The following is a 91,422-nucleotide window of genomic DNA, read 5'->3' as shown; positions in this document are numbered from 1 at the left end:
GCGGACGCCAACGGGCTGATGAGCAATGCGGATCTGCGCGCGGGCCAGGTGCTCACCATCCCCACGCGGGTGACGAGCGCGAACAACGTCAACACGTTCAAGCCTTACGACCCGAGCAAGATTGCGAACGACACGCCGACGATGCTGGCGCGGCCGCAGGATGAGAAGGGCTGCGGTGGGGTGGGGCAGGTGATCGTGGCGGTGGTGGCGATCGTCGTCGCAGTCTATACCGGAGGAGCGGCGCTTTCAGCGATGGGTGCTACTGTCGGGACTGCCAGCACAGGTACCCTCGTGGCAGCAGGCGCAATCGGCGGTGCCGTAGGTTCCATTGCGAGCCAAGCAGTCGGGGTCGCCATTGGTGCGCAAGACAGCTTTAGCTGGAAAAGCGTGGCGCTGGGCGCAATTGGCGGGGGAGTGAGTGCGGGGCTAGGCGGGGTAAATTTCACCGGTGCGGATGTTGCGGCCGGGGGGGCTGGCTCGCTCGGCAATCAGATCATCCAGAGAGCCATTGGCAATGCAGCGACGCAGGGCATTGGCATGACCATGGGGCTGCAGTCGAGCTTCAACTGGAGATCGGTTGCTGTCAGCGCGCTCAGTCCTGTCGTGGGGCAAGGCTTCAGTGCCGCATTGGACTACTACCCAGGTCAACCTGGTGTTCAGTTCGATCTTGGCAAGAGCTTGGTGTCTGGTATTGGCTCCAGTCTCGTGATGCAAGCTGTGCGCGGCGGCAAGATAGATAGTGCCCAGATCGCTTCCGATGCATTTGGCAATGCGTTGGGGGACAGCTTGGCCAGCGCGATGGGGCAGTCCAGCGAGATGACGCGTGGGGAGGCTGAGGAAAGGGCAGCGTCGCGAGAGGTCTACGCGATGGGCGACGGGATTCCGAGGGTCAACGGACTGGACTTTTCGCAGGATGCGGCCATGCGGAAAACGGCCCTCGATCCTTACAACCTGTCTGACTTCCGTGGTGTTGCGCCGACCTCGCCGGGCAGTACAACGCTCGACATCGAAAAGGCTCAGCAGCGTGTCTACGAGACCGGCCGGAAGCCGGTCTACGACTTCGGTGATCCGTTGGAAGGCGGAGATGTGGGTGACCAGTTCGCCGGAGGCTCCGTCCGAGTGATGCGTGGCAATGCGGTAGCGAGGCCGGGTGGTGGTGGGCCAGTCGAAGTGCTGGATCCGGTGCCTTCGACTGTCAACGGTGTCAGCGTGAATCGGCGTGCCGAAGCCTTGATTCAGGGCGCCGCCGATTTGGCAGGTGCCGGAGACTTGTACAGAGACATCAAGCTCATCGGCAATCTTTTGAGCGATAGCGCACAGCAGAAGACCATTGACGACCTCAAGGGCGCGCTGCAGAAGAAGCTGGGCTTTGCCGCAGCGGTGCCCTCGGAGACGGCCCTGGGTGCGACGACGGGTGTTGGCTCGGATGGGGTGCCGCGCTATGACAAGGCCGACCTGATCGACCGCTACAGCGATGCTATTCGCAAGGTCGAGCTGAGAAATGCTGGCGTGATCGAGCTGGACACCAAGACCATGTTGATCACGTCCATTGGGACGGCAAAACTGACACCTGATCAGTGGGAGGCGAAGAACACGCAGATCTATCAGGAGGCGCTTGCGACGGGTCTGGAGAAGGGGCAAAGTCTTTACAACACAGGGAAGTTGCGCTATCGACTGGACATGCCAGAGCAATTGCAGGTTGGACTATTCGCGGACGATGCTGCCCGTTCCGCAGTGATCCGGTACAACCGAGAGATTGGAGTCCCCGAAGGGGCCGGCCAGTTGCTGAGCATGAATCGCTGGAGCTACGACCCCAGCGGCAGCGGCCTGTATAACCGCATTGACTTGTTGATGGACTTGGGGCCGAACCGCAACAACAACAGCCTGATCTTGCGCACGGCCGTAGAGGGCAAGAGCTCGCAGGAGGCGGTGCAGTCCTCCGGCACACAACTCCAGCGTGTACAGAATTGGGTCACGCCACGTGTCTACACGGCCACGCCGCAAGGCACGCAGCTCTACGCGCCAAGACGGCTAAAGTGAGGTCATGATGAAAACCAGAACATCACTACCCCAATTCGAGCGCGACCTTCAAGGCATGGTCGGTGGGATTACTTTGTATCGACGTGGGATCGACGAGTTCTACTTGTCGCAATACTCGTGGATCTATGAGCAGCTTGAAGCCGTGCGCTCCAAGCTCGAATCCATTGGCATGTACGAGCGCTGCCGCGATGCGTTACGGCAAGTTGAGGCATGGGTACGAGAGGGCCCTGAGCACGATGAGGAGGCTGAGTTGTTGTTGCTTAACCTCGGGGGGGACTTGAGGGACGCCTCGGGTATTCACGCAGAAATGCGTAAGAAGCTCAAAGAAAATCCGCAGGCCACCACCGACGACTTCAAGCCAGACCCGGATGGTTGGGCGATGCAAGAGCAGCAAGAAAAAAAATGATGGCCCTCGTGCACGCGCCTGTCTCAATCCTTAGCTGCTAAAAACAAAAAGCCCTCACCGCCCCAGCCGTCCTGGCTGAGGTTCGTGAGGGCTTCTTCGTTGGCGCGTTCGTCGTTGGTGGTCAGCGCCCCTGCTGGGCCAGCATGGCCTCGATCACGTTCATCACGGTGCGCTGCTGCGTCTTGGGCAGCGCGCTGATGCGCTCCACATGCTGCATCAGCTTGGGCGCCGGCCCGCGCTTGCGCGCCGCCGTCTGCGGCTCGCCGATCAGCTCTTCCACACTCACCCCCAGCGTGCGCGCCAACAGCGGCAGCGCCGACACCGGCACGCGCCGCTGCCCCAGCTCGTAGGCGTTCACGGTGGGCTGAGAAACGCCCAGCGTCTGCGCCAGCTGCACCTGGGTGATCTGGCTGCCCTTGCGCAGCTGGGCGATGCGGGCGCCCAGCGCCACAAAGAAATCGCGCTCGTCCTGACTGATGGCCACGGTGGGGAGACCCAAAGTGTTGATTGCCACCGAAAATTGACCCACTAAACGCAGTAATTTCCGTCTAAGACTGACCCACGTAAAACCCTACCCTGCTCATTTTTAAAGCAGGGGATCCTAGGAGTGATAGACGTGGCGACATTGAGTGTCATCAGACGCTGGGCCCTGCGCGAGCAGATGTCCATCCGCGAGATAGCCAGGCGTACAGGCCTGTCTCGCAACACCGTAAAGAAGTACCTGCGAGCTGGCGACGAAGAGCCGCGCTACGCCAAGCGGACGAGCTCAAGCAAGCTCGATCCCTATGCCGACAAGCTTTCGACCTGGCTCGCGGTCGAGGCAACCAAATCGCGGAAACAGCGGCGCAATCTGCGGCAGATCCACACAAAGGAGAACATCAAGCACTTATCCACACCGTGAAGCCTTCAGGCTCACAAAGCGGGTGGGTCAGTATTCAATGGAAATCTCGGGTCAGAGATCGGCGGAATCCAACAGAGATAGGTCAGTGTGGATTTCGAACCCTCGAAGTTGAGCGTAACGCCCTTGCCTGATTCCACGAGCTGATTGCACAGAGCAAGCAACCTCGCCAGAAAATCAAGCATGGGTTTGCAGTTGTCTTTGAGCACGAAGACAACCTTCGAATGCTTCGAATCCAGGGGCGAAACACCAATCAGGGCCTGTTCAAACTCGCGAGCCGTCAGCCACACACCTTCAGAAAATTCGATGACGCAGACACTCGGAACCGCGAACCAGTTGAAGTCCACGTCCTGTTCGAAATCGTCCGTGCTTTCATGGAGAAGTCGATTGACGTCCTTCCGATCAAATCCCAGTCCGGCAGCGATCGACTTCGCCTTCGACCCGGGGCATTCCTCCAGAAATGCACGGATCCGACGCAGCATCACAGCTCTCACGCGCAGCGACTACCAGGGCGCCATGGCCCCCGCGCGGTAGCTCTTAAGGCCGAACACTCGGACCGCCAACAAGGATCAAGCGGGGCAGGAATTTTTCACTTTCTGCGGCAAAGCTTTTTCACTTTCTTGGCAAAGTTTTCACTTTCTTTGGCACCCGACAACAGGCTTACACGTCGATATTCGCCGCCCGCAGCGCGTTCTGCTCGATGAACTCGCGACGCGGCTCCACCTCGTCGCCCATCAGCATCGTGAACACACGATCGGCCTCGATCGCATCGTCGATCTGCACGCGTAGCAGGCGCCGCACGGTCGGGTCCATCGTGGTTTCCCACAGCTGCTCGGGGTTCATCTCGCCCAGGCCCTTGTAGCGCTGACGCGAGGTGGCGCGCTCGGCTTCGCCGATGAGCCACTTCATGGCCTGGCGGAAGTCGTCGACCTTTTCTTCCTTGGCGCGTTCGCCTTCGCCGCGCTTCACCAGCGCGCCTTCGGGGCTCAGCAGGCCGCGGAAGGTGTTGGCGGCTTCGGCGAGCGCGGCGTAGTCGGCGCCGTGCACGAAGTCTTGCGTGAGCACGCTGCTCTTGATGTTGCCGTGGTGGCGGCGGCTGATGCGCAGCAGCGGCTTGTCGGTGCGCGCGTCGAACTCGCTGCTCACCTCGGCCGGAATGCCAGTGGTGTTGAGCTCGCGCAGCTTGGCCTGCAGCGCCACGGCCGATGCCTCGGCGGCGGGCGTGGTGTCGAGGTCGAGCGCCACGCCGTCGGCGATGGCGCGCAGTGCCTCGGCGTCCATGAAGTTGCGCAGGCGCGCGATCACGGCCTCGGCCACCTGGTGCTTGCGCGCAAGCTCGCCCAGGGTGTCGCCGCTCAGCGTGGTGGAGTTGGCGCCGCCGGTCTGCAGGCTCGCGTCTTTCAGCGCCACCTTGAGCAGGAAGGCGTCGAGCGCGGGGCCGTCCTTCAGGTACTGCTCTTCCTTGCCGACCTTCACCTTGTACAGCGGAGGCTGCGCGATGTAGATGTGGCCGCGCTCGACCAGCTCGGGCATCTGGCGATAGAAGAACGTCAGCAGCAGCGTGCGGATGTGGGCGCCGTCGACGTCGGCGTCGGTCATGATGATGATGCGGTGGTAGCGCAGCTTGGCGACGTTGAAGTCGTCCGCGCCGCCGCCCGCCGTGGTCGCGCCGGCGCGGCCGATGCCGGTGCCCAGCGCGGTGATCATCGTGAGAATTTCGTTGCTGGTGAGCAGCTTCTCGTAGCGAGCCTTCTCGACGTTCAGGATCTTGCCGCGCAGCGGCAGGATGGCCTGGAACTTCCGGTCGCGGCCCTGCTTGGCGGAGCCGCCGGCGGAGTCACCCTCCACCAGGTAGACCTCGCACAGCGCGGGATCCTTTTCCTGGCAGTCGGCCAGCTTGCCGGGCAGGCCCATGCCGTCGAGCACGCCCTTGCGGCGCGTCATTTCGCGGGCCTTGCGGGCGGCTTCGCGGGCACGGGCGGCCTCGACGATCTTGCCGCAGATGATCTTGGCGTCGTTCGGGCGTTCCTGCAGGTAGTCGGTCAGCAGCTTGCCGACGATGTCTTCCACCGGCGCGCGCACTTCGCTGGACACCAGCTTGTCCTTGGTCTGGCTCGAGAACTTGGGCTCGGGCACCTTCACGCTCAGCACGCAGCACAGGCCTTCGCGCATGTCGTCGCCGGTGACTTCGACCTTCGCCTTCTTCGCGAACTCGTTTTCTTCGATGTACTTGTTGATGACGCGGGTCATCGCGGCGCGCAGGCCTGTCAGGTGGGTGCCGCCGTCACGCTGCGGGATGTTGTTGGTGAAGCAGAGAACCTGCTCGTTGTAGCCGCTGTTCCACTGCATCGCCACCTCGACGCCGATGTGCGTGCCGGGGATGCCGCCGTAGGTGTCGGCCGGGCGCTCGCCCTCGGCGTAGAACGAGTTCGGATGCAGGACGGTCTTGCCCTTGTTGATGAACTCCACGAAGCCGCGCACGCCGCCGGCGCCGGAGAAGTCGTCTTCCTTGCCGGTGCGCTCGTCCTTCAGGCGGATGCGCACGCCGTTGTTCAGGAAGCTCAGTTCGCGCAGGCGCTTGCTGAGGATCTCGTAGTGGAAGTCCGAGTTCTCCTTGAAGATCTGGGTGTCAGGCAGAAAGTGCACCTCGGTGCCGCGCTTGTCGGTGTCGCCGATGATCTTCATGGGCGAGACTTCGACGCCGTTCACCGTCTCGAGCAGGCGGTTCTGCACGAAGCCGCGGCTGAATTCGAGTTCGTGGATCTTGCCTTCGCGGCGCACCACGAGGCGCAGCATCACGCTCAGCGCGTTCACGCAGCTCACGCCCACGCCGTGCAGGCCGCCCGACACCTTGTAGCTGTTCTGGTTGAACTTGCCGCCGGCGTGCAGTTCGGTGAGCGCAATTTCCGCAGCCGAGCGCTTGGGCTCGTGCTTGTCGTCCATCTTCACGCCGGTCGGGATGCCGCGGCCGTTGTCGGTAACGGAGATCGAGTTGTCGCTGTGGATGGTCACGACGATGTCGTCGCAATGGCCAGCCAGCGCCTCGTCGATGGAGTTGTCGACGACTTCGAACACCAGGTGGTGCAGGCCGGTGCCGTCGGAGGTGTCGCCGATGTACATGCCGGGGCGCTTGCGCACGGCTTCAAGCCCTTCGAGGATCGTGATGGAGCCTTCGCCGTAGCTGGTGTCGGGGGCCACGGTGTCGATCTCGGGGATGTAGACGGGCTCGGTGTGGGGCACGTCGGGCTTGTTTTCTTCAGCACTCATTCGGATATTCCTCTAACTCTCACGGTATTCACGTGATATTTCGGGCTCTCAAAAGCTCAATTCGCAGCCTCTTGAAAGCGCAAACCCGCGGAGGGCCGCGGGCTGTATGCGCAAGGCGCTGCGTGGTGTGTCTGCTAGATACGCATCGGCATCACGACGTACTTGAAAGATGCGTTCTCGGGGATGGTTAACAAGGCCGAGCTGTTGGAATCGGCCAAGTCCAGCTTGACCATGTCCTGGTCCATGTTCGACAGCGCGTCGATCAGGTAGGTCACGTTGAAGCCGATTTCGATGGCGTCGCCGCCGTAGTCGATGTCGAGTTCGTCCTGGGCTTCTTCCTGCTCGGCGTTGTTCGACGCGATTCGCAGCGTGCCCGGCTCGATGTTCAGGCGCACGCCCTTGAACTTCTCGCTGGTCAGGATGGCGGTGCGCTGCAGGCTGGCCAGCAGTGGTGCACGGCCCAGCGTGACAGTGTTCTTGTGGTTCTTCGGGATGACGCGGTTGTAGTCGGGGAACTTGCCCTCGACCAACTTGGTGACGAACTCCATGCCGCCGAAGCTGAACTTGGCCTGGTTGTTCGCGAACTGCATCTCGATGGCGCCTTCGGCGTCGGACAGCAGGCGCTGCATTTCGAGCACGGTCTTTCGCGGCAGGATGACTTCCTGGCGCGGCACTTCGACGTCGAGCGTGGCCGACGAGAACGCCAGGCGGTGGCCGTCGGTGGCCACCAGGCTCAGCTGCTTGCCTTCAGCAACGAACAGGATGCCGTTCAGGTAGTAGCGGATGTCGTGCACGGCCATGGCGAACGACACCTGCGAGAGCAGGTCTTTCAGCGTCTTTTGCGGCACGCTGAACACGGGGCCGAAATTGGCTGCTTCCTGAACCAGCGGAAAGTCTTCGGCGGGCAGCGACTGCAGCGTGAAGCGGCTCTTGCCGCCCTTGAGCACCAGCTTGCTCGCGCTCGATTCGAGGCTCACGGTCTGGTCGGCCGGCATGGTGCGCAGGATGTCGATCAGCTTGCGCGCGCCGATGGTGGTGGTGAAGTTGCCTTCGTCGCCGCCGAGCTCGGCGGTGGTGCGGATCTGGATCTCGAGGTCGCTGGTGGTCAGCTGCAGCTGGCCTCCGGTCTTGCGGATCAGCACGTTCGCCAGGATCGGCAAGGTGTGACGCCGCTCGACGATGCCTGCCACCGACTGCAGCGCGGCGAGGACTTTGTCTTGGTTTGCCTTCAAAACGATCATGTCTTCTTCCTCTTCTCTATCTCTTTGAATCAGCCTGTAAGACGCCATTCTCCGCTGTCGCGAGGGGCACTCTTGATGACATTCGGCGGTCAGCCCTTGAGCGTCTGTTCGAGCACGTGGAGCTGCTGGTTGAGCTCGGTGAGCTGCTGGCGCTCGCCCGAGATCTTGCGCACCGCGTGCAGCACCGTCGTGTGGTCGCGCCCACCGAACAGCTCGCCGATTTCCGGCAGGCTTTTCTGCGTGAGCTCCTTGGCCAGGTACATCGCGATCTGCCGCGGCCGCGCAATGCTGGCCGGGCGTTTCTTGCTGTACATGTCGGCGACCTTGATCTTGTAGTAATCGGCCACCGTCTTCTGGATATTCTCGACGGAGATCTGCCGATTCTGGATCGACAGCAGGTCGCGCAGCGCCTCGCGCGCCAGGGCGATCGAGATCTCCTTCTGGTTGAAGCGCGAATACGCCAGGATCTTGCGCAGCGCCCCTTCGAGCTCGCGCACGTTGGAGCGCACGTTCTTGGCGACGAAGAAGGCCACTTCTTCCGGCATTTCGGCCGATTCGGCACGTGCCTTGTTGATCAGGATGGCCACGCGCATTTCAAGCTCGGGCGGCTCGATGGCCACTGTGAGGCCCGAATCGAAGCGCGAAACGAGGCGTTCGTGGATGTCGGCCAGCCCCTTCGGATAGGTGTCGCTGGTCATCACGATGTGCGACTTCTTGGCGAGCAGGGCCTCGAACGCGTTGAAGAACTCTTCCTGCGTCCGGTCCTTGTTGGCGAAGAACTGCACATCGTCGATCAGCAACAGATCGAGCGAGTGGTAGCGCTCCTTGAACTCATCGAAAGTCTTGCGCTGATAGGCTTTGACCACATCCGAGACGAATTGCTCGGCATGGATGTAGAGAACTTTGGAATCCGGCTTGTCGGCCAGCAGCCGGTTACCCACAGCGTGCATCAGGTGGGTCTTGCCCAGGCCGACGCCGCCGTAGATGAAAAGCGGGTTGTAAAGATGGCCAGGCATGCCAGCCACGTGCATCGCCGCGGCGCGCGCCATGCGGTTGGCCGTGCCCTCGACCAGGGTGTCGAAAGTGAGGCCGGAATTCAGGCGGTTCTTGAAGCCGGCCGCGGCAGGCTCCTCGCCCGGGCCGGCCACGTCGCGGGGCACGTCCGTTTCGGTCATGACGGCCACGGGTGCAGAGCGCACGGGCACTTCACGCGGAGCGAGCGCTAACTCGATGGCAACCGGCTGGCCGTACATCTTCTCGGCCATGGCGGCGATCTTGCCGGCGTACTGGGCCCGGATCCAGTCGAGCTTGAAGCGGTTGGCGACGAACACCGTCATGCGCGACAGGTCGTCGGCGACCTGCGCTGTCAGGGGCTTGATCCAGGTGTTGAACTGCTGCTCGGACAGTTCCTGCGCGAGCTGGTCGACGCAGGCCTGCCACAGGCTTTCGCCGATGCCGTCAGTCGACATGGGCGCTTGAAAAAGTGATGAGACCCTCGGGCATTTTTGGTATAGGTATTGTGGATATTCTCTGCTGGAAGGCGCTCGGCATTCTAACTTGTCAAAACCTTATCCACACGCTGGCCGGCATGTCGAAAGGCCCGCAAATCTGCTCGAAGATTGTTCCGGCGGCCAATGTTTGCGATAATTGCGGGTTTCCCTGAAAACCTCATTGCGTCTTTCGGGGGCCATCCGAAACACGCTCCCCAGCGCCCGCAGGTTTTTTCATGCGGAAATCAGGGAATCTGGAACCATCATGAAACGCACATACCAAGCATCCAAAGTCCGCCGCGCCCGTACCCACGGCTTCCTGGTCCGCATGAAGACCCGCGGCGGCCGTGCCGTCATCAACGCACGCCGCGCCAAGGGCCGCAAGCGCCTGGCCGTCTGACGGCAGACCACCTGCCGTTGCCAGCAGCCGACACGTCAGCGCAGGCTCCCGCAGCCAGCGCTTCCGGTCCAACCGGCAATGACGTGCACAGCCCGGCTTCCATGCAGCGGCTCAAGACCCGCGCGCAATTCCAGGCCGTCCTCGCAGGTGCCACCGTGGCGCGCACTGCTCATTTCGCATTGCATCGCTGTGCGCTCGATCTCGCATTGAGCGCACAGCCGTTGTTCGCGTCCGACGACGTCTGGCTGGGTGCCATGGTGCCCAAGCGCTGGGCGCGTCGTGCTGTCACGCGCAATGCCATCAAGCGTCAGATCTACGCCGTGAGTGCCGCTCCCGGCGTCGCCTTGCCGCGTGCTGCGCACGTGGTGCGCCTGCGCGCCGGTTTCGACCGCAAGGAATTCGTGAGCGCCACCTCGGACAAGCTCAAGGCCGCCGTGCGCGCCGAGCTCCAGCAACTGCTGGCGCGGGCTGCGCGCACTCCCGCGGCGCCTGCGGCACCTTCTTCTTCGCCATGAAACGCCTGCTGATCGGCCTCGTGAAGGCCTACCGTCTGCTGCTGAGCCCCTGGCTCGGCCAGTCGTGCCGCTTCACGCCGACCTGCTCCGTGTATTCGATCGAGGCGCTCGAGGTGCACGGCGCGCTCAAGGGCAGCTACCTGACTCTGCACCGTATCGCGCGCTGCCAGCCCTGGTGCCAGGGCGGCCACGATCCGGTTCCACCGAAATCTCAGCGTCGCACTGACAAGTCAGGATCGCTGTTTTCGTCTCTTCTCTCCTCCGACAAGAAGTCTTCGTCATGAACGATATCCGCCGCACGATACTGTGGGTGATTTTTGGGTTCTCGCTGGTGCTGCTGTGGGACCAATGGCAGGTCTTCAACGGCAACAAGCCGACCTTCCTGCCGTCGACCAAGCCGGCCGCCACGGCCGCCGCCCCAGCCAACGCACCTGCAGCCAGCAACGGCGTGCCGACCGCATCCGGCACCAGCGGCAACGCGGGCGCCGTGCCCACGCAAGCCGCCGCGGCCGCGCCGCGCGAGCAGGTCAACGTGACCACCGACCTGTTCAAGGCAACGATCGACAGCGAAGGCGCCACGGTCAACCACCTCGAGCTGCTGAAGTACGACGAAGCCGACCGCACCAAGCATGTGGTGCTGTTCGAAAACGGCTCGTCCGCCACGCGCTACGTCGCGCAGACCGGCCTGCTGAACCAGGTCGACACCGGTGAGCGCTTCCCCAACCACCTGACGCCGATGACGCCGAAGGCCGGTCCGCGCGAAATGGCCGATGGCCAGAACACGCTGGAAGTGGGCTTCGAAAGCGCCCCCGTCGGCGGCCTGAAGTACATCAAGACCTACGTGTTCCACCGCGGTGACTACACCATCGGCGTGCGCCACGAAGTCGTCAACGTGAGCGACCAGCCGCGCGACGCGCAGCTCTACATGCAGCTGCTGCGCCACGGCACGGTGGCCGCCAGCACGATGTTCGGCACCAACACCTTTACCGGTCCGGCCGCGTACACCAACGAGAAGAAGTTCCACAAGCTCGACTTCAAGGACATCGCCAAGGGCAAGATCGAGCCGCCTCCGCCGGCCAACGATGGCTGGATCGCGATGGTGCAGCATTACTTCGTGTCGGCTTGGCTGCTCAAGGGCGACCCGGCCAGCGAGCAGCTGCGCCGCGAGTTCCGCGTGAAGGACCTGGGCGACAACCTCTTCACCGTTGCCATGGTGGCCACGCTGCCGAAGATCGCCCCGGGCGCCACGCAGGTCGTGAACAGCGCGCTGTTCGCCGGCCCCGAGGAAGAAAAGAAGCTCGAGGCCATCGCCCCCGGCCTGGACCTGGTGAAGGACTACGGCATCTTCGCGATCATCTCCAAGCCGCTGTACTGGCTGCTGAACCAGCTGCACGGCATCCTGGGCAACTGGGGCTGGTCGATCGTCGCGCTGGTGGTGCTGCTGAAGGCGGCCTTCTACTGGCTCAACGCCAAGGCCTACGCCAGCATGGCCAAGATGAAGGCCATCAATCCGAAGATCATGGAAATGCGCGAGCGGCTGAAGGACAAGCCGCAGGAAATGCAGCAGGAAATGATGCGGATCTACAAGACCGAAAAGGTCAATCCGATGGGCGGCTGCTTCCCCATCGTGATCCAGATCCCGGTGTTCATCGCGCTCTACTGGGTGCTGCTGTCGTCGGTCGAAATGCGCCACGCACCGTGGATCGGCTGGATCACCGACCTGTCGGCACCGGACCCCTGGTACATCCTGCCGGTCGTGATGACGGCAACCTCGCTGTTCCAGACCTGGCTCAACCCGACGCCGCCCGATCCGATGCAGGCCAAGCTGATGTGGATCATGCCGCTCGCGTTCAGCGTGATGTTCATCTTCTTCCCGGCCGGCCTGGTGCTGTACTGGATCACGAACAACGTGCTCTCGATCGCGCAGCAGTGGTTCATCAACAAGCGACTGGGCGTGCTCGGCACCAAGTAGCCGCACACCACCCCAGCCATCCCACGAAGGGCCGCGTCAGCGGCCCTTTTTGCTGAAAGAATCCGCCCATGCTCGCCCGCACCACCGATCCCATCGTCGCCGTCGCCACAGCCTCGGGGCGCGGGGCGGTCGGCATCGTGCGGGTGTCGGGCGCGAAGCTGGCGCCGTTGATCGAAGCCCTCTGTGGCCGCGTGCTCAAGCCGCGCGAGGCCACCTACCTGCCGTTCCGCGATGCGGACGGCGAGCCGGTCGACCACGGCCTGGCCATTCACTTCCCTTCGCCGAACTCTTTCACTGGCGAGGACGTGCTCGAACTGCAGGCCCACGGCGGCGCGGTCGTGCTGCAGCTGCTGCTGGCGCGCTGCCTCGAAGCCGCGGCCGAGCCCGACCCCGTCACCGGCCGCCCTCGCCTGCCCGGCCTGCGGGTGGCCGAGCCCGGCGAGTTCAGCCAGCGGGCATTTCTCAACGGAAAGATCGACCTGGCGCAAGCCGAGGCCATTGCCGACCTGATCGACGCCAGCACCGAGGCCGCCGCGCGCAGTGCCGGGCGTTCGCTGTCGGGTGCGTTCTCGCGCGAGATCCACACGCTGCGCGACGCGCTGATCCACCTGCGCATGCTGGTGGAGGCCACGCTCGACTTTCCGGAAGAGGAAATCGACTTCCTGCAGAAGGCCGATGCCACCGGGCAGCTGGCAAGGCTGCAGTCGCAACTCGCCGCCGTGCAGCAGCGTGCGCGCCAGGGCGCGTTGCTGCGCGAGGGCATCAAGGTCGTGATTGCGGGGCAGCCCAACGCGGGCAAGAGTTCGCTGCTCAATGCGCTGGCCGGCGCCGAACTGGCCATCGTGAGCGCGGTGGCGGGCACCACGCGCGATGTGGTCTCGCAGACCATCCAGATCCACGGCGTGCCGCTGCACGTGGCCGACACCGCCGGCCTGCGCGAGAGCAGCGACGAGGTCGAGCAGATCGGCGTGGCGCGCGCCTGGGGCCAGATCGAAAGCGCCGATGCCGTGCTGTTCCTGCACGACCTCACCCGCGCGCACCTGGACGACTACGCCGCCGCCGATGCGGAGATCCTGGCCGGCCTGCGGCAGAAGCTGCCCGCGAGCGTGCCGGTGCTCGATGTCTGGAACAAGCAGGACGCAGCGCCCGCTACCCACCCCGAGCAAGGCATCGCCCTGTCCGCCAAGACCGGCCTGGGCATCGAGGCCCTGCGCGAACAGCTGCTGGCCATGGCCGGCTGGCAGGCCGTGCCCGAGGGCGTGTACCTCGCGCGGGCGCGCCACGTGCAGGCGCTGGCCCGGGTCGAAACGCACCTGGCGCTGGCCGCCAGCCACCTGGTGGCACAGGCCCAGCTGCTCGATCTGCTGGCCGAAGAGTTGCGGCTGGCCCAGAACGCCCTGAACGAGATCACCGGCGAATTCGGCGCGGATGACCTGCTGGGGGTCATCTTTTCGCGCTTCTGCATTGGTAAATAACTACAGGCGACCTGAAAAACGTAAACAGTTGTAGCCGAACCTCGCGGCCATCGCGGATACTTCGGCTCACATCGGGGGCCGAAGAAACATGTCAATCCAGAACCTGAGCCGCGCCATCGCGGAGAACATGAGCACCGACGCGTTTGCGTTGACGTTCAATGTCCAGCAGTGGGAAACGCTGGCGGGCTATCTGCAGCCCATCGATGCCGGCGTCGGTGACATATTGATCGAGCAGGGCACGCCCGACCGCTCGGTGTTCTTCATCGAGAGCGGCGCCATCAGCGTGCACCGTGTCAGCAGCAAGGAGCAGATGCGGCTGGCCGTGCTCACGCCCGGCTCGGTGGTCGGCGAAGGCTCGTTCTTCTCGCGGCAGCCGCATTCGGCCAACGTGGTGGTCACTGGCGCGGGCCGTGTGTGGCGGCTCACGGCGATCCGCTTTGCGGAAATGTCGAACCGCCAGCCCAACATGGCACTGGAGATCGCGATGGCGCTCGGCGCCGTGATCGCCAAGCGCATGGCGCACCGCTCCAAGCGCGTCGCCGTGACCTGACGAAACCCCGATCGCCCGCCGCCGGATAGTCGACCAGCAAGCCAGTTTCCGTTCTGGACCCCGAGAGTAGAGAGTAGTCAGCAAGTAAGCCATGGCCCTGATCTGTCCGGTCTGCAGCACGGAAAACCGTGACGGCGCGAATTTCTGCAGGAGTTGCGGCGTCAAGCTGTCCGCCGCGGGAGACCGGATTCCGCCGCCGCCGAGCCCTGAACGCGAATGGGCCACCACCGCCCCCGCCCAGTTGCGCGCGCCGACCATTCCGGCGCCGCTGTTCGACCCGGAGGAGCCGCCGCCGCCCGCGCGCTCGTCGTTCTTCAGCCGGACGCCCGCCGCGCGGCAGAACGACGAACACTCACAGACCGTGTTGATGGTGCACGACGACGGGTTGCCGCGCTCGCCCGCGCCGCCCGCTGCGTCGCCGGGGCTGGAGTCGACCTGGGCCTCGAAGCCCGAAATGAAGAAGAGACGCCGGGCCAAGGTCCGGCAGTCCGTACCGGTCGAACGGCCGCCGCGCAAGCGCGTGATCCTGCTGTGGCTCGGCCTGCTGGTTGTTGCGGTGGCGATGATCGTCGCGGGCTGGTACGGCTACGGGACGCGCAAGGCGCCTGCCGCCGCCGAAGGGGCTGCGCCAACCGTCGAGGCCCCCGCTCCCGTGGCCCCGCCGCTGCCGCCGCCGACCGAGTCGTCACCGCCTGCAGCGCCCGCGGCGCCAGCGGACTCCCAGCCCGTCGAGCCAGCCGAGACGCCGCCTGCCGCGGAAGCCGCACCTGCACCCAAGCCCGTTGCCAAGCCGCGTAAGCAGGCGACCGCCGCCGTGCAGCCGTCGAACGCGCCTGAACCCGCTGCTGCTCCGGTCGCCGCTCCCGCTCCGCCGCCGGCACCTGCCGCCCCTGCCGAGCCTCAGGCCATGTGCGGCGACCGCAACTTCATCGCCAAGGCACAGTGCATGGCGGCCCAGTGCCTGAAGCCCGAGTTCAAGGCCCATGCGCAGTGCGAAGCGGTACGCCGCCAGCAGCGCCTCGAAGAAGAAAAGCGCAACCCGAGCCTGATCAACTGATCGGCCGGGACCGAAGCGAAGGCTGCCGGATCGTCAGCCTTTTTGCAGCCGCTCCACGGCCATCGCCAGCGCGGCAGGCTTGCCGGACAGCACCAGCGTGTCGCCGTCCGACAGCACCGGGTTGTCGGCCAGCGCGCGGGGCTGGCCGTCTTGCCGGCGCAGGCTGGCGACGCGCACGCCCAGCGTGTGCAGCGCCACCTGTTCCAGCGTCTGGCCGACCGCACGTGCGCCAGCGTTGAGGGTGAAGCTGTTGAGGCGCTCGTGGTCGATCTCGTCGGCGTTGTCGTCGTCGGCACCGTGGAAGTAGCCGCGCAGCAGGTTGTAGCGGGCATCGCGCTGGTCCTGCACCACGCGGATCACGCGCCGCATCGGCACGCCGACCAGCGCCAGCGCATGGCTCGCGAGCATCAGCGAACCTTCGATGGCCTCGGGCACCACCTCTGTGGCGCCTGCGGCCTGCAGCTTTTCGAGATCGTGGTCGTCCTGCGTGCGCACGATCACCGGCACGTGCGGCGCATGGGCGCGCGTGTTGGCCAGCACCTTCATCGCGCCCGGCACGTCGAGATAAGTGACGACCACCGCGCTGGCACGCGCCAGGCCCGCGGCCATCAGGGCCTGCAGCCGCGCCGCGTCGCCGAACACCACCGAGTCGCCGGCGGCAGCGGCCTGGCGCACGCGGTCAGGGTCGAGGTCGAGTGCCATGTACGGAATGCCTTCGCGTTCGAGGATGCGCGCCAGGTTCTGGCCGCAGCGCCCGTAGCCGCAGATGATCACGTGCTGCGCGGTGTTGATGGTCTTGCGCGCGATGCTCGTCATCTGCAGCGACTGCTGCAGCCAATCGCTGGCCACGAGCTTTCGCACGATGGCGTTGCTGTACATGATGATGAAAGGCGTGGCCAGCATCGACAGCACCATCGAGGCCAGCACCGGGTTGGCCAGCCACGGTGGCAGCAGGCTGCGTTCCTGCGCCAGCGTCAACAGCACGAAACCGAATTCGCCCGCCTGCGCGAGGTAGAGGCCGGTGCGCAGCGACACGCCCGAGGTGGCCCCGAGCACCCGCGCCAGCACCGTCACCAGCCCCAGCTTGAACGCCAGCGGCACCAGCAGCAGCACGCCCACCAGCAGCCAGCGCTCGACCACGATGTGCCAGTCGAGCGACATGCCCACGGTGATGAAGAACAGCCCCAGCAGTACGTCGTGGAAGGGGCGGATGTCGGTCTCGACCTGGTGCTTGTATTCGGTCTCCGACACCAGCATGCCCGCGATGAACGCGCCCAGCGCCAGGCTCAGGCCGGCCAGTTCGGTGAGCCAGGCCAGGCCCAGCGTTATCAGCAACACGTTCAGGATGAAGAGCTCTTCGCTGCGCCGCCGCGCCACCAGCGTGAGCCACCAGCGCATGATGCGCGGGCCGCCGTAGAGCAGCACGCCGATCAAAAAGCTCGCCTTCAGCAGCGCCAGGCCCAGCGCCTTGGCCAGCGCCTCGGGCGGCGCGCCCAATGCGGGAATCAGCACCAGCAGCGGCACTACGGCCAGGTCTTGAAACAGCAGCACGCCCATCACGCGCTTGCCGTGCTCGCTCTCGAGCTCGAGCCGCTCGGCCATCAGCTTGACCACGATGGCCGTGCTGCTCATGGTGAGCGCGCCCGACAGCGCCAGCGCCGTCTGCCAGCCCAGCTGCCACGTTGGGGGCAGCAGCAGCCGGGCGATCAGCAGTGCGCCGACCGTGGCGATGGACATCGTCAGCAGCACCTGCAGCAGGCCCAGCCCGAACACGTGCTTTCGCATCGCGCGCAGCTTCGGCAGGCTGAACTCCAGCCCGATCACGAACATGAGGAACACCACGCCGAATTCGCCCAGGTGCTGGATGCCTTCGGTGTTCTGCGCCAGGGCGAAGGCGTGCGGCCCGATCAACACGCCAGCCGACAGATAGCCCAGCATCGGCGGCAGCTTGAGGGAGCGGCACGCCACCACGCCGATCACCGCGGCCAGGAGATACAACAGCGTGAGATCGAACGAAGACATAGGCGCCGATGCTAGAGCAATGTCCGTGCCCCGGGCTTCCCCGGGCCATGTGATCCCGGGTGCCGGCCGGCCCGTAAAATCCGCAGATGAGCTCCCGCCCCGTTCCGGCCCCAGTGGTCGACCCCGAAGCCATCCTCGCTCGGGCACGCCTCACCTTCGACATCGAAGCCGAAGCCGTCACCGGTCTGAAAGACCGCGTCGGCCCGAGCTTTGTCGATGCGGTGCGCAAGATCCTCGAAGTGCGTGGCCGGGTGGTCGTGATGGGCATGGGCAAGAGCGGCCACGTCGGCCGCAAGATCGCCGCCACCCTCGCCTCCACCGGCACGCCCGCGATGTTCGTGCACCCGGCCGAGGCCAGCCACGGCGACCTCGGCATGATCAAGGCGGTCGACCTGGTGCTGGCCATTTCCAACAGCGGCGAGGTCGACGAACTCACCGTCATCCTGCCGGTCGTCAAGCGCCAGGGCGTGCCCCTGATCGCCATGACCGGCCGCCCCGAATCCACCCTCGCCCGCCATGCCGACATCGTGATCGACGCGGGCGTGTCCAAGGAAGCCTGCCCGCTCAACCTCGCCCCCACCGCCAGCACCACCGCCCAGATGGCGATGGGCGACGCGCTGGCCGTGGCGCTGCTCGACGCGCGCGGCTTCGGCTCGGAAGACTTCGCGCGCTCGCACCCGGGCGGCGCGCTCGGGCGCAAGCTGCTCACCCACGTGAGCGACGTCATGCGCTCGGGCGACGAAGTGCCGCGCGTGCCGCCGTCGGCCAACATCAGCGAGCTGATGCGCGCGATGAGCATCAAGGGCTTCGGCGCCGCCGCGGTGATCGAGCCCGACGGCCGCGCCTCGGGCATCTTCACCGACGGCGACCTGCGCCGGCTGATCGAGGCGGGCGCCGATTTGCGCAGCCCCAAGGCGGTCGACGTCATGCACCGCGACCCGCGCACCATCCGCGTCGACGCACTGGCGGTGGAGGCCGCCGAGCTGATGGAGCAATGCGGCATCACCCGCCTGTTCGTGATCGACGGCGCGGGGGTGATCGTCGGCGCGATCAACACCAACGACCTGATGCGCGCGAAGGTCATCTGATGCCGCTCGAGTTCCAGGCCGAGACCTTGCTCGCCGCGCAGGACGTGCGCATCGTTTTCTTCGACATCGACGGCGTGCTGACCGATGGCGGCGTGTACTTCACCGAGCACGGCGAAACGCTCAAGCGCTTCAGCATCCTCGACGGCTACGGCCTGAAGCTGCTGCGCAAGGCCGGCATCGTGCCGGCCGTGATCACCGGGCGAGATTCCAAGCCGCTGCGCGTGCGGCTCGAAGCGCTGGGCATCGAGCACGTGCGCTACGGCACCGAAGACAAGCTGCCCGCAGCGCAGGCCATGCTCGACCAGCTCGGCTTTGCGTGGGCGCAGGCCGCGGCCATCGGCGACGACTGGCCCGACCTGCCGGTGCTCACGCGCGTCGGCTTCGCGGCGGCGCCGGCCAATGCCCATGCGGAAGTGCGCGGCATCGCGCGCTACGTCACCCAGGCGCGCGGCGGCGAAGGCGCGGCGCGCGAGTTCTGCGACCTGCTGCTCACGGCCTGCGGCCAATACCGCGCGATGCTCGACGCTGCCCGGGGCCCGACCACATGAACAACGTGAAACGCGCATGGGGCATGGTGCGCGAAGTCCTCGACCGCGCCACGATCTACCTGCCGATCATCCTCACGGCCGCCGTCGCGCTCGGCACCTACTGGCTGGTGCGCAACGCGCCCAAGCTGCTGGAGCCCACGGCCAAGGTCGCACCCACGCATGAGCCCGACTACTTCATGCGTGAGTTCGTCATCAAGAACTTCCTGCCCAATGGCGACCTGCGCAGCGAATTGCACGGGGTCGAAGGCCGGCACTATCCCGACACCGACACCATCGAGATCGACAAGGTGCGCATGCGCACCGTGTCGCCCGAGGGGCTGGTGACGCGCGGGTCGGCCGACCGCGGCCTGTCGAACTCCGATGGCAGCGAGGTCCAGCTGTTCGGCAATGCGATCGTCATTCGCGATCCTTCGGTGGGGCCGAACGGCAAGCCTGCGCCGCGCCTCGAGTTCCGCGGCGAGTTCCTGCACGCTTATGTCGACACAGAACGCGTCACGTCGAACAAGCCGGTCACGCTCATTCGCGGCACCGACCAGTTCACCGGCGACACGCTCGACTACGACAACCTGAGCGGCGTGGCCAACCTGAACGGCCGGGTGCGCGGCGTGCTGATTCCGTCGGCGGCTCCGGCCGCTCCTGCTCCTGCCAAGAAGCGCTGAAGAAGACATCTCCTGCATGACCACGTCCCCGCTTGTCTTCATCACCGGCGCATCGAGCGGCATCGGCCAGGCGCTGGCCGCGAGCTTCTACGACGCGGGCTACCGCCTGGCGCTGGTCGCCCGGCGCACGGGGGAAATCGAAGCGTGGGCGAATGCCCGGCAACTGAGCGCAGACCGCTACCGGATCTACAGCGCCGACGTGGCGCAGACCGACAGCATCGTCGCCGCCGGCAACGCCTGCATCGCGCAGCAGGGGCTGCCAGACGTGGTGATCGCCAATGCCGGCATCAGCGTCGGCATCGACACCGCCGAGCGCTCCGACCTCGATGTGCTGGCGCAGACCTTTGCCACCAACAACGTCGGTCTCGCCGCCACTTTTCATCCGTTCGTGCGGGCGATGGTGCAGCGCGGCAGCGGGCGACTGGTGGGCATCGGCAGCGTGGCGTCCATCCGCGGATTGCCAGGGCATGGCGCGTACTGCGCCAGCAAGGCCGGCGTGGTGGCGTACTGCGAGAGCCTGCGCGGCGAACTGTTCAACAGCGGCGTCAAGGTCGTCACCCTCTGCCCGGGCTACATCGACACGCCGCTCACGCAGGGCAACCGGTACGGCATGCCTTTTCTCATGAAGGCGGAAGATTTTGCGGGCCAGGCACTGCGGGCCATCGAGGCAGGTACGAGCTACCGCGTGATTCCCTGGCAGATGGGCGTGATCGCCAAGATCATGCGCATGCTGCCCAACGCCGTGCTCGACCGGGCGGTGCAAGGGCGCGAACGCAAGAAGCGAAGCGGCGAAGCCTGAGCAGCAAGCGCCGGGCGATCGCCCATTGAAAAAGGCTCCCGAGGGAGCCTTTTGTCTGTGTGCCTGGGAGCGCGGGGCTTAGTAGCCGCTGTTGCCGCCACCACCGTAGCCGCCGCCACCACCACCACCGGAGCGGCCACCGCCGCCACCGCCACGGGGACCGGCGCCGTAGGGGCTGCGGAAACCGCCGTCGCCACCACCGCCGCCACCGCTGCGGCCACCACCGCCACCGCCGTAGCCGCCGCCACCGCCGGAGCGGCCACCGCCGCCACCACCGTAGCCGCCACCGCCGCCGCCGTAGCCTCCGCCACCACCGCCGCCATAACCACCACCGCCGCCGCCGTAGCCGCCACCACCGCTGCGCGGGGGACGAGCTTCCATCGGACGTGCTTCGTTGACGACGACGCTGCGGCCACCAAGGGGCTGGCCGTTCATGCCGTTGATTGCTGCTTGTGCTTCCGCGTCACTGCCCATCTCGACGAAGCCGAAGCCCTTCGAGCGGCCGGTGTCACGTTCCATCATGACCTTGGCGCTGGTCACTGCGCCGAACTGCCCGAAGGCCTGTTCGAGATCTCCGTCGCGCACCGAGTAAGGCAGGTTGCCGACGTACAGTTTGTTGCCCATCAAGGGACTCCTATAAACACATCAAGAAAAGCGATGGAGTCCCGAAAGCATCACTCAAACGAGAGCCGTCGAGTCGCGCGAAACTGACCGATCACCGAACTGCCTCCCGACCAAAATGAAGAGGGAGGCTCGTGCATTATGGGTGAAATATCCGAATTGCAAGCGGGAATTTGCGTCTTGAGGTAGCACCTGTCAAAACTATTGGAAAGCTAGTGCCTACTTGCATTTTTGGGCGAAGTCCTTGGCGCTACATGTAGAATTCGCCCCGTCATTGGGGAGTAGCCGCCTTCCGATTTGCGAGAAGGGCCCGCGTCAACAGACTTGTCCTGCCCCACACAGGACATGGCGCGTGCAGTTAACACACCTGGCGAGACCTTTGACCGTGCAACTTCGGGAATATGGCCGAAGGTGTTGCACGGTCAATTGCGTCCTTCGGCCCAAGGAACCCCACATCCATCATGGAAGCTTTTCTCGTTGCAACCGGCGTAGTTGCGCTCGCCGAAATGGGCGACAAGACCCAACTCCTGGCTCTCTTGCTCGCTGCCCGTTTCAGGAAACCGTGGCCCATCGTCCTGGGCATCTTCGCCGCCACCATCATCAACCACGCGCTGGCGGGTGCCGTCGGCAACTACATCACGCGCTGGCTCGGACCGGAGGTGCTGCGCTGGATACTGGGCGGCTCGTTCATCGCGATGGCCGTCTGGATGCTGATTCCAGACAAGCTCGACGACGACGATGCCCCGGGCACGTCGAAGTTCGGCGTCTTCGGCACCACGGTGATCGCGTTCTTCCTCGCCGAGATGGGCGACAAGACCCAGATCGCCACCGTCATGCTCGCCGCCCGCTTCACGCACGACTACTTCTGGGTGGTCGCAGGCACCACGCTGGGCATGATGCTGGCCAACGCGCCGGTGGTGTGGCTCGGCGAGAAGATCGTGCGGCGCGTGCCGATCAAGCTAGTGCACGGCATCTCGGCCGCGATCTTCCTGGTGCTGGGCATCATCATGATCGTCGGCTGGTAAGAAAAAGGCAGGGGGCCCTTCCAGAAACACCGCGGAACCGGCTTCGCCGGGCCGCAGGTGTTGCCCCCGAAGGGGGTTGGCGGAGCGACACGCAGTGCGCGCAGCCTGGGGGATATACTTGTCCAGCGCCGATTTGCTTCAGCTTGCGGGCGCTTTATAAATTCAGCTAAAGACAGGCGCGGCAGACCCGGCTCGTTTTTGGCGAGGCCGGGTTTTTTCATTCATGTCGTCGTCACCACCTTTGGTCGTCACCTCGCAGTCGATGCAGTTCGCAGGCCCGCTGGCCCTGCGCAGCGGCGCGTCGATCAGCGACTACACGCTCGCCTACGAAACCTACGGCACCCTGAACGCCGAGCGCAGCAACGCCGTGCTGGTGTGCCATGCGCTCAATGCCTCGCACCACGTGGCGGGCGTCTACCAGGGCCAGGCCCGCTCCGAGGGCTGGTGGGACAACATGGTGGGCCCCGGCAAGCCGGTCGACACCGACCGCTTCTTCGTGATCGGCGTCAACAACCTCGGCTCCTGCTTCGGCTCGACGGGCCCGATGCACGTCAACTCCGCCACCGGCCGCGTCTACGGCGCCGACTTCCCGGTGGTCACGGTCGAAGACTGGGTCGACGCGCAGGCAGCGCTGCTCGATGCGCTCGGCATCCAGACGCTCGCGGCCGTCATGGGCGGCAGCCTCGGCGGCATGCAGGCACTGTCGTGGACGCTGCAGTACCCCAGCCGCGTGCGCCACGCCGTGGTCGTGGCCAGCGCGCCCAACCTCACGGCCGAGAACATCGCCTTCAACGAAGTCGCGCGCCGCGCCATCGTGACCGACCCCGACTTCCACGGCGGCCACTTCTACGAACACGGCGTGATCCCGAAGCGCGGCCTGCGCATCGCGCGAATGATCGGCCACATCACATACCTCAGCGACGACGTGATGAACGAGAAGTTCGGCCGCATCCTGCGCAGCGCCGTCGAGGGCGAGGTGGCGGGGCTCGACTACCGCTACTCCACGCAGGACGTCGAGTTCCAGATCGAAAGCTACCTGCGCTACCAGGGCGACAAGTTCAGCGAGTACTTCGACGCCAACACCTACCTGCTGATCACCCGCGCGCTCGACTACTTCGACCCCGCGCGCAGCCACGGCGGCAAGCTCAGCACCGCATTGGCCCAGGCCACGGCCAAGTTCCTGCTCGTGAGCTTCAAGACCGATTGGCGCTTCTCGCCCGCGCGCAGCCGCGAGCTTGTGAAGGCGCTGCTCGACAACCGCCGCAACGTGAGCTACGCCGAGATCGACGCGCCGCACGGCCACGATGCCTTCCTGCTCGACGACGTGCGCTACATGGGCGTGGTTCGCTCGTACTTCGAGCGCGTCGCCAAGGAATTCCAATGAGCGACCTCGAACACCAAAGATTGATCGCAGAGCTCGTGCCCCAAGGCTCGCGCGTACTCGACCTCGGCTGCGGCGACGGCGCCCTGCTCGACCTGCTGCAGCGCGAACGCGGCTGCACCGGCTACGGCGTGGAGATCGCCGACGGCAACGTGCTGCAGTGCATTCGCCGCGGCGTCGACGTGATCCAGCTCAACCTCGACGAAGGCCTGGCGATGTTCGACGACGCCTCCTTCGACGTGGTGCTGCAGATCGACACGCTGCAGCACCTGCGCAATGCCGAAGTGATGTTGCGCGAGACCGCGCGCGTCGGCCGCATCGGCGTCGTCGCCTTTCCCAATTTCGCGCACTGGCCCAACCGCCTGAGCGTGGCGCGCGGCCGCATGCCGGTGACGCGCCGCCTGCCCTACCAGTGGTACGACACGCCCAACATCCGCGTCGGCACCTTCAAGGACTTCGAGGTGCTGGCCGGCAAGAACAACCTGCGCGTGCTCGACGCCTTCGGCCTGCAGGACGGGCGCGACGTGCGCTGGCTGCCCAATGCGCGCGCCAGCACGGCGGTCTTCAAGTTCGAGCGCGGCGGCGGCTGAGCCCTTTGGAGCGCACCACCGGATGAGCTTCACGCTTGCACAGCCGGTCCACAGCGAGCTGCTCATCAAGAAGAGCCGCATCGGCTGCGTGCAGCCGGTGGCCGACCGTTCGGCCGCGCTGGCCGTGGTCGCCTCGCTGCGCGCCGAACACCCCGCGGCCGCGCATGTCTGCTGGGCCTTGATGGCCGGCGGCCAGTCGGCCGCGAACGACGACGGTGAACCCGGCGGCACGGCCGGCCGTCCGATGCTGGAGGTGCTGCGCCACCAGCAGGTCGAAGGCGCGCTCGCGACCGTGGTGCGCTACTTCGGTGGCGTGAAGCTGGGCGCGGGCGGCCTCGTGCGGGCCTACACCGATGCGGTCGCGCAGGCCCTGCTCGGCGCCACGCTCGTGCCGCTGGTGCGCCAGCGCAGCCTCGGTTGCTCGGTGCCCTATGCGCTCGAAGGACTCGTGCGGCGCGAACTCGTCGCTGCCGGCGCGGTGCTCGACGATGTGCAGCACGGCGACGATGTGGCCTTCGCCTTCTCGCTCCCCGAGCCCGACGCCGATGCCTTCATCGCCCGTCTCGACGATGCTGCGCAAGGGCGCGTCGTCTGGCCGAAGGCGTAACGCGCTTCGCAGGTGCTGAGGGCGCAGGCGCAGTCATCGCGAAAATGCCGCGCGGTGCCACCGGCACCGGCTCGTCGTCGGGCCCGCGCCGCGCCATCTCCGCGGTCACGATGCCGGTCGGCACCGCGAGCACGCCCCAGCCCAGCAGCATCATCACCGAGGCGATCGCACGGCCCAGGTCGGTCTTGGGCACGAGGTCGCCGAAGCCCACCGTGGCCATCGTCGAGATGGCCCAGTAAATTGCCACCGGAATGCTCGTGAAGCCATGCACCGGCCCCTCGACCACGTACATCAGCGTGCCCATCACCAGCACCACCAGCATCACGAAGCCGACGAACACCGTGATCTTGCGCCGGCTCGATGCCACGGCAGACACCAGCGCGCGGTACTCCACCGAGTAGCGCGATAGTTTGAAGATGCGGAACACGCGCAACAGGCGCAGCACCCGCACGTCGATCAGGTACGCCATCTCGGGCGCAAAGGCCACCAGAAAAGTCGGCAGCAGCGCAAGCAGGTCGATCACGCCGTAGAAGCTCAGCGCATAGCGCAGCGGCTTGTTCACGCAGCACAGCCGCGCGATGTACTCCAGCGTGAAGAGAATGGTGAACACCCATTCGAGCGCATTGAACAGCGGCCGCCACTGCTCGCGGATCGACTGCACGCTGTCGAGGATCACCACCAGCACGCTGGTCACGATCACCGCGATCAGCGCCAGGTCGAACATCAGGCCCGCGCGCGTATCCGCCTCGAAGATCACCGTGAACAGCGTACGCCGCCAGCCGTGCGCGGGCTTGTCGAAGCGCGAGTCGGTGGCCGACGAAATGGCGCGCGAGGGGTGCGCGGCCTGCGCGGTGGAAGGAGTTTCGGAGTTCGGAAGGCTCATGACGCCGCATTGTCATGTCCACAGTCGATTTATTCAGTTACGCTTCTTGCGCAATGAAGTGCCGCAGGCCATGAGTGCGTTCTTACGATAGTCCCTTTCTTGAGGAGCTCCCCTTTGGCTACACAGTCCCCCTTCTTCGGCAAGCGTGATCGTGACACCGACTCGTTGACATCCCGCCCCGCGCCGCTCGTCGGTTCGGGCACCAATCTCTCCGGAACCCCCGTCAATCCCTCGTCGCTGACCGCACAGCAAGGCGGACTGAACGCCGCTGCTGCTACAGCATCTGCCGCCGCCAAGGAAGGCGGCAGCAAGCTCACCGTCGGCCCGAACATCAAGCTCAAGGGCGTGGAGATCACCGACTGCGACACGCTCGTCGTCGAAGGCCTCGTCGAGGCCACCATGGACTCGCGCCTGATGCAGATCGCCGAACAGGGCGAGTTCAAGGGCTCGGCCGAAATCGACATCGCCGAAATCCGCGGCGTGTTCGACGGCAGCCTCACGGTGCGTGAAAAGCTCGTGATCCACTCGACCGGCAAGGTCACCGGCAAGATCCGCTACGGCAAGATCGTGATCGAGGAAGGCGGCCAGCTTTCCGGCGAAATCAGCTTCGGCGCCAAGCCGTCGCTGCACTCCGCAGCCTGAAGCCCGTCAAGCTTTCGGCGGGGTCCACCCAAAGCGCTCCAGCAAGGCACCGGCCGCGGCCGGTGCCTTTTCTTTGGCGCCATTGATGAAGTAGACAAACACGTCGCGCTTCTTCGGCGACACGGCCCAGCCCTGCGCGCGCTCGGCCCAGGTGTCCAGCGCCTTCGGCGCGTAGCCGGTCTTGAGCTTTGCGTCGGCCATCATGAGCCGCGCATAGGCGAAATCGCCTTCGGGCTCCTCGAAGGACGGAAACTTGTCGGCGTCGGTGAACACCGTCGACACCTTGTGCTTCTTCGCGAGTGCCTTGTAGGCGGGCACCATGAAGCTCTCATGCCGCACGTCCATCACGTGCCGCAGCGCGCGGCTGCCCTCCTTCTTCGGCAGCAGCGCCAGAAAAGCCTCGAAGTCTTCCGCATCGAACTGCTTGGTCGGCATGAACTGCCACACGATCGGCCCGAGCTTGTCGCCGAGCTCGGCCACGCCGCTGTCGATGAAGCGCTTGATCGAATCGCCCGCGCCCGACAGCAGCTTGCGATTGGTCGCGAAGCGCGAGGCCTTGAGCGAGAACATGAAGTCGGCCGGCGTGTCGTCGTGCCACTTCCTGAAGGTCTCGGGCTTGAAGGTGCTGTAGTAGGTGCCGTTGATCTCGATGGCGCTGACCTTGCGGCTCGCGTAGTTCAACTCCTTCGCGTGCGCGAGCCCCTTGGGATAGAAGTTGTCGCGCCAGGGTTCGTAGGTCCAGCCGCCTATGCCCACCTTGATGTTTGCCTTGCTCACATGGCCCTCCGGGTTGAGATCGCCCGCACTCTACGCGCGGTCGCCTCAAGGCGCAAAATGCGCCTTTTCGTCACCCGCGGAGAACCCACCGATGAACGCCCCCCTGCACCGCGAAATGCCTGCCGGCACGCTCGACGCCGAGCGCGCCCTGTCCGACGTCACCGCCCAATGGGACGGCGACATCCTCAAGCAACTCACCAACTACATCGGCATCCCGGCCAAGTCGCCCGGCTTCGACAAGGACTGGTCGGCCAACGGCTACCTCGAGACCGTGCTGCGCAACGCCGCCGCTTGGGTCGAGGCACAGAAGGTCGAGGGCTTGAAGCTGGAGATCGTGCGCCTCGAAGGCCGCACGCCGGTGCTGTTCTTCGAAGTGCCGGCCACCGGCACCGACATGGGCGAGACCGTGCTGATGTACGGCCACCTCGACAAGCAACCCGAATTCACTGGCTGGCGCAACGACCTCGGCCCATGGACGCCCAAGTACGAGAACGGCCTGCTCTACGGCCGCGGCGGTGCCGATGACGGCTACGCGGTGTACGCCAGCATCGCCGCGCTGCAGGCGCTCAAGAGCCAGGGCGCGGCGCACCCGCGCATCGTCGGCCTGATCGAGACCTGCGAGGAAAGCGGCTCCTACGACCTGCTGCCCTACGTCGACGCGCTGCGTCCGCGCCTGGGCAATGTCGAACTGGTGATCTGCCTCGACTCCGGCGCCGGCAACTACGACCAGCTGTGGCTCACCACCTCGCTGCGCGGCATGGCCAGCGGCACGCTCAAAGTGGAAGTGCTGACCGAAGGCATCCACTCCGGCGATGCATCGGGCCTCGTGCCCTCGAGCTTCCGCATCATGCGGCAGGTGCTCGACCGCCTCGAAGACAGCGCCACCGGCCGCCTGCTGCCCGCGAGCTTCCACTGCGAAGTGCCGGCCGACCGGCTGGCGCAGGCCAGGGCCACCGCCGCGATCCTCGGCGAAGAGGTCTACAAGCGCTTTCCGTGGGCGCACTACGACTGCGGCGGCTCGACCATGTTCGCGCTGCCGACCACCACCGATCCGGTCGAGGCCCTGCTCAACCGCACCTGGAAGCCCACGCTGTCGGTGACCGGCGCCGAAGGCTTTCCGGCACTGAAGGATGCGGGCAACGTGCTGCGCCCGTACACCGCCTTCAAGCTGTCGCTGCGCCTGCCCCCGCTGGTCGATGCGGCCGAGGCGGTGCAGAACCTCAAGACGCTGCTCGAAGACAACGCGCCCTACCAGGCCCGCGTGACCTTCGAGAGCAACGGCGGCGCCACCGGCTGGAACGCACCCACCATCACGCCGTGGTTCGAGGACGCGCTCAACAAGGCCTCGCAGGCGCACTTCGGCGCGTCGTGCGGCTACATCGGCCAAGGCGGCACCATTCCGCTGATGAACATGCTCAGCGCCGGTTTCCCGAAGGCGCAGATGATGGTCTGCGGCGTGCTCGGCCCGAAGAGCAACGCACACGGCCCCAACGAGTTCCTGCACGTGCCCTATGCCAAGAAGCTCACCGCGGCCGTGGCCGAAGTGATCGCAGCATTGCCGGCAGCGCATCGCGCGGCCACATCGGAGCCGGTGGCCGCTTGAGCGAGGCGCTGCCTTTGCCGCAGCGCGTTTCGCTGTCGACCCCGGACGGCGAGACGCTCGCCCTGCGCCGGCTGCCGGCGCCCGGCCCGGCGCGCGCCGTGATCGTGGTGGTCCATGGGCTCGGCGAGCATGCGGGCCGCTATCACGCACTCGCGGAATGCCTGCACGAATGGAACTTCGCCGTGTGGGCGCACGACCACTTCGGGCACGGCGAATCGACCGGTGCGCGCGGCGGCCTGCCGAGCGAACTGCGGCTGGTCGACGACCTCGCGCTGGTCATCGACGATGCACGCCGCGAGAACCCCGGCCTGCCGCTGGTGCTGCTGGGGCACAGCCTCGGCGGACTGGTCGCCGCGAGCCTGGTGGCGCGTGGCGTGCGGCAGGTCGATGGGCTGGTGCTTTCCTCGCCGGGGCTCGATCCGGGCCTGAGCGGTTTCCAGAAGGCGCTGCTCGCGGTGCTGCCGCGCATTGCGCCGAACCTGCGCGTGGGCAACGGCCTCGACGACAACTACCTCTCGCACGACCCGGCGGTGGTGCAGGCCTACCGCGACGATCCGCTCACGCACGACCGCATCGGCAGCCGGCTCGCGCGCTTTCTCGCGTACGAAGGCGAGACGGTGCAGCAGCGGGCTGCGAACTGGCCCGTGCCTACCTTGCTTCTCTATGCGGGCGACGACCGCCTTGTGATGCCTGCCGCCAGCCGCGCCTTCGCTGCGGCCGCGGCATCAGGCGGCAAGGTCGAGGCGCACTGCTTCGACACGCTGTACCACGAGATCTTCAACGAGCTCGAAGCCGACGCGGTCTTCGCGGCCCTGCAAAGCTGGCTCAACCGGCGCTTTCCGCCGCTGGCCTGACGGCGCGCACGCGCGCCAGCCAGATCAGCGCCGCGCCAGTCAGCACCACTGGCACCAGCGAACCGAAGTTCAGCAGCCGCCAGCCCTGCGTGGTCACCAGCACGCCCGAGGCGAACGAGGTCAGCGCCAGCGTGGCGAACACGCAGAAGTTGAGCGCACCCTGCGCGCGGTCGCGCTCCTCGGCGGTATAGGCCGTGAGCGAGAGTGTCGTGCTGCCGGTGAACAGGAAATTCCAGCCCACGCCCAGCAGGAACAACGCGACGATGAAGTGATGCAGCTCCACGCCCGAGAGCGCGATGGCGATGCAGCCGAGGTTGAGCACCAGCCCCACGCCCATCACTGGCAGCGCCCCGAAGCGGCGGATCAGGTGCCCGGTGAAGAAGCCCGGCGCGAACATGCCGATCACGTGCCATTCGAGCACCAGCGCGGCATCGGAAAACGGCAGGCTGCAGATCTGCATCGCGATGGGCGTCGCGGCCATCAGCAGGTTCATCACGCCGTAGCCAAGCGCGCCCGCGGCGGCGGCCACGATGAACACCGGCTGCCGCATGATCTCGGCCAGCGGGCGCCCGCCTGCGGCCTCCTTGCGCGTGGGCGCGGCCGGGAATTCGATGAAATGCATCACTGCCATCGACAGCAGCGCCACCAGGGCCAGCGCAACGTAGGCGCCGGCGAACGGCACCGCAAAGGCTTCGCGCGTGGCGGTGGCGAGGTTCGGCCCGGCGACAGCGCCGATCAGCCCGCCCGCCATCACCATCGACACCGCCTTCTCGCGCCAGGCCGGCGCCGCCAGCTCGGCAGCGGCGAAGCGGTAGAGCCCCGCGTTGGCGTTGTAGTAGCCCGCGATCACCGTGGCGAAGCACAGCAGCCAGAAGTTCTTCGTGACCGCCGCGAAGCAGCACAGCAGCGACGATGCCACCGCCACCGCCAGCCCGATCTGGAACGAGCCGCGCCGGCCGAAGCGCTGCTGCGTGCGCGCCACCAGCCCGGTGCTGAGCGCGCCGCCCACCACGTAGCTCATCACCGGCAGCGTCGCCATCCAGCCGTGCGGCGCGATGGCCAGCCCAACCAGCCCGTTGATGGCGATGAAGGTCACGTTGTTCGTCAGGAGCAGGCCCTGGCAGATGGCGAGCAGCCAGAGGTTGCGGTTCATGGCGCCGTCTCCCGGATCGCGCGCTGCAGGTCGCGCTCGATTTCGCTGAAGATGATCGGCGGTAGCTCGCCCAGCGTGCCTTCGGTGCCGTCGAGTGCCACCGCGCGCACGGTCTGCAGCTCCTTGCCGTCGGGGCTGTCCTGCACGAACCAGCCTTCCTCCAGCTGCAGGCAGATGCGGCGTCCGCCGGGCACGGCCTTGTTGAAGCTGTTGACCATGCCGCCGTCACCCACCTCGCGCTGCCAGCCGCGCGTCTCCAGGCCCATGAGGGCGGCGTTCGACACGGCGCGGCCGCTCCAGTGGGGGAGTTCGCGGCGGGTGCGCAGCGCCTCGTCGAGCACGAAGGCCGGGCGCATCAGCTGCTCGAAGGGCTGCACGATTTCGTAATCGGCCAGCACGGCGGCCCATGCGGTCGCCAGCGACGGGTCGAGTGCCGTGATTTCCAGCGGATGCGGCAGGCCGATGCGCGCGGACTCGGGCAGCTTCACCGCGTCGTCCTCCAGGTCGGCCAGCTCGCCTTCGGCGCTGACGCGGAAGGTGCCTTCGAGCTTGTCCGATGCGTCGAACAAGCCCCAGACCAGCGGCCGGCTGAAGACCCGCAGCACGGGGTGGTTGGCGAAGAAGGGCATGAACTCGTCGGGGCCCCATCGGCGCTGCATGCACATCGCGGCTTCCAGTCGCTTGATCTGCGTGGTGGCGACGGTCTTTGCCAGCTTGCGCAGCTCCTTCAGCTGCGTGGTCGAGGCGGCGGCCTTGCCGGCGTCGTCGTTCGCGCCCGGCTTGGGCAGCGTCTTGAGGGCCTTGCCCCTGGCGTCGTGCACCACGGGCTGGAAGTTGTCGTCCATGCGCACCTCGAAGCTGCGCGGGCCGAAGTCGAGCGTCAGGCGCGCGCGGGTGTCGAGGCCGAGGTCGGGCACGGTGCGGTCGGCCAGCTGGTCGAGGCTGAGGCCGCGCTGCTCGGCCACTTCGCCGAGCATGCGGTCGGCGCGGGTGCGCAGGTCGTCGTGGCGGGTCTGGCGCGCGAGTTCGGCCAGGTGCATCAATGCGGCGTCGCTGCCGATTTCGCCGAGCATCACCATCGCGTCGTAGGCCCGCACGCGGTCGAGCGCGGCGCGCCACTGGCGCAGCAGGCCGTAGAGCTGGCGTGCGGTTTCGCCGTCGCCGAGGCGGCCCTGCAAAGCGAACATCCAGCGCTCCTTGGCCGGGCGGCCGTTGCCGATCCACCAGGCCAGCAGCGCGCGGCCGAAGCGCGCGAGGGAATCGGGCGTGAGCGCGTCCAGCAGCGGAGCGAGCCCCGGATAGGGTGCGTCGGGCTTGCCGAGCATCATCGCCATCAGCACGTCGGGCACCACGTCCTGCGGCAGCGCGAGCCCGCCTTGCTTGAGGATCAGGCGGGGCAGTGACGCCAGCGGCAGGGTCTTCGGCACCACGGGCAGGCTGTCGGGCAGCAACTCTTCGGGGGCGATGGCCAGCAGCTGCGCCACCGCGTCGGCGGCTTCGGCGCCATAGGCGAGCGCCTGCCGGCGTACCGCGTCGGCGTGGCCGGCATCGTGCAGCCAGCGCAGCGCGGCTTGCGCCGCCTCGTGCGCCGGGCCGGGTTCGCCCAGTGCGATGGGAACGAGGCCGCGCGCGGCCGCATCCGGGTAGCGCGCAAGCCACTCGCCCGCTTCGCGCCGGACCCAGCGATTGGTGTGGAAGCCCTTGGCGATCCAGCCGGCGAGCGGGTCCCATTCGATGACCGACGCCAGCTCGAACATCGCGCGCGAGCCCTGCTTGAGGAAGCGCGGCAGTCCCGGCAGCGCGGCCGCGCCGAATGCATGGAGGATGGGGCGCATGCGCGAGACATCGCCCATGTAGAGCTCGGGCGCGGGCCCGAGCGTGAACACTGCGATGGCCAGCGATTCGGGCAGGTGCCAGATGTATTCGGCAACGCTCCAGTGGGTGGCCGGAGGTTCGCCGAAGTCTTCCGGCCCGATCTCACGGCCGTTTGCCGCGACAGCCTCGATGAGCTCGGGGCGCAGGCCCAGCATCCACAGGGCCTTGTGCACCTTGCCGCCCTCGCGGATCTCTGCGGGTGCGTTGGGCTGGTTGCGCGCGAATTCGTCCATCCACTGGTCGGCGCGTTCGCGCGAGACGCGGAGCTCGCGGGTCAGCCAGTCGGACGATTCGCCCGTGGCCTGCAGGTACTGCGGCGGCGGCAGATTGCTCCAGTGCAGCAGCGCCGTCGGTGGCAGTGGCTGCAGCGCCAGCGTCGGGATGACGGGCAGCGCCTGCCGGTTCTTCCAGGGCGGGCGCCGCAGCAGCGCGGGCCAGGCGTCGGGGGCGGCATCGGTCACGCCGGCGGAGCTGTCTTCCTGCAGGCGCGCGAGCGTCTTGCGCTGGCTGTCGTCGCAGGAGGCCTCCAGCGGTTGCTGCCACTCGGGGTTCGCGGCCAGCAACTCCAGGATCAACGCGGCGCCGGCCTGGTGTCGCGCCGGGTTCGCCGACAGCAGCTCGCGCAGCACGAACAGCGGCCAGCGGGCAGCCTGCTTGACGAGGGCGTTCTTGCAGTCGATCTGCTTGACCTGGGCCACGAAGAAACGCACCACGGCCGCGTCGTGGATGGCCAGCAGGTCGGTGACGGCTTCCTTGTGCGGGGACGGCTCGAAGAACAGCTCGGCTGCCGTGGCGCCGTGCATGTCGAGCATGCGCAGCCGTGCGGCGCGCGGCGGATAGAAGCTGGAACGGTGGCGGCGAAAGAAGTCGAGGCTGTCGGCCAGGCTGCGTTCGTCCAACAGCGAGCCGCCGCACTGGCCGCAGGGCCGGTCGTTGAACTGTGCGAGCGCTTCGCGCATGCCCTTGGACCACCGCACGGTGCCATCGGGCTGCGCGTCCAGACCTTCTTCTTTCGACTTGCGACTGCCCGCCATGCCATTGCTCTCCATTGATGCCAGCGGGATTGTCGGCCAACACGCACGGGCCAAAAAAAAGCGCCCTCGCGGGCGCCGGAATCCTGGAGAACGCAGTCCGTCAGTTCAGGACTGCTTGCCTTGCAGCAGACCGCTGAGCGAACCCAGCAGGTCGTCATGGTTGCCCAGGCCCTGGTCGGGGACCTTGCCGTGCGGCGTGAGCTGGTCGATGAGCGCCGGCAGCATGGTGGCGAGCATCGGCAGCAGCGTTTGCGCATTGATGCCGAGCTTGGACGCGATGCTGGCGATGGTGTCGCTGCCCAGCGCGTTCTGCAGCTGGTCGCCCGAGACCGGCTGGTTTTCTCCCTTGCCGATCCACGAACCGATGACGTCGCCCATGCCGGCCTGCTCGAACTTCGAGACCAGACCGCCCAGGCCGCCCTGCCCGCCGTTGTTGGCGAGCAGGCCGCCCAGCGCGCCGGCCAAGCCTCCCAGATCGCCCAATCCGCCGCCTTGCGGTTGCTGCTGTTGCGCAGCGCCTCCGAGCACTTGACCGAGTACCGAATCGAGCAATCCCATGGCTGTTTCCTTGGTGTGTGACAGAACCGTCTGCATTGTTAAATGCCGCGGACCGTAAGCAGAAAGTGGCACGTCCACTTTCGAACTGGCAACGTGACAAATTACTTGGTACGCGCTGTCCGTTTGGGGAGCAATGCGGGGCTGACCCCCTGCACGCCCACCAGGCCCAGCACGGTAACCAGCGAATTCTGCGCGCCTTTCCATGCATCTGTCACGTCAATGGACTCGCTCAACGAATGGAATCCGGAGGCCTTGCCGCCACCGCCGACGATGATCGCGGGAATGCCCAGCGCGATCGGCACGTTGGCGTCGGTGCTGCCGCCGCGCAGCAGCGTCTTGTTGCCGAAGGCGGCGTTCGAGCGGATCGCGGCCTCGACGATCACCGAATCGGGCGGCGTGCGGCCGCCGGGGCGGTCGCCGATGAGCTTGGTGCTCACGCTCAGCGTGCTCACGTTCCAGCGCTTGTTTTCCTCGACCACTGCTTCGTCGATGGCGGCCAGGATCTTCTTCTCCGTTTCGAGAAGCGAGGCCATGTCGTCGGAGCGGATGTCGATGGCCATGCGCGCATCTGGCGCGATGGTGTTGACCGAAGTGCCGCCGCCGACCGTGCCGACAGTGAACGTTGTCTTCGGGAAACTCGGCGTGCGGATATCGGCGATCTTCGCGATGGCGCGGCCCATGCCGTGGATGGCGCTGGGCACTTGGCCGAACGCGCCGAAGCTGTGGCCGCCCGGGCCCTGGAACGTGACTTCGTAGCGGTGGCTCGCGGTGCCGAGCACCAGCACCGCGCCCGGCGACGACGGCTCCAGTCCCACCATGCCGTCGATATCGAGGTTGTCGCGAAAGATGGCCTTCATGCCGCGCAGGTTGCCGAGTTCTTCCTCGCCGACGTTGGCGACGATCATCAGGTCGCCCACGGTCTGGATCTTGTTTTCGTTCAGCACCTTGAGCCACGACAGAAGCACCGACAGGCCGCGCGTGTCGTCCGCGATGCCGGGTGCGTGCAGCCGGCCGTCGTGCTCCTTCACCTTCACGTCGGTGCCGGCGGGGAACACGGTGTCGAGGTGGGCCGAGATCAGCAGCTTCGGGCCGCCGCCGATGCCCTTGCGCAGGCCGACCACGTTGCCTTCGGCGTCGATCTTCGCGTGCGTCAGTCCCAGCGCCTTCATGCGCGCGAGAAACGCCTCGGCGCGCTTGTGCTCCTTGAAGGGCGGCGCCTCGATCTCGGTCAGCATCTTCAGGTCATCGACCGAGTGTTCATGGTCGGCCTTGACCGCGTCGAGCAGCTTCTGGATGGCGGGCGAGGCCATCAACTGGGTGTAGGCCTTGTCGACCTCGGGGCTGACTTGCGCGGGCGTGGGGGCGACGGCCTGGCTCTGGGCGAGCGCGCCCTGTGTGGCGCACAGCAGCGCGGCAAGAACGAGAAGTGCAAGGCGCAGAACGCTTGGCAGGCGGGACATCGGCAAAAGTCCTTCTTTTGTCTTAATGAAGTAACGATTGTTTCCCAAGCTTTCCGCGCGCGCGTCGCGGAAAACACCCACCTCGCGGCCCTGCCTAGAGTCCGGCCAGGGACACCAGCGCGGCCAGCGCCGCCGTTTCAGCGCGCAACACGCGCGCGCCGAGGGTGATGGGAGCGAAGCCGCGGGCGATGGCCTGCTGTTCTTCGGTGCTGCTCAGGCCGCCTTCGGGGCCGCTCAATACAGTCACGCCTTGGTCGTTCGGGGCTTGAAGTGTGTCGGCGAGGCTGCGTGTGCCCTCGGCAAGGCTCAGCACAAGGCGCACGGCCGAGGCTTCATTGGTTTCGAGCCAGCCCGTGAAGGACTGCACCGGATGGATCACCGGCACGCGGTTGCGCCCGCACTGCTCGCAGGCCGCGACCGCGATCGCCTCCCAGTGCGCCCGCTTCTTCTCGGCGCGCTCGCCCGACAGGCGCAGCACGCCGTGTGCAGTGGCCAGCGGCTGGATGCTCGCCACGCCGAGCTCGGTGGCTTTCTCGACCAGCCAGTCCATGCGCTCGTTGGCCGGCATGCCGACCGCAAGGTGCACGGCGCGAGGCGCTTCGCGCTCCACCGGCAGGTGGGCGCCGACGGCCACGGCGACGTCGCTGCGGCCCATGCGCTCGACCGTGGCTGCATATTCGCCGCCCGCGCCGTCGAACAGCGTGATCGCATCGCCGGGCTGCATCCGCAGCACCTGCACGTGGCGCGCAGCGCCGGGCGGCAACGCCAGGCTGACGCCGGCGCTCAGCGGCACGGAACAGTGAAAACGCGGCATGCTATGAAATCGATAGCTGCGAGCGACCGTTGTACGGCCGTCACAGGGTGGTGCTTTTTCAGTTTTCCTTCAGACACGGCCGTAGGCGAAGCCCGTGATGGCTGAAGTGCCCTCGATTTCGTCGATCACGCGCAGCAGCGGCGTCAGCTCCATGTAGCGGCTGGCGGTGGCGCGGATGTAGGCAATGAAGCGCGGCGTGTCAGCCAGGTACTTGGGCTTGCCGTCGCGCAGCGTGAGGCGCGCGAAGATGCCGGCCACCTTCAGGTGGCGCTGCAGGCCCATCCACTCGACCGCGCGGTAGAAGGCGCCGAAGTCTTCGTCGACAGGCAGGCCGGCCTTGCGCGCAGCCGTCCAGTAGCGGATGGTGATGTCGAGCACGAACTCCTCGTCCCAGCTCAGGAAGGCGTCGCGCATCAGGCTGGCGATGTCGTAGGTGACGGGGCCGTACACGGCGTCCTGGAAGTCGAGCACGCCGAGCGCTGCTCCGTTGCCGATCATCAGGTTGCGCGGCATGAAGTCGCGGTGCACGTAGACGGCGGGCGACGCCAGGTTGCTGTCGACGATCAGCTTGAAGCTGCGCTCGAGCCGCTCCTTCAGCTTGCCTTCGACGGCGATGCCGCGGTGGCGGCCGATGTACCACTCGGGGAACAGCGACAGTTCGCGCTCGAGCAGCGCCCCGTCGTAGGGCGGCAGCACGCCGGGCTTGGAGGCCAGTTGCCAGCGGATCAGCGCGTCGATGGCCTGGTCGTAGAGCGGGCGGCTCGCGTCGGGCTTCGCCGGATCGATCACGTCCAGCATGGTCTGGCGGCCCAGGTCGTCGAGCAGGAGAAAGCCGTTCGGCTTGTCCCATTCGAGCACCGTGGGGGCGAGCACGCCGGCGCCGGCCATCAGCTGCGCCACCTGGACGAAGGGGGCGCTGTTTTCCTTGTCCGGCGGCGCGTCCATCACGATGCGCGTGGGGGCGGCGGTGTCGGCGGTGTCGAGGCGGAAGTAGCGGCGGAAGCTCGCGTCGACCGAGGCGAGCCGCACGGTGTCGGGCAACAACCGGTGGGCAGGCGCGATGGCGGCCAGCCAGCCCCGGAACACTTCGGCCCGCTGCGGATCAGTCCAGAGGATGGTCTCGGCGGGGCTTGGGGCTAATGAGGCCGGAGGCGGGGATGCTGTCATGGATAATCGATTCTACAAATCCGCCTGGCGCGGCAATCCCCCTTGGCCGGCTTCCGGCCGATGCGGGTTGCTGCCGGCCCCTGCAACCCGCCGGCCTGCCGCGCCGTCCCCCGACGATTTTTCGTTCCGAACCGATGCCTACGACCCAAAGCCCTCACGCTTGGCACCTTGTGCGCTCGCTGCCCTTCCCGGGCGAGTCGACCGCTTTCCTCGGAACGGCTGGGCGGGAGGCCTGATGAACCGACGTCGTGTCGCCCCGCGGCGCTCGCGCCCGCCGCTACCGCTGGCTGTTTTGTCGCTGGCCCTGATGCACGCACATGGCGCCTCCGCGCAGACGGCCGGCAACTTCGACGCTCCGCTCACCCTGAAGCGCACGCCGCTGCTGACCGAAACCCTGACGCCCGCGGACCGCGGCCAGATGCCCAGCATCGTCACCGGCGACCGCATCTCCGGCCGGCCCGACCTGGAAACCGTGGTCGAGGGCAACGCCACGCTGCGGCGCGGCGCCGTGTCCATCACCGCCGACCGGCTCGAGTACTACCAGCCCGACGACCGCGCCAAGGCCACCGGCAACGTGCGCGTCAACCAGGCCGGCAACGTGTACGAAGGCCCCGAGCTGCAGCTCAAGCTGGAGACCTTCGAGGGCTTCTTCAACAACGTGCGCTACCAGTTCCTCGTGAACGAAGCGCACGGCGAGGCCAAGCGCATCGACTTCGTCGACGCCAACGTGTCGATCGCCCGCGAAGCCACCTACACCACCTGCCGCCGCGAAGACTTCCCGGGCTGGATGCCGGCCTGGTTGCTGACCGCGACCACGATGACCACGGACACCGAGGAAAACGAGGGCGTGGCCAAGAATGCGCGGCTGAGCTTCATGGGCATCACCACGCCGCCCATTCCGAGCGTGAGCTTCCCGCTGTCGAACGAGCGCAAGAGCGGCCTGCTGCCGCCCACCATCGGCATCGACAACACCAATGGCATCGAGATCGCGCAGCCGTACTACTGGAACATCGCGCCCAACCGCGACGCCACGATCACGCCGACGATCATGAGCAAGCGCGGCATCAATTTCAGCAACGAGTTCCGCTACCTCGAGAAGGGGTACAACGGAACGATCCGCTTCGACCTGATGGGAAGCGACCGCCTGATGGGCCAGCGTTACCCCGATCTCGGCAGCACCAAGCGCTGGGGCGTGTGGGGCACGCATCACCAGGACTTCGATGCCAAGGCGCTGGGCCTCGACTCGCTGTCGGCCAACATCAGCATCAACCGGGTGAGCGACAACGACTACTGGCGCGACTTCACGCGCACGCCGTCGCTCGCGCAGCGCCAGCTGCCCAACGATGCATCGCTCAACTGGAGCAAGGGCGACTGGAGCGGCATCGTCCGCACGCTGAAGTACCAGAACCTGCAGTACGACTTGTCGCCGATCGTGCCGGCGTACGACAAGATGCCGCAGATCACGGCCAACTACAACAAGTACGACTGGCACGGCTTCGACGTTTCGCTGAACCTGGACTACACGCACTTCCGCGTGAACACGATCCTGCCGTCGCAGCTCGGCTACGACGCCACCCAGCAATCGCAGCCCGACGGCGACCGTGCCATGGCCGTCGCCTCGATCAGCCGCCCGTTCATCACGCCGAGCTCGTTCGTCATCCCCAAGCTGATGCTGAACGCGGCCTCGTACAACTACTACCTGCCGCAGTCGTCCATTCCGACGGTCACGGTCAACGGTACCCAGTACGTCAACGGCCAGGTCTACAACCCGAGTTCGCTGTATTTCTTCCCGACCTCCAGCAACCGGGCGGTGCCGACCTTCAGCCTCGACAGCGGCCTGACTTTCGAGCGCGACGCCAACTACTTCGGACGCGCCTTCCGCCAGACGCTGGAGCCGCGTGCCTACTACGTCTACACGCCGTATCGCAACCAGAGCATGCTGCCGAACTACGATTCGGCGGCCAACGACTTCAGCTTCGCGACCATCTACACCGAGAACGCGTTCTCGGGCGGCGACCGCGTCTCGGACACCAATGCCCTCACGCTCGGCGTGACCTCGCGCCTGATCGATCCGGCCACCGGCGTCGAGGCCGCGCGCTTCGGCATCGCGCAGCGGCTGCGCTTCAGCGACCAGAAGGTCACGCTGCCCGGCGGCACGCCGGTGACCGACCGCGCGAGCGACCTGCTCGTGGGCGCCCAGATCAACTGGACGCCCAAGTGGAGCCTGGACACCCTCGTGCAGTACAACCCCGACACGCGCAAGTCGGAGCGCTCGGCCATCAGCGCGCGCTACAACCCCGAGCCGTATCACAACCTGAGCGCGGCCTTCCGCTACCAGGCGCCCAGCACCCCGACCGCGACCGACGGCAGCAAGTCGATCGACGTGGGCTGGCAATGGCCCATCAACGACCTGTGGGGCGACAAGGGCAAGAACCTCGGCCCCGGCAAGGGCCAGGGCGGCGGACGCTGGTATGCGGTCGGCCGGCTCAACTACAGCTTGCAGGACAAGAAACTCACGGACGGCGTGCTCGGCTTCGAGTACGACGGCTGCTGCTGGATCGGGCGCGTGGTGCTGCAGCGCATCACCACGGGCCAGGTGACGGCGAACACCCGCATCATGTTCCAGCTCGAATTCGTCGGCTTCTCCAGCATCGGCTCCAGCCCCATGCAGGCCCTGCGGCAGAACATCCAGCGCTACGAACCCCTGCGCCAACCGGGCGAAGCGCCGAGCCGCTTCACCAATTACGACTGAGACGACTGACTGAGCGACGCCATGAAATACATCCGTTCCATCATCACCCTGGGCTGCCTCGCGGCAGTGGCTGCAACGTCGGGTGCGCAGGGCTTCCGCTCCGGCACCGGCATCACGGACATCATGCGCGCCGGACCGCGCCTGGGCCCACCGGCCGCGCGGCCGTCGACGGCGCCTGCCGCGGCGCCCGTGCAGCGCTCGGCTGAATTCATCGTCGCGCTGGTCAACTCGGAGCCCATCACCAACACCGACGTGCAGACGCGCGTGTCGCGGCTGATCAAGGAGAACCCGGACGCAGAGCGCGTTCCCCGCGGCGAGCTCACCCGGCTCGTGCTGGAGCGGCTGATCACGGAGCGTGCCCAGCTTCAGCTCGCGAAGGAAAACGGCATCAAGGTCGACGACGTAGCCATCGACCAGGCCGAGCAGACCGTGGCGCGTCAGAACGAGATCAGCCTGGTCGAGCTGCGCCGCCGCGTGGCCGCCGAAGGCATCGCGCAGCAGGACTTCCGCAACGACCTGCGCGACCAGCTGTTGCTCACGCGCCTGCGTGACCGCGAGGTCGAGTCGAAGGTCAAGATCAGCGACGCCGAGGCCGACGAATACCTGCGCGACCAGCGCAATCAATCCGTCAAGAACGCGGCGCTGGAAAACCTCAACCTCGCGCAGGTGCTGGTGGCCGTTCCCGAGAACGCCACCGACGCCCAGGTGGCCGCGGCACAGAAGAAGGCACAGGACCTCGCCCAGCGCGCCCGCGCCGGCGAAGACTTCGCCAAGCTGGTGCGCGAGAACTCCGATTCGCCGGACCGCGCCAACGGCGGCGCCATCGGCATGCGCAGCGCCGACCGTTATCCGTCGCTGTTCGTCGAGGCCACGCAATCGACCGCGGTGAACGGCATCGCCGGGCCCGTGCGTTCCAGCGCCGGCTTCCACGTGCTCAAGGTCATCGCCAAGGCCCAGATCGGGTCGGGCGACGCCACGGTCACGCAGACCCAAGTGCGCCACATCCTGCTGCTCAACGACCCCAAGCGCACCACGGCGCAGGCGGTTGCGCAACTGGCCGAATTCAAGCGCCGCGTGCAGGCCGGCACCGCCGACTTCGCCGGCCTTGCCCGCGACAACTCGCAGGACGGCAGCGCCAAGGACGGCGGCGACCTCGGCTGGTCGCGTCCGGGCCAGTTCGTGCCCGAATTCGAGGAAGCCATGGACCGGCTCGCACCGGGCCAGATCAGCGACCCCGTGGTGTCGCGCTTCGGCGTGCACCTGATCCAGGTGGTTGGCCGCCGCGATTCCAAGCTCAGCCAGTCGGAGCAGCGCGAAGCTGCGCGCACCGCGCTGCGCGAACAGCGCGTAGAGGAGGCCTTCACCACCTGGGTGCAGGAAGTGCGCGCACGCGCCTACGTCGAATACCGCGACCCACCGCAATCCTGATTCGATGGCACACATCGCCAGGAAGCGGTTCGGGCAGCACTTTCTGTCCGACGGGGGGATCATCGATGCGATCGTGCGCGAGATCGCGCCGCAGCCTAGCGACGCCATGGTCGAGATCGGGCCGGGGCTCGCGGCGCTGACGCAGCCGCTGGTCGAGCGGCTGGGCCGCCTCACCGTGATCGAGCTCGACCGCGACCTCGCCAAGCGCCTGCGCGAGCATGCGCAGCTCGACGTGATCGAGTCCGATGTGCTGAAGGTCGACTTCGCGGAACTGGCCGCCAGGTTCCCGGCCAAGCCGCTGCGCGTGGTGGGCAACCTGCCCTACAACATCTCCACGCCTATCCTGTTTCACCTGCTGGGTAGTGCCCATCTGGTCGCCGACCAGCACTTCATGCTGCAGAAAGAAGTGATCGACCGCATGGTGGCCAGGCCCGCCACCTCGGACTACAGCCGCCTGAGCGTGATGCTGCAGTGGCGCTACGAGATGCAGAACGTGCTGTTCGTGCCGCCCGAGAGCTTCGACCCGCCGCCGCGCGTGGACAGTGCCGTGGTGCGGATGGTGCCGCTGGCGACGCCGCCGGCGGTCGATGCGGCCCGTCTGGGGGAGATCGTGCAGGTCGCCTTCAGCCAGCGCCGCAAGCTGCTGCGGCACACGCTGGGCAAATGGCTGCAGGAGCACGGCTTTGCCGGTGAATTCGATGTCCAGCGACGGGCCGAGGAAGTGCCCGTCGACGAATACGTCGCTCTGGCCCAGGCCATCATCCCGTGAAACCCATGAAAAAAGCCCGTCTGCGACGGGCTTTTTAACGGAGGCTGCAAACGCCTAAGCCTGCTTGCTTATGCGGCGGCGAGCCAATAACCCGCATTGAAGGGGCTGCTCATGCGCAGCGCCAGGGGCGACACGTCGACCAGTTTGTCGGTCGGCATTTTTTCGCCGGCCGGTTCGGTGGAGGCGGCCGCTGCGGTTGCGGTGGTGTTCACTTCGATGCCATCGAGGGTTTCAGCGTTCGGCTGAGCCTCGTTCGCCCGTTCTGCTTGGCTGGTAGATGCAGAACGGGCTACAGAAAAGAATAGAAGCACCGGAACGGGACCTTGCGGTCGCCCCAGTAGTCCGAGGCGTCGCGGAAGATGTCGAGCAGCTGCTCGCGCGCTTCCTTGTCGAACTTGGCGTTGGCCGGGATCTGCTCCAGCACGATGACGAAACCTGGCTGCGGGCCCGATTTATGCAACGGGTCGGTCATGCAGTCGTACAGCGCGTCGAAGTTCTTCCCGAAGTGGGCCGGGAACGTGAACTGCTGCGCGATCAGGTCGAGCACGTCCTGCTTGGTCTGGGCGTTGCCCAGGTTGGCATACAGGAAGTGCTGGCCGGCCGCGTTGGCCGCGTCCTGCAGGTCGTTCACGCGGAACGCGCGGATCGATTGCACGATGTTCGGGCGTACGGCACGAAGGGATAAGGTCATCTCCGCTGGTCTTTCCATAGTCATCATCATTTCTTCGGGGCGCTTCGGGGCGCCGCTCAGGTCGTTTTCATCGCTCATGGCGCAATCCGTCTGAAACTCGCATAGTGGTCTGCGGTGTACCAACAGGCCTCGGGCGTCGTGCGTTGTTCACCGCCGCAGACGATTCGTTGTGCACCACGGTTGCGCGAACCGGGCGTCGTAACCGTGTACTCGCGGTAGTGGCCGCGGCGAGCGGGTGGCAAAAGACGCTCGCGATTGCCGAACACCGTGCCGTCCTTGTCATACCGGAAGGGACCGCCACTCAGGATGGCCTGGTAGGTTCGTTGGCCCTGTGCCGGCAATTCGGACAGAGCGATCGTTTCCTCGGTGGACGTTTTTCCGGCGCCGAACCATCCGCGGGCCTCGGCCCCCGTCGTCAACGCCACCAGCATCAGACTGGTGAGCGCAAACTTTGTGACAGAGGACGTGATCGAGGCGTAAGCCGCCATGGGGCACCACAAGAAAAGAGCGGGGGGTTCGAATCGGCGATCAACGTCGGGTTAACCCGCAAATTCAAGCCCGCGAGTGTGCACCACGCTGGCGAAAATAGCAAGCGACTGCTCAAAGTTTGAGCAGTCGCGAGGGGATCGAGTGGCGCTTTAAGTTGGCGGCCACTCTCGCCAAATGGCTTATCTCTCGGCGTTTGCGTCAGCCACTGTCAAGGCTGTCATGTTCACGATGCGCCGAACAGTCGCACTTGCCGTGAGAATGTGCACAGGTTTGGCTGCGCCAAGCAGAACCGGGCCGATCGCGATATTGCCGCCTGCCGCCGTCTTGAGCAGGTTGTAGGAAATATTGGCCGCGTCGATGTTCGGGAAAACCAACAGGTTGGCATCGCCCGCCAGCGCGCTGTGCGGCATGACCACCGCACGCTGCTTGCTGTCCAGCGCCACGTCGCCGTGCATTTCGCCATCCACTTCCAGCCAGGGCGCCTGCACGCGCAGCAGGTCGAGCGTCTTGCGCATCTTGATGGCGCTGGGCTCGTTGCTGGTACCGAAGTTGGAATGCGACAGCAGCGCCGCCTTCGGCTTCAGGCCGAAGCGCATCATTTCCTCGGCCGCCATGGTCGTGATTTCGGCCAGTTCCTCGGGCGAGGGGTCGTAGTTGACGTGCGTGTCGACCAGGAACACCTGGCGGTCGGGCAGCAGCAGGCCGTTCATGCAGGCGTACACCGGCACGTCCTGCGGCGTGCTCTCGCAGCCGCCGGGGCGCTTGCCGATCACCTGGTCGATGTAGTGCAGGTGGATCAGCGTGGTGCCCCAGGTGCCGCAGATCATGCCGTCCACCTCGTCCTTGTGCAGCAGCATCGCGCCGATCAGCGTGAGGCGGCGGCGCATCTCGATCTTGGCGACCTGGGCGGTGATGCCCTTGCGCTCGGTCATGCGGTGGTAGGTTTGCCAGAAGTCGCGGTAGCGGCGGTCCTGCTCGACGTTGACGATGTCGTAGTCGAGCTCTTCCTTCAGCCGCAGGCCGAACTTCTCGATGCGCTGGGCGATGATGGCCGGTCGGCCGATCAGCGTCGGGCGGGCCAGGCCTTCGTCGACCACGATCTGGGCGGCGCGCAGCACGCGTTCTTCCTCGCCTTCGCAGTACGCCACGCGCTTCTTCGCCGCGCGACGGGCGGTTTCGAAGATCGGCTTCATCGTGGTGCCCGAGGCATAGACGAAGCTTTGCAGCTTGTCGCGGTAGGCGTCCATGTCCTTGATCGGACGGGTCGCAACGCCGCTTTCCTCTGCCGCCTTGGCCACGGCCGGCGCGATCTTCATCATCAGGCGCGGGTCGAAGGGCTTCGGAATCAGGTATTCGGGGCCGAATGACAGCTTTTCACCGACGTAGGCAGCAGCAACGCGCTCGCTCTGCTCGGCCTGCGCCAGATCGGCAATTGCGTGCACCGCGGCGATTTCCATCTCGTCGGTGATCGTGGTCGCGCCCGAATCGAGCGCGCCGCGGAAGATGTACGGGAAACACAGGACGTTGTTGACCTGGTTCGGGTAGTCGGTGCGGCCGGTGGCCATGATCACGTCGTCGCGCACCGCATGGGCGTCTTCGGGCGAGATCTCGGGGTTCGGGTTGGCCAGCGCGAAGATCACCGGGCGCTTGGCCATCTTGGCCACCATTGCCGGCTTCAGCACGCCGCCGGCCGACAGGCCCAGGAACACGTCGGCGCCCTCGATGACCTCGGCGAGCGTGCGCGCGTCGGTCTTCTGCATGTATTGGCGCTTGTCGTCGTCCATCAGCTCGGTGCGGCCTTCGTAGACCACGCCGGCCAGGTCGGTCACGAACACGTTCTCGCGCTTCAGGCCGACCTTGAGCAGCAGGTTCAGGCAGGCCAGCGCCGCGGCACCGGCGCCCGAGGCCACCAGCTTGACTTCAGTGATGTCCTTGCCCGCCACCTTCAGGCCGTTGACCATGGCCGCCGCTACGGTGATGGCAGTGCCGTGCTGGTCGTCGTGGAACACCGGGATCTTCATGCGCTTGCGCAGCTCGCGCTCGACATAGAAGCAATCAGGGGCCTTGATGTCTTCCAGATTGATGGCGCCGAAGGTCGGCTCCAGCGACGCGATGATGTCGACCAGCTTGGCCGGGTCTTTCTCGTCGATTTCGATGTCGAACACGTCGACGCCGGCAAATTTCTTGAAGAGAACGCCCTTGCCTTCCATCACCGGCTTGGACGCCAGCGGGCCGATGTCGCCCAGTCCCAGCACCGCGGTGCCGTTGCTGATGACGGCCACGAGGTTGCCGCGCGAGGTGTACTTGAAGGCGTTGGCCGGGTCCTTGACGATTTCCTCGCAGGGCGCGGCCACGCCGGGCGAGTAGGCCAGCGACAGGTCGCGCTGGTTGACCATCTGCTTGGTCGCCGCGATGGCGATCTTGCCGGGAACGGGAAACTCGTGGTACTCGAGGGCGGCACGTCGCAACTCGGCGCGTTTGTCTTCGGGCGTGGGAGTCGATGAGGTCGAGGGGGTCGAATCTGACATGTGCCGTAGCTCCTGGTGGCGCTTCTTCTGGGGGCGCCGATTGTAGACCTCGGTTCGTAAAGCCATACACCGCATGGCCGGTGCCAACCATGACCAAAAGCACGGGTGCGCTGTCAAGTCGCTGTGGCAATATGCACAGTTCGGATAAAACCTGAAAAAACCTGAAGAGGAGCAACCATGGCCCTGATGGATTTCATCAAGAAACAGTTCATCGACATCATCCAGTGGACCGAGACCGGCGATGGCACGCTGGCCTGGCGCTTCCCGATGGCGGAGATGGAAATCCAGAACGGCGCCTCGCTCACCGTTCGCGAGTCGCAGGTTGCCGTCTTCGTCAACGAAGGCAAGGTGGCCGACGTGTTCGGCCCCGGCATGTACAAGCTCACGACGCAGACGCTGCCCGTGCTCACGTACCTGAAGAACTGGGACAAGCTCTTCGAGTCCCCCTTCAAGAGCGACGTCTATTTCTTCAGCACCCGCCAGCAGGTCGACCAGAAGTGGGGCACGCCCCAGCCGATCACCATCCGCGACAAGGACTTCGGTGCCGTGCGCCTGCGCGCCTTCGGCAACTACTCCTTCCGCATCGGTGACGCCAAGGCCTTCCACACCGAAATCTCCGGCACGCGCGACATCTATTCCGTGGCCGACCTCGACGGCCAGCTGCGCGGCTTGGTGCTGCAGAACATCAGCAACGCCATCGCCTCCAGCGGCGTGCCCTTCCTCGACCTTGCTGCCAACCAGATCCAGTTCGCGCAGGCGCTTGCCGCGCAGCTCGTGCCCGAGTTCGAGAAGATCGGCATCAAGCTCGAGAACATCACGGTCCAGAACGTCTCGCTGCCTGAAGAGCTGCAGAAGATCCTCGACCAGAAGATCGGCATGGGCATGGTCGGCAACGACATGGGCAAGTTCATGCAGTACCAGACGGCGCAGGCCATCCCCAAATTCGCCGAGGGCGCTGCCAACGGCGGCGGCATTGCCGGCGACGCGATGGGCCTGGGCGCTGGCGTGGCGCTCGGCCAGGTGCTCGCGCAGAACCTCGCGCAGGGCCTGAGCCCCAATGCGGCCGCGCAGGCCGCGGCAACGCAGCAGCAACCCGCCGTGGCCGTGGTGAGCCCCACCGACGTGATGACCACGCTCGAGAAGCTCGGCGAACTCAAGACCAAGGGCATCCTTACCCAGGAAGAGTTCGACGCCAAAAAAGTCGAACTGCTGAAAAAGCTCGTCTGACCCGGCGCTATGTTCCCGATAGCGCCTGACGCCCGTTCGACGGGCGTCGGAAGCCTCATTGGCTTGAAAAACTCGTGGCCGTCCACGCCATGGCTGATGCGCCATGGCTGAGGAAACCGGCAACCAACGCTACTACCGCGCGCCCTGCCCCGGCTGCGGCGCGCCGGTCGAATTCCGCTCGGCGCAATCGACGCACGCGGTCTGCCCCTACTGCCAGAGCACCGTCGTGCGCCAGGGCGACACGCTCGCGCGCACCGGCAAGATGGCCGAGCTGTTCGACGACTTCAGCCCGCTGCAGCTGTTCGCCGCCGGCCGCATCCAGGACAAGCCCTTCACGCTGATCGGCCGGCTGCAGTACACCTACCCCGGCGGCCGCTGGACCGAATGGATCGCCGCGCTCGACGGCGACCGCACCGCGATCCTCAGCGAGGACAACGGGGCCTACGTCTTCGCGTTGCCCTTCGACCTGCAGCGCGCCGCGCCGCCATGGAACGAACTGCGCGTGGGCGCGACCACCGCCTTCGCCGGCCAGAGCTACACCGTCACCTCGAACGAGCAGGTGGCGCTGACCTCTGCACAGGGCGAACTGCCGCACCTGCCCGAGCTCGGCCGGCCGTTCGCGATGGTCGAGCTGCGCAACGACAAGGGGCTGGTGCTCAGCATCGACTACGGCACCGCGACGCCCAGCGCCTACCTCGGCCGCTCGGTGCAGCTCGAAGACCTGCAACTCACCGGCCTGCGCGAGGAATCCGCCAAGGACGAAAAGGGCCGCAGCTTCAACTGCCCCAACTGCGGCTCGCCCGTCACCGTCAACCTGGCCGACAGCAAGAGCATCACCTGCCGTTCGTGCAGCAGCATCATCGACCTGTCGCAGGGCATCGGCGGAGAGCTCAGGCACGCCACGCAGGACGAGCCCGTGCGCCCGCTCATCGCGCTTGGCAGCATGGGCCAGCTGCAGGGCGCGCAATGGCAGGTGGTCGGCTTCCAGCACCGCATGGGCAGCGAGCCCGGCGACGACGAGCAGTTCGGCTGGGACGAATACTTGCTCTACAACAAGAAGCGTGGCTTCAGCTTCCTGGTCGATGCGGAAGACGGCTGGAGCATGGTCAAGCCGACCACCGGCGCGCCGGTGATGGCCGAGAACGGCAGCACCGCCACCTACCTCAGCAAGCGCTACCAGCAGCAGTACGCCTACAACGCCGAGACCACCTACGTGGCGGGCGAGTTCTACTGGCAGGTCGAGCGCGGGCAGAAAACCTTCAACCGCGACTTCGCCAACGGCGGCGCGCTGCTGTCGATGGAGCGCTCTGCCAACGAGCTGACGTGGTCGTCGGGCAGCAAGATCGACAGCGGCGCGGTGGCCACCGCCTTCAAGCTCGACACCAAGAAGGACATGTTCAAGCGCGCCGACGCGCTGCCCGTGAGCGCCGCCTCCGGGCTGGGCTGCGGCACCATCATCCTCATCATCGTCGTGATCATCATCCTGCTGATCATCCTGAGCACCTGCAGCAGCTCGTCGGGAGGCTATCGCAGCTCGGGCGGCTCGTATGGCGGTTATTCGAGTGGCGGCGGCCACAAATGACGGCGAAGATGCACGCGATGTCTGACTCTCACCTCACTACTACGACTGGAGGTCCCCATGGGATTTGAATGGCTGAAACCGGGCGTGGTCCTCGGATCGCTCGTGTACGCGCTGATCGGCGTCGTGATCTTCTGGCTCTGCTTTTTGATCATCGACAAGATCACGCCCTATGACCTGTGGGGCGAGATCGTCGAGAAGCAGAACGTGGCGCTGGGGCTGGTGGTTGCCGCGATGAGCCTGGGCATCTGCATCATCGTCGCCGCAGCAATCCATTGAACGACGCGGCCCTGCCCGCGCGCACCCCGGATGCGCGGGGGCCGCAACCCATAGAGATCGCGCTGCTCGCCAGCGTGTTCGTGGTCGCTGCCTGCGGCCTGGTCTACGAACTGAGCGCGGCCGCGCTCAGCTCTTATCTGCTCGGCGACTCGGTGCTGCAGTTCAGCACCATCATCGGAACCTATCTGTTTGCCATGGGCGTGGGCTCCTGGCTCTCGCGCTATTTCGACCGGCAACTGCCGGCGCATTTCCTTCGCATCGAGTTGATGGTGGCGCTGATCGGCGGCGCGCTGCCGGCGATCCTGTTTCTTGCCAACGCCTACGTGCCGAGCGCCTTCCGGCTGCTGCTGTACGGCCTGGTGATGGTCGTCGGCACGCTGGTGGGGCTCGAGATTCCGCTGGTGATGCGCATCCTGAAGCGCAACATCGTGCTCAAGAACCTGGTGTCGCAGGTTCTCACCTTCGACTACCTTGGCGCGCTGGCCGTGTCGGTGGCGTTTCCGCTCATCCTCGTGCCGCAGCTCGGAATGATCCGCACCGGCCTGCTGTTCGGCTTCATGAACGCGGCCGTGGCGGTGTGGGCGCTGTGGCTGTTCCGTCATGAGTTGCGCCGCGTCGGCGCGCATGCGCTGGCCTGCTTTCTCGCACTGGCCGCGCTGGTGGCGGCCTTCGTCTGGGCCGACCACATCACCACGCTGGCAGAAGACAAGTTCTACCAGGACCGCATCGTCTTCAGCGCCACCTCGCCCTACCAGCGCATCGTGGTCACGCGCGGGTTGCTGGGGCACCGCCTGTTCCTCAACGGCAACCTGCAGTTTGCAGAGCGCGACGAGTACCGCTATCACGAAGCGCTGGTGCACCCGGTGATGGCCGCGCAAGGCGCGCCGAAGAAAGTCGCGGTGCTCGGCGGCGGCGACGGCATGGCGGTGCGCGAGATCCTGAAGTACCCCTCGGTCGAGTCGGTCACGCTCGTGGAGCTCGATCCGAACATGACCAAACTCTTCACCGATCACGAGACGCTGGCTGCGCTCAACGGCCATTCGCTTTCGTCGCCCAAGGTGAAGATCGTCAACACCGACGCCTTCCAGTGGCTGCAGCAGCCCGGCGACATGTTCGACGTGATCGTGGTCGACTTTCCGGATCCGACCAACTTCGCCATCGGCAAGCTCTACACCAACAGCTTCTATGCGCTGCTCGAAAAGCGCCTGTCGGCCAGTGGTTATGCGGTGATCCAGACGACTTCGCCGCTGGTCGCGCGCAAGAGCTACTGGACAGTGGCGACCACCATCGAATCGGTAGGCCTTCGTGCCACGCCGTACCACGCGCACGTGCCGAGCTTCGGCGAATGGGGCTACATCATCGCGAGCCGCCGACCGTACCGCATGCCCGATGCGCTGCCTTCGGGCCTGCGCTTCCTGTCGCCTTCCACGCTGCCGCTGATGTTCGACTTTCCGCTCGACATGGCGCGCGTGCCGGCCGAAGTGAACCGGCTGTCGAATCAAATCTTGGTCACCACTTACGAGCAGGAGTGGGGCAAGGTGATGGCGCACTAGCCGACCATGCAACGGCGCGAATTCCTCGGCGTGGCGGCAGGTGCGGCGGGCGCCCTCGCGCTCGCGGGCTGCGAGTCGCCGGCACCGCTCATCGAAGGCGGCTTCACCGGCATCGATGTCACGCGTGGCCATGCGATGCGCGATGGCGCACTGCACAGCGCGTCGCCCGCCACGGTGAAGCGCACGCGCGTCGTTATCGCTGGCGGCGGCGTCGCGGGCCTCGCTGCCGCACGCGCCCTGCGGCTCTCGGGCATCGACGACTTCGCGCTGCTCGAACTCGAAGACACCGCAGGCGGCAACGCGCGCGGCGGCATCGTCAACGGCATTACCTGCCCGCTCGGCGCGCATTACCTGCCCGTGCCCGGCGACGACGCACGCGAGGTGCAGGACCTGCTCGAAGAACTCGGCCTGCGCCGCCGCGTGGCGGGCCGATGGGAATACGACGAGGTCACCCTCTGCCACAGCCCGCAGGAGCGCCTGTTCATCTACGGCGAGTGGCAGGACGGCCTGCTGCCCATGCATGGCGTGGGCGAAGGCACGCTCGCGCAGTACCGCAAGTTCGCGCAGCGCATCGACGCGCTGCAGCACGCCGCGCACTTCGCCATTCCCACGCTGAAGGTCGCCGTCACGCCCGAACTGCTGGCGCTCGACGCCATCACCTTCGCCAGCTGGCTCGACGGCGAAGGCTTCAGCGACGCGCAACTGCGCTGGTATCTCGACTACTGCTGCCGCGACGACTACGGCGCTGGCATCGGGCAGGTGTCGGCCTGGGCCGGCATCCACTACTTTGCGAGCCGGCACGGCTTTCATGCGCCCGGCGATCCGACCGGCAGCGTCAACGACTCGAGCCCCGAGCGCGACGGCATCCTCACCTGGCCCGAAGGCAACGGCTGGCTCACGAAGCAGCTGGCCAGGCCGCTCGGCGACCGCTTGCGCACCGGCCAGGTCGTCACGCGCATCGCCGAAGTGCGCGGTGGCGTCGAGGTCGATGCGTGGGACGCGGCGTCGAAATTGATCGTGCGCTGGCAGGCCGAGCGCTGCATCGTCGCGCTGCCCGTGTTCATCGCCGCGCGCGTGGTCGAGAACCCGCCCGAGGTGCTGAAGACCGCCGCCGCGCACGTGCGCTACGCGCCCTGGCTCGTGGCCAACGTGCACCTGCGTGGCCCGCTGGCCGACAGGCCCGGCGCCGCGCCGAGCTGGGACAACGTGATCTACGGCACCAAGGGCCTGGGCTACGTCGACGCGCGCCACCAATCGCTCGACCCGACGCCGCGCGGCACGGTGCTCAGCTGGTACCGGCCGCTGGGCCCGAGCAGCTACGACACCGCCGATGGCCGCAAGCTGCTGCTGGAGCGCCCGTGGACCGGCTGGCGCGATGACCTGCTCGCCGAGCTGTCGGCGCCGCATCCCGACCTGCCATCGCTGGCGACGCGCATCGACATCACCCGCTATGGGCACGCCATGTCGATCCCCCGGCCCGGCCTGCTGGCGCAGATCGGCCCGCAGCGCACCGCGCCGGATACCGCGCATCGCGGTAGCGTCGTTGCAGGCCGGCTGTCGTTCGCGCATGCCGACTGGTCGGGCTACTCGATCTTCGAAGAGGCGTTCACGAGCGGGCACGTCGCGGGCAGCGACGCGGCGGCGGCATGAAGACGCTGGTGCTCGGCGGCTACGGCAACTTCGGTACGCGCATCTCCCGCGCGCTGGCCGGCGACCCGGGCATTGAACTGCTGGTGGCGGGGCGCGATGCGCAGCGCGCCACGGCGTTCGCAGAGTCGCTGGGCGGTGGCGCGCGCGGTGTGCGCATCGACGTGCAGGCGCCCGATCTTGCGGACGCGCTGCGCAAGCTCGGCATCGCGTTGGTGATCCACACGGCCGGCCCCTTCCAGAACCAGGACTACCGCGTGCCGCAGGCCGTCGCCGCGGCAGGCGCGCACTACATCGACCTGGCCGATGGCCGGCGCTTCGTGTGCGACTTCCCGTCGGCGCAAGACGCTGCCTTCCGCGATGCGGGCCGTACAGCCGTCAGCGGGGCCAGCACAGTGCCGGCGCTTTCCTCGGCGGTGGTCGACCATCTCACGGCAGGCTGGCAAGGCATTCGCAGCATCGACATCTGCATCGCGCCCGCGCAAGGCGCGCCGCGCGGCGAGGCCACGCTGGCCGGCGTGCTCGCCTACTGCGGCGAGCCCATCCGCGTATGGCAAGGGGGCAAGTGGGTCGAGCGGCCCGGCTGGGCCGATCCCGTGAAGGTCGAGTTCGCGCGCATGAAGCCGCGCCGCGGTGCGCTCTGCGACATTCCCGATCTCGAGCTCTTTCCCGCACGCTATGCCGGCGTGCAGTCGGTGATGTTCCGCGCCGCGCTCGAAGTCGGACTGGCGCAGCACGCCTTCGCCTTCATGGCGTTCATGCATCGCATGGGCCTGCTGCCCACGCCGCAGAAGCTGGCGCCGCTGCTGCATTCGGCCGGCGGCGTGTTCGACGCGCTCGGTACCGCGCTGGGTGGCATGGTCGTGCGCGTGGAAGGCACGGATGCGCAGGGCGCGCCAGCACGCCGCGCGTGGCACGTAGCAGCCGACGACAACCACGGCCCTGAGATCCCCTGCATGGCCGCCATCCTGCTGGCCCGGCGTCTCGCGCGGGGCGATGCGCTGCCCATCGGCGCGCATGCCTGTGCCGGCCTGCTCGCCCTGTCCGGGTTCGAGCCCGAGTTCGCGCGCTGGGGCATGGTGACCGACGTGGTCGAAGAAGCGGCAATCGCAGTGGCAGGCCATGGCGCACCAGCGCTTTGAGTTCGACATGCCGGCGCCGGCCGACGTTGTCTTCGACGCTTTCCACTACCACGTGTGGCGCGCACGCTGGGACTCGCTGGTCGGCAACGCCCGCGTGGTGGGCGGTGCGCCCTGCCCGTTCGTCGGCGCCGAGACCGAGAACGTGGGCGGCGGCTGGCTGCGCGGCTTGTCGATGCGAACGCGCTTCGTGAGCTTCGACCGACCACACGTGGCGGCCGCCTCGATGATCGGCCGCTCCTTCCCCTTCAACCGCTGGGCTGCGTCCATGCGGCACCGCGACACGCAGCCCGGCCATTCGGTACTGATCTATGTCTACACCATCGAGGCCGGGCCGAAGGCGTTGCGCTGGCTGCTGGAGCCGGTGGCCGCGTGGGTTTTCGCACGGCAGACGCAGCGGCGCTTCGCGCGCATGCGCGCATTCCTGGTCACGCATGCGCATGAAGTTGTCGCGTGGCAGCGCACGCACCCCGAACAAGAGCGCCCCTAACGCCGCACCATGAATCACTGAAAAAGGCCTCGCGCGGCCTTGTGCAGTTTTCACCAAGACTTCACACACAGCGCCATTGCTTCACAGATGGTCCGCAAACTCGCGGACGCCAACAAAAACACAGTGGGAGCGTCCATGCTTCAAGTCGCCAATCGAAAACTCGCGTCGTTCAGCGACGTGCTCTTCACCGGACTGGGCCGTGCGCTCGGCTTTCTGCGTCCGGTGGCCCGTGGGCTCGTCGGTTCCTGGCGACCACCGGGTTGGCTGCGCATCGCGGGCGCATTCCTGCTCTTCGGACTGCAGTGGCTGCAGCAGCGGCTGGCCTGGCTGGTGTTGCTCCTGCTGCTCGTGCTGGCCGGCTGGATGGCCAGCCCCCATGTGATCAAGTGGTGGCACGGCCTCACGCCCGATCGCGTCGAACCCGTCGTCGCCACCGCGAAGACCGAGCCGCCGCAGCGCACGCAGATCGAGCTCGACAGGGGCCCGAACCCCTTCGTCATCAATTTCTCGGCCTCGGTGGCGCCCATTGCACGCATCGGCCAGGAGGCCACCGGCGTCACCATCGAGCCCGCCATTGCCGGCCGCTGGACGTGGACCAAGCAGAACCGGCTCGAATTCCTGCCCGCGCAAGACTGGCCCATCGGCCAGCCGTACAAGGTGCAGATCGCCGACAGCGCACTCGCACCGCACATCGAGATGGCCCTGCGCAAGTACGAGTTCACCTCGCCCGAATTCACCGCGCAGATCAACGCCGCAGAGTTCTATCAAGACCCGGTGCAGGCCAACGTGCGCCGCGCGCTCTTTCAGGTGCACTTCTCGCACCCCGTGAACACGGCCGAGTTCGAAAAGCGCCTGGTGCTGACCTACGACCAGCCCTGCAGCTCCTCGTTCTTCAGCGTGGGCAAGTGCGCGAGCGAGAAGTTCACGGTCAGCTACGACAAGCTGCGCCTCAACGCCACCCTGCAATCAGAGCCGCTGCCGATTCCCGAGAAGACTCGCCCGGCGATTCTCAGCCTCACCTCCGGCACCGTCGCGCAGAAGGGCGGCCCGGCGCTGCGTGCCGACATGTCCCGCGCGGTCGACATCCCCGGCCTCTTCAGCCTGAGCATCGCCAGCATCGAACCCACCATCGTCACCGGCGAGAACGGCGAACCCGAGCACGTGATGCACGTCAGCGCCTCGATGCCCGTGCACGAGCGCGAAATGGCGCGCGTGGTGCAAGCCTGGCTGCTGCCCGCGACAGAAGAAGCCAAGGGCGACCCCGACGAAAAGTTCGACTGGTCCGCCGATCCGTCGAAGGTCACTGATGCCGTGCTGCGCCGCGCCAAAAAGATAAACCTCCAGCCCATCGCCAGCGAGCGCGAAGTGACCGAGATGGTCAGCTTCCGCATGCCACAGGCCGAGGGCGGCCGCTACCTGCTGGTGCGCGTGGCCAAGGGCCTGAAGACGCCCGGCGGCTACCAGCTCGGCGCCGCACGGCAAGACGTGCGCCTGCTCAAGACCTTCGCGCCCGAACTCACCATCATGAGCCAGGGCTCGCTCCTCGCACTCTCGGGCGAGCGCAAGCTGCCGATTCTTGTGCGCGACCTGCCCGGCATCCGCCTCGAAATCGGCCGCCTGTTGCCGCAGCAGTTGCAGCACCTGGTGACGCAGACCAACGGCGACTTCTCGCATCCGCAGTTCTACGGTGGCCTGCAGTCGGACAACCTCGTCGATCGCTTCCAGAAGGAGATTCCGCTCAGCATTCCCGCCGGCAAGGCGCATTACGAAACCGTCGACTTCGCCGAATACCTGCGCAACGACGTGGCCGACCGCCGCGGCGTGTTCCTGCTCAAGGTGCAGGGCTACGACCCCAAGGCGAAGAAGAAGCCGGAGGGCGATGAGCAGCAAGCCCAGCCCGAAGACGAACAGCAGCAGGAAGAACAGTCGTCCGACGAAGAAGGCAACGGCGAAGGCGGCAGCCCCGAGCAGCAGCTCGACCAGCGCCTCGTGCTCGTCACCGACCTGGGCATCGTCGCCAAGAAGTCGCTCGACGGCACGCGCGACGTGTTCGTGCAGAGCATCGCCAACGGCCAGCCCGTGGCCGGTGCGCTGGTCGAGGTGTGGGGCCGCAACGGCATGATCGTCGCGTCGCAGGCCACGGATGCGACGGGCGCTGCCAAGCTGCCCAACCTCGCCGGCTACCAGCGTGAGAAAGCGCCCGTGGTGCTGGTCGTGCGCAAGGACGGCGACCTGAGCTTCCTGCCCTTCAACCGCAACGACCGCACGCTGGACATCTCTCGCTTCGACGTCGGCGGCCTGCGCGCGGCCGGCGTGCCGAACCAGATGACGGCCTACGTCTTCAGCGACCGTGGCATCTACCGCCCCGGCGACACCATGCACATCGCGATGATGGTCAAGGCCGGCAACTGGGGCACCTCGCTGCGCGACCTGCCGCTCGAAGCCGAGATCATCGATGCGCGCGGCCTCAGCGTGCGCCGCGAAAAGCTCAAGCTCGGCCCCGGCGGCGCGGCGGAAATCGCCCACACCACGCAAGACACATCGCCCACCGGCAACTACACCGTCAATCTCTACCTGCCGCGCGAATCGTCGCCCGGCACGCCCGAGGTCGAAGGCCTGCTGATCGGCAGCACCACCGTGAAGGTGCAGGAGTTCCTGCCCGACCGCACCAAGGTCACGGCCAAGCTCAGCAGCGAAATCGCGGAGGGCTGGGTCAAGCCCAAGGACCTGAAGGCGCTCATCGACGTGCAGAACCTCTTCGGCACACCAGCGCCCGATCGCAAGGTCGAAGGCACGCTCACGCTGAGCCCCGGCTTCCCGGTGTTCCGCGCCTTCACCGACTACGCCTTCTTCGATCCGCAGCGCGCCGCCGACAAACAGGTCGACGACCTGGGCAGCGTGCAGACCAGCGCCGACGGCAAGGCCGAATTCGACCTGCGCCTGTCGCGCTTCGACGCCGCCACCTACCAGGTGCACGTGCTCGCCAAGGCCTTCGAGCCCGAGGGCGGGCGCAGCGTGTCGGCCGAAGCGCAGACGCTGGTGAGCGACATGCCCTACCTCGTCGGCGTGAAGGTCGACGGCGACGTCGGCTATGTGAGCAAGGGCGCCGCGCGCAACGCCACCGTGATCGCCATCGACCCGCAGGCGAAGAAGACGGCCGTGGCCGACCTGAAGATCGAGCGCGTCGAGCGCAAGGTGCTGTCGGTGCTCATCAAGCAGGACAACGGCCTGTACCGCTACGAGTCGCGCCGCAAGGAAGTCGTGCTCGACGAGAAGCCCTTCGCCATCGCCGCGGCCGGCAACAACGTGGCGCTGGACACCAGCGCGCCCGGCAACTTCGCCTACGTGGTGCGCAATTCGCAGGGGCTGGAGCTCAACCGCGTGGAGTACAGCGTGGCGGGCAATGCCAACGTATCGCGCTCGCTCGACCGCAACGCCGAGCTGCAGCTCACGCTCGACCGCAAGGACTACGAGCCGGGGCAGGAGATTGCGGTGAGCATCCGCGCGCCGTACGTGGGCGCGGGCCTCATCACCATCGAGCGCGACAAGGTTTACGCGCACGCTTGGTTCAAGACCGACAAGACCGCTTCGGTGCAGAAGATCACCCTGCCCAAGGACTTCGAGGGCACTGGCTACATCAACGTGCACTTCGTGCGTGACCCGGCTTCGGACGAGGTCTACATGAGCCCGCTGTCGTACGGCGTCGTGCCCTTCGCCACCGCGCTGACCAAGCGCACCGCCAACCTGCAGCTCACCAGCAGCGAACTGGTGAAGCCGGGGCAGACCGTGAAGATGAAGCTCACCAGCGACAAGCCCACGCGCGCCGTGGTGTTCGCGGTGGACGAAGGCATCCTGCAGGTGGCGCGCTACAAGACGCCCGACCCGCTGAAGCACTTCTTCCAGAAGCGCGCGCTCGAAGTCGGCACGCTGCAGACGCTCGACCTGATCCTGCCGGAGTTCAAGAAGCTCATGCAGGGCGCCGCACCCGGTGGCGACGGCGAAGGCGAACTCGGCAAGCACCTGAACCCGTTCAAGCGCAAGCGCGACAAGCCGGTGGCCTACTGGTCGGGCCTGGTCGACGTGAACGGCAGCCGCGAGTTCAGCTACACCGTGCCCGAGAGCTTCAACGGCAGCCTGCGCGTGATGGCCGTGGCCGTGAATGACGAGACCACAGCCGCCAAGACCACCCGCACAGTGGTGCGCGGCGACATGGTGATATTGCCGAACGCGCCGCTCGCGATGGCGCCCGGCGATACGGTCGAGGTGGGCGTGGGCCTCGCGAACAACATCGTGGGTTCGGGCAAGGAAGCGCCCATTGCACTCACGCTCACCGCCTCCGGCGGGCTCGAAGTGGTGGGCGACGCCACGCAGACGCTCAAGGTCAACGAGCGCGGCGAAGCCAGCACCAAGTTCAATGTGCGCGCCAAGCCGGGCGAACAGGCGGTGCTGGGTTCTTCCGCGCTGGTGTTCACCTCGACGCACAAGACCTTCAGCGCGCGCCTGTCGACCGAAGTGAGCGTGCGGCCCGCATCGCCCTTCGTCACGCTGGTGCAGGCCGGCAGCTTCCAGCGCGCGGGCGAGCTGTCGAGCCAGGCCGACCTGTACCCGAACTTCCGCCAGAGCGACGTGGCCGTGTCCGCCGCGCCGTGGGCCTTCGCGACCGGCCTCATGCAGTACCTGGAGGCGTACCCGCACGGCTGCACCGAGCAGATCACGAGCCAGACCTTCCCTGCTGTGCTGCTCGCGGGCCGCCCCGAGCTGGTGAAGGAAATGGCGCGCGGCCGCACGGCCGAGCAAGGCCCGATGCCCGAAGCGCGCAAGACCTTCGAGCGCTATCTTGTGCAGCTGCGCGCACGGCAGACGGCCGACGGCGGCTTCTCGCTGTGGCCCGGTGCCGGCACCGACGCCTTCGCCACGCTGTACGCAGTGCACCTGCTGGTCGAAGCCAAGGACCACAAGCTGCCCGTGCCGCAAGACCTGCTGCAGAAGGCCAACGCCTACCTGCAGGGCTGGCTCGGCAGCGGCGACGCATCGCTCGACGGCTGGCGCCAGCGCACGCAAGCGGCCTACCTGCTGACGCGCCAGGGCATCATCGCGCCGGCCGCGTTGGCCAACCTGCGCGAAGCCTGGCGCAGCAAGCAGACGCAGGGCTGGAGCGATGACCTCGGCGCCGTCTACCTCGCCGCGAGCTACCAGCTCGTGAAGCAGGAGCAGGTGGCCAACGAGCTGCTCAACCCGGTGTGGTCCGACCTGCTCGCCCGCACCGAGAAGAAGCAGCGCCGCAATGTCTGGGGCGCCTACTACGACCCGCTGGTGCACGACAGCATGACGCTGCACCTGGTGGGCCGCCACTTCCCGTCGCGCCTGAAGACGCTGAAGCCCGCGGTGTGGGAAGGCATGGCGGCGATGGTGCGCGACGGCTGGTACAACAGCCTGTCGTCGGCCTCGATGTTGCTCGCGGTCGATTCGTACTTCGAGGCCGTGGGGCAGAACGTCGAGGGCAAGCTCACGGCGAGCACCGTCAACGCGCAAGGCCAGGCCGCAGCGCTCGCGCTGAGTGCGGTGAACCCCATCACGCGCGCAGCAGTGCCGGCCGGCACGGCCAAGCTGAAGCTGTCGAACGACAGCGACTTCAACCTGTACTACAGCTGGGCCGAACAGGGCTTCGAGCGCAACGTGCCCGCCACGGCGGTGAACAAGGGCCTCGAAATCTTCCACGAAGTGCTCGATGCCAAGGGCAACCCGATCACCAAGGCCAAGCTCGGTGAAGAGGTCACGGTGCGGGTGCGCGTGCGCAGCCTGGAGCGCGCGCAGCTCAACGACGTGGCGCTGGTCGACGTGCTGCCCGGTGGCCTCGAGCCGGTGCTGCAGGCCGTGGGCGATGACGACGATGCCAACGCCGACGCGCCCATCTGGAAGAAGCGCCTGGGCGGCGGCGGCTCGTGGAAGGTGCAGTACGCCGACATCCGCGAAGACCGCGTCGTGTTCTACGGCAGCGTCAACAAAGACCTGCTCGAAGTGACCTACAAGGCACGCGCCACCAACGTGGGCGACTACGTGGTGCCGGCAGCGTACGGTGAGGCGATGTACGACCGGCGCGTGTTCTCGCGCTCGGCGGGTGCGCGCTTCCAGGTCGTCGGCAACTGAGGCAAGGCAGGCTCGCCATGCGCATCGGCATCGCGTCTGCAGGAAGAAGGCTGCGCAAGCCCGCGCTGTGGGCGCTGGCGGCTGTCTTCGTGCTCGCGCTGCTGCGCCTGTGGCCGCATGCGGCGCTGAGCGAAACCGTCGGCAGCTCCCGCGCCGTGTATGCGCAGGGCGGCGAGCTGCTGCGCCTCACGCTCGCAGGCGACGAGCAGTACCGCCTCTGGGTGCCGCTCGATCGCATCTCGCCCACGCTGGTCGACGCGGTGCTGCTGTACGAAGACCGGCGCTTCTATGCGCACCCCGGCGTCAACCCCGCCGCGCTGGCGCGCAGCGCCTGGCGCATTGCCAGCGGCGAACGCAGGCAGGGCGGCTCCACGCTCACGATGCAGCTCGCGCGCCGCGTCTACGGCATCGACAGCCGTACGCCTACCGGCAAGGTCGCGCAGATCTTCGCGGCGCTGTGGCTGGAGGCGCGTTTCAGCAAGCACGACATCCTGGAGGCGTATCTCAACACCGCGCCCTACGGCGGCAACATCGAAGGCGTGCAGGCCGCGAGCCTCATCTACTTCCGCAAGGACGCCGCGAAGCTCAGCCTGCCCGAAGCGCTGACGCTTGCAGTGATTCCGCAGAACCCCGTCAAGCGCATCGCCGAGCGCGGCCGCAATGCCGAGCTGCAATCTGCGCGCGAACGCCTGTGGGCACTGTGGGCCGAGCGCGACCCGACCGCGAAGCAGCACGCGCCCGATGCGCAGCTCGCGCTGTCGGCACAGTCGCGCGGCAGCCTGCCCTTTCTCGCGCCGCACGCCACCGACATGCTGCTCGCGCAGGAGCGCGGCGTGCAGGAGGTGCGCACCACCATCGACCTGCGCATGCAGGCCACGCTGGAACGCGTGATGGGCCAGTACCTGCGCACGCATGCCGACGTGGGCATGACCAACGCGAGCGCGCTGCTGCTCGACGCCTCGACCATGCAGGTGCGCGTGATGATCGGCTCGGCCGACTTTCGCAACGACGCCATCTCAGGGCAGGTCAACGGCGTGCTGGCCAAGCGTTCGCCGGGCTCCACGCTCAAGCCCTTCATCTACGCGCTGGCGCTCGACCAGGGGCTCCTGCATCCGAAGACGATGCTGAAGGATGCGCCTACCTCCTTCGGCCCCTACACGCCCGAGAACTTCGACCATCGCTTCGTCGGCCCGCTGCCCGCGCAGGAGGCGCTGATCCGCAGCCGCAACGTGCCCGCAGTCGCCGTGGCCGCCAAGCTCTCGAAGCCGGGGCTCTACGACTTCATGCGGCTTGCGGGCGTGCAGAAGCTGCAGAGCGAATCGCACTACGGCCTTGCACTCGTGCTGGGTGGTGGCGAGGTCACGCCCGAAGAGCTGGCGGGCATGTACGCGACGCTGGCCAACGGCGGCATCTCGCAGCCCATTCGCTACACGCAGCCCGCGCCCGACGAGCGGCCCGCGCAGCCGCTGCGCCTGCTGAGCGAGGAGGCTTCTTTCATCACGCTCGACATGCTGCGCCACACGCCGCGCCCCGACACCACGCTGCCCGCGCGCCCTGCCATCGCATGGAAGACGGGCACGTCCTGGGGCTTTCGCGACGCGTGGACGGCCGGCGTGTTCGGCCGCCACGTGCTGGTGGTGTGGGTGGGCAACTTCGACGGCACCAGCAACCCCGCGCTGGTGGGCGTCGATGCGGCAGCGCCGCTGTTCCTGCGCATGGTCGATGCGCTGCGCGCCGAGCGGCTCGACCCCGGCGAGGTCGCGTCGCGTCAGCCGCCCGACTTGCGCCAGGTCGAAGTCTGCGCTGCGACGGGCGGCCTCCCCGATGCGCTGTGCCCGGTGCGCACCATGACGTGGTTCATCGCCGGCAAGTCGCCGATCCAGGTCAGCAACCTGCACCGCGCGGTATGGGTCGACGAGACGACCGGCAAGGTGGTCTGCGGCCCGCAACCGAATGCGCGCCAGCAGGTGGTGGAGCAATGGGGCAGCGACATGCGCCGCCTGTTCCGCCAGGCCGGCCTGCCGCGCGCGAGCGCACCGGCCGACGGCTGCGAAAAGGAAGGCGATGCACCGGAAAGCGCGCCACTCATCACCTCGCCCCTGCGTGGCGTGCGCCACACACTGCGCGTGAAGAAGCCCGAACCTCTGGTGCTGCGCGCCGAAGCCGCTGCGGGCACGCAGGCGATCTACTGGTTTGCCGACGACGCGCTCATCGGCCGCGCCGCGCCCGGCGAAGGCATCACGTGGATGCCTGACCTCGCGGCGTCGGGTCGGCGTTATGTGCTGCGTGCGGTCGACGACCAGGGGCGCGCCGAGTCGCGCGAAGTGACGGTCGACATCGCACCTTGAAGGGATGTCATGGCGGCGTCACGCCTCCTCGGCATGGTCACGCGTTTTCGACTTGAACACTTTCCTGCTCATGACACGTCTTGTCTCCCTGTCCTTCGTTGCCCTTGCCGCTGCACTCGCATGCGGCGCCGCGGCTGCACAGACCGCCTTCCCCGCCACGCTCTCCGGCCACGCCGTGCTGCCTGCGCAAAGCTTTGTGGCCGCGCCCAAGGACGCGCCGGCCGACCTGCAGGTCAGCGGCAAGTTCACGACCGGCAAGCGCGTCGAGGCGGTCGGCACGGTCGAAGGCCTGTCGGGTGGCCGCGGCACGGGCGTGTCGGTGCCCTTCAAGGGCCAGCCCCTGCAGGGCCACTCGGGCATCAAGAAGATGGACGACGGCAGCTTCTGGATCCTCACTGACAACGGTGCGGGCGCCAAGGCCAACTCGCCCGACTTCATGCTCTACCTGAATCACTACAAGGTGGACTTCAAGGGCGGCAAGCTCAATCGCATCAACACCATCTTCCTGCACGACCCCGACAAGAAGGTGCCCTTCCGAATCGTCCACGAAGGCACCAAGCAGCGCTACCTGACGGGCTCCGACTTCGACCCCGAGAGCTTTCAGTTCGCCGGCGGCGCGCTGTGGATCGGTGAAGAATTCGGCCCCTTCCTCATCAAGGCCGACCTGAAGGGCAAGGTGCTCGCGGTGTTCGACACGCAGGTCGACGGCAAGGTCGTGCGCTCGCCCGACCATCCGGCCGTGACCACGCCGGGCGCACCAGGTGGCGCGGTCGACTTCCAGATCAAACGCTCCAAGGGTTTCGAAGGCATGGCCTCGTCGAAGGACGGCAGCAAGCTCTATGCGCTGCTCGAAGGCCCGGTGTGGAACGCCGAGGCCAAGGACTACGAAAAGGTCGAAGGCAAGGAAGCGCTGCGCGTGCTGGAGTTCGACGTGGCCACCGAGAAGTGGACCGGCCGTCACTGGAAGTACGTGCTCGAAGCCAATGGCAACGCCATCGGCGACTTCAACATGATCGACGGCACCACGGGCCTCATCATCGAGCGCGACAACGGCGAAGGCACGAGCGACAAGGCCTGCCCCGAAGGCCAGAAGCGCACCGACTGCTTCCACGACATCGCCAAGTTCAAGCGTGTCTACAAGGTCGAGCTGAACGACGCGAACGTGGGCGGCCCGGTGCGCAAGATCGGCTACATCGACCTGCTGAACATCGCCGACCCCGACAAGCTCGCGCGCAAGCCGCTGAACGACGGCGTGCTCAAGTTCCCTTTCTTCACGATCGAGAACGTCGACGTGGTCGACGCCACGCACATCGTGGTCGGCAACGACAACAACCTGCCCTTCTCGAGCAGCCGCGAGCCGAACAAGGCGGATGACAACGAGCTGGTGCTGCTGGAAGTCGGGGCGCTGCTGCAGGCGAAGTAAGTTGCCATAGCCGGAGCGAAAGCCCCGGCTCGCAGGTTGGGTGGCGGGGGAAAGTTTTCTTCAGATGAGTATCATTCTCATCTTCGCCAGTCCTTTTCCCTCTTCATGAATCTCCGAACGACCCCGCCCGCCGTCCGGCGCGCGCCGTGACCATCGGCGTTCGTTATCGCCTAGGCGTGGCCTCTCGCGCAGTAGCAGCCATCTTCGGCGGCTATGGCATCGCCGCCCTGTTCGCCGCCGTGCTCGCGCTCTGCCTGCCCGCCGCCTTCGGCATGGCCCGCAGCGAAGCCGCGATGACCGGCACGCTCGCTTCCTTCGCCATCTTCGCGTTCGCGGTGATGTGGGTTTTTGCCGCGCGCACCGCGCTGCGGGCCTGGTCCGGCCTGGTCATCGTCGCGGCGCCGCTGGCTGCGCTGTTGCTGCTGCTCATGCGCACCACCGGAGGCGCCGCATGAAAGAGGGCTTCCGCCAGTCGATGGCCTGGCTGCACACCTGGTCGGGCCTGCTGGTCGGCTGGGTGCTGTTCATGGTGTTCGCGGCCGGCACGGCTTCGTATTTCAAGGACGAGACCACGTTCTGGATGAAGCCGGAGCTGCATGCAGTCGCGCAGAACGCAGTGCCGCCGGTCAAGGCCGTCGAGAGTGCCATGGCCTACCTGCAGCAACGCGCCGCGGACAGCCCGCGCTGGTTCATCAACCTGCCGAATGAGCGCCAGCCGTCGACCGACGTGCTGTACCTCGCGCCGCCCGCACCGGCCGGCGCAGCAGCAGCTACTGGTGCCAAGCCCGGCGAGAAGCCCCGCCGACGCTTCGACCGCGCCTCGCTCGACCCCGCCACCGGCGAAGCCGTCAGCGCACCGCGCGTCACGCGCGGCGGCGAATTCTTCTACCGGCTGCACTTCGACCTGCACTACATGCCCGCGCTGTGGGCACGCTGGATCGTAGGCTTCTGCGCGATGTTCATGCTGGTGGCGATCTTCAGCGGCATCGTCACGCACAAGCGCATCTTCAAGGACTTCTTCACCTTCCGCCCGAAGAAGGGCCAGCGCTCGTGGCTCGATGCGCACAACGTGACAGCGGTGCTCGCACTGCCCTATCACCTGATGATCACGTACACGGGCCTCGTCACGCTGATGTTCATGTACATGCCCTGGGGCCCGCAGGTGGCCTACAAGGACCGCGGCGGCGAGCAGGCCTTTTTCTCCGAGGCCTTCCCGGGCGGTGGCCGCGACCAGATCAAGGCCTCGGGCAACAGGGTGCCGCTCGCGCCCATCGCGCCGATGATGGCGCAGGCCTCCGCGCACTGGGGCGGCGCGGCGGTGGGCCGCGTCACGGTGCATCAGCCCAACGACGCCAACGCGGTGGTCTCGCTCACGCGCGCCGAGGGGCCGCAGCTGTCGTACGACCAGCCGTCGATGCAGTTCAACGGCGCGACCGGCGCGCTGATCGGCGCGTTCGGCGACGTGCCCAAGCCGGCGGCCGAGACGCGCGGCGTGCTCTACGGCCTGCACATCGGCCGCTTCGGCGATCCGCTGCTGCGCGCGCTGTTCTTCCTCTCGGGGCTCGCGGGCTGCCTGATGGTTGCGACGGGGCTTCTGATGTGGGCCGTGAAGGAGCGGCAGAAGTTCGCGAAGACGCTCAAGCAGGGCGGGCGCGTCAGCTTCGGGCTGCGGCTGGTCGACGGACTGAATCTCGGCGCCATCGCCGGCCTGCCCGTCGCGATGGCCGCCTTCTTCTGGGCCAACCGCCTGCTGCCGGTCGACGTGGCCGAGCGTGGCGAGGCGGAGATCCGTTGGTTCTTCATCGTCTGGGGCGCGACTGCCGTGCTGGGCCTGCTGCGTCCCACCTTGCGCATGTGGCAGGCGCAGCTTGCGCTGGGCGCGCTGCTGTTCGTGGGGCTGCCGGTGCTCAATGCGTTCACCGGCCCCGCGCCGCTGACCGTGAGCCTGCGCACCGGCCCGACCTCGGTGGCGGGCTTCGACCTGGTCGTGATCGCGCTGGGCCTGGGGCTCGCGGGCGCGGCATGGATCGTGGAGCGCAAGCGGCGCAAGTCGATTGCGAAGCAGGCGGCAGCGAAGACGCAACCACCACCATCGACGCTCGCCACTTCGGGCCAGGGTTCATGACGACGGACTCGCTGCTCCTCGGCCTCGTGTTCGCCGCATCGCTCGCGGGCTTCTGCGCGTTGAGCCTCGCGATGGACCGCCACAGCGAAGACGTCTTCGGCCGCGGCAGCACGCCGGGCCCGTGGCGGCGCTGGCTGCAACTGGGTGGCGCCGCGCTGCTGTGCCTGTCGCTGGTCGCAAGCCTGCGGGCGGCGGGCAGCACGATCGGCTGGGTGCTCTGGCTGGGCGCGCTCACGGCAGCCGCGCTGGCCACGGTGGGGCTGCTCAGCTATGCGCCGCGGCGCTTTCACTGGATCGCATTTGCCGCTGCGTCGGTCACGCTGTGCAGCTTGCTGCTGGCGGCGTCGGTCACGTGATGCGCAGCGCGCCGTGGCGCGAGGCCGGGATCACCACATGCCGACCGCCCGGCGTCGCCACCACCGCGACCTTCAGCCGCTGCTTCATGCTGCGCGCCGCACCGAGCTGCCGCCCGAGAGCACGCCCTGCGTCATCGGCAGCGCCATGAAGTCGTGCGGGAAGCCCATCGCCACGGCGCTGGCCGCATCGAGGCGCTGCAGCACGGAGCCGTCGAGCTCCACATCGAGGGCGCCGAGGTTGTCTTCGAACTGCGCGAAGGTGCGCGCGCCGATGATCGGCATCACCGTCGGTGCACTACGGTGCAGCAGCCACGCCAGCGCGATCTGCGCGGGCGAGCGGCCCTGCTCCTTCGCAACCTGCGCGACCACGCCGGCGATGTCGAGCGAGCGGGCGTTCAGCGCGCCGTTGCCAGCGGCCACGTCCTTGCGCGAGCCCGTCACGCCTGAATCGGGGTCCTTGCGATAGTCCAGGTCGGCGCGCGTGTACTTGCCCGACAGCACACCGCTGCCCAGCGGCGACCACGCCATCACGCCCAGCCCGAGTTCGTGTGCCATCGGCAGCAGTTCGCGCTCCACGGTGCGCTCGATCAGGCTGTATTCGATCTGCAGCGCCACCAGCGGCGCCCAGCCGCGCAGCTCGGCCAGCGTCTGCATGCGCGCGACCTGCCAGGCCGGCGTGTCGGAAATGCCCGCGTACAGCACCTTGCCCGAGCGCACGAGGTCGTCGAAGGCGCGCATCACTTCCTCGAAGGGCGTCAGGTTGTCCCAGATGTGCAGGTACAGCAGGTCGATGTAGTCGGTGCCCAGGCGCTTCAGGCTGGCCTCCACCGAGCGGACCATGTTGCGGCGATGGTTGCCGCCCGCGTTCGGGTTGCCTGGCTGCATGTTGAGCGAGTACTTAGTGGCCACGACCACCGACTCGCGCCTGTCGGCGATGAACTGGCCCAGCAGCCGTTCAGAACTGCCGTTGGTATAGAAGTTGGCGGTGTCGATGAAGTTGCCGCCGCGCTCCACGTACGCATCGAACATGCGGCGCGATTCGCCCGCGTCCGCCCCCCAGCCCCATTCCTGGCCGAAGGTCATCGTGCCCAGTGACACGGGGCTGACGCGCAGGCCGGAGCGGCCGAGGGTGAGGTAGTTGTCGAGCTTCATGGTGAATGTCCTTTCGAGGTGAGATGGCAGCGTTGGCCTGGCGACAAAGTTACCTGCCGGGCGTCGTGGAACAAAGGCGTGCCACCTTCAAGCTTTATGAAGCGCTGCTTCAAGAATGGCCGCACTGCGGCGCAATCTGCCCTTTGCCCTGCTCGGCGTCATGCTCACAGTGGCGCTGGTCATCGCAGCGCTGTACCGCGTTGTGCCGCATGCGCAACTGGTCGCCTGGGCCGCAGCCAACGCGGCGCTGACTGCCGCTCGTGGCTGGGGTGAGTGGCGCTACCGCGTCGCAGAAGACGGCGCGGCCCTGCATCGCTGGCGCCGCTGCACGCTGGCAGGCACGGCGCTGCTCGACCGCATCCTGCGCAACCTGGTCGACAACGCCATCCGTCACACGAAGCACGGTGGCGTGCTGGTCGGCTGCCGGCGCGCGGGCAATGCCCTTCGCGTCGAGGTGTGGGACACCGGCCCCGGCATTCCTTCCGAGGCCTGATCAGCGGACCCAGGGCCGCGGTGGCACCGGTGGCGGGATGCGCGGCGGCTGCCCGCCGATGGGCGCCACGGCATTGCCGAGTGAACGGCCGACAGGCACGGCGGGATTGGAAGAAGACACCAGCGTGGGCGTCGAAATTTCGAAGGCGTCGTAGTTGCCCAGCGCCAGCGCATAGGCGACCAGGTTGGCCAGCTGCGTGGCGCCGCCCTCGTTCGCCGACGGCGGCTTGAGCACCGGCTTGCTGACGGGCTGGTACGGCTTGCCCTTGGGGTTCATGCCCGTCAACACCTGTCGCGCATCCGCGCGGGCCGTGTGATATGCATTGAACACCACGTCCTTGGCGATATCGACCATGCGTTCCGAGATCTGGTCGGTGTCCTTGTGCATCAGCTCGGCAACGCGCTCGGCACGCACCTGCATGCCTTCCACGTAGGCGTTGATCTTGATGAGCTGCTGGCGCAGGTCGGACGCGGCCATGCGCACCTTGGCCGCCACGCCCGGATAGAGCACGGCGTCGTTCAGGCCGGTGATCTGGTCCGGCATGGAATTGATCAGATTGGCGATGTGCTTGTACTGCGACATGGCCGCTTCCGCGGCGGCCATCGCATCGCGGTCGTCGCGAAAGAGCGCTGCGGCGTCCTCGTTGCCGCGCTTTGCGATCACGCCGTCGGCCTCACGGATGCTCTTGCCGTGCAGGTAGCGGTCGAGGCCGCCTTCGGCCTCGCCGACGATCAGGCCACCGAGCTTGACGGTGCCAGTCACCACCTGCTTGAGGTACTTGGCGCCGGGCACCGGAATGGCGCCCAGCCCCGCCTTGGCCACGGCGGCAACGCCCTTGAGCACCAGCTTCTGCATGTCGGCGGTGTTGCCGCAGTACTCGCCCAGCAGCATGGTGAGCTTCTTCTTGAACGGCACGCTGAAGCTGTCGTTCGACTTGGCGCGGAAGGCATCCCAGGTCCGCTCGACCAGGTCGGTCTTCTGGACGACGGCCGCGCTCACCACGCCCCAGTCCTTGGTGCGCATCCGGTCAAGGAGCATGCGCACACCTGCCGACATTTCTTTCTCGTAGTACTCGGAGAGGCTCTTTCCGAGCTCGTCGAATCTGGTTTGCGGAATATCAAGCATGTAGAAATCTGGGTGTGTGTTGTGGTGGCGGAACAATCGGCCTCGATGCTAGGCCGGGCTCTTGTGCGGCGCATTGGACCAAAGGCCAATGGCAAGCGCCATAACACAAACTAGCGAGGGCGGCCCAGGAGCCCGGCACGGCGGGCCACGATCACGGCCTGGATGCGGCTGTTCACCTCGAGCCCGGCGAAGATGGCCGAGATATGCGCCTTCACGGTTCGCTCGGTGGTGCTCAGCCGCTGCGCGATGTCGGCGTTGCGCAGGCCCTCGCGGAACATGGCGCGATCGTCGATCGGCAGGATGGTGGGCATGGGCTGGGAAATGACCCGGGCGGGCTCTTGTTAACTGGCTCAGGACTCTACCTGCGCACTCGGCCAGATGATTATTAATAAAAACGACTTGTTGCGTGGATAGATTGCGCGGACTGCATCGGACGACCGGTCCGGTTCGCTTGCGTTTTCAATCTTTCCATCCATTTCGCCATGTCGCCCCTTCTGTCTTTCAGCCGGCCCTTCGTCATCACCCTCGTCGCGGCCCTGTGCCTCTCGGCATGCGGTGGCGGCGGTGACGGCGGCGCCTCGTTCCCCATCACCGGCACACCGCCGGCAACCACGAATCCGCCCGCCGTCGTGGTGGCTGGCCCGCCAAAGGACCTGGGCTTCACCGACACCGCGCCCGTGCCCGATGCGGTCGCCATACCGCCCTTCGTCGACAACGTCGCGACCAACCAGCGCGGCGATGCGCGCTACGCGACCAAGGAAACCAATGCCGGCGTGCGCGTGGTGGCCGGCTTCCTCGACTTCTGGCAGCCCAGCACACTGCTGGTCGATGCAGGCGTGTCGGCCCCTGCACAGGGCAGCTTTCCGGCAGTCGTTGCATCCACGTGGAGCGGCATTCCGGGCGACGCGACCGACGGCAAGATCCTCAACAGCGGGGTGTTGAACAGCAATATCCAGTACGTCGTCGACGTCACCAATGCGCGCACCAGCGCGCAGGAACTGGCCGCCTACCTGGACGACCGCCGCGGCAAGGGCTACAGCATCAGCGACGGCATGGGTCCACTCACCAACGCCTGGCGCACAGCCACGCAGCAGGTCACCACCATCACCGGCATCGCACCGGACGCCACCACGGTGCTCTATAACGACGGCGGCAACGATGTGGGCGTGGCCGGTGCCGCGAACCCGGCCTTCGGCACGGTGGTCGACCTGCTCAAGAACATCGGCGAGAACGGCTCCACCGAGCCCGCCAAGCGCTTCTACAAATACGCGCGTCCCTGGCGCTGGAGCAGCAGCGTGAAGGTGGTGCCCGCGCTGGAGCCCGCCAAGAGCGGCACGCCCGCCACCGACGGCGGCTTCGTGAGCGGCCACACGGCCGAGGCGGTGCGCGATGCCATCGCCTCCGCCTACGTCGTGCCGCAGCGCTTCCAGGAAATGGTGGCGCGCGGCCTCGAACTCGGAGAGAACCGGATTCTTGCGGGCATGCATTCGCCGCTGGACGTGGTCGGTGGGCGACTGCACGGGCAGGCCGTGGCGACAGCGAGTCTTTCCACCGGCGCCAACGTCGCGCGCAAGAGCGCGGCCTACGCACAGGCGCAGACCGTGCTGATGGCCGCGGTGGGCGCGAGCGATGCAACCGCCTTCAACAATTTCGCCCATTCGCAAGGCACAGCGGCCGACCGCTTCGCCGACCACGCCGCGAGCAAGGCCGACTACCTGCGCCGCCTGACCTTCGGCTTCAAGCAGGTGGCCGATGCGACCAAGCCCGCCGTGGTGCCCAAGGGCGCCGAAGTGCTGCTCGAAACGCGCCTGCCCTACCTCGACGCCACCCAGCGCCGCGTAGTGCTCAAGACCACGGCCGTAGCCTCGGGCTACCCGGTGATGGACGACCCCGAAGGCTGGGGCCGCCTCAACCTGTTCGACGCGGCCGACGGCTACGGCGTCTTCAACGGCGACGTGGTCGTGACCATGGACGCCAGCCTCGGCGGCTTCAATGCGCTGGACAGCTGGCGCAACAACATCTCCGGCGCCGGCAAGCTCACCAAGAAGGGCAGCGGCACGCTCGCGCTCGGCGGCAGCAACAGCTATGCAGGCGGCACGCAGCTCGCAGAAGGCACGCTGCAGGCGGACGCTGCCGCGGCCTTCGGCAAGGGCAATGTCTACGTCGGTGGCGGCACGCTGGTCTGCAATGCGCCTTCGGCGGTCATGATGGCGGGCGCCTACACGCAGCTGGCAGGCACGACGCTGCAGCTGAATCTCGGCGGCAATGGTGCCGGCCGCCTGAGCGTGGCCGGCGTGGCCGCGCTGGACGGAACGCTGACCCTGAGCTTCAAGCCCGGCTTTGCGCCCAGCGCAGGCGACACGCTCACGGTCATCAGCAGCGGCGCGCTGACCGGCCGGTTCTCGGCCATCAACGCGCCGGGCTTCAAGGTCACGCCGACCTATACGGGAACGCAACTCGTCGTGCGCTTCGACGCATGAGCTAGCAGCGCGGCGGCCATGGCTTCTTTGTGAAGCCAGTCTTCATAATGGCCGCCATGTCCCCCGAGCTCCTGCCCGCCATTGCCGCCTTCGCCCGCGTGGCGCACCACGCCAGCTTCACGCGCGCCGCGCAGGAGCTGGGCGTGTCGCCCTCGGCCCTCTCGCAGACCATGCGCACGCTCGAACAGAAGCTCGGCGTGCGCCTGCTCGACCGCACCACGCGCCGCGTCGGCGTGACGGAGTTGGGCCAGCAGTTTCTCGAAGGTGCGCAGCCCGCGCTGGCCGCGCTCGCGCAGGCGGTCGAAGGCATCGACGAGGCGCGCGACAAGCCGGCCGGCCTGCTGCGCCTGAATGTTTCGCGCGTGGCGGCCGAGCTGCTCTTCTTTCCGCACTTCGGCGCGTTCGCCGCCGCCTACCCGGACATCACGCTCGAGTTCGTCTGCGACAACCGCATGGTCGATCTCGTGGAAGGTGGCTTCGACGCCGGCATCCGCCTCGGCGAAAGCCTGGCGCAGGACGTGATCGCCGTGCCGGTGGGCGGGCCGGTGCGCATGGTGACCTACGCGGCGCCCAGCTACCTGAAGGGACGCAAGCTGCCGCGCACGCCCGAAGACCTGCGCGAGCACCAGTGCCTGAACTACCGCCTGACCACGGGCGGCATCTATCGCTGGGAATACGCGCAGGACGGGCGCGTGCTGGACGTCGAACTCGCCGGCCCGCTGGTCAGCAACGACAGCGACCTGCTGCTGGCGGCCGCACGCTCGGGCGCGGGCATTGCAACGTCTTTCGAGGGCGCGGTGCGCGACGACTTTGCAAGCGGCAAGCTGGTACCGCTGCTGGAGCCCTGGTGGCCGACCTTTCCGGGCTTCTACCTGTATTACCCGAGCCGCGCGCAGATGCCACGCAAGCTGCGGGTGTTCATCGACTTCCTGCAGGCGCGGCATGCGCCGCCGCCGGTGTCGCAGCGGGCCGTCAAGAACGCGTCGGCACCGCGATCGCGCCGGCCCGCTACAGCTCGCGCACAGCGCGCGGCAACCGCTCGGCCAAAATCGTGACCAGCGAACGGGCCTCGGCCTCGTCGAGCGAAGGCGCGATCCTGAAGGTGCGCTGCCCGTAGTCGAACGCGATCGGTCCCATGCCCGCGCCGAACAGCGGCGGCATCGCGGCGCGTTGATTGCGGAAGATATCGAACGAGAACTCGACGACCCGCAGGCGCGAAATCGCATGGACCGCATAGGCGCGCGTGCGCCCCAGGCCCCAGATTTCGACGCGATGAACCAGCGACCCTTCTTCGACCGAAATCAGTTCGCGGCCGAAGACCTGCCACAGCACGCAGAAGAATGCCCATGCACCACCGAGGGTCCAACCCGTGAGCCAGAGCGTGAGGAACCACCGGTCGGTGTCGTGGCGGCTCGGGTGCAGCAGCTGGTTCGCGGCCGTGAACTCGCCGAAGCACCAGCCAGTCAGCCACACGCACATGAAGAGCAGAAGCAGCCAGTGCTTGCGCGCGGGCACCACGGCCCGAAGCCCGCCGCCGGGCGTCGTTTCGATGGCGTAGCGGGCGGCCAGCGGCTGGACGTTCATGGCGTCCGGGCGTCAGGCCCGCATCAGCGCCTCGATCTCGTCCGCCTTCACGGGCACGCCGCGAGAAATGAGCTCGCAGCCGGTGGCCGTGACGATCGCGTCGTCCTCGATGCGGATGCCGATGTTGTGGAACTGCTCCGGCACGCCGTCGGCGGGCCGCACGTAGATGCCGGGTTCCAGCGTCAGCACCATGCCGGGATGCAGGATGCGGCTGGGCCGGTTCTTGATGACCTCGTTCGACAGCGGATCTTTCCGTTCGCTCACCTCGCCGACCTGGGTGGGCTCGACGTAGCTGCCGCAGTCGTGCACGTCCATGCCGAGCCAGTGGCCGGTGCGGTGCATGTAGAACTGGAAGTAGGCGCGCGAGTCGATCACGTCCTGCACGCCGCCGACCTTGTTGGCATCGAGCAGGCCGAAGTCGAGCATGCCCTGCGCCAGCACCTTCACCGCGGCGTCGTGCGGGTCGGTGAAGCGGTTGCCGGCTTTGGTGGCGGCGGCCGCGGCGTCCTGGCTGGCCAGCACCAGGTCGTACAGCGCGCGCTGCGGGCCGCTGAACTTGCCGTCGCCCGGAAAGGTGCGCGTGATGTCGCTGGCATAGCCGTCGAGTTCGCAGCCCGCGTCGATCAGCACCAGCTCGCCCTTGCGCACCGGCGCCGCATCGGCGCGGTAGTGCAGCACGCAGGCATTGGCGCCGGCTGCGACGATGGAGTAGTAGGCCGGGTACTGCGAGCCTCCGAGGCGGAATTCATGCAGCAGCTCGGCGTCGAGGTGGTACTCGCGCGCATCCTTGCCCTCGCGCAGCATGCGGGCCGACAGCTGCATCGCGCGGATGTGCGCACGGGCGCTGATCTGCGCGGCGCGGCGCATGATGTCCTGCTCGTGCGCGTCCTTGATCAGGCGCATTTCGTCGAGCGGGCCGCACAGGTCGCGCTGTTCCTCGGGGCACAGCGCGCCGTAGCGCACGCGGGCGCGCACCGACTGCAGCCAGCCGTCGATGCGGGTCTCCAGGCCCTTGTGGATGGCGAACGGGAACCACACGGTCGAGCGGTTCTCGAGCAGCTTGGGCAGCTTCGCGTCGAGGTCGGTAACAGAAAAGGCCTCGTCGACGCCGAGTGCCGCGGGCGCCGCGTCGGGGCCGAGGCGGTAGCCGTCCCAGATCTCGCGCTCCAGGTCTTTCGGCGCGCAGAACAGCGTGGCGCGGCCGTCGCCCGCCAGCACCAGCCAGGCGTTGGGCTCGGTGAAGCCGGTCAGGTAATAGAAGTAGCTGTCGTGGCGGTACAGGAAGTCGGTGTCGCGGTTACGCGGGCGCTCGGGCGCGGTCGGGATGATCGCGATGCCATCCTTGCCCAGTTGCGAGGCGAGGCGCGCGCGGCGCTCGGCGTAGATCGTCGTCGTGGAGGCTGCTGCTGAAGTCATCTTGGCGTGGTGTTCAGTTGGGCGAGTCGTTCGGGGGTGCCCACATCGGTCCAGGGGCCGGTGTAGAGCTCGGCGCTCACGAGTTCATTGTCCATCGCGGCGCGCAGGATCGGCGCCAATGGGGCTTTGCGGCCGGCCGGGTTGCCGGGGGGGATGTCGCAGTACGGCGGTGCGAAGAGCGCGGCGCGGTAGAGGCCGATGGTCGAGAAGGTGAACTTCTCGGGCGCGGTGTTGAGCGCGAGGCCGTCCGCCGAGAGGCCGAAATCGCCCTTCAGGTTGTGCACCGGGTTCGGCACCAGCCACAGGTGCGCGAGCTTGCCGCTGGCGATGAAACGGTCGACCGAGGCCTGCGAGAAGGCGAAATCCGGCGCGAACACGTCGCCGGCCGCGACCCAGAACACGTCGCCGAGCAGGGGCAGCGCACGGACGATGCCGCCGGCCGTTTCGAGTGCACCGCCGAAGTCGCGGCCCTCATCGGAGTATGAAATTGATAGCGCAATATGCCCATCCAGCAAGGGATTCAGGCCGAAACGGTCAGAAATCTGCGCGCCGAGCCAGTCGGTGTTGACCACCAGTTCGGTGAAGCCGCCGGCCGCCAGCGCCTCCATCGGCCACTGCATCAGGGGCTTGCCGCGCACTTCGAGCAGGGGCTTGGGCGTGGCGTCGGTCAGCGGCCGCATCCGCTCGCCGCGCCCGGCGGCCAGGATCATCGCCCGCACCGAGGTCTCCGCGCTCACGCCGAGACCCGGCCGCGCTGCAGCTCGTTGCGTTCGCTATGAAGGGGCTGAAACAGCGACACCAGGCACTCCATCAGCGCATGTGCCTTGGCCGAATGGTCGCCGCCGAAGTTGCAGACGTACACGTCGAGCGTCACGCCGCGCTGCTCGGGCCAGGTGTGGATGCACAGGTGCGATTCGGCCAGCAGCACCGTGGCCGTGACCCCGCCCGGCCCCTGCGGCGTGGCAGGAAAGGAGTGAACTATCTTGCCCACCGCCTGCAGCCCCGCGGCCGACACCGCCTTGATGCAGACCGCCCCCAAGGCGGGGCCGTCGGTGAGCCATTGAAGGCCGCATTGGCAGTCGTGAAGGTCGGCGGTGAGGTGCAGCCCATGCATGGGTGGCAACTCTAGCAGTCCGCCCGCCGCACAAGAACATCGGAAGGGTGTTCAGCCTGTATCGGAGCCGGTTGGGGCTCGCCCGGTAAAATCGCGGGTTCTCCCGACCCCAATCCTCCCTTTTCCCTCCGAAAGTCCACCGCACATGGCAAACCACGCCCTGATGGCCAACGCAATCCGCGCTCTGGCTATGGATGCCGTCCAACAAGCAAATTCCGGACATCCGGGCGCACCGATGGGCATGGCCGACATGGCCGTCGCACTCTGGGGCGAACACCTGCGCTACAACCCCGCCAACCCGCACTGGTTCGACCGCGACCGCTTCGTGCTCTCGAACGGCCACGCCTCGATGCTGCTGTACTCCGTGCTGCATCTCACCGGCTACGACCTGCCCATCGGCGAGCTCAAGAACTTCCGCCAGCTGCACAGCAAGACCGCCGGCCACCCCGAAGTCGATGTGACCCCGGGCGTGGAAACCACCACCGGCCCGCTGGGCCAGGGCATTACCAACGCCGTGGGCTTCGCGCTGGCCGAGAAGCTGCTCGCCGCCGAGTTCAATCGCAAGGACCACGACGTGGTCGACCATCACACCTACGCCTTCCTGGGCGACGGCTGCATGATGGAGGGCATCAGCCACGAAGCCTGCGCACTCGCCGGCGCCTGGCACCTGAACAAGCTGATCGCGCTGTATGACGACAACGGCATCAGCATCGACGGCCAGGTCAAGCCCTGGTACATCGACAACGTGGCCGAACGCTTCCACGCCTATGGCTGGCACGTGATCGGCCCGATCGACGGCAACGACGCCGCCGAAGTGTCCAAGGCCATCGCCAAGGCCAAGCAGTCGACCGACAAGCCCACGCTGATCAACTGCAAGACCGTCATCGGCAAGGGCAGCCCTAACCGCGCCGGCACCGCCAAGGCGCACGGCGAGGCGCTCGGCGCCGAAGAAATCAAGCTCACGCGCGACGCCATCGACTGGCACTACCCGGCCTTCGAGATCCCGGCCGAGGTGTACGCCGACTGGGACCACAAGGAAGCCGGCGCCAAGACCGAAGCTGCGTGGAATGACAAGTTCGCCGCCTACGCCGCCGCTTTCCCCGAACTCGCCGCCGAGTTCACCCGCCGCATGAAGGGCGAGCTGCCCAAGGACTTCCACCAGGTCGCCTTCGACACCGTGGTCGCGGCCCACACCAAGGCAGAGACCGTGGCCAGCCGCAAGGCCAGCCAGCTCGCGCTCGAAGCCTTCACGGCCGCGCTGCCCGAAATGCTCGGCGGCAGCGCCGACCTGACCGGCTCGAACCTCACCAACACCAAGAGCACCGCCGCTCTGCGCTTCGATTCGAAGACCGGCGCCGTGGTCCGCACCGAGCCCACCGAACAGCACCCCGAAGGCCAGATCGGCCGCCACATCAACTACGGTGTGCGCGAATTCGGCATGGCCGCCATCATGAACGGCGTGTCGCTGCACGGCGGCTACATCCCCTACGGCGGCACCTTCCTCACCTTCAGCGACTACAGCCGCAACGCCATCCGCATGGCCGCGCTGATGAAGCGCCGCGTGGTGCACGTGTTCACGCACGACTCCATCGGCCTGGGCGAAGACGGCCCGACGCACCAGTCGATCGAGCACGCCGCCTCGCTGCGCCTCATTCCGAACCTCGACGTCTGGCGTCCGGGCGACACGGCGGAAACTGCCGTGGCCTGGGCCGTGGCGCTGCAGAACCAGTCGCGCCCCACGGCGCTGCTGCTGAGCCGCCAGAACATCGCCTACGCGGCGAAGTCGGAGCTGGGCGACATCAGCCGTGGCGCCTACGTGCTGTCCGAGCCGGAAGCCGTCGGCCTGAAGAACAAGAAGACCGTGGCCGTGATCATCGCCACCGGTTCGGAAGTGCAGCTCGCGATTGCCGCGCAGAAGCTGCTGGCCGACAAGAAGATCGCCGTGCGCGTGGTGTCGATGCCCTCGACCACCACCTTCGACCGCCAGGACCTCGCCTACAAGAAGGCCGTGCTGCCGAAGAAGTTGCCGCGCATCGCCGTCGAAATGGGCTGCACCGGCGGCTGGTGGAAGTACGGCTGCGCCGCCGTCGTCGGCATCGACACGTACGGTGAATCGGCGCCCGCGCCGGAGCTGTTCAAGTACTTCGGATTCACGGCGGAGAACGTGGCCGCTACGGTGGAAGCCGCATTGCGCGACTGATCGCGCCGGTTCACGACAAACAAGTTTTTCAACCTTAGGAGCAAGTCAGATGGCTATCAAACTCGGTATCAACGGCTTCGGCCGCATCGGTCGCAACGTGCTGCGCGCAGCAGTGCAGAACTTCAAGAACGACATCGAGATCGTTGCCATCAACGACTTGCTCGAGCCCGACTACCTCGCCTACATGCTCCAGTACGACTCGGTGCATGGCCGCTTCAAGGGCGAAGTCACGGTTGAAGGCAACACGCTGATCGTGAACGGCAAGAAGATCCGCCTGACGCAGGAGCGCGACCCTGCGCAACTGAAGTGGAACGAAGTCGGCGCCGACGTCGTGCTCGAATCGACCGGCCTCTTCCTCACCAAGGAAACGGCGCAGAAGCACATCGATGCGGGCGCGAAGAAGGTCATTCTGTCGGCACCGTCGAAGGACGACACCCCCATGTTCGTCTACGGCGTGAACGACAAGAAGTACGCCGGCGAAGCCATCGTCAGCAACGCCAGCTGCACCACCAACTGCCTGGCCCCGCTGGCCAAGGTGCTGAACGACAAGTGGGGCATCAAGCGCGGCCTGATGACCACCGTGCACGCAGCCACCGCCACGCAGAAGACCGTGGACGGCCCGAGCAACAAGGACTGGCGCGGCGGCCGCGGCATCCTGGAAAACATCATTCCTTCGAGCACCGGCGCAGCCAAGGCCGTGGGCGTGGTGATCCCCGAGCTCAACAAGAAGCTCACGGGCATGAGCTTCCGCGTGCCGACCTCCGACGTGTCGGTGGTCGACCTCACGGTCGAGCTGGTGAAGGAAGCCACGTACAAGGAAATCTGCGCCGAAATGAAGGCACAGAGCGAAGGCGCGCTCAAGGGCGTGCTGGGCTACACCGAAGACAAGGTGGTGGCCACCGACTTCCGCGGCGACCCGCGCACCTCGATCTTCGACGCCGAAGCCGGCATCGCGCTCGACGGCACCTTCGTGAAGCTCGTGAGCTGGTACGACAACGAATGGGGCTACTCGAACAAGTGCCTGGAGATGGTGAAGGTCGTTTCGAAGTAAGGCTTCGCGGCTTCAACAAAAAACGCGCCTTCGGGCGCGTTTTTTATTGGACTCTTGCCCACCGTTATCGCAGCTTCTCGTTCCTGCGAATTTCGCTGCTCAGCTGCGAGGTCAATCGCGTTGCAGCCCTGCGTGCCGCCAATCCGAAGTCGCCCTTGAACTCGCCGAACTCCGCAGTGCCGTTGCCCGTCGCACGCACGTGCGTGACCTCGGCGCCGGCAGCGTCGGTCACCACGCACGACACCTCGGCCGTGAACGAGGTCGGCGGCCAGCTGATGAAGGACGACGAGCTGGAGTCGGTCTTGATGCGCGGCGCGAACACCAGCGACACGCCGGCCGCCTCGTTCGCCTTCGCGTCACCGGCGGTGCGCAGCACCACCACGTCGCGGTACACCGCGCGCAGCGCATCGCGGATCGACTTCTCCAGGTCGCGGTACGGGTAGTAGCTCACGCGGTCGCCGCTGCCGCCGGGGGTGATGACTTCCAGGTCGCGATCCGCATCGGTCATCACGTAGGCGACTTTCTTTTGAATCAGGTGCGCCTGCGAACGCTGCGGCGCGGTCTCGGTGATCATCGTGATCGGATGCACGCAGCCAGCGAGCATGGATGACATCAGTGCCACGAGTGCCGCGCCCGCAACACGTCGAATCGCGGTCATCGGAAGTAAGAAGAACATCATCATCGAAGCGTCTCCAGGCCAGTGACGTCAGCGGCCGATGGCGGCCACGAACTGCGGATCGGCATACACCTGCCGCAGCAAGGCGCGCACGAGGCGCGGGTACGCGGCCTGTCCGGCCGGCACGGCGACGATGCTCGCGTAGCTCGAATCGAAGGCGGTCTCCGCGCGGTAGGTCTTGCGCAGGCGTTGCGCGCCCTCGCGCGTGACGGTGACTTCGACGTCCATGCGGCCGGTGCCGTTGATCACGCCGAGGTCGATCTCGTTGACCAGGATGCGCGCCGCGATGCGCGTGGGCGCCTTCGGGTCGTAGACGGAGATTTCGCTGAGGTCGCGCATCAGCGCGTCTTGCAGGTATTGCGCGAAGCTGCCGCTGGGTGACAGCAGCCTGGCGCTGCGAAGGCGCACGGTGTTGACCTTGTCTTCCGCTTCGGTGGGCTGTGCCTTCGTGAGCGCCACGGGGCCGGGGCGCGTGGCCTCGAGGCGGTCGAGCGTCTCGTAGTCGGCCGCGTAGGGCGGCGCCAGCAATGGCGCGCAGCCGGTCGTCAGAACAAGGGCGGCCAGTAGTGCGCCGGGCGCGAGCCAGGCGCGCAAGCGGAAACCTCGCGAACGAAAGATCGCCATGCCTGCAGTCCCTCTCTCCATGCGGCCGTGCGATGCATACATGGTGCATCCGCGATGCCTGCTCCCCGGCGCGACGGTAGCACGCATCGCGCCGCGCGCGAAGGCGGGAAACTCAGGCCGGCTTCAGACCGGTTCGAGCACGTGGATCAGCTTGCTCTCGGTGAACTCTTTCGTCTTCTCGCTGTGGGCCTTCATGTGCGGTGCAACCGCATGCGCCTGCAGATGTGCCAGCGTTTGCCATTTCTCGACGACCACGAAAGTGTCTGGGCCGAAGCTGGCCTTCGAAGTCGGGATGCCCTGCGCATCGACCGTGGCGCCGTATTCGATGCAGCCCTCCTCGGCCAGCACGGCCGCGCGGTTGGCGGCAAAGGCTTCGAGCAATTTGGCGCGCTGGCCCGGCTTGGCGGTGATGACGGCGACGACGTGAATCATTGAAAGAGTCTCCAGTAGCTAAGGTAGTAGGACGGTCGAATCTAAGAGATTCGGCGCCGTCGCGCTGGTCCGGTCCGCGACAACACCACGGCCTTGTCCCTATCATCGCCCGCATGTTCTTCCCGCTGCCCCGCACGGCCACTGCGCCCTTCTGCCCTTCCGAAGTGAAAGGCAGCGTGGCCGTCCCGCAAGACCTGCCCTTCTTCAAGAAGCTGATGCGCTACGCGGGCCCCGGCCTGCTGGTGTCGGTCGGCTACATGGACCCGGGCAACTGGGCGACCGACATCGAGGCCGGCTCTCGCTTCGGCTACGGCCTGCTGTTCGTGGTGCTGCTCGCGAGCCTCGCGGCGATGCTGCTGCAGACGCTGTGCGTGCGGCTGGGGCTCGTGGCGCAGAAGGACCTGGCGCGTGCCTGCCGCGAGCACTACTCGCCGCGCGTCAACCGCCTGCTGTGGCTCGGCGCCGAGCTGGCCATCGTGGCCTGCGACCTCGCCGAGGTACTGGGCAGTGCGCTCGCGTTGCACCTGCTGTTCGGCGTGTCGATTCCGGTGGGCATCGCCATCACGGCCTTCGACACGCTGCTGGTGTTGGGCCTGCAGGGCGCGGGCTTCCGCCGTGTCGAGGCCATCGTGCTCGGGCTGGTCGGCACCATTGCGGGCTGCTTCGTCGTCGAGCTGGCGATGTCGCCGCCCAACTGGTTCGGCGTGGCGATGGGCTTCGGCCCGAGCCTGGAGCGACTGCACCAGCCGGGCGCGCTGTACCTGGCCATCGGCGTCGTCGGCGCGACGGTGATGCCGCACAACCTGTACCTGCATTCGTCCATCGTGCAGACCCGGCTGATTGCCGACACCGACTCGGCGCGCCGCGAGGCGGTGCGCTTCTGCACGCTCGACGCGGTGGTGTCGCTGTCGCTCGCGCTGCTGGTCAACGCGGCCATCATGGTGCTCGCGGCCAGCGCCTTCCATGCCACGGGACACCGCGAAGTGACCGAGATCGACGACGCCTACCGGCTGCTCGAACCCATCGTCGGCAGTGCGTTCGCGGCCACGCTGTTCGGCATTGCGCTGCTGGCGTCGGGGCAGAGCTCGACCTTCACCGGCACCATCGCGGGCCAGATCATCATGGAAGGTTTTCTCGACCTGAAGATCCCGTGCTGGCAGCGCCGGCTGATCACGCGCGGGCTGGCGTTGGGCCCGGCCTGGCTTGGCGTCTGGTGGTTCGGCGATGGTGGCGTGGGCAAGATGCTGGTGCTCAGCCAGGTGGTGCTGAGCTTCCAGCTGCCCTTTGCGATGTGGCCGCTGATCCGCTTCACGAGCAGCCGCGCGATGATGGGCGGCTTTGCCAACGGCCCGGTGGTGAAGTCGCTGGCCTGGCTCTTGTTCGGCGTGATCAGCGCGGCCAACGTGTGGCTGGTCGCCACGGTGGTCTCGGGCAACTAGCGCTTGCCCGCGTCCTTCCACAGGTGCACCAGCGCCTCGGGCGCCTCGGCTTCCGGCACCTCGAAGCTCACGGAAATCTTCTGGTCTTCTCCGGCGCTTTCAACGAGCACCTCGACACGGTAGTAGCGCTGGTCGCCGCTGGACAACGTGGCACCGGCCTGCCCCGCATGCGGCACCGCGCTTTGCAGCGCGTCGCCTATCTGCTGGCGCAGTTCGGCAGTGCAGTCGCCGAGCTGGAAGCTGCGCGGCTGCGACAGGCCGGGCATGTAGGCCAGCCCGCCCTCGCGCGTCACGCGCACGATGGTCGCCTTGTCCAGTGGCGGCAGGCGGATCATGGTGAGATCACTCCCACGGCCAGCCACGCGTCGGCCACCGCCTTGTGCACCGCGCTGCCAGCGCCGAAGCGCCGCGAGGCGACGTCGGTGCTGAGCGTTGCGAAGGCCTCGAAATCCGCATCCTGGCGCAGGCGCTTGTCGCACACCGCGTCGTACCAGACACGGCCTGCGGTTTCCCATGCCTGCCCGCCGATGGCCATGGCCGCCAGATAGAAGGCGCGGTTCGGAATGCCTGAGTTGATGTGCACGCCCCCGTTGTCCTGCGAGGTGGTGACGAAGTCCTTCATGTGCGCCGGCTGCGGGTCCTTGCCGATCACCGGGTCGTCGTAGGCGGTGCCGGGCTCGGCCATCGAACGCAGGGCCTTGGCCCTCACGCTCGGCATGAAGAGGCCCGCACCGATCAGCCAGTCGGCCTGCTGCGCCGTCTGCCGCAGCGAGTGCTGCTTGACGAGCACGCCGAACACGTCGCAGATCGATTCGTTGAGCGCGCCGGGCTGCCCCTGGTAGACGAGGCCGGCCTCGTGGTCGATCACGCCGTGCGTGAGCTCGTGGCCGATGATGTCCACCGCGATGGTGAAGCGGTTCATGACCTCGCCGTCGCCATCGCCGAACACCATCTGCTCGCCGTTCCAGAAGGCGTTGTCGTAGTCCTTGCCGTAGTGCACGCTGCCGGTCAGCGGCATGCTCGCGCCGTCGATGGAGTCGCGCTCGTACACGTCGTGGTACAGACGCCAGGTTGCGCCCAGGTAGTCGTAGGCCTCGTCGGCCGCGATGTCGCCGGTGGCGGGCTTGCCCTCGGTGCGCACCAGCTTTCCTGGCAGCGTGGTCGTGCGGGCCGCGTCGTGGATGGCGCGCTCGGGCGAATTCGGCCGCGCCGGACGTGGCCGCGCGGCTGTCGTGCTCGCTGTGCCCGAGGCAAGCTTTGGCGGCATGAAGCCGCGCAGCGCGCGGTGCTCGCGATCGATCGTCAGCGTGTTCACCGCACGCGCGCTGATGGACGCGCTGGCGTGCTCGGCAAGGCGGCTCAGCAGGTACGGCGGTATGAAGCCGGGCGGCAGGATCTGCAGCGTGCGCGACGGCATGGGCGGGCCTTTCGTCGGGTGTCGATTGATCCAGAACACCGTAGCAGAAACACCCGTCCGCGCTTGTCGGATCGAAGCTCAAGCCCTCGGCGGCATGTCGTCTTTTCCGAGCGCGGCGGCCATGAAGTCGACGAAAGTTCGCACGCGTGCCGACAGCTGGTGGCGCTGCGGGTACACCGCGTAGATGTCGGCGTCGGGCGTGCGGTAGTTGGCCAGCACCTGAACCAGCCGGCCGCTGCGCAGGTAGCGCGCGATGTCCCACTCGGCGCGCATCAGGATGCCGTGGCCGTCCAGGGCCCAGTTGACCGCGATTTCGCCGTCGTTGGTGCTGAGCGCGCCACGCGTCTTCACGGCCTCGGTGCGCTGCGCCGTGCCGCGCCCGGTGCTCAGCCGCCAGATGCCATAGGCCTCGTCGCCCTGGCGGATGCCGATGCAGCGGTGGTGCGTGAGGTCGTTGGGCACCTTGGGCTGCCCGGCGCGCGCCAGGTAGGCGGGCGAGGCGCACAGCAGCCGCCGGTTCGACGCGATGCGCCGCGCGATCACGCGGGCCTCGGGCGGCGCGCCGAAGCGGATGCAGACGTCGAAGGCGTCGTCGGTCAGCGGCGGCGGATTGACCGAGAGCTGCAGCTGCACCTCCACCTGCGGATGCTTGCGTGCGAACTTCGAGATCAGCGGCGCCACGTGGCTGCGGCCGAACCCCAGCGTGGCGTTCACGCGCAGCAGGCCCTGCGCCTCGCCCTTCGCGCCGCCCAGCAGCTGCGCCATGTCGTCGATTTCGCCGAGGATGCGGCGCGCGTGCGCCACGTAGAGCTCGCCCTCGGGCGTGAGGCTCATGCGCCGCGTGGTGCGGTTCACCAGCGTCACGCCCAGGCGCGTCTCCATCTGCGCGAGCCGCTTGCTCACCGCGGGCGTGCTGATGCCGAGTTCGCGCGCCGCCGCGCTCAGGCTGCCGCAGGCCGCGAGCGAGGAGAAAAAGCCGAGGTCGGCGGGCTGGACCGGAGCAACCATGAGCGATCCGATTGTTGAACTGAGGTTAATGATGGATTCACTTCTGGCATGAATCGTTCGGCACATCGGATCCTACAGTGGGCCACCACCACTACAGCGCACACAAGGACATCGATGAGCAGCTACAGCATTGCCACCATTCCCGGCGACGGCATCGGCAAGGAAGTGATCCCGGCGGGGCGCCAGGTGATGGAGGCGCTGGCCGCGGCCTCCGGCGGCGCCCTGCATTTCAGCTTCGAAGACTTCGGCTGGGGCGGCGACTGGTACCGCGCGCACGGCGAGATGATGCCGGCCGACGGCCTCGACGCGCTGCGCAAGAAAGACGCGATTCTTTTCGGCTCCGCGGGCGACCCGCACATTCCCGACCACATCACGCTGTGGGGCCTGCGCCTGAAGATCTGCCAGGGCTTCGACCAGTACGCCAACGTGCGGCCCACGCGCATCCTGCCGGGCATCGACGGGCCGCTCAAGCGATGCGCGCCGGGCCAGCTCGACTGGGTGATCGTGCGCGAGAACTCCGAGGGCGAGTACGCCGGCGTCGGCGGCCGCGTGCACCAGGGCCACCCCATCGAAGCCGCCACCGACGTGAGCATGATGACCCGCGCGGGCGTCGAACGCATCATGCGTTTCGCTTTCAAGCTCGCTCGTTCGCGGCCGCGCAAGCTGCTCACCGTGGTCACCAAGAGCAATGCGCAGCGACACGCGATGGTGATGTGGGACGAGATCGCGCTGCAGATCTCGAAGGAGTTCCCCGACGTGAGCTGGGACAAGGAACTGGTCGACGCCTGCACCGCGCGCATGGTCAACCGCCCGGCCTCGCTCGACACCATCGTCGCCACCAACCTGCACGCCGACATCCTCAGCGACCTCGCGGCGGCGCTGGCGGGCAGCCTGGGCATTGCTCCCACCGGCAACATCGATCCGGAGCGGCGCTATCCGTCGATGTTCGAGCCCATCCACGGTTCGGCCTTCGACATCATGGGCAAGGGGCTGGCCAACCCGGTCGGCACCTTCTGGTCGGTGGTGATGCTGCTCGAGCACATGGGCGAGGCCGAGGCCGCGCGCCGCGTGATGGCTGCGGTGGAGCACGTCACGGCCAACCCGTCGCTGCATACGCGCGACCTGGGCGGCAGCGCGACCACCGAGCAGGTGACGCGCGCGGTGTGCGCGCACATTGCCGGCGAGCCCGTGCGGCTTGCGGCCTGACCGATTCGAGCGACACGACGGTATCCGCGCGCCTCGATGCGCGCATCACAACAACGAGCCGGAGACAACACCATGACAGCAGCTTTCTTCCCCCAGCGCCACCGGCGCACGGTGCTTCGGGCCGCGGCGCTCGCGCTCGGCCTCGGCGTCTCTGCCCTCGCCTTTGCGCAGCAGCCGCCCGCCGGCTGGCCGACCCGGCCCATCAGCCTCGTCGTGCCCTTCCCCGCCGGCGGCACCACCGACGTGCTGGCCCGCGCGCTGGCCGACAAGCTTTCGCAGTCACTCGGCCAGCCGGTGGTGGTCGAGAGCAAGCCCGGCGCCGGCGCCACGCTTGGCGCCGACTACGTGGCCAAGGCCAGGCCCGACGGCTACACGCTGCTGATGGGCGCGGTGCACCACACCATCGCCACCAGCGTCTACAAGAAGCTGCCCTACGACTTCCAGAAAGACCTGGCGCCGATCACCGTCGTGGCCATGGTGCCCAACGTGCTGGTCATCAACGCCGCGAACACGCCCGCGAAGAACGTGGCCGAACTGGTTGCGCTCGCCAAGGCCGAGCCCGGCAAGCTGGCCTACGGCTCCAATGGCAACGGCACGGCGCAGCACCTGATCGGCACGCAGTTCCAGTCCAGCACCGGCACCACGCTGCTGCACGTGCCCTACAAGGGCAGCGGCCCGCTCACCACCGACCTGCTCGGCGGCCAGGTGGCGATGTCCTTCGACACCATCACACCGGTGCTTCAGCACATCAAGAGCGGCAAGCTGCGCGCGCTGGCCGTGACCACGGCGCGCCGCTCGTCGGTGCTGCCCGACGTGCCGACGCTGGAGGAAGCGGGGCTCAAGGGCTTCGACATCGGCACCTGGTTCGGCGTGCTTGCGCCGGCCGCCACGCCGAAGGAGATCGTCGCGCGCCTCAACGCCGAGATGGTGAAGATCATCCACTCGCCCGATTTTGCGCAGCGCATGCAGGCCATCGGCGCCGAGCCGCTGGGCGGCACGCAGGAAGAGATGGCGCGGCAGATCCGGGAAGAGACAGCCCGATTCGCGAAACTCGTCAAAGAGGGCGGAGTGGCGATCGACTAGCGAGCAGTCTGTTACGGGTGTGCACACCTCGCCCGGGCGGGCGTCTTGCCAAGGTCATAGGATCGGGGCTTCCGAATTCACCGCAGCCCTGCCCATGTTCATCGTCACCCTCACCTACATCCGCCCGCTCGAAGAAGTCGACGCGCTGATGGACCCGCACATGGTCTGGTTGAGGAAGCACTACGAAAGCGGGCTGTTCGTGGCTTCGGGCCGCCAGGTGCCGCGCACGGGTGGCGTGATCCTCGCCCGGTCGGGCGACCGTGAAGGGCTGGAGGCCGTGCTGGCGCGCGATCCGTTCGTGCAGGGCGGCGTGGCGCGCGCCGACGTGACCGAGTTCGTGCCCAGCATGACGGCCCCCAGCATCGAGGTGCTCAAGACGTTCTGACGAAGAACGTCTTTTTTCGCTCAGGCTCCCGGCACTTCTTCGTGGCCGCCGGGGTGCCGCGCAAAGCGCGCGGCCTCGCGGTCGTGCACCGGCGCCGGATCGTCCCACGGCCAGCCACCGAACTGCGTGCGACGGTAGTCGGCCATGGTCTGGCTGATCTCGGCCTGCGTGTTCATCACGAAGGGGCCGTACTGCGCCACCGGCTCGGCGATCGGGCGGCCCTGCAACACCAGGAACTCGCTCGTCTCGTCGTTGCCGTTGACGATCTCCACGGCCGCATCCGCGCGCAGCTCGACAGCGGCCGGGCCTTCCACGCGCTCGCCGGCAATGTGTGCAACCGCTCCCTTGAAGAAGTACAGCATGCGCCGCGTGCCTTCGCCCGTGGCGGCCGGCAGCGTCCATTGCGCGCCGGGCGTCATCTTCAGCGTCCAGATCGCCACGTCGGCGTCGGCCTGGGCGGCCCATGAATCGGGCGGCGGCGCCAGCGGCTGGATCGGGTCCTGTCCGCTGGCGGCGTCGCCGAGCCGGCCCGCGATGACTGCAACCTCGGTGCGGCCGCCCTTCGCATCGTCGGAGGCGAAGCGCGGAATGGCGTCGGACCAGAACATCGTGAAGTGCGGCTCGGCCATCTTGCTCCTGGCTGGCAGGTTGAGCCAGATCTGGAACAGCTCCAGCGGGTTCGGCGCGCCGGCGTCGAGCAGCGGGAACATTTCAGAGTGCACGATGCCCTTGCCGGCCGTGAGCCACTGCACGTCGCCGCCGCCGAAGCGCGCGGTGGCGCCCAGCGAGTCGGAATGATCGACGAGGCCCTTGCGCACGATGGTCACGGTTTCGAAGCCGCGGTGCGGGTGCGAGGGAAAGCCCGGCACCGTGTCGCCGTGGTACATGCTCCAGCCGTCCTTGCGGCTGAAGTCCTGGCCGATCTGGCGACCGGCCAGCGAGGCCTCGGGGCCCATCTGGCCGTTGGCCTTCGGGTAGGCGTCGTCGTGGTAGACGCAGAACAGGAACGGGTCGATCGTCTGCCACGGGAAGCCGAGTGGCTTGACCTGGACGACGGGGCCCTTGTTGTTGTCGGACATTTCGATATTCCTTTCCATATGGGGCGCGGCCGATGATGCCGCGCCAGTGGATGGAATATCGGGGCGCCGCCGCCTTCCGGTAGAGGCCTTCCGTGCAACAGTGAAGAGCGCGTATGGAACGATGGGCATCGCTCTGGTTCTTCAGCGGCGTGGCGTTACATCACGGGTTCTGGTGCGTCACGGCGGCGTTCGGGTCCATGTACACCAGCTCCCACAGGTGGCCGTCGATGTCCTGGAAGCCATGGCCGTACATGAAGCCGTAGTCCTTCGGCTCGCCCGGGATGGTGCCTCCGGCCGCCTTTGCCTTGGCCACCAGCTCGTCGACTTCGGCGCGGCTCTCGCACGAGAGGCACAGCAGCACTTCGGTGCTCTTCGACGTGTCGGTGAGGCTCTTGGTGGTGAAGGTCTTGAAGAACTCCTCGACCAGCAGCATGACGTGGATGCTGTCCTTCTGGACGACCATGCACGCGGCGTTGGCGTCGGTGAACTGCGCGTTGAAGGTATAGCCCAGCGCGGCGAAGAAGGTCTTGGTCTTCTCGAGGTTCTTGACGGGGAGGTTCACGAAGATCTGCTTGGTGGCCATGGTGTCGTCCTGTATCGGTGGATGGATGGATGTGGAGGTGTTTCGCGGTGTCTTGTGTACACCGTCCACAAAAGATATCAAAGAAAATGGACGGCGTCCACATCTTTTTTCCAGGCGAGCATTCAGAACGCCACAGTCGCCTGCGCCCACAGCCGCGCGCCGCCGCGGCGGCCATCGCTGGCCCGGCCCTCGGTGGCCCAGGCAGAGGTGAGCGAGAACGCCAACTTGTCCGTCGCCCAGCCCACGCCCAGACCGGCGCCGGCCAGATGCGCACGGTTGCTGGTGCTGCCGGTCCGGTTCCAGGCACGGTGGTTGAGCTGCACGCCTCCCGCGTCGTAGAAAGCTTGCAGTTGCCAGCCCGGCGCGGGCTGCCAGCGCAGGGCCGCACTGGCCAGCCAGCCTGCGTCGCCAAGGGCCTCGCCTTGCGCATAGGCCCGCACTCCGTTGTTGCCGCCCAGGCTGAATTTCTCCGCCGAAGCCAGGTTCCTGTCGGCCATCTGGCCGCCGAGGTTGAGTACCAGCGACCAGTTGGGGCGCAAGGCCTGCACGCGTTGCAACTGGTAGTTCAGCTTGCTGAAGTGCCCGGCGCTTTGGGTGCTGGCCGCGTCTTGCGCCAGGCTGTCATTGTCCAGCCGCAGTTGGCCGGTGGTCAGGTTCACGGCCAGACTGTTGCCGGCAGCACCACCCAGCGTATCCTGCCAGTCGCCGTTCAGCCCCAGCACGACATTGCGCAGCTGGTGCACCGACGTGGTGGCGGTGCTGCCCACGGTGTCGCGCAGATTCTTGGCGTCCACCTGGAGCTGGGCATACCAGTTGTTCTCCAGGCTGCGCAGCAAGGGCTGGCGCACATACAGGCTGACGGTATCGGCCTTGCCGTCGGCATCCAGTGCCGCAAAGTCCTTGCCCAGGCGATAGTCGAGGTGCGACACGGCCACGCCCACGCGCGTGCCGCTGGCGCCCAGCGGCAGCTGGTAGCCCAGGCGCGCGTAGTGCATGCTGGTGTTGCTGGCCTGCAGCCGCAAGCTCATCTGGTCGCCCCGGTCCAGCGGATTGTTCCAGTACAGGCTGGTGCCCACGCGGTACTGCCCGGTGTAGGTGCTGCCGAAGTTGTCGATATCGGCAATGCCCTGGATGGCGCGGGTCTTGTCCACCTCCACCAGCAGGTCCGATGCCCCCACGGTCGTGCCCGGGCGCAGAGTGGACTGCACGCGGGTGCCCGGCAGGTCCGACAGTGTGAGCAGGGTGCGGTCCAGGCTTTGGGCTTGCACCGGGGCGTTCAGCGGCAGGGCGCTCAAGGGAGCAAGGGCCGAGTCCTTGAGGCCGGCGTTGTTGGTGATGCTGACCTGGCCCAGGTTGCCCTCCAGCACGGCGATATCGAGCACGCCGTTCTTGAGCTCTTGCGCCGGCAGGTAGGCCCGGGCGACAAGATAGCCCGCCTCCCGGTAATGCCGCGTCACGCGCGCGGCCAGGCGGCTGAGGTCGGCAAAGGTCTGTTCCTTGCCGATGGCGTCGGTCAGCAGGCTTTCCAGGGCGGCGCTGCCGAAGGCGGTGTTGCCGCTGAAGTGGATGGCCACCACGCGAACCTGGGCACCGCCCTCGGCCACGCTACCGGCGCCGGGCTTGTCGATGGTCAGGGCCGGAGCTCCGGTGCTGGGGATCGGCTGCGGAGCACGGGGTTCCTGCAGGATCTGGCCGGCATCGGGGAGCGTGCGGACCTGGCCGACGGCGATGGTGGGAACCAGAGCCAGGGCGATAGAAAGCAGGCTCAGCGGGATTCGAGGCGTGACATGCATGAAAGCTTGTTCTCGTTGCGGGTGAAGAAGTCGGTCGCGGGTTGGTCCATGTTCAGACCGCAATACTCGATGCGCAGCGGCTCGTGCGGATTGGCCGGCGGCTTCGGCCAGTCGGCCAGGCTGGCCACTGCGCGCTGCTGCGCATCGCCAAGCGACGGGTTGGCGCTCGACGGCACGGGGCTCAACGGCACGGCGCTCGACGGAGCGGGGCTGGGCGCCGCCGCGCTGATCACCAGCGCACCGTCGACATAGCTCAGCGTGTAATTGCCCGAGCTCAGCCCGCCGGCCGCGATGCTGTAGCTGCCGGCCGCGGTGGCGCCCTGGGCGCTGCCGCCATAGACCAGCCTGCCGTTGAGCACGCTTGCGGTCTCGCCATTGACGAAGCCGCTGTAGCTGACGCCATTGCCGCCGCTGTAGGCACTGCCGTCGGCGACGCGGCTGTCGTTGTTGGCGGTGACCGTCAACGCGGCGGCGGTGATGCTGGCCGTGGTGGTGGCGCTGTTGCTGGCCAGCACGTAGTTGCCGGCATCGCTGCCGCTGATGGCGAAAGTCTCGGTGACAGTCTTGCCGGTGCCGGCGTTCTTGTCGCTGAAGCTGCCGCTCTGGCTCAGCGCCACGGTGTCGCCGCCGACCAGGCCGCT

The 91,422-nt window shown here is 66.8% G+C and carries 80 protein-coding genes, 2 pseudogenes and 1 riboswitch; of the genes and pseudogenes, 46 read left to right on the top strand and 36 right to left on the bottom strand.

Features of this window, described 5'->3' with window-relative positions; all coding sequences use genetic code 11:
* A pseudogene (locus AC07O3_RS07895) lies at nt 1–2,040 on the top strand (hypothetical protein); the annotation flags it as partial.
* A 7-nt stretch (nt 2,041–2,047) separates the two neighbouring features.
* Nucleotides 2,048–2,446 carry a hypothetical protein gene (locus tag AC07O3_RS07890; RefSeq protein ID WP_495339000.1) on the top strand — a complete coding sequence of 133 codons (399 nt, stop codon included), beginning with the start codon at nt 2,048–2,050 and terminating at the stop codon, nt 2,444–2,446.
* Nucleotides 2,447–2,567: 121 nt separating this feature from the next.
* Here AC07O3_RS07890 and AC07O3_RS07885 read toward each other — a convergent pair whose 3' ends face one another.
* On the bottom strand, nt 2,568–2,930 hold the full coding sequence (locus AC07O3_RS07885) for a helix-turn-helix domain-containing protein (RefSeq protein ID WP_495338999.1): 363 nt from the start codon (nt 2,928–2,930) through the stop codon (nt 2,568–2,570).
* Nucleotides 2,931–3,053: 123 nt separating this feature from the next.
* Between AC07O3_RS07885 and AC07O3_RS07880 the strand changes: the two are divergent.
* Nucleotides 3,054–3,311, top strand: a pseudogene (locus AC07O3_RS07880) (helix-turn-helix domain-containing protein); the annotation flags it as partial.
* A 47-nt stretch (nt 3,312–3,358) separates the two neighbouring features.
* Here AC07O3_RS07880 and AC07O3_RS07875 read toward each other — a convergent pair.
* The 4 genes from AC07O3_RS07875 to dnaA form a co-directional block, all read right to left on the bottom strand.
* Nucleotides 3,359–3,826: a hypothetical protein gene (locus AC07O3_RS07875; protein ID WP_495338998.1), complete on the bottom strand. Its 468-nt coding sequence runs from the start codon at nt 3,824–3,826 to the stop codon at nt 3,359–3,361.
* A 178-nt stretch (nt 3,827–4,004) separates the two neighbouring features.
* Nucleotides 4,005–6,611 (bottom strand): DNA topoisomerase (ATP-hydrolyzing) subunit B, encoded by a 2,607-nt coding sequence (gyrB, locus tag AC07O3_RS07870; protein WP_093054970.1) that lies wholly within the window; start codon nt 6,609–6,611, stop codon nt 4,005–4,007.
* 134 nt (nt 6,612–6,745) lie between these two features.
* Nucleotides 6,746–7,852, bottom strand: a complete 1,107-nt coding sequence (gene dnaN / locus AC07O3_RS07865) for a DNA polymerase III subunit beta (RefSeq protein WP_093054972.1) — start codon at nt 7,850–7,852, stop codon at nt 6,746–6,748.
* A gap of 89 nt (nt 7,853–7,941) precedes the next feature.
* Nucleotides 7,942–9,321, bottom strand: a complete 1,380-nt coding sequence (dnaA, locus tag AC07O3_RS07860) for a chromosomal replication initiator protein DnaA (protein WP_019653666.1) — start codon at nt 9,319–9,321, stop codon at nt 7,942–7,944.
* 286 nt (nt 9,322–9,607) lie between these two features.
* Between dnaA and rpmH the strand changes: the two genes are divergently transcribed.
* The 7 genes from rpmH (at nt 9,608) to AC07O3_RS07825 (ending at nt 15,311) form a co-directional block, all read left to right on the top strand.
* Nucleotides 9,608–9,742 carry a 50S ribosomal protein L34 gene (rpmH, locus tag AC07O3_RS07855; RefSeq protein ID WP_007834827.1) on the top strand — a complete coding sequence of 45 codons (135 nt, stop codon included), beginning with the start codon at nt 9,608–9,610 and terminating at the stop codon, nt 9,740–9,742.
* Between the two features lie 101 nt (nt 9,743–9,843).
* On the top strand, nt 9,844–10,257 hold the full coding sequence (locus AC07O3_RS07850; RefSeq protein WP_495338997.1) for a ribonuclease P protein component: 414 nt from the start codon (nt 9,844–9,846) through the stop codon (nt 10,255–10,257).
* Nucleotides 10,254–10,541 carry a membrane protein insertion efficiency factor YidD gene (gene yidD, locus AC07O3_RS07845; protein WP_093054976.1) on the top strand — a complete coding sequence of 96 codons (288 nt, stop codon included), beginning with the start codon at nt 10,254–10,256 and terminating at the stop codon, nt 10,539–10,541. Before AC07O3_RS07850 ends, yidD begins: the two co-directional genes overlap by 4 nt.
* Nucleotides 10,538–12,229 carry a membrane protein insertase YidC gene (gene yidC / locus AC07O3_RS07840; protein WP_093054978.1) on the top strand — a complete coding sequence of 564 codons (1,692 nt, stop codon included), beginning with the start codon at nt 10,538–10,540 and terminating at the stop codon, nt 12,227–12,229. The genes yidD and yidC overlap by 4 nt, the downstream gene beginning before the upstream one ends.
* A 68-nt stretch (nt 12,230–12,297) precedes the next feature.
* Nucleotides 12,298–13,704 (top strand): tRNA uridine-5-carboxymethylaminomethyl(34) synthesis GTPase MnmE, encoded by a 1,407-nt coding sequence (gene mnmE, locus AC07O3_RS07835; protein ID WP_495338996.1) that lies wholly within the window; start codon nt 12,298–12,300, stop codon nt 13,702–13,704.
* A gap of 88 nt (nt 13,705–13,792) precedes the next feature.
* Nucleotides 13,793–14,254: a Crp/Fnr family transcriptional regulator gene (locus AC07O3_RS07830; RefSeq protein ID WP_093054982.1), complete on the top strand. Its 462-nt coding sequence runs from the start codon at nt 13,793–13,795 to the stop codon at nt 14,252–14,254.
* A gap of 91 nt (nt 14,255–14,345) precedes the next feature.
* Nucleotides 14,346–15,311, top strand: a complete 966-nt coding sequence (locus tag AC07O3_RS07825) for a zinc ribbon domain-containing protein (RefSeq protein ID WP_495338995.1) — start codon at nt 14,346–14,348, stop codon at nt 15,309–15,311.
* A gap of 33 nt (nt 15,312–15,344) precedes the next feature.
* On the opposite strand, the gene AC07O3_RS07820 is transcribed toward AC07O3_RS07825, so the two are convergent.
* Entirely contained in the window at nt 15,345–17,333 is a 1,989-nt protein-coding gene (locus tag AC07O3_RS07820; protein ID WP_258352084.1) for a monovalent cation:proton antiporter family protein, read from the bottom strand.
* An 86-nt stretch (nt 17,334–17,419) separates the two neighbouring features.
* On the opposite strand from AC07O3_RS07820, the gene AC07O3_RS07815 reads away from it, so the two are divergent.
* The 4 genes from AC07O3_RS07815 to AC07O3_RS07800 are packed head-to-tail and all read left to right on the top strand — an operon-like array spanning nt 17,420 to nt 20,427.
* Entirely contained in the window at nt 17,420–18,421 is a 1,002-nt protein-coding gene (locus AC07O3_RS07815) for a KpsF/GutQ family sugar-phosphate isomerase (protein WP_093054988.1), read from the top strand.
* Nucleotides 18,421–18,969, top strand: a complete 549-nt coding sequence (locus tag AC07O3_RS07810) for a KdsC family phosphatase (RefSeq protein WP_093076437.1) — start codon at nt 18,421–18,423, stop codon at nt 18,967–18,969. The genes AC07O3_RS07815 and AC07O3_RS07810 overlap by 1 nt, the downstream gene beginning before the upstream one ends.
* Nucleotides 18,966–19,628, top strand: coding sequence for an LPS export ABC transporter periplasmic protein LptC (gene lptC / locus AC07O3_RS07805; protein ID WP_177142316.1), 663 nt, complete (start codon nt 18,966–18,968; stop codon nt 19,626–19,628). The genes AC07O3_RS07810 and lptC overlap by 4 nt, the downstream gene beginning before the upstream one ends.
* Before the next feature lie 16 nt (nt 19,629–19,644).
* On the top strand, nt 19,645–20,427 hold the full coding sequence (locus tag AC07O3_RS07800) for an SDR family oxidoreductase (RefSeq protein WP_495338994.1): 783 nt from the start codon (nt 19,645–19,647) through the stop codon (nt 20,425–20,427).
* A gap of 78 nt (nt 20,428–20,505) precedes the next feature.
* Here AC07O3_RS07800 and rbp read toward each other — a convergent pair whose 3' ends face one another.
* Nucleotides 20,506–21,051, bottom strand: a complete 546-nt coding sequence (gene rbp, locus AC07O3_RS07795; protein WP_495338993.1) for an RNA-binding regulator — start codon at nt 21,049–21,051, stop codon at nt 20,506–20,508.
* 261 nt (nt 21,052–21,312) lie between these two features.
* Nucleotides 21,313–21,498, top strand: a riboswitch (yybP-ykoY riboswitch).
* 11 nt (nt 21,499–21,509) lie between these two features.
* On the opposite strand from rbp, the gene AC07O3_RS07790 reads away from it, so the two are divergent.
* The 4 genes from AC07O3_RS07790 (at nt 21,510) to AC07O3_RS07775 (ending at nt 24,651) form a co-directional block, all read left to right on the top strand.
* Nucleotides 21,510–22,073 (top strand): TMEM165/GDT1 family protein, encoded by a 564-nt coding sequence (locus tag AC07O3_RS07790; protein WP_495338992.1) that lies wholly within the window; start codon nt 21,510–21,512, stop codon nt 22,071–22,073.
* A gap of 223 nt (nt 22,074–22,296) precedes the next feature.
* Entirely contained in the window at nt 22,297–23,457 is a 1,161-nt protein-coding gene (metX, locus tag AC07O3_RS07785; RefSeq protein ID WP_495338991.1) for a homoserine O-succinyltransferase MetX, read from the top strand.
* A complete protein-coding gene (metW, locus tag AC07O3_RS07780; protein ID WP_093055000.1) occupies nt 23,454–24,044 on the top strand; it encodes a methionine biosynthesis protein MetW in 591 nt (196 codons plus the stop codon). Before metX ends, metW begins: the two co-directional genes overlap by 4 nt.
* A 22-nt stretch (nt 24,045–24,066) precedes the next feature.
* On the top strand, nt 24,067–24,651 hold the full coding sequence (locus tag AC07O3_RS07775; RefSeq protein WP_495338990.1) for an IMPACT family protein: 585 nt from the start codon (nt 24,067–24,069) through the stop codon (nt 24,649–24,651).
* Here AC07O3_RS07775 and AC07O3_RS07770 read toward each other — a convergent pair.
* On the bottom strand, nt 24,596–25,534 hold the full coding sequence (locus AC07O3_RS07770) for an ion transporter (protein ID WP_354336471.1): 939 nt from the start codon (nt 25,532–25,534) through the stop codon (nt 24,596–24,598). The genes AC07O3_RS07775 and AC07O3_RS07770 overlap by 56 nt on opposite strands.
* Nucleotides 25,535–25,648: 114 nt before the next feature.
* On the opposite strand from AC07O3_RS07770, the gene AC07O3_RS07765 reads away from it, so the two are divergent.
* Nucleotides 25,649–26,176, top strand: coding sequence for a bactofilin family protein (locus AC07O3_RS07765; RefSeq protein ID WP_093055006.1), 528 nt, complete (start codon nt 25,649–25,651; stop codon nt 26,174–26,176).
* A 6-nt stretch (nt 26,177–26,182) separates the two neighbouring features.
* On the opposite strand, the gene AC07O3_RS07760 is transcribed toward AC07O3_RS07765, so the two are convergent.
* Nucleotides 26,183–26,953: a DUF72 domain-containing protein gene (locus tag AC07O3_RS07760; protein WP_093076426.1), complete on the bottom strand. Its 771-nt coding sequence runs from the start codon at nt 26,951–26,953 to the stop codon at nt 26,183–26,185.
* A 91-nt stretch (nt 26,954–27,044) separates the two neighbouring features.
* On the opposite strand from AC07O3_RS07760, the gene AC07O3_RS07755 reads away from it, so the two are divergent.
* Together AC07O3_RS07755 and AC07O3_RS07750 are read left to right on the top strand one after the other, a co-directional pair.
* Entirely contained in the window at nt 27,045–28,556 is a 1,512-nt protein-coding gene (locus tag AC07O3_RS07755) for a M20 family metallopeptidase (protein WP_093055010.1), read from the top strand.
* A complete protein-coding gene (locus AC07O3_RS07750) occupies nt 28,553–29,410 on the top strand; it encodes an alpha/beta hydrolase (protein ID WP_495338989.1) in 858 nt (285 codons plus the stop codon). Before AC07O3_RS07755 ends, AC07O3_RS07750 begins: the two co-directional genes overlap by 4 nt.
* Here AC07O3_RS07750 and AC07O3_RS07745 read toward each other — a convergent pair.
* The 6 genes from AC07O3_RS07745 to AC07O3_RS07720 all read right to left on the bottom strand — a co-directional run bounded on the left by AC07O3_RS07745 (nt 29,382) and on the right by AC07O3_RS07720 (nt 37,471).
* Nucleotides 29,382–30,563: an MFS transporter gene (locus tag AC07O3_RS07745; protein WP_093076421.1), complete on the bottom strand. Its 1,182-nt coding sequence runs from the start codon at nt 30,561–30,563 to the stop codon at nt 29,382–29,384. The genes AC07O3_RS07750 and AC07O3_RS07745 overlap by 29 nt on opposite strands.
* Nucleotides 30,560–33,472, bottom strand: coding sequence for a DUF4132 domain-containing protein (locus tag AC07O3_RS07740; protein WP_495338988.1), 2,913 nt, complete (start codon nt 33,470–33,472; stop codon nt 30,560–30,562). Before AC07O3_RS07740 ends, AC07O3_RS07745 begins: the two co-directional genes overlap by 4 nt.
* A 105-nt stretch (nt 33,473–33,577) precedes the next feature.
* On the bottom strand, nt 33,578–34,030 hold the full coding sequence (locus tag AC07O3_RS07735) for a YidB family protein (RefSeq protein WP_218132223.1): 453 nt from the start codon (nt 34,028–34,030) through the stop codon (nt 33,578–33,580).
* Between the two features lie 101 nt (nt 34,031–34,131).
* Nucleotides 34,132–35,490 carry a M20/M25/M40 family metallo-hydrolase gene (locus AC07O3_RS07730; RefSeq protein ID WP_495338987.1) on the bottom strand — a complete coding sequence of 453 codons (1,359 nt, stop codon included), beginning with the start codon at nt 35,488–35,490 and terminating at the stop codon, nt 34,132–34,134.
* A 94-nt stretch (nt 35,491–35,584) separates the two neighbouring features.
* Nucleotides 35,585–36,304, bottom strand: a complete 720-nt coding sequence (locus AC07O3_RS07725; RefSeq protein WP_093055020.1) for a 16S rRNA (uracil(1498)-N(3))-methyltransferase — start codon at nt 36,302–36,304, stop codon at nt 35,585–35,587.
* Nucleotides 36,305–36,373: 69 nt separating this feature from the next.
* Entirely contained in the window at nt 36,374–37,471 is a 1,098-nt protein-coding gene (locus AC07O3_RS07720) for an aminoglycoside phosphotransferase family protein (protein ID WP_495338986.1), read from the bottom strand.
* A gap of 235 nt (nt 37,472–37,706) precedes the next feature.
* Between AC07O3_RS07720 and AC07O3_RS07715 the strand changes: the two genes are divergently transcribed.
* The 3 genes from AC07O3_RS07715 to rsmA are packed head-to-tail and all read left to right on the top strand — an operon-like array spanning nt 37,707 to nt 42,420.
* Nucleotides 37,707–40,223, top strand: a complete 2,517-nt coding sequence (locus AC07O3_RS07715) for an LPS-assembly protein LptD (protein WP_093055024.1) — start codon at nt 37,707–37,709, stop codon at nt 40,221–40,223.
* Between the two features lie 21 nt (nt 40,224–40,244).
* Nucleotides 40,245–41,651 carry a peptidylprolyl isomerase gene (locus tag AC07O3_RS07710; RefSeq protein WP_093055026.1) on the top strand — a complete coding sequence of 469 codons (1,407 nt, stop codon included), beginning with the start codon at nt 40,245–40,247 and terminating at the stop codon, nt 41,649–41,651.
* 4 nt (nt 41,652–41,655) lie between these two features.
* Nucleotides 41,656–42,420, top strand: a complete 765-nt coding sequence (gene rsmA, locus AC07O3_RS07705; RefSeq protein WP_495338985.1) for a 16S rRNA (adenine(1518)-N(6)/adenine(1519)-N(6))-dimethyltransferase RsmA — start codon at nt 41,656–41,658, stop codon at nt 42,418–42,420.
* A gap of 68 nt (nt 42,421–42,488) precedes the next feature.
* Here rsmA and AC07O3_RS07700 read toward each other — a convergent pair whose 3' ends face one another.
* The 4 genes from AC07O3_RS07700 to AC07O3_RS07685 all read right to left on the bottom strand — a co-directional run bounded on the left by AC07O3_RS07700 (nt 42,489) and on the right by AC07O3_RS07685 (nt 46,128).
* Complete coding sequence (locus AC07O3_RS07700; protein WP_176928788.1) at nt 42,489–42,632, bottom strand: hypothetical protein; 144 nt, start codon at nt 42,630–42,632, stop codon at nt 42,489–42,491.
* A gap of 77 nt (nt 42,633–42,709) precedes the next feature.
* Nucleotides 42,710–43,135 carry a barstar family protein gene (locus AC07O3_RS07695; RefSeq protein WP_086011111.1) on the bottom strand — a complete coding sequence of 142 codons (426 nt, stop codon included), beginning with the start codon at nt 43,133–43,135 and terminating at the stop codon, nt 42,710–42,712.
* A gap of 50 nt (nt 43,136–43,185) precedes the next feature.
* Nucleotides 43,186–43,599 (bottom strand): guanyl-specific ribonuclease, encoded by a 414-nt coding sequence (locus AC07O3_RS07690; protein WP_093055030.1) that lies wholly within the window; start codon nt 43,597–43,599, stop codon nt 43,186–43,188.
* Nucleotides 43,600–43,779: 180 nt separating this feature from the next.
* The gene (locus AC07O3_RS07685; protein WP_093055032.1) at nt 43,780–46,128 is read right to left on the bottom strand and encodes an NADP-dependent malic enzyme; all 2,349 of its coding nucleotides are present in this window, start codon (nt 46,126–46,128) and stop codon (nt 43,780–43,782) included.
* A gap of 177 nt (nt 46,129–46,305) precedes the next feature.
* Between AC07O3_RS07685 and AC07O3_RS07680 the strand changes: the two genes are divergently transcribed.
* From AC07O3_RS07680 to AC07O3_RS07620, 13 genes are all read left to right on the top strand, one after another.
* Complete coding sequence (locus AC07O3_RS07680; RefSeq protein ID WP_093055034.1) at nt 46,306–47,355, top strand: SPFH domain-containing protein; 1,050 nt, start codon at nt 46,306–46,308, stop codon at nt 47,353–47,355.
* Between the two features lie 103 nt (nt 47,356–47,458).
* Nucleotides 47,459–48,937: a DUF4178 domain-containing protein gene (locus tag AC07O3_RS07675; protein WP_093174591.1), complete on the top strand. Its 1,479-nt coding sequence runs from the start codon at nt 47,459–47,461 to the stop codon at nt 48,935–48,937.
* A 57-nt stretch (nt 48,938–48,994) separates the two neighbouring features.
* Entirely contained in the window at nt 48,995–49,213 is a 219-nt protein-coding gene (locus AC07O3_RS07670; RefSeq protein ID WP_093055038.1) for a DUF350 domain-containing protein, read from the top strand.
* The gene (locus AC07O3_RS07665; RefSeq protein WP_256330752.1) at nt 49,210–50,766 is read left to right on the top strand and encodes a polyamine aminopropyltransferase; all 1,557 of its coding nucleotides are present in this window, start codon (nt 49,210–49,212) and stop codon (nt 50,764–50,766) included. The genes AC07O3_RS07670 and AC07O3_RS07665 overlap by 4 nt, the downstream gene beginning before the upstream one ends.
* 6 nt (nt 50,767–50,772) lie before the next feature.
* Entirely contained in the window at nt 50,773–52,416 is a 1,644-nt protein-coding gene (locus AC07O3_RS07660; protein ID WP_495338984.1) for an FAD-dependent oxidoreductase, read from the top strand.
* Complete coding sequence (locus AC07O3_RS07655) at nt 52,413–53,555, top strand: saccharopine dehydrogenase family protein (RefSeq protein ID WP_495338983.1); 1,143 nt, start codon at nt 52,413–52,415, stop codon at nt 53,553–53,555. Before AC07O3_RS07660 ends, AC07O3_RS07655 begins: the two co-directional genes overlap by 4 nt.
* Nucleotides 53,536–54,042: an SRPBCC family protein gene (locus AC07O3_RS07650; protein WP_495338982.1), complete on the top strand. Its 507-nt coding sequence runs from the start codon at nt 53,536–53,538 to the stop codon at nt 54,040–54,042. The genes AC07O3_RS07655 and AC07O3_RS07650 overlap by 20 nt, the downstream gene beginning before the upstream one ends.
* 135 nt (nt 54,043–54,177) lie before the next feature.
* Nucleotides 54,178–60,189 carry an alpha-2-macroglobulin family protein gene (locus AC07O3_RS07645; RefSeq protein ID WP_495338981.1) on the top strand — a complete coding sequence of 2,004 codons (6,012 nt, stop codon included), beginning with the start codon at nt 54,178–54,180 and terminating at the stop codon, nt 60,187–60,189.
* Between the two features lie 17 nt (nt 60,190–60,206).
* Entirely contained in the window at nt 60,207–62,537 is a 2,331-nt protein-coding gene (gene pbpC, locus AC07O3_RS07640; protein ID WP_495338980.1) for a penicillin-binding protein 1C, read from the top strand.
* A 70-nt stretch (nt 62,538–62,607) separates the two neighbouring features.
* The gene (locus tag AC07O3_RS07635) at nt 62,608–63,960 is read left to right on the top strand and encodes an esterase-like activity of phytase family protein (protein ID WP_495338979.1); all 1,353 of its coding nucleotides are present in this window, start codon (nt 62,608–62,610) and stop codon (nt 63,958–63,960) included.
* A 146-nt stretch (nt 63,961–64,106) separates the two neighbouring features.
* Nucleotides 64,107–64,415: a DUF3649 domain-containing protein gene (locus AC07O3_RS07630; RefSeq protein ID WP_495338978.1), complete on the top strand. Its 309-nt coding sequence runs from the start codon at nt 64,107–64,109 to the stop codon at nt 64,413–64,415.
* Nucleotides 64,412–66,085 carry a PepSY-associated TM helix domain-containing protein gene (locus AC07O3_RS07625; RefSeq protein ID WP_495338977.1) on the top strand — a complete coding sequence of 558 codons (1,674 nt, stop codon included), beginning with the start codon at nt 64,412–64,414 and terminating at the stop codon, nt 66,083–66,085. Before AC07O3_RS07630 ends, AC07O3_RS07625 begins: the two co-directional genes overlap by 4 nt.
* Nucleotides 66,082–66,441: a DUF3325 domain-containing protein gene (locus AC07O3_RS07620; RefSeq protein ID WP_093076403.1), complete on the top strand. Its 360-nt coding sequence runs from the start codon at nt 66,082–66,084 to the stop codon at nt 66,439–66,441. The genes AC07O3_RS07625 and AC07O3_RS07620 overlap by 4 nt, the downstream gene beginning before the upstream one ends.
* Nucleotides 66,442–66,525: 84 nt before the next feature.
* Here AC07O3_RS07620 and AC07O3_RS07615 read toward each other — a convergent pair whose 3' ends face one another.
* Entirely contained in the window at nt 66,526–67,593 is a 1,068-nt protein-coding gene (locus AC07O3_RS07615; protein ID WP_495338976.1) for an aldo/keto reductase, read from the bottom strand.
* A gap of 115 nt (nt 67,594–67,708) precedes the next feature.
* On the opposite strand from AC07O3_RS07615, the gene AC07O3_RS07610 reads away from it, so the two are divergent.
* Complete coding sequence (locus AC07O3_RS07610) at nt 67,709–68,086, top strand: ATP-binding protein (protein WP_495338975.1); 378 nt, start codon at nt 67,709–67,711, stop codon at nt 68,084–68,086.
* On the opposite strand, the gene AC07O3_RS07605 is transcribed toward AC07O3_RS07610, so the two are convergent.
* Together AC07O3_RS07605 and AC07O3_RS07600 are read right to left on the bottom strand one after the other, a co-directional pair.
* Entirely contained in the window at nt 68,087–69,211 is a 1,125-nt protein-coding gene (locus AC07O3_RS07605) for a hypothetical protein (RefSeq protein ID WP_093055055.1), read from the bottom strand.
* Between the two features lie 110 nt (nt 69,212–69,321).
* Nucleotides 69,322–69,522, bottom strand: a complete 201-nt coding sequence (locus AC07O3_RS07600) for a response regulator transcription factor (RefSeq protein WP_495338974.1) — start codon at nt 69,520–69,522, stop codon at nt 69,322–69,324.
* A gap of 171 nt (nt 69,523–69,693) precedes the next feature.
* On the opposite strand from AC07O3_RS07600, the gene AC07O3_RS07595 reads away from it, so the two are divergent.
* Both AC07O3_RS07595 and AC07O3_RS07590 read left to right on the top strand, forming a co-directional pair.
* Nucleotides 69,694–71,691: a phosphatase PAP2 family protein gene (locus tag AC07O3_RS07595; protein WP_495338973.1), complete on the top strand. Its 1,998-nt coding sequence runs from the start codon at nt 69,694–69,696 to the stop codon at nt 71,689–71,691.
* 56 nt (nt 71,692–71,747) lie between these two features.
* Entirely contained in the window at nt 71,748–72,746 is a 999-nt protein-coding gene (locus AC07O3_RS07590; RefSeq protein ID WP_093076653.1) for a LysR family transcriptional regulator, read from the top strand.
* On the opposite strand, the gene AC07O3_RS07585 is transcribed toward AC07O3_RS07590, so the two are convergent.
* The 4 genes from AC07O3_RS07585 to speD are packed head-to-tail and all read right to left on the bottom strand — an operon-like array spanning nt 72,700 to nt 75,805.
* Nucleotides 72,700–73,275: a hypothetical protein gene (locus AC07O3_RS07585; RefSeq protein WP_093076394.1), complete on the bottom strand. Its 576-nt coding sequence runs from the start codon at nt 73,273–73,275 to the stop codon at nt 72,700–72,702. The genes AC07O3_RS07590 and AC07O3_RS07585 overlap by 47 nt on opposite strands.
* A 12-nt stretch (nt 73,276–73,287) precedes the next feature.
* Nucleotides 73,288–74,691: an aminopeptidase P N-terminal domain-containing protein gene (locus tag AC07O3_RS07580; protein ID WP_093174567.1), complete on the bottom strand. Its 1,404-nt coding sequence runs from the start codon at nt 74,689–74,691 to the stop codon at nt 73,288–73,290.
* Entirely contained in the window at nt 74,688–75,401 is a 714-nt protein-coding gene (locus AC07O3_RS07575; RefSeq protein WP_495339012.1) for a nucleotidyltransferase family protein, read from the bottom strand. The genes AC07O3_RS07580 and AC07O3_RS07575 overlap by 4 nt, the downstream gene beginning before the upstream one ends.
* 23 nt (nt 75,402–75,424) lie before the next feature.
* Nucleotides 75,425–75,805 carry an adenosylmethionine decarboxylase gene (gene speD / locus AC07O3_RS07570; RefSeq protein ID WP_093174565.1) on the bottom strand — a complete coding sequence of 127 codons (381 nt, stop codon included), beginning with the start codon at nt 75,803–75,805 and terminating at the stop codon, nt 75,425–75,427.
* Nucleotides 75,806–75,950: 145 nt separating this feature from the next.
* On the opposite strand from speD, the gene tkt reads away from it, so the two are divergent.
* Together tkt and gap are read left to right on the top strand one after the other, a co-directional pair.
* On the top strand, nt 75,951–78,005 hold the full coding sequence (tkt, locus tag AC07O3_RS07565) for a transketolase (RefSeq protein ID WP_495338972.1): 2,055 nt from the start codon (nt 75,951–75,953) through the stop codon (nt 78,003–78,005).
* 49 nt (nt 78,006–78,054) lie between these two features.
* Nucleotides 78,055–79,056 (top strand): type I glyceraldehyde-3-phosphate dehydrogenase, encoded by a 1,002-nt coding sequence (gene gap, locus AC07O3_RS07560; protein WP_093076388.1) that lies wholly within the window; start codon nt 78,055–78,057, stop codon nt 79,054–79,056.
* Nucleotides 79,057–79,120: 64 nt separating this feature from the next.
* Here gap and AC07O3_RS07555 read toward each other — a convergent pair whose 3' ends face one another.
* From AC07O3_RS07555 to AC07O3_RS07545, 3 genes are all read right to left on the bottom strand, one after another.
* The gene (locus AC07O3_RS07555; RefSeq protein ID WP_256329039.1) at nt 79,121–79,669 is read right to left on the bottom strand and encodes a hypothetical protein; all 549 of its coding nucleotides are present in this window, start codon (nt 79,667–79,669) and stop codon (nt 79,121–79,123) included.
* A 93-nt stretch (nt 79,670–79,762) separates the two neighbouring features.
* Nucleotides 79,763–80,356: a hypothetical protein gene (locus AC07O3_RS07550; RefSeq protein WP_495338971.1), complete on the bottom strand. Its 594-nt coding sequence runs from the start codon at nt 80,354–80,356 to the stop codon at nt 79,763–79,765.
* 123 nt (nt 80,357–80,479) lie between these two features.
* On the bottom strand, nt 80,480–80,788 hold the full coding sequence (locus AC07O3_RS07545) for a putative quinol monooxygenase (protein ID WP_093055072.1): 309 nt from the start codon (nt 80,786–80,788) through the stop codon (nt 80,480–80,482).
* A 113-nt stretch (nt 80,789–80,901) separates the two neighbouring features.
* Here AC07O3_RS07545 and AC07O3_RS07540 point away from each other — a divergent pair, with 113 nt between their 5' ends.
* Entirely contained in the window at nt 80,902–82,227 is a 1,326-nt protein-coding gene (locus AC07O3_RS07540; RefSeq protein WP_093055074.1) for an Nramp family divalent metal transporter, read from the top strand.
* On the opposite strand, the gene AC07O3_RS07535 is transcribed toward AC07O3_RS07540, so the two are convergent.
* The 3 genes from AC07O3_RS07535 to AC07O3_RS07525 all read right to left on the bottom strand — a co-directional run bounded on the left by AC07O3_RS07535 (nt 82,224) and on the right by AC07O3_RS07525 (nt 84,652).
* Nucleotides 82,224–82,562, bottom strand: a complete 339-nt coding sequence (locus AC07O3_RS07535) for a protealysin inhibitor emfourin (RefSeq protein ID WP_093055076.1) — start codon at nt 82,560–82,562, stop codon at nt 82,224–82,226. The two genes, AC07O3_RS07540 and AC07O3_RS07535, sit on opposite strands and share 4 nt — an antisense overlap.
* Nucleotides 82,559–83,644: a M4 family metallopeptidase gene (locus AC07O3_RS07530; RefSeq protein WP_495338970.1), complete on the bottom strand. Its 1,086-nt coding sequence runs from the start codon at nt 83,642–83,644 to the stop codon at nt 82,559–82,561. Before AC07O3_RS07530 ends, AC07O3_RS07535 begins: the two co-directional genes overlap by 4 nt.
* Nucleotides 83,645–83,722: 78 nt before the next feature.
* The gene (locus tag AC07O3_RS07525; RefSeq protein ID WP_097197588.1) at nt 83,723–84,652 is read right to left on the bottom strand and encodes a LysR family transcriptional regulator; all 930 of its coding nucleotides are present in this window, start codon (nt 84,650–84,652) and stop codon (nt 83,723–83,725) included.
* Between the two features lie 114 nt (nt 84,653–84,766).
* On the opposite strand from AC07O3_RS07525, the gene AC07O3_RS07520 reads away from it, so the two are divergent.
* From AC07O3_RS07520 to AC07O3_RS07510, 3 genes are all read left to right on the top strand, one after another.
* Entirely contained in the window at nt 84,767–85,858 is a 1,092-nt protein-coding gene (locus AC07O3_RS07520; RefSeq protein WP_495338969.1) for a tartrate dehydrogenase, read from the top strand.
* 72 nt (nt 85,859–85,930) lie between these two features.
* The gene (locus tag AC07O3_RS07515) at nt 85,931–86,941 is read left to right on the top strand and encodes a tripartite tricarboxylate transporter substrate binding protein (protein WP_495338968.1); all 1,011 of its coding nucleotides are present in this window, start codon (nt 85,931–85,933) and stop codon (nt 86,939–86,941) included.
* Nucleotides 86,942–87,035: 94 nt separating this feature from the next.
* Nucleotides 87,036–87,326, top strand: coding sequence for a YciI family protein (locus AC07O3_RS07510; protein ID WP_258352136.1), 291 nt, complete (start codon nt 87,036–87,038; stop codon nt 87,324–87,326).
* A gap of 20 nt (nt 87,327–87,346) precedes the next feature.
* On the opposite strand, the gene AC07O3_RS07505 is transcribed toward AC07O3_RS07510, so the two are convergent.
* The 4 genes from AC07O3_RS07505 to AC07O3_RS07490 form a co-directional block, all read right to left on the bottom strand.
* Nucleotides 87,347–88,405 (bottom strand): pirin family protein, encoded by a 1,059-nt coding sequence (locus AC07O3_RS07505; RefSeq protein WP_218132224.1) that lies wholly within the window; start codon nt 88,403–88,405, stop codon nt 87,347–87,349.
* 160 nt (nt 88,406–88,565) lie between these two features.
* Nucleotides 88,566–88,988, bottom strand: coding sequence for a VOC family protein (locus AC07O3_RS07500; protein ID WP_495338967.1), 423 nt, complete (start codon nt 88,986–88,988; stop codon nt 88,566–88,568).
* A gap of 122 nt (nt 88,989–89,110) precedes the next feature.
* Entirely contained in the window at nt 89,111–90,781 is a 1,671-nt protein-coding gene (locus tag AC07O3_RS07495; protein ID WP_495338966.1) for a ShlB/FhaC/HecB family hemolysin secretion/activation protein, read from the bottom strand.
* Nucleotides 90,754–91,422: MBG domain-containing protein (locus tag AC07O3_RS07490; protein ID WP_495338965.1), on the bottom strand; the 669-nt coding region annotated here is incomplete at its 5' end. The genes AC07O3_RS07490 and AC07O3_RS07495, both read right to left, overlap by 28 nt.

This window comes from Variovorax sp. GW821-FHT09D05 (genome assembly GCF_059416325.1).
This window is presented reverse-complemented; position numbering and strand designations above follow the sequence as displayed.

Coding starts and splice junctions, on each gene's coding strand:
- AC07O3_RS07890 (WP_495339000.1), top strand. CDS start 2,048: ATGAAAACCAGAACATCACTACCCCAATTCGAGCGCGACCTTCAAGGC.
- AC07O3_RS07875 (WP_495338998.1), bottom strand. CDS start 3,826: ATGCTGCGTCGGATCCGTGCATTTCTGGAGGAATGCCCCGGGTCGAAG.
- gyrB (WP_093054970.1), bottom strand. CDS start 6,611: ATGAGTGCTGAAGAAAACAAGCCCGACGTGCCCCACACCGAGCCCGTC.
- dnaN (WP_093054972.1), bottom strand. CDS start 7,852: ATGATCGTTTTGAAGGCAAACCAAGACAAAGTCCTCGCCGCGCTGCAG.
- dnaA (WP_019653666.1), bottom strand. CDS start 9,321: ATGTCGACTGACGGCATCGGCGAAAGCCTGTGGCAGGCCTGCGTCGAC.
- rpmH (WP_007834827.1), top strand. CDS start 9,608: ATGAAACGCACATACCAAGCATCCAAAGTCCGCCGCGCCCGTACCCAC.
- AC07O3_RS07850 (WP_495338997.1), top strand. CDS start 9,844: ATGCAGCGGCTCAAGACCCGCGCGCAATTCCAGGCCGTCCTCGCAGGT.
- yidD (WP_093054976.1), top strand. CDS start 10,254: ATGAAACGCCTGCTGATCGGCCTCGTGAAGGCCTACCGTCTGCTGCTG.
- yidC (WP_093054978.1), top strand. CDS start 10,538: ATGAACGATATCCGCCGCACGATACTGTGGGTGATTTTTGGGTTCTCG.
- mnmE (WP_495338996.1), top strand. CDS start 12,298: ATGCTCGCCCGCACCACCGATCCCATCGTCGCCGTCGCCACAGCCTCG.
- AC07O3_RS07830 (WP_093054982.1), top strand. CDS start 13,793: ATGTCAATCCAGAACCTGAGCCGCGCCATCGCGGAGAACATGAGCACC.
- AC07O3_RS07825 (WP_495338995.1), top strand. CDS start 14,346: ATGGCCCTGATCTGTCCGGTCTGCAGCACGGAAAACCGTGACGGCGCG.
- AC07O3_RS07820 (WP_258352084.1), bottom strand. CDS start 17,333: ATGTCTTCGTTCGATCTCACGCTGTTGTATCTCCTGGCCGCGGTGATC.
- AC07O3_RS07815 (WP_093054988.1), top strand. CDS start 17,420: ATGAGCTCCCGCCCCGTTCCGGCCCCAGTGGTCGACCCCGAAGCCATC.
- AC07O3_RS07810 (WP_093076437.1), top strand. CDS start 18,421: ATGCCGCTCGAGTTCCAGGCCGAGACCTTGCTCGCCGCGCAGGACGTG.
- lptC (WP_177142316.1), top strand. CDS start 18,966: ATGAACAACGTGAAACGCGCATGGGGCATGGTGCGCGAAGTCCTCGAC.
- AC07O3_RS07800 (WP_495338994.1), top strand. CDS start 19,645: ATGACCACGTCCCCGCTTGTCTTCATCACCGGCGCATCGAGCGGCATC.
- rbp (WP_495338993.1), bottom strand. CDS start 21,051: ATGGGCAACAAACTGTACGTCGGCAACCTGCCTTACTCGGTGCGCGAC.
- AC07O3_RS07790 (WP_495338992.1), top strand. CDS start 21,510: ATGGAAGCTTTTCTCGTTGCAACCGGCGTAGTTGCGCTCGCCGAAATG.
- metX (WP_495338991.1), top strand. CDS start 22,297: ATGTCGTCGTCACCACCTTTGGTCGTCACCTCGCAGTCGATGCAGTTC.
- metW (WP_093055000.1), top strand. CDS start 23,454: ATGAGCGACCTCGAACACCAAAGATTGATCGCAGAGCTCGTGCCCCAA.
- AC07O3_RS07775 (WP_495338990.1), top strand. CDS start 24,067: ATGAGCTTCACGCTTGCACAGCCGGTCCACAGCGAGCTGCTCATCAAG.
- AC07O3_RS07770 (WP_354336471.1), bottom strand. CDS start 25,534: ATGAGCCTTCCGAACTCCGAAACTCCTTCCACCGCGCAGGCCGCGCAC.
- AC07O3_RS07755 (WP_093055010.1), top strand. CDS start 27,045: ATGAACGCCCCCCTGCACCGCGAAATGCCTGCCGGCACGCTCGACGCC.
- AC07O3_RS07745 (WP_093076421.1), bottom strand. CDS start 30,563: ATGAACCGCAACCTCTGGCTGCTCGCCATCTGCCAGGGCCTGCTCCTG.
- AC07O3_RS07740 (WP_495338988.1), bottom strand. CDS start 33,472: ATGGCGGGCAGTCGCAAGTCGAAAGAAGAAGGTCTGGACGCGCAGCCC.
- AC07O3_RS07735 (WP_218132223.1), bottom strand. CDS start 34,030: ATGGGATTGCTCGATTCGGTACTCGGTCAAGTGCTCGGAGGCGCTGCG.
- AC07O3_RS07730 (WP_495338987.1), bottom strand. CDS start 35,490: ATGTCCCGCCTGCCAAGCGTTCTGCGCCTTGCACTTCTCGTTCTTGCC.
- AC07O3_RS07725 (WP_093055020.1), bottom strand. CDS start 36,304: ATGCCGCGTTTTCACTGTTCCGTGCCGCTGAGCGCCGGCGTCAGCCTG.
- AC07O3_RS07720 (WP_495338986.1), bottom strand. CDS start 37,471: ATGACAGCATCCCCGCCTCCGGCCTCATTAGCCCCAAGCCCCGCCGAG.
- AC07O3_RS07715 (WP_093055024.1), top strand. CDS start 37,707: ATGAACCGACGTCGTGTCGCCCCGCGGCGCTCGCGCCCGCCGCTACCG.
- AC07O3_RS07710 (WP_093055026.1), top strand. CDS start 40,245: ATGAAATACATCCGTTCCATCATCACCCTGGGCTGCCTCGCGGCAGTG.
- rsmA (WP_495338985.1), top strand. CDS start 41,656: ATGGCACACATCGCCAGGAAGCGGTTCGGGCAGCACTTTCTGTCCGAC.
- AC07O3_RS07695 (WP_086011111.1), bottom strand. CDS start 43,135: ATGACTATGGAAAGACCAGCGGAGATGACCTTATCCCTTCGTGCCGTA.
- AC07O3_RS07690 (WP_093055030.1), bottom strand. CDS start 43,599: ATGGCGGCTTACGCCTCGATCACGTCCTCTGTCACAAAGTTTGCGCTC.
- AC07O3_RS07685 (WP_093055032.1), bottom strand. CDS start 46,128: ATGTCAGATTCGACCCCCTCGACCTCATCGACTCCCACGCCCGAAGAC.
- AC07O3_RS07680 (WP_093055034.1), top strand. CDS start 46,306: ATGGCCCTGATGGATTTCATCAAGAAACAGTTCATCGACATCATCCAG.
- AC07O3_RS07675 (WP_093174591.1), top strand. CDS start 47,459: ATGGCTGAGGAAACCGGCAACCAACGCTACTACCGCGCGCCCTGCCCC.
- AC07O3_RS07670 (WP_093055038.1), top strand. CDS start 48,995: ATGGGATTTGAATGGCTGAAACCGGGCGTGGTCCTCGGATCGCTCGTG.
- AC07O3_RS07660 (WP_495338984.1), top strand. CDS start 50,773: ATGCAACGGCGCGAATTCCTCGGCGTGGCGGCAGGTGCGGCGGGCGCC.
- AC07O3_RS07655 (WP_495338983.1), top strand. CDS start 52,413: ATGAAGACGCTGGTGCTCGGCGGCTACGGCAACTTCGGTACGCGCATC.
- AC07O3_RS07650 (WP_495338982.1), top strand. CDS start 53,536: ATGGCGCACCAGCGCTTTGAGTTCGACATGCCGGCGCCGGCCGACGTT.
- AC07O3_RS07645 (WP_495338981.1), top strand. CDS start 54,178: ATGCTTCAAGTCGCCAATCGAAAACTCGCGTCGTTCAGCGACGTGCTC.
- pbpC (WP_495338980.1), top strand. CDS start 60,207: ATGCGCATCGGCATCGCGTCTGCAGGAAGAAGGCTGCGCAAGCCCGCG.
- AC07O3_RS07635 (WP_495338979.1), top strand. CDS start 62,608: ATGACACGTCTTGTCTCCCTGTCCTTCGTTGCCCTTGCCGCTGCACTC.
- AC07O3_RS07625 (WP_495338977.1), top strand. CDS start 64,412: ATGAAAGAGGGCTTCCGCCAGTCGATGGCCTGGCTGCACACCTGGTCG.
- AC07O3_RS07620 (WP_093076403.1), top strand. CDS start 66,082: ATGACGACGGACTCGCTGCTCCTCGGCCTCGTGTTCGCCGCATCGCTC.
- AC07O3_RS07615 (WP_495338976.1), bottom strand. CDS start 67,593: ATGAAGCTCGACAACTACCTCACCCTCGGCCGCTCCGGCCTGCGCGTC.
- AC07O3_RS07610 (WP_495338975.1), top strand. CDS start 67,709: ATGGCCGCACTGCGGCGCAATCTGCCCTTTGCCCTGCTCGGCGTCATG.
- AC07O3_RS07605 (WP_093055055.1), bottom strand. CDS start 69,211: ATGCTTGATATTCCGCAAACCAGATTCGACGAGCTCGGAAAGAGCCTC.
- AC07O3_RS07600 (WP_495338974.1), bottom strand. CDS start 69,522: ATGCCCACCATCCTGCCGATCGACGATCGCGCCATGTTCCGCGAGGGC.
- AC07O3_RS07595 (WP_495338973.1), top strand. CDS start 69,694: ATGTCGCCCCTTCTGTCTTTCAGCCGGCCCTTCGTCATCACCCTCGTC.
- AC07O3_RS07590 (WP_093076653.1), top strand. CDS start 71,748: ATGTCCCCCGAGCTCCTGCCCGCCATTGCCGCCTTCGCCCGCGTGGCG.
- AC07O3_RS07585 (WP_093076394.1), bottom strand. CDS start 73,275: ATGAACGTCCAGCCGCTGGCCGCCCGCTACGCCATCGAAACGACGCCC.
- AC07O3_RS07580 (WP_093174567.1), bottom strand. CDS start 74,691: ATGACTTCAGCAGCAGCCTCCACGACGACGATCTACGCCGAGCGCCGC.
- AC07O3_RS07575 (WP_495339012.1), bottom strand. CDS start 75,401: ATGATCCTGGCCGCCGGGCGCGGCGAGCGGATGCGGCCGCTGACCGAC.
- speD (WP_093174565.1), bottom strand. CDS start 75,805: ATGCATGGGCTGCACCTCACCGCCGACCTTCACGACTGCCAATGCGGC.
- tkt (WP_495338972.1), top strand. CDS start 75,951: ATGGCAAACCACGCCCTGATGGCCAACGCAATCCGCGCTCTGGCTATG.
- gap (WP_093076388.1), top strand. CDS start 78,055: ATGGCTATCAAACTCGGTATCAACGGCTTCGGCCGCATCGGTCGCAAC.
- AC07O3_RS07555 (WP_256329039.1), bottom strand. CDS start 79,669: ATGTCATCCATGCTCGCTGGCTGCGTGCATCCGATCACGATGATCACC.
- AC07O3_RS07550 (WP_495338971.1), bottom strand. CDS start 80,356: ATGGCGATCTTTCGTTCGCGAGGTTTCCGCTTGCGCGCCTGGCTCGCG.
- AC07O3_RS07545 (WP_093055072.1), bottom strand. CDS start 80,788: ATGATTCACGTCGTCGCCGTCATCACCGCCAAGCCGGGCCAGCGCGCC.
- AC07O3_RS07540 (WP_093055074.1), top strand. CDS start 80,902: ATGTTCTTCCCGCTGCCCCGCACGGCCACTGCGCCCTTCTGCCCTTCC.
- AC07O3_RS07535 (WP_093055076.1), bottom strand. CDS start 82,562: ATGATCCGCCTGCCGCCACTGGACAAGGCGACCATCGTGCGCGTGACG.
- AC07O3_RS07530 (WP_495338970.1), bottom strand. CDS start 83,644: ATGCCGTCGCGCACGCTGCAGATCCTGCCGCCCGGCTTCATACCGCCG.
- AC07O3_RS07525 (WP_097197588.1), bottom strand. CDS start 84,652: ATGGTTGCTCCGGTCCAGCCCGCCGACCTCGGCTTTTTCTCCTCGCTC.
- AC07O3_RS07520 (WP_495338969.1), top strand. CDS start 84,767: ATGAGCAGCTACAGCATTGCCACCATTCCCGGCGACGGCATCGGCAAG.
- AC07O3_RS07515 (WP_495338968.1), top strand. CDS start 85,931: ATGACAGCAGCTTTCTTCCCCCAGCGCCACCGGCGCACGGTGCTTCGG.
- AC07O3_RS07510 (WP_258352136.1), top strand. CDS start 87,036: ATGTTCATCGTCACCCTCACCTACATCCGCCCGCTCGAAGAAGTCGAC.
- AC07O3_RS07505 (WP_218132224.1), bottom strand. CDS start 88,405: ATGTCCGACAACAACAAGGGCCCCGTCGTCCAGGTCAAGCCACTCGGC.
- AC07O3_RS07500 (WP_495338967.1), bottom strand. CDS start 88,988: ATGGCCACCAAGCAGATCTTCGTGAACCTCCCCGTCAAGAACCTCGAG.
- AC07O3_RS07495 (WP_495338966.1), bottom strand. CDS start 90,781: ATGCATGTCACGCCTCGAATCCCGCTGAGCCTGCTTTCTATCGCCCTG.